At 58.8% G+C, this 85,525-nt stretch carries 93 protein-coding genes and 3 pseudogenes; 39 read left to right on the plus strand and 57 right to left on the minus strand.

What is annotated here, in order from left to right:
* On the minus strand, nt 1-1,273 hold a 1,273-nt coding region (locus BN873_RS12300), incomplete at its 3' end, for a hypothetical protein (protein ID WP_048674097.1).
* 4 nt (nt 1,274-1,277) lie between these two features.
* The gene (locus BN873_RS19920; RefSeq protein ID WP_139031711.1) at nt 1,278-2,054 is read right to left on the minus strand and encodes a hypothetical protein; all 777 of its coding nucleotides are present in this window, start codon (nt 2,052-2,054) and stop codon (nt 1,278-1,280) included.
* Nucleotides 2,055-2,277: 223 nt separating this feature from the next.
* On the opposite strand from BN873_RS19920, the gene BN873_RS12310 reads away from it, so the two are divergent.
* From BN873_RS12310 to BN873_RS12355, 10 genes are all read left to right on the plus strand, one after another.
* Nucleotides 2,278-4,230 carry a hypothetical protein gene (locus BN873_RS12310; protein ID WP_139031712.1) on the plus strand — a complete coding sequence of 651 codons (1,953 nt, stop codon included), beginning with the start codon at nt 2,278-2,280 and terminating at the stop codon, nt 4,228-4,230.
* A 140-nt stretch (nt 4,231-4,370) separates the two neighbouring features.
* Nucleotides 4,371-4,958, plus strand: a complete 588-nt coding sequence (locus BN873_RS12315; protein ID WP_048674102.1) for a hypothetical protein — start codon at nt 4,371-4,373, stop codon at nt 4,956-4,958.
* Nucleotides 4,959-5,026: 68 nt separating this feature from the next.
* Nucleotides 5,027-5,491, plus strand: a complete 465-nt coding sequence (locus tag BN873_RS12320; RefSeq protein ID WP_048674104.1) for a type III secretion system chaperone — start codon at nt 5,027-5,029, stop codon at nt 5,489-5,491.
* A 126-nt stretch (nt 5,492-5,617) separates the two neighbouring features.
* A complete protein-coding gene (locus BN873_RS12325; RefSeq protein WP_048674105.1) occupies nt 5,618-5,929 on the plus strand; it encodes a hypothetical protein in 312 nt (103 codons plus the stop codon).
* Nucleotides 5,930-5,991: 62 nt separating this feature from the next.
* Nucleotides 5,992-6,498: a hypothetical protein gene (locus BN873_RS12330; RefSeq protein ID WP_048674107.1), complete on the plus strand. Its 507-nt coding sequence runs from the start codon at nt 5,992-5,994 to the stop codon at nt 6,496-6,498.
* Nucleotides 6,499-6,516: 18 nt separating this feature from the next.
* The gene (locus tag BN873_RS12335; protein ID WP_048674109.1) at nt 6,517-7,029 is read left to right on the plus strand and encodes a SycD/LcrH family type III secretion system chaperone; all 513 of its coding nucleotides are present in this window, start codon (nt 6,517-6,519) and stop codon (nt 7,027-7,029) included.
* Nucleotides 7,022-8,029 carry a type III secretion system translocon subunit SseC family protein gene (sctE, locus tag BN873_RS12340; protein WP_048674111.1) on the plus strand — a complete coding sequence of 336 codons (1,008 nt, stop codon included), beginning with the start codon at nt 7,022-7,024 and terminating at the stop codon, nt 8,027-8,029. The genes BN873_RS12335 and sctE overlap by 8 nt, the downstream gene beginning before the upstream one ends.
* Before the next feature lie 29 nt (nt 8,030-8,058).
* Complete coding sequence (gene sctB / locus BN873_RS12345; RefSeq protein WP_048674113.1) at nt 8,059-8,940, plus strand: type III secretion system translocon subunit SctB; 882 nt, start codon at nt 8,059-8,061, stop codon at nt 8,938-8,940.
* Nucleotides 8,941-9,090: 150 nt separating this feature from the next.
* Entirely contained in the window at nt 9,091-10,140 is a 1,050-nt protein-coding gene (locus BN873_RS12350; RefSeq protein ID WP_082161263.1) for a cytochrome-c peroxidase, read from the plus strand.
* Nucleotides 10,140-12,227, plus strand: a complete 2,088-nt coding sequence (locus tag BN873_RS12355; protein WP_048674115.1) for a DAHL domain-containing protein — start codon at nt 10,140-10,142, stop codon at nt 12,225-12,227. The genes BN873_RS12350 and BN873_RS12355 overlap by 1 nt, the downstream gene beginning before the upstream one ends.
* On the opposite strand, the gene BN873_RS12360 is transcribed toward BN873_RS12355, so the two are convergent.
* From BN873_RS12360 to BN873_RS12430, 15 genes are all read right to left on the minus strand, one after another.
* Nucleotides 12,224-12,856, minus strand: coding sequence for an HrpE/YscL family type III secretion apparatus protein (locus BN873_RS12360; protein ID WP_048674116.1), 633 nt, complete (start codon nt 12,854-12,856; stop codon nt 12,224-12,226). The genes BN873_RS12355 and BN873_RS12360 overlap by 4 nt on opposite strands.
* On the minus strand, nt 12,835-13,536 hold the full coding sequence (locus BN873_RS20425; RefSeq protein ID WP_048674118.1) for a SctK family type III secretion system sorting platform protein: 702 nt from the start codon (nt 13,534-13,536) through the stop codon (nt 12,835-12,837). Before BN873_RS20425 ends, BN873_RS12360 begins: the two co-directional genes overlap by 22 nt.
* Nucleotides 13,526-14,317 (minus strand): type III secretion system inner membrane ring lipoprotein SctJ, encoded by a 792-nt coding sequence (gene sctJ / locus BN873_RS12370; RefSeq protein WP_071244180.1) that lies wholly within the window; start codon nt 14,315-14,317, stop codon nt 13,526-13,528. Before sctJ ends, BN873_RS20425 begins: the two co-directional genes overlap by 11 nt.
* A 6-nt stretch (nt 14,318-14,323) precedes the next feature.
* A complete protein-coding gene (gene sctI, locus BN873_RS12375; protein ID WP_048674120.1) occupies nt 14,324-14,758 on the minus strand; it encodes a type III secretion system inner rod subunit SctI in 435 nt (144 codons plus the stop codon).
* A 12-nt stretch (nt 14,759-14,770) separates the two neighbouring features.
* Nucleotides 14,771-15,145 carry a hypothetical protein gene (locus BN873_RS12380; protein WP_048674121.1) on the minus strand — a complete coding sequence of 125 codons (375 nt, stop codon included), beginning with the start codon at nt 15,143-15,145 and terminating at the stop codon, nt 14,771-14,773.
* Nucleotides 15,146-15,162: 17 nt separating this feature from the next.
* Nucleotides 15,163-15,384, minus strand: a complete 222-nt coding sequence (locus BN873_RS12385) for an EscF/YscF/HrpA family type III secretion system needle major subunit (protein ID WP_048674123.1) — start codon at nt 15,382-15,384, stop codon at nt 15,163-15,165.
* Between the two features lie 24 nt (nt 15,385-15,408).
* Nucleotides 15,409-15,648 (minus strand): EscE/YscE/SsaE family type III secretion system needle protein co-chaperone, encoded by a 240-nt coding sequence (locus BN873_RS12390; protein WP_048674125.1) that lies wholly within the window; start codon nt 15,646-15,648, stop codon nt 15,409-15,411.
* The gene (gene sctD / locus BN873_RS12395) at nt 15,645-16,880 is read right to left on the minus strand and encodes a type III secretion system inner membrane ring subunit SctD (RefSeq protein ID WP_048674127.1); all 1,236 of its coding nucleotides are present in this window, start codon (nt 16,878-16,880) and stop codon (nt 15,645-15,647) included. The genes BN873_RS12390 and sctD overlap by 4 nt, the downstream gene beginning before the upstream one ends.
* 19 nt (nt 16,881-16,899) lie before the next feature.
* Nucleotides 16,900-17,724 (minus strand): DUF4124 domain-containing protein, encoded by an 825-nt coding sequence (locus tag BN873_RS12400; RefSeq protein ID WP_048674128.1) that lies wholly within the window; start codon nt 17,722-17,724, stop codon nt 16,900-16,902.
* Between the two features lie 17 nt (nt 17,725-17,741).
* Nucleotides 17,742-18,170 carry a CesT family type III secretion system chaperone gene (locus BN873_RS12405; protein WP_048674129.1) on the minus strand — a complete coding sequence of 143 codons (429 nt, stop codon included), beginning with the start codon at nt 18,168-18,170 and terminating at the stop codon, nt 17,742-17,744.
* Between the two features lie 259 nt (nt 18,171-18,429).
* Nucleotides 18,430-18,840: a type II toxin-antitoxin system VapC family toxin gene (locus tag BN873_RS12410; protein ID WP_048674131.1), complete on the minus strand. Its 411-nt coding sequence runs from the start codon at nt 18,838-18,840 to the stop codon at nt 18,430-18,432.
* On the minus strand, nt 18,821-19,090 hold the full coding sequence (locus tag BN873_RS12415) for a ribbon-helix-helix protein, CopG family (protein ID WP_048674134.1): 270 nt from the start codon (nt 19,088-19,090) through the stop codon (nt 18,821-18,823). The genes BN873_RS12410 and BN873_RS12415 overlap by 20 nt, the downstream gene beginning before the upstream one ends.
* A gap of 99 nt (nt 19,091-19,189) precedes the next feature.
* A complete protein-coding gene (locus BN873_RS12420; RefSeq protein ID WP_071244183.1) occupies nt 19,190-19,567 on the minus strand; it encodes a hypothetical protein in 378 nt (125 codons plus the stop codon).
* Nucleotides 19,564-20,295, minus strand: a complete 732-nt coding sequence (locus BN873_RS12425; RefSeq protein ID WP_048674136.1) for an RNA polymerase sigma factor — start codon at nt 20,293-20,295, stop codon at nt 19,564-19,566. The genes BN873_RS12420 and BN873_RS12425 overlap by 4 nt, the downstream gene beginning before the upstream one ends.
* A 243-nt stretch (nt 20,296-20,538) precedes the next feature.
* A complete protein-coding gene (locus tag BN873_RS12430; protein ID WP_048674137.1) occupies nt 20,539-21,582 on the minus strand; it encodes an RNA-guided endonuclease InsQ/TnpB family protein in 1,044 nt (347 codons plus the stop codon).
* 29 nt (nt 21,583-21,611) lie between these two features.
* Between BN873_RS12430 and tnpA the strand changes: the two genes are divergently transcribed.
* Nucleotides 21,612-22,022 (plus strand): IS200/IS605 family transposase, encoded by a 411-nt coding sequence (gene tnpA / locus BN873_RS12435; RefSeq protein ID WP_048674139.1) that lies wholly within the window; start codon nt 21,612-21,614, stop codon nt 22,020-22,022.
* A 66-nt stretch (nt 22,023-22,088) separates the two neighbouring features.
* Nucleotides 22,089-22,805, plus strand: a complete 717-nt coding sequence (locus BN873_RS12440) for a response regulator (RefSeq protein WP_048674142.1) — start codon at nt 22,089-22,091, stop codon at nt 22,803-22,805.
* Here the strand turns inward: BN873_RS12440 and BN873_RS12445 are convergent.
* From BN873_RS12445 to BN873_RS21365, 16 genes and pseudogenes are all read right to left on the minus strand, one after another.
* The gene (locus BN873_RS12445) at nt 22,792-24,858 is read right to left on the minus strand and encodes a PAS domain-containing sensor histidine kinase (RefSeq protein ID WP_171820472.1); all 2,067 of its coding nucleotides are present in this window, start codon (nt 24,856-24,858) and stop codon (nt 22,792-22,794) included. The two genes, BN873_RS12440 and BN873_RS12445, sit on opposite strands and share 14 nt — an antisense overlap.
* A 322-nt stretch (nt 24,859-25,180) precedes the next feature.
* Nucleotides 25,181-26,221: a type III secretion system export apparatus subunit SctU gene (gene sctU / locus BN873_RS12450; RefSeq protein ID WP_048674146.1), complete on the minus strand. Its 1,041-nt coding sequence runs from the start codon at nt 26,219-26,221 to the stop codon at nt 25,181-25,183.
* Nucleotides 26,218-27,000, minus strand: coding sequence for a type III secretion system export apparatus subunit SctT (gene sctT, locus BN873_RS12455; RefSeq protein ID WP_048674149.1), 783 nt, complete (start codon nt 26,998-27,000; stop codon nt 26,218-26,220). Before sctT ends, sctU begins: the two co-directional genes overlap by 4 nt.
* 5 nt (nt 27,001-27,005) lie before the next feature.
* A complete protein-coding gene (sctS, locus tag BN873_RS12460; RefSeq protein WP_048674151.1) occupies nt 27,006-27,269 on the minus strand; it encodes a type III secretion system export apparatus subunit SctS in 264 nt (87 codons plus the stop codon).
* Nucleotides 27,266-27,916, minus strand: a complete 651-nt coding sequence (sctR, locus tag BN873_RS12465) for a type III secretion system export apparatus subunit SctR (RefSeq protein WP_048674153.1) — start codon at nt 27,914-27,916, stop codon at nt 27,266-27,268. The genes sctS and sctR overlap by 4 nt, the downstream gene beginning before the upstream one ends.
* Nucleotides 27,909-28,907, minus strand: coding sequence for a type III secretion system cytoplasmic ring protein SctQ (sctQ, locus tag BN873_RS12470; protein ID WP_048674154.1), 999 nt, complete (start codon nt 28,905-28,907; stop codon nt 27,909-27,911). Before sctQ ends, sctR begins: the two co-directional genes overlap by 8 nt.
* Nucleotides 28,908-28,913: 6 nt before the next feature.
* Entirely contained in the window at nt 28,914-29,921 is a 1,008-nt protein-coding gene (locus BN873_RS12475; protein ID WP_048674156.1) for a hypothetical protein, read from the minus strand.
* Nucleotides 29,902-30,411, minus strand: a complete 510-nt coding sequence (sctO, locus tag BN873_RS12480) for a type III secretion system stalk subunit SctO (RefSeq protein ID WP_048674159.1) — start codon at nt 30,409-30,411, stop codon at nt 29,902-29,904. The genes BN873_RS12475 and sctO overlap by 20 nt, the downstream gene beginning before the upstream one ends.
* Nucleotides 30,408-31,736, minus strand: coding sequence for a type III secretion system ATPase SctN (sctN, locus tag BN873_RS12485; RefSeq protein ID WP_048674161.1), 1,329 nt, complete (start codon nt 31,734-31,736; stop codon nt 30,408-30,410). The genes sctO and sctN overlap by 4 nt, the downstream gene beginning before the upstream one ends.
* 495 nt (nt 31,737-32,231) lie before the next feature.
* Complete coding sequence (locus tag BN873_RS20945; protein ID WP_242434431.1) at nt 32,232-32,495, minus strand: helix-turn-helix domain-containing protein; 264 nt, start codon at nt 32,493-32,495, stop codon at nt 32,232-32,234.
* On the minus strand, nt 32,435-32,659 hold the full coding sequence (locus tag BN873_RS20950; protein ID WP_242434432.1) for a type II toxin-antitoxin system HicB family antitoxin: 225 nt from the start codon (nt 32,657-32,659) through the stop codon (nt 32,435-32,437). The genes BN873_RS20945 and BN873_RS20950 overlap by 61 nt, the downstream gene beginning before the upstream one ends.
* A 13-nt stretch (nt 32,660-32,672) precedes the next feature.
* Entirely contained in the window at nt 32,673-33,008 is a 336-nt protein-coding gene (locus BN873_RS12495) for an XRE family transcriptional regulator (RefSeq protein ID WP_048674162.1), read from the minus strand.
* Entirely contained in the window at nt 33,008-33,367 is a 360-nt protein-coding gene (locus BN873_RS12500) for a type II toxin-antitoxin system RelE/ParE family toxin (RefSeq protein WP_048674164.1), read from the minus strand. The genes BN873_RS12495 and BN873_RS12500 overlap by 1 nt, the downstream gene beginning before the upstream one ends.
* Nucleotides 33,368-33,424: 57 nt before the next feature.
* On the minus strand, nt 33,425-34,171 hold the full coding sequence (locus BN873_RS12505) for a phage Gp37/Gp68 family protein (protein ID WP_048674166.1): 747 nt from the start codon (nt 34,169-34,171) through the stop codon (nt 33,425-33,427).
* 79 nt (nt 34,172-34,250) lie between these two features.
* Nucleotides 34,251-35,027: pseudogene (locus BN873_RS12510) on the minus strand (IS630 family transposase); the annotation flags it as partial.
* Nucleotides 35,028-35,181: 154 nt separating this feature from the next.
* A pseudogene (locus BN873_RS21365) lies at nt 35,182-35,319 on the minus strand (helix-turn-helix domain-containing protein); the annotation flags it as partial.
* Between the two features lie 261 nt (nt 35,320-35,580).
* Between BN873_RS21365 and BN873_RS20955 the strand changes: the two are divergent.
* From BN873_RS20955 to BN873_RS20970, 4 genes and pseudogenes are all read left to right on the plus strand, one after another.
* On the plus strand, nt 35,581-35,988 hold the full coding sequence (locus BN873_RS20955; RefSeq protein WP_053085338.1) for a transposase: 408 nt from the start codon (nt 35,581-35,583) through the stop codon (nt 35,986-35,988).
* A 36-nt stretch (nt 35,989-36,024) separates the two neighbouring features.
* Complete coding sequence (locus BN873_RS12520) at nt 36,025-36,855, plus strand: IS5 family transposase (protein ID WP_082161266.1); 831 nt, start codon at nt 36,025-36,027, stop codon at nt 36,853-36,855.
* 377 nt (nt 36,856-37,232) lie between these two features.
* Nucleotides 37,233-37,955, plus strand: a pseudogene (locus tag BN873_RS21475) (IS110 family transposase); the annotation flags it as partial.
* A gap of 223 nt (nt 37,956-38,178) precedes the next feature.
* Nucleotides 38,179-39,627 carry a hypothetical protein gene (locus tag BN873_RS20970; RefSeq protein ID WP_139031714.1) on the plus strand — a complete coding sequence of 483 codons (1,449 nt, stop codon included), beginning with the start codon at nt 38,179-38,181 and terminating at the stop codon, nt 39,625-39,627.
* A 146-nt stretch (nt 39,628-39,773) separates the two neighbouring features.
* On the opposite strand, the gene BN873_RS12530 is transcribed toward BN873_RS20970, so the two are convergent.
* On the minus strand, nt 39,774-40,232 hold the full coding sequence (locus BN873_RS12530; protein ID WP_048674171.1) for a YaiI/YqxD family protein: 459 nt from the start codon (nt 40,230-40,232) through the stop codon (nt 39,774-39,776).
* 107 nt (nt 40,233-40,339) lie between these two features.
* Between BN873_RS12530 and BN873_RS12535 the strand changes: the two genes are divergently transcribed.
* Genes BN873_RS12535 through BN873_RS12545 form a run of 3 tightly spaced genes read left to right on the plus strand, consistent with a single transcriptional unit; the run spans nt 40,340 to nt 41,982 of the window.
* On the plus strand, nt 40,340-40,822 hold the full coding sequence (locus tag BN873_RS12535) for a hypothetical protein (RefSeq protein ID WP_048674173.1): 483 nt from the start codon (nt 40,340-40,342) through the stop codon (nt 40,820-40,822).
* Nucleotides 40,812-41,240 carry a PIN domain-containing protein gene (locus tag BN873_RS12540; RefSeq protein ID WP_048674175.1) on the plus strand — a complete coding sequence of 143 codons (429 nt, stop codon included), beginning with the start codon at nt 40,812-40,814 and terminating at the stop codon, nt 41,238-41,240. The genes BN873_RS12535 and BN873_RS12540 overlap by 11 nt, the downstream gene beginning before the upstream one ends.
* A gap of 40 nt (nt 41,241-41,280) precedes the next feature.
* Nucleotides 41,281-41,982, plus strand: a complete 702-nt coding sequence (locus BN873_RS12545; RefSeq protein ID WP_048674177.1) for a YecA/YgfB family protein — start codon at nt 41,281-41,283, stop codon at nt 41,980-41,982.
* Between the two features lie 219 nt (nt 41,983-42,201).
* On the opposite strand, the gene BN873_RS12550 is transcribed toward BN873_RS12545, so the two are convergent.
* From BN873_RS12550 to BN873_RS12560, 3 genes are all read right to left on the minus strand, one after another.
* Nucleotides 42,202-43,374 carry an MFS transporter gene (locus BN873_RS12550; protein ID WP_048674179.1) on the minus strand — a complete coding sequence of 391 codons (1,173 nt, stop codon included), beginning with the start codon at nt 43,372-43,374 and terminating at the stop codon, nt 42,202-42,204.
* Between the two features lie 353 nt (nt 43,375-43,727).
* The gene (locus tag BN873_RS12555) at nt 43,728-45,854 is read right to left on the minus strand and encodes an FAD-dependent oxidoreductase (RefSeq protein ID WP_082161268.1); all 2,127 of its coding nucleotides are present in this window, start codon (nt 45,852-45,854) and stop codon (nt 43,728-43,730) included.
* Between the two features lie 3 nt (nt 45,855-45,857).
* A complete protein-coding gene (locus tag BN873_RS12560; protein ID WP_048674181.1) occupies nt 45,858-48,683 on the minus strand; it encodes an MGH1-like glycoside hydrolase domain-containing protein in 2,826 nt (941 codons plus the stop codon).
* A 532-nt stretch (nt 48,684-49,215) separates the two neighbouring features.
* Here BN873_RS12560 and BN873_RS12565 point away from each other — a divergent pair.
* The 8 genes from BN873_RS12565 to BN873_RS12595 all read left to right on the plus strand — a co-directional run bounded on the left by BN873_RS12565 (nt 49,216) and on the right by BN873_RS12595 (nt 53,016).
* The gene (locus BN873_RS12565; RefSeq protein ID WP_048674183.1) at nt 49,216-49,650 is read left to right on the plus strand and encodes a hypothetical protein; all 435 of its coding nucleotides are present in this window, start codon (nt 49,216-49,218) and stop codon (nt 49,648-49,650) included.
* 482 nt (nt 49,651-50,132) lie between these two features.
* Nucleotides 50,133-50,405, plus strand: coding sequence for a BrnT family toxin (locus tag BN873_RS19580; RefSeq protein ID WP_082161269.1), 273 nt, complete (start codon nt 50,133-50,135; stop codon nt 50,403-50,405).
* The gene (locus BN873_RS12570; RefSeq protein WP_048674255.1) at nt 50,392-50,628 is read left to right on the plus strand and encodes a hypothetical protein; all 237 of its coding nucleotides are present in this window, start codon (nt 50,392-50,394) and stop codon (nt 50,626-50,628) included. The genes BN873_RS19580 and BN873_RS12570 overlap by 14 nt, the downstream gene beginning before the upstream one ends.
* A 114-nt stretch (nt 50,629-50,742) precedes the next feature.
* A complete protein-coding gene (locus BN873_RS12575) occupies nt 50,743-51,099 on the plus strand; it encodes a hypothetical protein (RefSeq protein WP_139031715.1) in 357 nt (118 codons plus the stop codon).
* A 32-nt stretch (nt 51,100-51,131) separates the two neighbouring features.
* Nucleotides 51,132-51,485 (plus strand): TfoX/Sxy family protein, encoded by a 354-nt coding sequence (locus BN873_RS12580; protein ID WP_048674187.1) that lies wholly within the window; start codon nt 51,132-51,134, stop codon nt 51,483-51,485.
* A complete protein-coding gene (locus tag BN873_RS12585; protein ID WP_048674189.1) occupies nt 51,485-51,943 on the plus strand; it encodes a hypothetical protein in 459 nt (152 codons plus the stop codon). Before BN873_RS12580 ends, BN873_RS12585 begins: the two co-directional genes overlap by 1 nt.
* Before the next feature lie 132 nt (nt 51,944-52,075).
* Nucleotides 52,076-52,480 carry a hypothetical protein gene (locus BN873_RS12590; RefSeq protein WP_048674191.1) on the plus strand — a complete coding sequence of 135 codons (405 nt, stop codon included), beginning with the start codon at nt 52,076-52,078 and terminating at the stop codon, nt 52,478-52,480.
* An 80-nt stretch (nt 52,481-52,560) separates the two neighbouring features.
* Nucleotides 52,561-53,016 (plus strand): hypothetical protein, encoded by a 456-nt coding sequence (locus BN873_RS12595; RefSeq protein ID WP_048674193.1) that lies wholly within the window; start codon nt 52,561-52,563, stop codon nt 53,014-53,016.
* Between the two features lie 102 nt (nt 53,017-53,118).
* Here the strand turns inward: BN873_RS12595 and BN873_RS12600 are convergent, their stop codons facing one another.
* From BN873_RS12600 to BN873_RS12645, 11 genes are all read right to left on the minus strand, one after another.
* Complete coding sequence (locus BN873_RS12600) at nt 53,119-54,564, minus strand: FAD-dependent oxidoreductase (RefSeq protein ID WP_048674195.1); 1,446 nt, start codon at nt 54,562-54,564, stop codon at nt 53,119-53,121.
* 3 nt (nt 54,565-54,567) lie between these two features.
* Nucleotides 54,568-55,389 carry a glucose 1-dehydrogenase gene (locus tag BN873_RS12605; protein WP_048674196.1) on the minus strand — a complete coding sequence of 274 codons (822 nt, stop codon included), beginning with the start codon at nt 55,387-55,389 and terminating at the stop codon, nt 54,568-54,570.
* 393 nt (nt 55,390-55,782) lie between these two features.
* Nucleotides 55,783-56,103, minus strand: coding sequence for a hypothetical protein (locus BN873_RS20120; RefSeq protein WP_139031716.1), 321 nt, complete (start codon nt 56,101-56,103; stop codon nt 55,783-55,785).
* Nucleotides 56,104-56,481: 378 nt separating this feature from the next.
* Nucleotides 56,482-57,279: an alpha/beta fold hydrolase gene (locus BN873_RS12610; RefSeq protein ID WP_048674198.1), complete on the minus strand. Its 798-nt coding sequence runs from the start codon at nt 57,277-57,279 to the stop codon at nt 56,482-56,484.
* 159 nt (nt 57,280-57,438) lie between these two features.
* Nucleotides 57,439-59,403: a sigma-54-dependent Fis family transcriptional regulator gene (locus BN873_RS18835; protein WP_053085345.1), complete on the minus strand. Its 1,965-nt coding sequence runs from the start codon at nt 59,401-59,403 to the stop codon at nt 57,439-57,441.
* A gap of 230 nt (nt 59,404-59,633) precedes the next feature.
* Nucleotides 59,634-59,873, minus strand: a complete 240-nt coding sequence (locus BN873_RS12620; protein ID WP_048674200.1) for an EF-hand domain-containing protein — start codon at nt 59,871-59,873, stop codon at nt 59,634-59,636.
* 158 nt (nt 59,874-60,031) lie between these two features.
* Nucleotides 60,032-60,616, minus strand: a complete 585-nt coding sequence (locus BN873_RS12625) for a protoglobin domain-containing protein (RefSeq protein WP_048674202.1) — start codon at nt 60,614-60,616, stop codon at nt 60,032-60,034.
* Between the two features lie 37 nt (nt 60,617-60,653).
* The gene (locus BN873_RS12630) at nt 60,654-61,208 is read right to left on the minus strand and encodes a DoxX family protein (protein WP_053085346.1); all 555 of its coding nucleotides are present in this window, start codon (nt 61,206-61,208) and stop codon (nt 60,654-60,656) included.
* A 34-nt stretch (nt 61,209-61,242) separates the two neighbouring features.
* Nucleotides 61,243-62,025, minus strand: coding sequence for an HvfC/BufC N-terminal domain-containing protein (locus tag BN873_RS12635; RefSeq protein WP_048674204.1), 783 nt, complete (start codon nt 62,023-62,025; stop codon nt 61,243-61,245).
* Entirely contained in the window at nt 62,009-62,884 is an 876-nt protein-coding gene (gene bufB, locus BN873_RS12640) for an MNIO family bufferin maturase (protein WP_048674206.1), read from the minus strand. Before bufB ends, BN873_RS12635 begins: the two co-directional genes overlap by 17 nt.
* Nucleotides 62,885-62,894: 10 nt before the next feature.
* The gene (locus BN873_RS12645; RefSeq protein WP_048674208.1) at nt 62,895-63,161 is read right to left on the minus strand and encodes a BufA1 family periplasmic bufferin-type metallophore; all 267 of its coding nucleotides are present in this window, start codon (nt 63,159-63,161) and stop codon (nt 62,895-62,897) included.
* 510 nt (nt 63,162-63,671) lie between these two features.
* Here BN873_RS12645 and BN873_RS12650 point away from each other — a divergent pair.
* Nucleotides 63,672-63,863: a helix-turn-helix domain-containing protein gene (locus tag BN873_RS12650; RefSeq protein ID WP_048674210.1), complete on the plus strand. Its 192-nt coding sequence runs from the start codon at nt 63,672-63,674 to the stop codon at nt 63,861-63,863.
* Between the two features lie 155 nt (nt 63,864-64,018).
* On the opposite strand, the gene BN873_RS12655 is transcribed toward BN873_RS12650, so the two are convergent.
* Both BN873_RS12655 and BN873_RS12660 read right to left on the minus strand, forming a co-directional pair.
* Complete coding sequence (locus tag BN873_RS12655) at nt 64,019-64,780, minus strand: anti-sigma factor family protein (protein ID WP_048674212.1); 762 nt, start codon at nt 64,778-64,780, stop codon at nt 64,019-64,021.
* Nucleotides 64,780-65,325: a sigma-70 family RNA polymerase sigma factor gene (locus BN873_RS12660; protein WP_048674259.1), complete on the minus strand. Its 546-nt coding sequence runs from the start codon at nt 65,323-65,325 to the stop codon at nt 64,780-64,782. The genes BN873_RS12655 and BN873_RS12660 overlap by 1 nt, the downstream gene beginning before the upstream one ends.
* A 344-nt stretch (nt 65,326-65,669) precedes the next feature.
* On the opposite strand from BN873_RS12660, the gene BN873_RS12665 reads away from it, so the two are divergent.
* The 6 genes from BN873_RS12665 (at nt 65,670) to BN873_RS12690 (ending at nt 74,110) form a co-directional block, all read left to right on the plus strand.
* Complete coding sequence (locus tag BN873_RS12665; protein ID WP_048674214.1) at nt 65,670-66,530, plus strand: class I SAM-dependent methyltransferase; 861 nt, start codon at nt 65,670-65,672, stop codon at nt 66,528-66,530.
* Between the two features lie 379 nt (nt 66,531-66,909).
* Nucleotides 66,910-68,049, plus strand: coding sequence for a TIGR03118 family protein (locus tag BN873_RS12670; protein ID WP_082161272.1), 1,140 nt, complete (start codon nt 66,910-66,912; stop codon nt 68,047-68,049).
* 124 nt (nt 68,050-68,173) lie between these two features.
* Nucleotides 68,174-68,689: a DUF3455 domain-containing protein gene (locus tag BN873_RS12675; protein WP_048674216.1), complete on the plus strand. Its 516-nt coding sequence runs from the start codon at nt 68,174-68,176 to the stop codon at nt 68,687-68,689.
* Between the two features lie 533 nt (nt 68,690-69,222).
* Entirely contained in the window at nt 69,223-70,677 is a 1,455-nt protein-coding gene (locus BN873_RS12680) for a peptidoglycan binding domain-containing protein (RefSeq protein WP_139031717.1), read from the plus strand.
* A 482-nt stretch (nt 70,678-71,159) separates the two neighbouring features.
* Nucleotides 71,160-73,580 carry a type I restriction-modification system subunit M gene (locus tag BN873_RS12685; protein ID WP_048674219.1) on the plus strand — a complete coding sequence of 807 codons (2,421 nt, stop codon included), beginning with the start codon at nt 71,160-71,162 and terminating at the stop codon, nt 73,578-73,580.
* The gene (locus tag BN873_RS12690; RefSeq protein WP_048674221.1) at nt 73,571-74,110 is read left to right on the plus strand and encodes a restriction endonuclease subunit S domain-containing protein; all 540 of its coding nucleotides are present in this window, start codon (nt 73,571-73,573) and stop codon (nt 74,108-74,110) included. The genes BN873_RS12685 and BN873_RS12690 overlap by 10 nt, the downstream gene beginning before the upstream one ends.
* 65 nt (nt 74,111-74,175) lie before the next feature.
* Here the strand turns inward: BN873_RS12690 and BN873_RS20435 are convergent, their stop codons facing one another.
* On the minus strand, nt 74,176-74,346 hold the full coding sequence (locus BN873_RS20435; protein WP_171820474.1) for a hypothetical protein: 171 nt from the start codon (nt 74,344-74,346) through the stop codon (nt 74,176-74,178).
* A 42-nt stretch (nt 74,347-74,388) separates the two neighbouring features.
* Between BN873_RS20435 and BN873_RS19585 the strand changes: the two genes are divergently transcribed.
* From BN873_RS19585 to BN873_RS12710, 4 genes are read left to right on the plus strand one after another with little or no spacing between them, the layout of a single operon-like run.
* Entirely contained in the window at nt 74,389-74,895 is a 507-nt protein-coding gene (locus BN873_RS19585) for a restriction endonuclease subunit S (protein ID WP_171820475.1), read from the plus strand.
* Nucleotides 74,892-75,935: a PDDEXK nuclease domain-containing protein gene (locus BN873_RS12700; protein ID WP_048674223.1), complete on the plus strand. Its 1,044-nt coding sequence runs from the start codon at nt 74,892-74,894 to the stop codon at nt 75,933-75,935. Before BN873_RS19585 ends, BN873_RS12700 begins: the two co-directional genes overlap by 4 nt.
* Nucleotides 75,932-79,042 carry a type I restriction endonuclease subunit R gene (locus BN873_RS12705; protein WP_048674225.1) on the plus strand — a complete coding sequence of 1,037 codons (3,111 nt, stop codon included), beginning with the start codon at nt 75,932-75,934 and terminating at the stop codon, nt 79,040-79,042. Before BN873_RS12700 ends, BN873_RS12705 begins: the two co-directional genes overlap by 4 nt.
* Nucleotides 79,039-79,761, plus strand: a complete 723-nt coding sequence (locus BN873_RS12710; RefSeq protein ID WP_048674227.1) for a M48 family metallopeptidase — start codon at nt 79,039-79,041, stop codon at nt 79,759-79,761. The genes BN873_RS12705 and BN873_RS12710 overlap by 4 nt, the downstream gene beginning before the upstream one ends.
* 287 nt (nt 79,762-80,048) lie before the next feature.
* Here the strand turns inward: BN873_RS12710 and BN873_RS12715 are convergent, their stop codons facing one another.
* Both BN873_RS12715 and BN873_RS12720 read right to left on the minus strand, forming a co-directional pair.
* On the minus strand, nt 80,049-80,960 hold the full coding sequence (locus BN873_RS12715) for a ProQ/FINO family protein (protein WP_048674229.1): 912 nt from the start codon (nt 80,958-80,960) through the stop codon (nt 80,049-80,051).
* Nucleotides 80,961-80,984: 24 nt separating this feature from the next.
* Nucleotides 80,985-81,590, minus strand: a complete 606-nt coding sequence (locus tag BN873_RS12720) for an AAA family ATPase (RefSeq protein WP_071244193.1) — start codon at nt 81,588-81,590, stop codon at nt 80,985-80,987.
* Nucleotides 81,591-81,756: 166 nt separating this feature from the next.
* On the opposite strand from BN873_RS12720, the gene BN873_RS12725 reads away from it, so the two are divergent.
* Complete coding sequence (locus tag BN873_RS12725) at nt 81,757-82,632, plus strand: ParB/RepB/Spo0J family partition protein (RefSeq protein WP_082161275.1); 876 nt, start codon at nt 81,757-81,759, stop codon at nt 82,630-82,632.
* Between the two features lie 378 nt (nt 82,633-83,010).
* On the opposite strand, the gene BN873_RS12730 is transcribed toward BN873_RS12725, so the two are convergent.
* The 4 genes from BN873_RS12730 to BN873_RS12750 form a co-directional block, all read right to left on the minus strand.
* Nucleotides 83,011-83,232 (minus strand): hypothetical protein, encoded by a 222-nt coding sequence (locus tag BN873_RS12730; RefSeq protein ID WP_048674233.1) that lies wholly within the window; start codon nt 83,230-83,232, stop codon nt 83,011-83,013.
* 452 nt (nt 83,233-83,684) lie between these two features.
* Nucleotides 83,685-84,779: a Fic family protein gene (locus BN873_RS12740; RefSeq protein ID WP_048674238.1), complete on the minus strand. Its 1,095-nt coding sequence runs from the start codon at nt 84,777-84,779 to the stop codon at nt 83,685-83,687.
* 124 nt (nt 84,780-84,903) lie between these two features.
* The gene (locus BN873_RS12745) at nt 84,904-85,104 is read right to left on the minus strand and encodes a type II toxin-antitoxin system RelE/ParE family toxin (RefSeq protein ID WP_048674240.1); all 201 of its coding nucleotides are present in this window, start codon (nt 85,102-85,104) and stop codon (nt 84,904-84,906) included.
* Nucleotides 85,088-85,381, minus strand: coding sequence for a type II toxin-antitoxin system Phd/YefM family antitoxin (locus tag BN873_RS12750; RefSeq protein ID WP_048674242.1), 294 nt, complete (start codon nt 85,379-85,381; stop codon nt 85,088-85,090). The genes BN873_RS12745 and BN873_RS12750 overlap by 17 nt, the downstream gene beginning before the upstream one ends.
* Nucleotides 85,382-85,525 lie beyond the last annotated feature (144 nt).

Below are 85,525 nucleotides of genomic sequence, written 5' to 3' on the forward strand. Positions count from 1 at the left end.
CCCCATAACCGCCGGCGAAGCCGGCCCCGATCAGCCCCGCGCCGGATAGCAGCGCGCCGCACAGGAACAGGCGGCGGCGGCCGAGGCGGGCCGAGCACGCGCTCGCCAGCGGCGCGAACAGGGCCAGCGCCGCCACGAACAGCGAAATCGACCACGCCGCCGGCCAGTCGCGCGACCACCCGTCGATGGACGGGGCCAGTTCCCGGACGTAGAGCGGGAAGAACGGCCGCGTCAACTCCTCGGCGAACAGCAGCAGGAAAGCCGCCGCACGCACCGGGATCAGGCCGGCCACACGCGGGGTGTCGGCGCTGGGGACGCTTGCCGAGATCGCCCCGGCGTCGGGTTCGCCGGCGAGCGCGGCCGGAGGGGTCTTGGCACGCTCGGCAACCGTCGCCGCTTGCGACCGTAATACCGCCCGATAACCGGCGTTGACCCGTTCGATTTGCGCGTTGAGCGAACGCCCCAAACGGCCCAAGCGATCACGCGCCGCCTCCGCCAACATCCGACTGAAATCGCCGCGACCCAGGCGTTGCAGCAGTGCGTCGAGCTGTCGCAAGGGTTCCGAGATGCCGCTGACGGCGACCAGCAGCAGCAGTTCGAAAGCCGCCACGACCGCGACCGCCAGGACGATGGCGATATCCAACAGCATCGCCTCGATCTGACCGGCGACGGTGCGCGCGTCGATGCCGAGATGGATGACACCATCGGTTTCCCGCGCACCGACGGGCAAGGCGATGCGGTAAAAATCGCCGCCGTCGGGGCGGGCGGCGGGCGGAGCTGGAGGAGCGCCCGACAGCGTTTCCAGCAGCGTTTCCAGCACGGCCGGCAAGCGGTAGTGCGGGATCAGTTTGCCGAGCGGCGTTCCGGCCGCCAAAACCTCCGCCGTTTCGGCGGCCAGATACTCCCGTTGCTTCGCATCGAGCCGGCCGTGCTGGTACAAGACCGCGCCGTCGCGCGCGGTGACGGCGATATAGGCGAGGTCTGGAACCGCCTCAAGTTTGGCGGCGAAAAACGGCGCCATGCCTTCGAGCTTGGCGAACGGTATGCCGAAATCCAGCGCCCTGCGGATTTCGCCGTCGACCGACAGTCCAACGCGCACGGCTTTTTGTTCTATTTCCGGCAGCAGCTTCCGTTCGAATGCGACCAAGGCGTAATAGGACACGCCCAGCAGCGGCAGCAGCAGCAAGAGCAGGGTGACCGAGGTCAACGGGACGAGCCGGGTCTGCACCGGGCGAGCCGGCGGCTCGGGTCTTGGCCGGAGGTCGTGGTTCATGGGTTTACTCTCTGGCCGCGCCGGCGTGGTTCAGCCCGGCTCGTCGGGAATCGAGCATCGCCAAAGCCTCCCGAATGCCGTGTTCGGCGGCGGCGTAATGCCGTTCGAGCGGCGCGGCGGCGCGCGGCCGAAAAGCGGCGGCGCGCGGGTCCGAAATCGACCGATCCAGCGCGGATCGAATGCGCGCGAGGCTGCCGTGGAGGCGGTGGAACAGGCCAAACAGCGCGACGAACACCAGGGGCGTGACGCTCAGCCCCAGCATCGCGGCGACGCGCGCGAGTTCGGTGCGCGTCTGCCGGATGTCGCGGTCGTAGAACGCGCGGTCGTATTGCAGGACGATGCCGCCCGCTGGACGGCCGGCCGTGTCGGTGAGGCCGATTCCGACTTGCCAAGCCGCCGGCGTTTCGCCGCGCCAGCGGCCGACGGGGGTGGCCTGCGTCCGCCGCCGCCAGGTTCCCGCTTCCGGCGGGTTGGCGGCGAATCGATCCTTGCCGGCGTGCACGAGCACTTTCTCTGGATCGAACAGCGTGATCGACAGAATGCGGTCGTCCCTTTGCAATTCGCGTTCGATCACCGATTCCATGTTTTTCATGTTCGCTAGCGTAAGTCCGAGATCGAACCCGGTTTCGGCGGTCGCTTTGAGTTCTTCCACCACGAACGCGAAACGCGATTCGACCTGTTCCGACAAGGCGCGCTCGAACTTAACGGCGTCGAGCAGCACGGTCAGACCGAGGGCCAGGGCGATGATTCCGATGATAGTCACAGCAAGCTTGGCGATCATGGCGTGATTGATGGCCCGTCGGGTGGTGTTTCGCCGCGTGCGCGCGGATCGGGGGGAGGAACGCTTTGCGCGATCGTCCGGTTGGCTGATGGGTAACGCTGGGGCGGGCAAAGTTAGCGCCGGAAACCGGGAGCGAATCGAAACCGGCGGGGAGCGGGCGGCCTCGCTAACTTTGAGGCGAACGGGGTTACTCAGGGGGTGAAAGCGGGTCGGTATTGGCTCGATGGCCCGCAAGCGAATCCTTCTGTTTCCAGGAATCCTCGCCGTGACGTACAAGATAACCGACTCCACCGTAATCAATAGGCTCATTACCCAGCCATTCGACAACGCGCGAGCGCCGGGGCAGCTTGGAGGGCGCGCGGTTCAGATGGGTCAGGCGCAAGGGCCGCGCGCTCAACCCTCGGAATCCGGGTTCGCCAACAAAGCCAAGAATCTGTTGGACCGAGCGGTTACCTACGTTCGCAGCAATTCCGAACAGCGCGCGGAGGCGGGCATCGCGCGCGGCGTCCAAAACTTCGATAAGGCGTTCGGCAAGCTAATGGACGCAATGAAGCCCGACGACACCTACGGCGTCGATTTCGCCAAACTCTGCCGCCGCTTGGACGCGCTTCCCGGCAGCGCCAAATCGGCTACCAGCCGGGGAGTAGATTACAACGCGCTTCTAGAGAAACGGTTCAAGCAGTACGCCGCCGAGTCGGACCCTCAAACGCTGAAAAGCGCGCATGAAAACATTCGCTCGGCCTTGCAGCAGCTTGAATGGGAACAGGTGCGAGCCAAAACCCCCAGCGAACGCCAGCCCCTCGGCGCTCGCTTGACACAGCTTGAAAACCTGCGCGACCTTTCCGATCAAGTGCGTTTCGGCATGAACGCCGATCAGCTAACCAGCTTTCGCCGCGCCGGCGGGACGCCGGAAGAGATTCCCACGTTTAAAGACGCTGGATTCAGCATCGATCAGATGGTCGGCTTTCGCCAAACTGGTGGAAAAGCGGAAGACATAGCAGCGTTCAAACAAGAAGGATTCAACATCGATCAGATGGTGAGTTTCCGCCAAGCCGGCGGAAAACCGGAAGACATGGCGGAGTTTAAAAAAGAAGGATTCAGCGCCGATCAGATGGTGAACTTTCGTCGGGCTGGCGGAAAACTGGAAGACATAGCGGAGTTTAAAAAAGAAGGATTCACCGATAGCGAGATAAAGCTCTACGCTGGCTTCACTTTAGATAAGGCGAAATCGCTCCGAGCGGAGTACCAGCGATTGAATATATCGGTTAACGATAAAACCATCATCAGAGATTTCAAGGCCGAAAATTTACAAGGAAATATGGTGGAATTTGGCAAGGGCGAAATCAATAAAGTTTACCAAGGTGTTTATAAAGTTTCAGACGGTTCATTGTTCACCGGTATTTTCAAACCTGAGAAGTCGCCTGATTTGAGTCGGCAAATCGCCCTCAAAATAGGTAATGCCGCCGCATATAGCGGAATCGATTCGTTTGACCCGCAACTGGGTGGGCGTAATATCGCCTCCTCTATCCTTAACGATTCGCTAGGCTTCAAAGTTATTCCCCGTACCGGATTCGGCACAAATGGCAACAATGCAGTGGGCACGGTAATGGCGAAAGCGAATGGCCTAGCGGGCCGCGATTCGCCTCCAGCGCTATTTGACGATCCAGCAGTGCGCCGCGAACTGACGAAACTCCAATGGCTCGACGGTTTGACAGCCCAAGTGGATCGTCATCCCGGCAACTATCTAATCGAGGCTCATCCCGATGGTAGCGGTAAGCAGGTGATTGGCATCGACAACGATGCGTCATTCGGCGACAAGATCACCCATCCCAATCAAATCGCTCTAGGGAAGGGTTGGTTAAAAGGAGTATTGAGAGGTCTCAGGCTGCCGCCTGTCATCGATACCGATATGGCCAGAGCGTTTAGAGAACTAACGCCAGAGAAACTTCAGGCGAGTTTGAACGGTTTGATGACTCAAAACGAGATTGACGCCACCAAAAAACGCCTGATCGGGATACAGGAACATATCGACGCTCTCGAAAAAGCTGGCCGTTTTGAAGCAGGCCGTTTTATCAACCCCGATCAATGGGGCAGCAAAGAAGTGGGTAATAGACTGAACGATCCCACCAACAGTTATGTGGCGCGCGATAAAAAAATCGCTGCTCGTAAATTTTGAGAATCATTGATAAGGCTCAGATCGAGAGAAATTGGCTATGAAAAAATCGTCTCGTGCTCCGCACGAAACCCATCCCTAAACGATTCCCAGCAAATCCACGCCAACCCTTCTGTGAGATATCTTCCAAAGAGCAGAACACCATGACGCAACGATACATTTCACCGGGTCTTCAAAAGGCGCGCGCGCTGTTCGCGACCGAAGGGTTGCCGTTCCCGGAGTTGCCCCCCGCGCTAGCGGATCAAATGCGGCCGTTTGAAGAACTGCTTTTCGGCACGCGCGATCCGGAAACGGGACCGTATGCCCTGGACGTGTTCCGCGACGCGGTGTACGAACAGCCCGTGGCCGATTACGCGCTCCTGGGTTTCGACGGCCACGGCATCAACTCGTGGGCGCTGCATTATTACCTGGTGCAAGGGCCGCTGGCGCTGTTCATCCAACTGCCTTGGGGCGGGGCTTACACCGACCCCGACGAGGCGAGAGCGCGCGTCGGCGAGGCTTTCGCGCTCGCCGCCACCCTGACCGCCGAACTGGCCGGGGCGCAAGCCGCGCGGGCGCTTCCCGGCGGCGTCAGGCTAGTGGTGACGGATAGCCAGTTCGTGGAGCCGGGCTGCGCTTGGCTCAAAGCGCCGGGCGCGCCGCCGGTGGAATTTTGGCGGCCGCCGGGTTCGCCCCTGGCGCAAGCCGTGGCGGCGGTGCAAGACCTGCGCGCCGGAAAAATCAAGCTCTAGGCTGTGTCATCAGTTAAGCCTGACGAGATGCGGCCCCTGTCCTCCCTCAACCGCCGAGGAATCCCCCGATGAACATTCGCGATGTTCTGGCCGAACTGGGCCACCAAATGGGCTTGAACGTCACCCTCAACGACGAGGGCGTCTGCCGCTTGGTGTTCGACGAGCGCTTTGCGGTCGATATCGAAGCCAGCCCCGATAACGATACCGTCCACCTTTATTCGGTGCTGTGCCCGGTTCCGCCCGAAAACAAAGAACCCTTCTACGAGCGATTGCTGGCGGCGAATTTGTTCGGCGGCGACACCGGCGGGGCGTGGTTCGCGCTGGACGGCGTACACGGCGAGGTGGTGTTGAACCGCACGTTGAAAATGACCGATACCGATTACCAGGATTTCGCCGATTTGCTGGAAGCGTTCGTCGCTCATCTGGAGTCTTGGAGCGACAAGCTCGCCGGCGGCGAACTGAACGAATCGACCGATGCGCCCGCCGTCGATAGGGCCGCGAGCGACGCCATGAGCGGCTTTATTCGGGCCTGAGCCAACACCTCGCACCCCGCGCCGAATCTTCGCGGGCGAACTAACTTCCGCCGCGCACGGGTTACTCAAGAAAGCGAGTCCAGCGCAAGCAGCGGACTTCTCACCGACCACCGCAAGGTAAGGACCATGAACACCGAAACGAGAGAACCCGAGGGCGTTTCCCAGGAAATCCTGCGCAAAGGCCAGGAATTAGTGGCTCAAATCCAGGCCATGCTGGACGAAACCGACCGCCTGTACCGACAGCACGGGCTGAATCGCGGCTCGGCCAAGCGCTTCCTGGAAAGCGGCAACCTGTCGCCCGGGCAAAAAGCCAAGGCCGAGCAGGAACTCGAACAGTTTCTCCAGGAAGTCGAACGCGACATCGAACGCGATCTGGCCAACGCCCGATCCGCGTCTCGCGAGTCGGCCAAGCCCAAATTCCGCGCCATGCGGATTTAGAAAACAACGCCCGAAATAGAACATCGCGGTACGAATCAACTTTTTAAAGAGGATACGAACAGATGAGCAACAGCGTGCAAAGCGTCGGCGGCGGTACTTTTATCGTGGACGGTCAGAGCATGGATTACGCGACATTGGTGCTGGCGCTCCAACTAGAGCGCGTCGATCTGCTCGACAAACAGCTCGGCGCGCAAGCGCAGGCCATCCAGGATCGCAATGCCCTGATCGCCCAGGCCAACGACATGCTGACCAGGGTGCAACAGCTAAAAAATCAGGCGGCGCAAAATAATACCGCCACGAATGGTGGTGCCGACATGAAGAAATTCTTTGACACTAACGGCATTAAATACGACACAACCGGTAACGATATGATCAACACCAAGGACGAATGGGAGGTCGCCATCCAGGGCTTGAAGAATTTCACCGACAAGCTGAACAGCCAGTCGGAACTCGATTTTATCCGGGTGCAAAACCTCAATAACAAGCGCGAGCAAGCGCTCGAACTGACGACCAACCAGTTGCAGAAAGACTCCAAGATCAAGAACGACATCATCGGTAACACGCGCTGAGCGCCCCAGGAGTCACTCATGGCAGCCACACAGCAAACCGCGCAAGTCATCGGTTTTGGAGCTGAGGAGTTGGGCAAAATCGTCGACGCTCTTCTCGCCACCGGCGGCATCCTGGGCGCTATTCGCGGCCTGGACCACCAAGACTTCGAGGCCATTTACAGCGTCGGTTACAGCCTTTACAACCAGGGCAAATACGCCGACGCCGAGAATATGTTCACGTTCCTGTGCTTCTACGACCATCTGGAAAAGAAAAACTGGATGGGACTCGGCTCCAGCCGCCAGATGCGCAAGGATTTCGACGGCGCGATCAAAGCTTACTCCTATCTGGCGTTGCTCGATGTCGCCAACCCGTACCCGCCCTTGCACGCCGGGGACTGTTATCTGGCGCTCGGCAAGCTGGAGGAAGCCGAGAGCGGCTTTTTCGCCGCCGTTCACTGGGCCGGTGACAAACCGGAGTACCAGGCCGCGCGCTCGCGGGCGGAAGTGCTGTTGCAGGCGGTCAAAACCAAGCGGGAGGCGCGACATGGATAACGCCATCGGCTTGTTCGACCCCAGAATTTTGAATTCGAGAGATTTGCAGTTGCTGGAAACCGAGCTGATTCGGAGCAGCAGGAGCGCCGCCAGCGTCCCACCGCCGGCACTTGCCACCGAGGCCGGGCCGTCAGCCGCGAGCGACGGCGGGATCGGCCAGCCGCGATTGGAAGCGCCCAAGCTGGATAGCTCCAGCCTCGTCACGCAATTGCTGGCGCTGAAATCGAAACTGACCGAGAACCAGCTCGCCGGCAGCAGAGCCGAAATCGAGACGCGGCGCGCGGACAACCAACAGAGGTTCCAGGAGCAGATCAAGGCGCTTCAGGACTTCACCGCCAAGGCCGCCGAGGCGAAAAAGTCCGGCGAGATCGGCAAAATCTTCAGTTGGATCGCGCTGGGCCTCTCCGCCATCGCCATGGTCGCGGCGTCCGTCGCCACGGTGCTGACCGCTGGCGCGACCGCGCCGGTGGTGGCGGGTTTGGTCGTCGGCATGGTCGCGCTGGCGGCGACGGTCACCGTGACCGGCTTGCAGGAAAGCGGCAAAATGGAAGAGTTGATGAAGGGCCTAAACGACGATCAAAAAATGGGCGTCACCGTAGGCATCCAGGCGACTTTGCTGGCGTTGTCGATCCTTGCCGCTGTTCTGAGCTTCGGGGCTGGCGCGGGAGCCGCCGCCAACGCCGCCAGCGAAACCGTTAAAACCGCCGCGACCGTGGCTCAAGTCGTCAAATCCACCGCCCAGGTCGCCGGAGGCGTGACAGCGGTCGGTCAGGGTGCGGCGCAGATCGGTTCGGGCGTGCTCCAAAAGGAGGCGAGCGATGCCCAGGCTGATGCCCAAAGCATCAGAGCCGCGCTGCAAAAAGCGCAAAGCCTGATCGATGACGAAATGGAGCGCATCGAAAAGATGTTGCAAGAAATGGATGAGGGCGTCACGCGGGTTTTCAGCATGATGCAAAGCCAAAACACCACCACCGTCCAGATCGCCAAGAACATGGTTTGACGCCCGCGCGGCGCAGCAGGAGATTGTCAGTGACCACGATCAACACGCATTACACCGGCCCACGGATTAACGGCGACGCCGAACCGAGCGAGAACGCGGCCACCGCCGCCGGCAAGGCCACCGTCGTGTCGGACGTCGCGAGCGACAGTGGAGGCCCAGACCTGAGCCGCCGCGACAAGCTGTCCTTATCCGGCTTGCCCGAACCCGAAGGCCAAGGCCCGGCGGGCGATTTAAGCGCGACCACTCAGCGTATCGCCCATCTGAGCGAGTCGGTTCAAGCCGATGTTTTTGCCTTCATGAACTTGTTTTTTAAAATGGCCCTGGAAACTCGCAAAACGGCCAGCGAAATTCGTACCGCCGAGCGCGAGGCCAAATTCCAGGAACTCCAGAACGCCGCCGATAAAATCCGCGAGGCGGGCGTTTATCAGATGGTGGCGGGCATTGTGGGCGGTGTGGCGACCATCGGGTCGGGCGCTCTCAACATGGCCGGCGGCCTCAAGTCGTTGAAAGCGTCCAGCGATGCGTTAAAAGGCTTCAGTAGCGAACGCCTTCCGAATAGACCGATCGAGCTGAGCGATTTAGAGGTGAGCCAAAGCCCCAGCGTGGGCCAAAGCCTCAATCCGGCCACGGCGCAAACGCAAGCCCAAGCGGTCGGCATGAAATTCGGCGGCATCGCGTCGGGGGTGCAGGGTGCGGGCCAGATCGGTAGCGCCGGCCTGGGTTTTGGCGCGTCGGTGGCGCAGACCGAACAAAAGGAACATGAAACCCAGGCCGAGAAGGATCAAGCCCAGGTCGATACGGCCAACGAGCTGTACCAGAACATGCAGCAAACCATCCAGGACGTGCTGAGCAGGCTGGCGGCGATCCAGCAATCGAACAGCGACACCGTGAAGCAGATCGTGCGGGCTTGAGCGCGCCGAGCGTTTTCTCGGTCAAAAAGAAGCCCGCCGCATCCCGCCAAATCCGCCGTGTCGGCTATACTCCCTCAAGCGTCCCTCTTTTGATGCGCTCTGACGGTCTTTGAGCGGTGGGGACGTTGGGTTTTAGAGATAGGTGAACCGGTGCGGCGAGCGAGCGAGAGCAAAACGGGCGACGGCCGGCCGACCTTTGGGTCGCGCCGGGCGTTGGCCGCGCTGTCGCTGGCGGCCGGACTGGCTTTCGCCCAGCAAGCGCCGGTTCCGCCCGCGACCGTCGCCGACCATCACGAAGCCATCGTGCCGCTGCCGCTCACCATCGCGGTGGACCCCGTTCAAGCCGCTATCGGTGAGCGCATGTTTCGCGACCCGAGGCTCTCTCAAGATCGCGACATGGCTTGCACCGCCTGCCATCACCTGGACAGCGGCGGCGGCGACGGCTTGCCCCGTGCCAAGACCGCCGACGGGGTGACGCTGGCGCGCAATTCGCCGACCATTTTCAATGTCGCCTTCAATTTTTCCTACAACTGGGATGGGGTCGCCGACAGCCTCGAAGCGCACGCCGACCAACTGTTGCTCAACCCCAAGATCATGCGGGCCGACTGGCCGGAGCTGCTGGCCCGGCTCAAGGACGACGCCGGGTACGTGCGCGCCTTCGCCGCCGCTTACCCGGACGGCATCACCAAGCCCAACGCCCTGAGCGCCCTCGCCAGCTACGAGCGGTCCCTGATCACGCCCAACGCCCGTTTCGACCGCTACTTGCGCGGCGAACTCGGAGCGCTGAGCGTGGCGGAACGGCAAGGTTACGCACTGTTTTCAGGCTATGGCTGCATCGCCTGCCACCAAGGCGCCAACGTCGGCGGCAATATGTATCAGAAGTTCGGCGTGTTCGAAGACGTGCTGACGCCGACCGCCCAAGACGCCACGCCCGATCCGGGACGCTACAAGGTCACCCAGGTCGAACGGGATCGCGGGGTGTTTCGGGTGCCGAGCCTGCGCAACGTGGCGCTGACCGCGCCGTATTTTCACGATGGCCGGGCGGCCACGCTGGAGGAGGCGGTCGAGACCATGGCGCGGGTGCAGTTGGGCAGAAATCTAGCGCCGACCGAAATCGGCCTGATCGTCCAGTTTCTGCGCAGCCTGACCGGGGAATACAACGGGCGGCCGTTTGCGGGAACCGCGCCGGAACGGCGCTGATGGGCGCGTATCTCAAGCCGCTGTCGGTCGTGGTCGCGTTGCTGGCGCTGCTGACTGCCGTCTGGTGGCAGAGCCGGGGGCCGGATGCGGCCTTGGAAACCCGGCTGCACGAGGCGCTGTTCGCCTTCGAGGTCAGCGACACCGCGCTCAACCGCGACGTGTTGCTCGCCCGCGCCGGCCTGCTGCGGCGTTACGATTCGCTGGCGCAAGGCCGCCACGATCTGCGACGGGCGCTGCGGGCCTTGCGCGCGACCGACGCCGGCGGGGCGGAGTTCGTCGCTTCCGACGGCGCGCTCGAACATCTGGAAACCGCCCTGGCCGAAAAAACGGCCTTGGTGGACTATTTCAAATCGGACAACGCGCTGCTGCGCAATTCGTTGATGTATTTCAACACCGCCGGCCAAGCGCTGCGCGGCGCGGCCCTGGCGGCGTCGGAAACGGGGCTGGCGGCGGAAGTCGGCGTGCTGTCTCACGCCATGTTGCGGTACATGGAAGCACCGCAAGCGCATGTCGGCCAAGAGATCAAGGCCATCCTCGACCGCTTGCCGCCCGCGCCGGCTTCGTTCCGGGCCGATCTCAACCTTTTGGTCATCCACGGCCGGCTGATCGTGGATTTTTTGCCCCGGGCCGATGGCCTGCTGCGTCAGATCGTCGATGCGCCGACCGCCGCGGGCGTGCGGGCGCTGCGCGATAGGGTGAATGGCCACTTCGACCGCGCCGAGGCGCGCGCCGGGATCTTCCGCCTGTTGTTGTACGGTATCGCGGTGCTGCTGCTGGGTTACTTGATCCATCTGTTCGCCCGCTTGCAACTGAACGCCCGGAACTTGCGCCGCGCCAACGCCGACTTGCAACGGGAAATGCTCGAACGCCGGCAAGTGGAAGCGGCGCTCAGGGAGAGCGAGCAGCGTTTGCGCCATTCCCAGAAAATGGAAGCTGTCGGCACTCTGGCCGGCGGCATCGCCCACGAGTTCAACAATTTTTTAGCGCCGATCCTGGGCTATACCGAACTAGTGCTGGCGGGATTGCCGCGCGATTCGCGCCCGCGCCAGCAACTGGAAAAAGTGCTGGCCGCCGCCAAGCGCGCCCGCGCCGTGGTCGGCAAAATCCTCACCTTCAGCCGGCGCGGCGAAAGCGCGCGCAAACCGGTCGAGCTGCAACGGGTGGCGAGCGAGGCGGTGCAACTGCTGCGGGCCTCGCTGCCGGCCACCATCGCCATCGATGAATCCTTGCGCGTCGAGAGCGGTTGGGTCGAGGCCGACGCCGACCAACTGCAACAAGTCATCATCAATCTGGGCGCGAACGCCGCCCACGCCATGCCCGACGGCGGCACGATCACCGTCCGGCTGGAGCCGGCGACCGTCGAGCTGCCGGCCGACGCCGACCTGCCCCGGCTCAAGCCGGGCCGCTACTTGCGGCTCAGCCTGAGCGACACCGGCTGCGGCATGGATCAGGCAACTCAGGCCCGCATCTTCGAGCCGTTTTTCACCACCAAGGAAACCGGCAAGGGCACCGGTCTCGGCTTGGCCATCGTCCACGGCATCGTCAGCGATCACGGCGGCGCGATTGAGGCGGCCAGCACGCCGGGGCAGGGCAGCACGTTCACCGTTTTGCTGCCGCGCGCCGAGGCCGGGGCGGGAGTGGAACTCGGCGAGGAACCGGCGGTCGCTCTGGGGCGCGGCGAGACCGTGTTGTTCGTCGATGACGAACCGGCCTTGGTGGAGTTGGGTGAGGCGATGCTGGCCGCGCTCGGCTTTAAGGGGATCGGCGTCGCAGGCGGCCAGCGGGCGCTGGCGGCGTTTCGGGCCGCGCCCCGGCGGTTCGATCTGGTGATCACCGATCAAGTCATGGCCGACATGAGCGGCCTGGAACTGGCGGCGGCCATCCGGCGGCTGCGGCCCGATATTCCCATCGCGCTCGCCAGCGGGCGCAGCGATGCCCGGCTCACCGAACAGGCCCGCCAGCACGGCATCCAGGAAATCCTGAAAAAGCCGCTGTTGAGCCGTGAACTGAACGAGTGCGCGGCGCGGGCGCTGGCCCGGACACCCGCTGGCGTCAGCCGAAAACCACCCGAATCCGGCGGTCGCTAAGCCGCCGCCTCGTCCTGGCCCAGCCGTTTCGCCAGCGAGCGTTCCAGCGCCTTGAGTTGGACCTCGATGCTGGCGTCCACCACGCCGATCTCGGTTTCCAGGATGCAGTCGCCCGCGTTCAAGCGGCGGTCGCCGACCACATCGACGAAATGGATGCTGGGAAAGCCGTGCAACAGCGTGTCCGTCCGGGCTTTGAGCGCCTCGACTTGTTCCGGTGCGACCCGCAGCGTGACCTGTTTTTGGGCGCGCACGGCGGTGAGCGCGTTGCGCACGATCTGGTAGGTCAGCGTTTCGTTGTCGAATTGGCCGAGGATTTTGCGCAGCATCTGCATGACGATCTGGCCGGTGCGCTGCTCGATGCCGGCGTAAAACTCCACCGTCGCGCCCAGCACGTCCATGATCTGTTCGGCCGTTTCGAGCTTGCCCTCCTCATGGCCGTCCCGATAGCCGCGTTGCTTCTCGGCGTCATAGGCTTGCTCGGCTTCGCGCTGGATCGCTTCGGCTTGCTGGCGCGCCGCCGCGATGATCGCCTCGGCTTCGGCGTAAGCGAGATAATCGGCCGCCTTGATCACGCGTCGGTCGGGCGAGGGTCTGAATTCGAGCGGGGTCACGCGGCTAAATGCGCCCATTGTGGTGCAAGCTCCCAAAGCAGTTGATCGAACAAGCGCGCGCTGGCGGCCGGCGACGGCATGGCTTTGCTGGAGGCGAACGAGGCCGCCCAACCGTGCGGAAACTTGAACAGCAAGCGTCGCCGCAGGGCGCACTCCCGCCCCTTCAGGCTGGCGGCGAGACATTGCAGACCGGCGAGCAGCGTGATCCGGTGGAAGGCGTCCGGCGACACGCGGTGCAGCGCGGCGGGTAAGGGGGCCACGCCGCCGAGAAAAGGCGCGCGTTTCAGGGCGAACAAAAACGCTGGCTCGCCCAAGCGCTGCTTGAGCGCGGCGACCTTATCCCGTTCCACCGTCTGGCGGACGTAAGCCGCCGTGGCGGTCAGGCCGGCGTACAGCACCAGTTGCGTCAGCGTGGGACTATCGAGCAAAGCCAGCCGCGTCGCGGGCGCGCTGAAATCGAAGCAGTACTGTCCTTCCAAACCCCAGGCGGCGAGCAGGTGGCGCGACAGCCGTTGGGCGACGCGCGGCGATTCGCGCAACCTGAGCAGCAGCGCGCCGTGCGGCAGAGCGGTGAACCAACTGTCGTGGGCGTAACGGCTGGGCAAGCAATTGAATTCCACAATCGCCGCCGCCAGCCGTCGGTCTAAGCCGCCGGGCGCGGCGGGTGAGCGGAGGCGATCGGGCCGATCAACTGGCACTTGACGGCTCCGCGCGCTTTCTCGGACGCAGGAATTGATAGAGGTTGCCCGACAAGGAGCCGACCGCGAGCGCCAGCAGCGTTCCGACCAGCAACCAGAAGGACGCGACCGATCCCGGCGCAAGTTGCAGCCAACCGACCTCGGCCAGCGGCGGCGGGGCGTCGCTAAGCGCGTCGGCGGGCGCCGGGAATAAAGCCACCGAAATCTTGTCGTAGGTCAGCCCCTGGATGCCGTTGTTGACGATCATCTTGATCTGCGGCACGAAAGCCGCTAGCTCGGTTCCTTCGCGGTATTTGATGAAGACCGAGGCCGAGGCGGGAATGATGGTCTTGTCGAACGGCTTGCCCTCCGGCATCACCAGATGCACGCGGGCGGTGATCACGCCCTCGATCTGTGACAGCGTTTGCGAAACGTCTTGCGACAGCGCGTAGATGTAGCGGATGCGCTCCTCCAGCGGCGAGGAAATCAGGCCCTCCTTGGGGAACAGCGCGCCGATGCTGTCGAACTTGTCGCGCGGATAGCCGTAATCCTGTAACAGATCGACGGCTTGGGCGACGCGCTCCTCGTCGACCCGCAGCGTCGCCGCGCCTTCCTTGCCGGGCTGTTTGTCGCTGTCGATGTGGTGGCGCAGCAGCACCGCCAACATGGCGTTGGCGTCACGCTCCGGCAGGCCGGAGTACAGTTCGACCTTGCAACCGGCCAGCAGGAGGACGGGGAGGAGCGGCCACCATGACCGCCGCGCCGCGCGCTGAAGAGTTCGACCGAGGTCAGTGGCTTGCATGGCGTTTCATTGGCTCTTGATGAGGGTTTCGATGCCTTGGGTCGCTTTGCCGACGACTTTGGCGGTCAGGTCGACCTGCATCGACGCTTGATTGAGTTCCATCTGTGCTCTAAGCAAATCCTGCATCGACGGATTGGCGTCCGCTTGGCTCAGGTTTTCCACCTTGCCGATGGCTCCCCGATAATCGGAACGCATCTTGTGCAGGGATTGCAGGATGGAATCGCCCGGACTTGACGCCGTGGGCGCGACCGGGCTTGTTGCGATTGCGGCGGGTTCGGCGGACGCTTCGGCCGGCGCGGTCTGCTGCGCTCCATTCAAGGCTTCTTGAAAGCGGGCGGTATCGTTGAGATCCGCTGGCTTAGACGCGACGCTCTGCTGGCCTTCCGCCGCCTGTTCGGCAACGCGCTCGACGATTTGTTTGACGCCCGCATTCTCGATCATGGCGATCAATCCTTAAGACGCTTCGCTCAACAGATTCTCGGCTAGCGCCTTGGCGTCCCGGTCGTCCGCCGTCGCCACGACCTCCTTCAGCCACCGTTCGCTCTCTGGAGCGCGGCCCGCCAGCTTCAGCGCCAGACCGACGAAGCACTTGGCGACGGCGCTCGCCGGATTGATCTTCAGGGCTTGCCCGGTCAGGATCGACAGCGCCGCGTCGTGCCGACGGGCGCCGATATGGTTCAAGGCCAGACCGATCAAGGGATATTCGCTGTCGGGCCGATAGACTTTAAGGCCGTTAAAGATGGCTTCGCCCTCGGCGTTTAACCCCTGGCCGACGGCCAGGAAGCCGATGGCCGTCAGTTGCTTCACATGCTGTTCGCTGGCGTTCACGGTGCGTTTGCTCCGGCTCAGATTTTCTGAACGATGCCGCGCGCCGCATCGCCGATGGTCTTAATAGCGGCGCTTTGCAAACCGACCACCACGCTGAAGCGGTTGGTCTCGGCTTGAAATTTGAGCAAGTCGGCGGTGTTGTCCGGGTTCAGGTTGGATGAGAGTTGACCGAGCCGGTCGTTTTGCTGGTCGACGATAGATCCCAAGGTGCTGTTGATCGTGCTGATGTCGAAACTCATGACGCGAGGCTCCCAAAAGCGGTTTTAAGCGGGGTGGAAACGCTGCCAAACCTTCTCCACCACGGTCGCGGCGGCGTTGATGGCGTTATGCAGGTTATAGACGCGCTCGAATTCGGCCGGCGCGACGCCCCCGTCGAGAACGCGCTTGATCTGGGCGGCTTGTTGGCTCAGATCCTCCAGAAGTAGCCGGCGCAGCACGCCTTGGCCGTCGGCTTGCAGTTCGTCTTCCAAGGGAAAACAGTGGGCGGTTTGTGGCGAGGTCATGAGCTTCTCCCGAAGTCCTGGATGATGTCTCGATCCCCGTCGGACAGGATCAACCCGTCGTCCTGGATCGCCTTGAGGACGTAGCCGTTGCCCAGGCTCGCGCCCTCCAGATATTTGGCGCCGTCGGTGGTGACGATGAACCGGACCGCACCCAGGCTCACGCTTTTGATGGCCAGCGGCGACGGGGTGCGCGGCGCGCCGGTCGCGGGTGCGGGCGATAGGGTGCGACCGCCGGCCGAACCCGCGTTCGTGGCGGCGCTGGCGGTTCGACCCGCCGCCACCGTCGCCCGATTGTCCAGCTCGCGCAAACCGGGGATGTCGCGCCGCAACGTCTCCACGGCGCGCGTCAGGCTGGGTTGGTCGCGGGTCTCGCCGTTCAAGCGGAGCACGCCGGGCGAGCCGTAACTCACCGTCAGCGGTAAATTCAAACCGTTCAAGACGGCGCGGCCGGATTCCAGCAACTCATCGGCCGACCAGACCTGCAACCGCACTCTCAGCCCGCGCTGTTGCAAGGCGGCGCTCAAGCGCCGTTTTTGCTCGGCGTCGGCGACATAGCCCTCAAGCCGCCAATCGCCCTTTTCCGAGCGGGTGAGTTGCGCGTGGTCGATTTTCAGTTCCGCCAGCAGCGCCCGGAGCTGGTTTTCCGTTGCGGGCGACGGGGTGCGCGGTTCCGGCAACGAGGCGGCGGTCGGCGGGCTGTTGCCGTAAAACAGCATGATCGCCAGGCCGCCGGCGATGACGGCGATACCGCCCAGAGAGGCGAGCTTTTTCGCGGGCGGTTTCGGTCGCCGGGCCGGGCTTGAATTCGGAAGGTCGTCGCTGGTCGCGGCTATCGGCCGAACGGTCGGCTCCACGGCCGGCGCCTCCGCCAGCGTCGGCGGCGCGCTCGCCGGAGCCAAGTCGGGAAGCGTGATGGGTTCCCACGGTTCACCCTCCGGCGCGACGGCGAAATGGGTCGTGCCGAGCGTCGCGAGCTGGCAGAAACCCAAGGAAGTTTCATCCTCGATTGGCCGGCCCGCCACCGTGACGGGACGCTCCAGCGGGCTGAGCTGGATTTCCGTGGCGCTGAGGCGCAGCCGGGCGTGGCGCGGGGCGACCGCCGCATCGTGCAGCACGATCTCGCAAGACTCCGCGCCGCCCAGGACATAATCGCCGGGTGGCAACAGCACTTCCGCCCCGGCGTGAGGGCCGGAGAAGAATTTCAGGATGAACCGCCGGCGGCTGTCGCTCATGGCCTTTGCGCCCGCGCGGTCAGGGCTTGGGACCGGCGGCCGTCGCCGTTTGCGCGACTAGCGCGCCGACGCCGGAATTGGCGGCGGCCTTGGCGTTAAGGCCAGCGTTGGAAGCCTTGATGCCGTCCAGCGCCTGGAGATAACGGTTGTAGTCCTCGATCCGCCGTTGCATCTCCACCGCGCCGGTGGCCCGTCCCGCTGCGGTCGGCTCAATCGCCAGCGTCTTGATCGCGCGCGCCGTTTCCGGCGGCGGCTCGGAACTGTAGTTAACGCGCCCGGTTTCGTCCGTCCAGCGGTAAACCGCGTCGGCCTGGGCCGTAGCCTTGACCGGGAAGCTGGCGTCCAGCGTCTTGCCCATCTCTTCGATCCGATCCAGAAACGGTTGGGGGCCGGAAACGAACACGATACCCTCGTCCGCGACCGGCTTAAAAGTGAAGCGGTCGTCGAGGATGCCGAGCTGTTGCAGGGTCTTCTGGAAGCGCGCGACGGGATAGAAATTCAGCTTGACGATGCGCGAGCGCATCTCGTCGGCGCGGTAGACGTACAGCACTTGGCCGTCGTAATACCAGACCAGCCCGTAAGCGGTAACCAGTTGCTGTAGGAAATCTCCCGGCGGCAGTTGGTTGAAACGGGCGTTGATCTTGCCCGCGATCTTGTCGCTCACCACCACGGGAATCCCTTGGCTGGCGGCGAAGCCGCGCAACACCTCGGCGATATCGTCGTTGACGGCGTAATAAGAAAAGGGGGTCGCGCTCCAGGAGGGCGGCGCGGCCCACGCGCCGAAGGTCGCCAGACCCAACAAACTCGCGGCCAGCAACCCGCGCAGCGGCTTCGACTTTTTCATGGCGAGCGTCCTCCAAATCAGGGAAAGAGCAGGGGTAGCGCCGGCTCGCGCCGGGCCGTCCCGCCGCACAAGCGCCGCCAGTATTCCAGGCGGTTCAGGTAATCGCCGAGCGCCTGTTCCAGATCGTCGATGCGCGCGTCTTCCAGCGCCAGGGTTCGGTGCAGGATGAACTCGTCGCCGGCGGGATCGAGGCTGACGATTTCCGGGTGGTCCTTCATCGTCGCCAAGCTGTGGCGCAGCAGCTTTTTCAACTGATCCTCCGCTTGTGGCGGATGGGTCGCCCGCGGGCCGATGGAGCCACGCAACAATAGGGATTTGCCAATCGGCGCGCAGCGCACTTTCAGATCATCGTCAAAGACCAGCGAATACTCGCCGCGCGGGTCGGGACGCAGCCCATCGAATCCGATTCGATCCGCCAGTTGTTGCATCGCCTCGTTGAAGTGCATGAGCCTGCCGCTCCTCGCGCCGGTTGCGCCGCTGGTCTGAATCCGCCAGCGCGGCGTGCGTGCTGGCCTACTGGATGGGTAACGGCGGATGGAGCAAAGTTAGAGCGGGGTGCGCGCATCTGCATTTTTGATGGGGCAACCGGGCCAATAACGGCGGGATGGCGCGCATGGCGGACATGGACGAGCGCCTGATGCGAAGAGGAAGGTTTCCTGAGTGAGCAACCGTCCGGCTGGAAAAGCGAGATTGGAGTTCGACGGCCTAAGCAGACGCCAACACGTTGTGAAACCGTTGTCCGCCGCTCAGCCGATAAACGCCGAAATCGCGTTTGTCGAGCGTCAAGATATCGGTCGCGCCGGTTCGGTCGGCCAGCCAAACCAGGGAAGCATCCGCCAAATCCATCGGTAAGTCGTGATACTTCTCGATTCGGGCGGCGATGTCCGCGAGCGCCGTGGCCGGCAAATCGTGCACTTCAACCGCCACCGCCGCCCAGCGCAGAAAGCGAGGGACCAGATGGCTGGGAATCAGATGACAAACCTCGGTCAATACCGGCCATGTGGTCGAGAGCCGGCCGCGAAATTCCGTCAGAAAGGCCGTAACGCGCGCGTGATCCTGGTCGCGGCGATCCAACCAAGCCACCAAGGGACCGGTGTCAACCAACAGTCTGGACACGTTGGCGCTTCGCCGCCAATCGGGCGCGCAGGTGCCGGGCGTGATGGCGGCCGAGATCGCCTTCTCCGCTGTCGAAACAGCCGATCAGCTCCATGGCGGCAGCGGTTGCGGCGGGCGTGGGTTCCTCGCGTTCGGCCAGAACCGCGATGGCGGTTTTGATCACCTCGGTCTGGGATTGCTCGGTTCTCGCGCAAATTTGGCGCAATAGCGCGTCGGTGGCGTCGTCCAGTCGAACAGAGATCATGCGCATGGTCTGCCCCTAATTGTATTACGGTAAATAATACACCACATCGACCGGCCGACCCAGCGGTTTTGGCTTGTCCCGGTTTATTTTCTCACCCGTTGCCGATCAGTGTTGGGTCATGGCCTCGGCCGCCTGCGCGCGGGTATAGAACCGGCCAGCGCGGAGAAAACCCGCCACCACGGAGTCTTTCACCGCCGTCACCCGGCCGTTGGTGGAGCGCGCCACCACCCATTCGTCCGGCAGCCCGTCCAAAAGATGGATGGGCGCGGGCCTGCCGTCGGCGAAGCGCGACGGATAAGTCGCTCCGGTGGCGGTGTCGGCGAACGCCGGTAGAAAACCGCCGCCGCGATTTTCCTGGCTGACGCCGCCGCTGCCCTTGAAGCGGCGGTTTTGTGCCTTGATCCGTCCGGGCGTCATGAACCGACCGGTACGCGCTTGGATTTGGGGCGCCGCGCCGTCGTTGGCGAGAGCGAGCGCGTTCATGCTTCCAGCACCGCTTGGCGCAACGCCTGCCGCGCCCGGAACAGCCGGTTCTTGACGTTTTCCACCGTGGTGTTCTGCGCTTGCGCGACTTCCTCGTAGGACAAGCCGCGCACGGCCACCAAAACCAGCGCTTCTCGCAAGCGAGGGGCTAGTTTGGGCAGTTCTTCTTCGAACTGTTCCAGCAACTGCGCCAGATGGGTTTCGGCCACCGGATCGCCCACATCGCTGGCCACGTCTTGCAACGCCTCCTCATCCACGAAGCAATGGCGGCGCTGTGGGGCGCGATTGAGGTAATTGCGCACGATATTCAAGGCGATGCCCGTCATCCAGGTGCAGAAACTGGACTGGCCTTGAAACGACGCGAAACTGAGATAGGCTTGCAGCAGGGCTTCCTGCGTCAGGTCTTCCGCGTCGTGATGGTTTTTGACGTGCTTGAGGATGAAATAAAAAATCCGCTTGCGCTGGGCCTCGATCAAGGCGCCGGGTAGTTCCTCGGTCTTGGGGATCGCCCTGGCGACGGCGGTCCCGGCCATTGCGTCGGCCGCAGACGCCGGTTGCGCTGAAGGCGGAACCAAGGCCAGGACGCGCGCCACCGGTTGCGACGGCAGCCGCTGGCCGGGCGCGACCGTTCGAATGGAACGCTCGCCCAGCGGGTGATCGGCCTTCTTGCCGGAACCGTTGCGCGCATAAACCTTGCTCTTGAGTTCGACTGCTGCCGTGAGTGCCATGCTAACCTCCAACGCTTGAGTGGATGAAAAACCCGTTTCATTGGCGTTGAAGGATGCCGGCCAGTTATCGTAGGATCATGTTAGTCAAAGAATTTTTTATGGCGGTTGATATAAAAATCATGGCGGATGCAATAAATTTGCAAACAGTGTTTCAGCGAGCCAGCCACCGACGCGCCGCTGCTGGCGGACGCGGACACGGGCGGATAGCCCGAAACAGGGTCAAACGTTGACATCCTCCCCGCCCTAAAGGACAGGGATTCCCACGACTGGCGTTCGATGTCCCGAACGGAGAAGGATATTTAAAGCGGAGTTTTGATCACGGTCATGTCTGGAACCGCACGCGCTACATACCCAGTCTCTTATTCCAAGGTCTGCGACACCTTTCGGCCCCGACGTACAACCGCACGTCGAACAGACCTGGGTAGACATTCTTTCGTCCACTTCCTCAAACCATGCGCCGTGCTCAATAGCTTTGTAGCGGAGCAGGTTACGAAAGGACGACCAGCCCGCATCCAAAACCGATTTGGCCAGGCGGGTTTTGGCCAATGCGGCGGCATTGATGTTGCCGACCGCGATGTAATCGAAGGTTTTAACCAGCTTCAGCGCTTCCTTGTGCAGGAAATCCGTGCGTTGATTCACGATCTTGGCGTGAAGGGCGGTCACTTGGCGGCGTTTATGGGCGCGTTGCGCGATGCCCAAGTGGTGTTCCAAAGCGCGGTAGTGGCGGCGGTTTTCAACCTTGGCTCCCGTGGACAGCGTGGCGAAATCTTTCAACCCCAGATCAATGCCAACACCGTGCACGGGCACCCTGGCCGGAACGTCTGCAACCTCAATCACGATATTCAAAAACCAATGGCCTCTCGCATCTTGCGAGAAGCTGGAGCCATCTTTGATTTTCCCTTCTGGCAACGGACGAGAATAGAACACCCGAAAGGTGTGGCCATGGAAGCGGAAGGCGTTGCCTTCGCGCTTGAGGTCACGGCCCTTGAAAGGCACCCAGCCCAAAGACTTCCGACCCCGATAGCGAAGAAAGGGGCGCTTCTTTTGCGCTCTGGATTTGGCGTATTGCTCACAGACGGCGTTAATCGTGCCTGCGTGCAACCCCAATTCCTTGCTGGTTCCTGTGGTCAGCGTGTTCAGATCAAAGCCGCTGGGCCAGCGCTTGTGCCACTTCAGCGCAAACTTTTGCGTGTCGTTGCAGAAATTCCAAACGAAATTCACCGCCCGTCTTTGCCGATTCAAAAGACCGTTCAGGGATTTGACCCGATAGCGAAAAACCTTGACCATTCAAGTATTTTAACAATTGGTCTAAGGCAATGCAAAACGATATTCGACGTGGTAGGCACGTCGTTTTTAAGCTTCACGTCCACTTGGTCTTCGTTCCAAAGTATCGCCGTAAAATCTTTGATCAGGATGCCTTGGCACGCTTGCAAACCGCTTTTTCTCGCGTCTGCACGGATTTTGACGCCACGCTTTCTGAATTCAACGGCGAAGCGGATCACGTCCACTTGTTGGTCGAATATCCGCCCAAGGTGGCGGTTTCCACGCTGGTCAACTCGCTTAAGGGTGTTTCTGCACGACGATTACGACAAGAAAGGCCCGACCTTGCCCAGCGGTATTGGCGCGGCGGCCTGTGGTCAGCCAGTTACTTTGCCGCCTCCTGTGGCGGTGCACCTGTTGCCGTCCTTCGCCAATACATTGAGCAGCAACAAACCCCTACGTCTTGACCGTCCTGCGGACGGTTCGCTATCCCTCCCCAGCCTAAAGGTCGGGGTCTCTCGCGGAGAAGATTGATGACCCCGCATATCCTCGTGGTCGATGACGATCCGCAGGTTCGGCAACTGATCGCCGACTATCTTGGCACTCAGGACTATCGGGTCAGCGTCGCCGCCGACGGGGGCGAAATGACCCGCTTGCTGGCCGAGAGTGCGGTCGATCTGATCGTGTTGGATTTGAAGCTGCCGGGCGAAGACGGCCTGAGCCTGGCGCGCAAGCTGCGCGCCGAGTCCGATATCCCGATCATCATGCTGACCGGGCAGAGCGATCCCATCGACCGGGTGGTGGGCTTGGAACTGGGAGCCGACGATTATCTGACCAAGCCGTTCAACCCGCGCGAGCTGCTGGCGCGGATCAAGGCGGTGTTGCGCCGGTTCAAGGCGCGCGAGCCCGCGCCGCCAGCGGACAGTAAAATCAAAGCGTACCGCTTCGCCGATTGGGAATTGAATCTGGCCGCCCGGCGCTTGATCGACCCCAAAGGCGAGGCGGTCACCTTGACCAACGCCGAATTCAACCTGCTGATGGCGTTCCTGCAAGCGCCGCAGCGGGTGTTGAGCCGCGATCAACTGCTGGAATTGAGCCGGGTGCACAGCGACGAAGTGTTCGACCGCAGCATCGACAGCGTGATTTTAAGGCTGCGGCGCAAGCTGGAAGCCAACCCGCGCGAGCCGCAACTGATCAAGACCGAGTGGGGCGCGGGTTATCTGTTCGCGGCCGCCGTCACGGTGCTCTAGCGTCGCGCCGCCCGCGCTCGGCGGCCCACACCCGGCCGATGGCTTCGGCCAGTTCGCGGATCAGCAGCGGCTTTTTCAGCACCTCCCGAATCCCGGCGAGCCGCCCGCGCTCGGCCAGGGCGAGATCGGGGCGGCCGGTGGCGAGCAGAATGGGGATATCGGGCCGAATGCGCGCCAGTTCGGCGGCCAGATCCAGGCCGGTGAGCTTGGGCATGATCTGATCGGTGATCACCAGTTGAAAGCGTTCGGGGTTGGCGCGAAACGCCGCCAAGGCCTCCTGGGAACTGGTGTAAGCGACCGGTTCGTAGCCGAGCGCGGCCAGCAATTCCTCGCCCAGCTCGACCAGGGACGGTTCGTCGTCCACGAACAGGATCACTTGGCCTTGACCGAAGCACACCAGTTGCTCGGTGTTGGCGTCCGGGTCGGCATCGCCCTCGGAACACGGCAAATAGAGATGGAAGGCGGTGCCGTGGCCCGGTTCGCTGTCGACGCGCACCGCGCCGCCGTGATCGGTGACGATGCCGTGGACGATGGACAAGCCCAAGCCGGTGCCCTTGCCGACTTCCTTGGTGGTGAAAAAGGGATCGAAAACCCGCTCCAGGGTGGTTTGATCCATACCGACGCCCGTGTCGCTCACGGCCAGATGGACGTAGGGGCCTGGTTCCAGATCGACGCCGACGAGGGCCGCTTCCCGCTCCATCTCGACCCGCTCCAAGGCGATATCCAGCGTGCCGCCTTCCGGCATGGCCTGCGCGGCGTTGGCGCCCAGGTTCATCAACACTTGATGGAGTTGGTCGGCGTCGGCGACCACCGTCGCCCCGGTGGCTTCCGAGCGCTCGACGATTTCGATGGTGCTGGGCAGGGTGATGCGCAGCAGCTCGACGGCTTCGCTCGCCAAGCGTTGGATGTCGACCGTTTTGCGCACGCTCTCGCCGCGCCGGCTGAAGGTCAGTATCTGGTTGACGATGGCTTTCGCCCGCTTGCCGGCGACCAGCACTTGCTTGAGATACTGCGCCGCGCGCGGATCGTCCGGCGGCGCCTGACGCGCCATCTCGGTGTAGCCGAGGATGACCCCCAACAGATTGTTGAACTCGTGGGCGATGCCGCCGGCCAGGGTGCCGACCGCCTCCATCTTCTGGGCGTGGCGCAGTTGCGAGGTCAGCCGTTCGTGTTCCTCGGCGGCGTGCTTTTGCTCGGTGATGTCGCCGATGGAGCCAGCCGCGCGATAAATGAATCCCTCGTGACCGCGCAGGCCCAAACCCCGGTTGAAGACCCATCGGTAGGCCCCATCGGGACGCCGCACCCGCAGCTCGCATTCGAAGAATTCGGTGTCGCCGCGATAGTAGGCGCGGACCGCGTCGCGAAAATGGGTCAAATCGTCCGGGTGGATGAGCGCCAGCCATTCCGGCACCGCAAGGGTGGCGACCGGGGGATCGAAGCCCAAAATCTCGCTGACGTGCGGCGAAACGTGAAACAGCTTGGTGGTCGCGGTCCAGTGCCACAAACCCTCGCGCGCCCCCTTCATGGCGAGATCGTAGCGTTCGTCGCTTTCGCGCAGCGCCCGCTCCATCTGTTGGCGCTCGGCGATTTCGCCCAATAATTCCCGCTTGTCGCCGGCCAGTTCCAGCGAGGTGCGGATGGTGCGATACACCCCGCGCATGGTGCTCAACATGGCGATGAAGTAGACCAGCACCATCACCCCCAGCATGAAGGGCAGATCGCCGCCTTGCAAAAAGTAGCGCGCGGCCAGCGGGAACAGGCACGGGATCGCAAAGATCAGAAACGCTTCCACCCGCGCTGCCAGCACCGCGGCCGCGCCCGACAGGATGCCGGCAATCACGAACGCGGTGAAGGTCTGCGAATAGGGATCGGTGGGAAACACGAACAGGACGCCGACGCCCCAGGTCACGCCCGACAGCCCCAGCCCGATCAAATAGCGGTTGCCCCAGCGCCGCGCTTGGGCGGCAGCGACCGGCCGGGCGCGGTGATAGCGGTAGGCGAGCGCCATGCGGGCGGCGGTGAGCAGCGCCAGCCACCCGAACCAGACCCACAACGTCAGCGCCGGAACTTCGTGCTGTTGGACAACGGCGAGCGCCGCGCCGCAGATCAGCGTGAAGAGGAAGGCGATCGGCCCGTTTTGATACAGCAGCTCCACTTGCCCGGCGTAGACGCGCCGTTCCAGTTCGTCGCGGCCATAGACCGCCTCGGCCGAGGCGGCAGGCGCATCCGTCGCCCCGCGTGCCGCAAAAGACCGGCGCAAGCCGCGCATTTCCACCGCCTTGGCGTCGAACGGGATCATGGTGGTTGACCACCTCCTTCCGGCAAGAATTCGCGAAGACTTATCCTCGCCCAGTATAGAGTAGCGCCGGGAGACTTTAAGGCCGCTCCAGGCTCTGCACCCAGCGCAACACCTCGGCGACCGCGCCGATCAGTTCCGAGGGGATGTATTGGTCGACTTCGCCCTGCGCGAACAGGCCGCGCGCCAGCGGCACGTTTTCCATGATCGGAATGCCCTCGCGTTGGGCGATTTCCTTGATGCGCCGCGCGATCAGGTTTTCGCCCTTGGCCTTGATGACCGGCAGCGGGGTCTTGCCCTGTTCGTAGTACAGCGCCACCGCGATGTGGGTGGGGTTGGTCACGACGACCGTGGCTTTCTTCACTTGTTGTTCGATCCCTCCCATGACCAGTTGGTGGTGCAACTGCTTGCGCTTGCTTTTGATGTGGGGGTCGCCTTCCATTTCCTTGTATTCGCGCTTCACCTCGTCCTTGCTCATCTTGAGTTCCTTCAGGTGCTGGAAGCGTTGAAAGGCGTAATCGGCCGCCGCGATGACGATGAACGCCGCCGTGCTGTACCACACGGTCTGCTTCATCAGCGCCGCCAAGACGCCCGACAGGCTGGCGAGATCGTGGTAAGGAATCTTCAGCAGATCGCCGAGGCCGTCCTTGATCACCCGGTACAACAGGAGCGACAGAAAGCCGATCTTGATGATCGATTTCAGCGCTTCGATGACGTTCTTGACGGAGAAAATCTTTTTGATGCCCTGCGCCGGGTTGATCTTCTTCAAATCCGGCTTGATCGATTCGAAGGCGAGCAAAACGCCGACTTGGGCGAAGTTCGCCACGATCGCCGCCGCGACGGCGATGCCGAGCACCGGCAACACGAGTTGGGCGCATTTCACCAGCAACAGATCGAACAGGCGTTTGACGGCATCGGCGAACGGCAGGCCGTACAGATCGACCGGCAGCAATATCAGTTCTTTGAGACCGGCCACATAGCCGTCCCAGGCCGCCCAGAAATAGCCGAATAGGGCGATGAGCATGGCCGCCGACACCGCCTCCTTGCTGTGGGCGACCTGGCCTTTCTCGCGGGATTCGCGCAGCCGTTTGGGGGTGGGTTGTTCGGTCTTGTCGCTCATTCCAGCAAACCCCGCAGGCGCGGCAGCAGGGTGGACAGCCGCTGGAATTCGGCGCTGAAAAAATAGACGAGCATGGCGATGTAAGCGACCAACAGCCAATTCGCCAGCGCGCTTTTGACCGGCATCGCCAGAAAAAACACGTTGAGCTGCGGCGAAAAGCGGCCGATCAACCCCATGCCGAATTCCACCAGAAACATCGCCACGATCACCGGCCCCGCCAGAAACACGGCCAGATACATCAGCACATCGAGCTGGTTGAGGAAATAGACGGCGGCGTCGAGGCTGATCCGGGGATAAAACGAGGCGACCGGCCAGAGGCGGTAGCTCTGGTAAATGCCGCCGAGATAGACCAGGAAGCCGCCGCCGCTGAAGAACAGCACCGCCATCACCTGGGACAACAGAATGCCGAGCGGCGAGGTCTGTTCCTCGGTCAGCGGGTTCAGCGAACTGGCCATGGTCGCGCCGCGCTGGTTGTCGATGAAGAAGCCGATGGCTTCCACCGCCCAGAACAGCACGCTGGTCACATAGCCGATGACCAGACCTATGAAGGCTTCCTTGAGCAGGATGCCGAGCAGCCAGGCGGTCGAGTGGGGAGCGGCCGGCAAACCCGTCGCCGCGACCGGCAACACTGACACCGCCAGGGTGAAAACCACGGCGTTACGGGTCAACCCCGGCAACACTTGCCGGCGCAGCAGGGGTAGGGTGGTGAGCGCCAGCAGCAGGCGCGGCAAGGCCACCGAGAAAGTCAGCAGCAACTGGCGTAGCTCCGCGGTTTCCATCGCCGTCACAACCGGGGGATGGCGTCGAAGATGCTGAGCGCGTAATTGAAGATTTCGATACCGAGCCAGCGCGCGATCAGGGCAAGGGTGACGACCACCGCGATCAGTTTGAAGGCGAAGGAAATGGTCTGTTCCTGAATCTGGGTCAGCGCCTGCACCAAGCTGACCAGGGTGCCGACCAGGGCCGCCACGATGATGGGCGGCAACGACAGCAGCAGCACCAGCATCAGCGCCTTGCTGGCGTAGTCGATGATTTCCGCTTCGCTCATTGGTAGCTCAACACCAGGCCGTGAATCAAGCGCGTCCAACCGTCCAGCAACACGAACAGCAGCAGCTTGAAAGGCAGCGAGATGGTCATGGGCGAGACCATCATCATGCCCATCGCCAGCAGGATGTTGGACACGATCAGGTCGATGGCGACGAACGGCAGATACAGCAGAAAGCCGATCTCGAACGCCCGGTTCAGCTCGCTCACCGTGAACGAGGGCAGCAGCACCAGAAAGCTCTCCGCCGTCGCGTATTTTTGCTGCTCCTCCGGCCACAGCCCGGCCGCCGAATCGACGAAGAATTGCCGCTCGCGTTCGTTGGAATGCTTGAGGAGAAACTGGCGCAGCGGCTCCGCGCCGTTGTTCAGCGTGGTTTTGATTTCCGCCGGGTTGGCCAGGCTGGGCGGGTTCTGACCGACCAAATCGTAGGTGGCGAAACCGACCGGGGCCATGATGTAGATGGACAGGATGATCGCCAGGCCGTTGACCGCCATGTTCGGCGGAATCTGCTGGACGCCCAAGGCGTTGCGCACCAGGAACATCACCACCACGATCTTGACGAAGCTGGTGGTCATGATCGCGATGAAGGGCGCGAGCGAAAGCAGCGCGAGGCTCGCGATCAGGACGAAGGGATCGGGCATCTCAGCCATGAGCGTGCGCGAACAAATCCACGAGGCGAACGCCCAGGCAGTCGCCGACTTGTATCAGCTCGCCGCTGCCGATGATCGCGCCGTTGGCGCGGACGGTGACCGGCCGCTCCAAACCGCGCGCCAGCTCGAAGGCGTAGCCCGGTTGCAGCGTTTTCAGCTCGCGCAGCGCCAACGCGCTTTCGCCCAAGTCGAAGCTTACGGTGACCGGCAGCTCGTCCAGTTGCGCGAGCGCCTGCGGTTCAGTCACGGTGTCGGTCATCGTCGTCTCCCGTTGCTGTAGGATCACGCGCTGTGGTTCGAGGGTTCCACGGAAACGCCAATCCGGCCCGATGCGGATCGACACCGTTCGGTCGCGCGGCCACGCGCCTCGTTCGATCAGGATGAAATCGTCGCGCGCCAGCGCTTGGAATTCGGCCAAGCCGAGCCGAGACTGGCCCAGCTCGAACCGCACCGGCACAGGAAGCGCGTCCCAATCGTTCCCTGGCGCATCCGGCAGGGCATCCACCCATTGAGTAACCAGCGGCAGCCAATGGTTAGCAAACCAAAGTTGACCGTCGATGCGTTCGCCGTTCGCGGCGAACTGACAGCACAGGCCGATTCCGCCCTCGGCGGGCGTCGCGCGGAAATCCACCGCATCGAGCCTCAGTTGCCGGCCCAGCCGCTGTTCCCATGACGCTAGCAGCTTTTCCAGGGCGGCTTCGAGCAGCAGAGCGCGCAATTCCTCTGGCAAGCCCATGATGTCGTTGAGGTCCGCGACGTGCGAACCGGTCAGGGCGTGCAACAACCGCGCGCTGATCGCCATCCAGCCCGGCTGGCCATCGACCTCGCAAGTCAAGTGAAACACGGACGAGTCGGCGGGCGGCGCGGCGCGAAACTGCCAGCGCCAATCCGTGGCGGCAGCGTGCGGCGGGTTCAACGGTTGCCCGCTCTTGCGGGCAATCTGATTGCGCAACCGGAGTTCCGCGCGGCTCAAGGTCGGTAAATTCAACATGGCGCGCTACCTTTCGGCCTCCCATTCGTCTTGCACCGAGCGATGTTGCCGCGAGCGACCGTCTTGCGGGTCGCGGCCGGCGTCCTGGGAGCGGATTTCGACGCGAACCTCGCCGCCCAAGCGGTCTTGCAGAGTCTGTTGAAGATCGTTGCCGCGCTCCCTTAAGAAACTTTGCGATTCGGGATTGGGCGAAGTGAGTTCGACGACAATCTGGCCGCCGTCTTGGCGGACGCGCACTTCAGCGCCGTTCAAGAAGGATTGGTTCAGGGTGATGCGCACTTCCGGCGCGCCGGTCGAGCGATCCGCCACCAGGATTCTGGCGGCGACTTTGTCAACGATTTCGCTGAGGTTGCTTTCTGAAACCGCTGGCGAACCCACGGCGGCGAGTTCAGGTTCTGACTTGCCTTGCAAGCCGCGCAGGATCGAATCGCCCAGCGCGAGCGTGGCGGTTGGGTTCGGGTCGGTTTTGTCGTCGGCGGTTTTGGAGTCCGTGGTTCGCCGCGTCGGTTCGCGGTCGGAGGTTGCGCTAAGCGTGGTCTGAGCATTCGGAGCGGCGCGCGATGGAAGCGGTGCTTCACTAGAATCGCTGACCGCTAAGGTCGGCGGCGCGGTCGACGCCTCGCGCGAACTCGCGGCTGGTTGGTTTTTGCCTTGGGGCGAAAGCTCGACGCTGATCAAATTCCGAGGGGTTCCAATCAGAGATTCAGGTGACAGCGGTGACCCTGGCGGCAGCGCAGCCCCAAAAACATCAACGGGCCGCGCATCCGGCTTCTCGCCGCGCTGGATAGCCGCTTGCCGTTCGGGCAGCAACGCTTTGTCCATTTGCTTTACTGGCGATCCCGCTAAGGTTTTATCCGCTGACGCCGGTTCGCCTTGCAGCGCCGCCGTAAACGCTTGTTCGTCGCTCGCCACGTCGCGGCCTGCCGCGCTGCTCGATCCTGATCGCGATGGTTCGGCTTGCGGCTGCGGGCTGCGCGACGCTGCCTCCGTGGCATTAGCGATCATCGTCGCCATCGGGGTGATTCTCCTGCGTTGGGGGCGTGGATTTGCCGCTGAATTCTTCCAGTTCCATTTCCTCGCGATAATCCTTGAGCCGCTGCGTTTCCCGGCGCTGGATGTCGAGAAATTCCGCGAACTTCGTCTTGGCTTTGAGCGCGGCCGCATGACGGGCTTCGGCGGCGGCTAATTCTTCCTTGGCGGTCGCCAGGGCTTGTTCCGCTTGGTTCACTTGATCGATCAACCCATTTTCCCGTTCCCGCAGCAAACCGAGCGCGGCTTTATAGTCGTCCACGTCTTTCAATATGATCGGCTGGTGGTGAATTTCCGCGAACAGTTCGTCCTCGCGCGTGGGCCGCCAATTCTGGTAGTGGCTTAGCTCGCCGGTTTTTTGGTCGCGCGCGCGCGCTCGATCCTCGACCTGATAGCGCCGCTTGCGCGCTTCGATCAGCGCGTTGTGCTCGCGCAATTGCTTGATGCGGTAAAGCTCGGCCAGCAGCGCGGTCATGCGCCGGCCAAGGCTTGCATTCGCGTCACGGCTTCGGCGAACGGCATTTTTTCGTCGAGGCCCTGGCGCAAGAAGTCGCGGATCGCGCCGATCTTGGCGAGCGCCTCGTCGGCGACGGTATCGCTGCCTTTTTTGTACTCGCCGATCTTGACCAGCAATTCCACTTCCTCGTATTTGGCGAGCAGCTCGCGCAGGCGGCCGGCGGCGGTTTTGTGCTCGCGCGGCGCGATCGCGTTCATCACCCGGCTGGTGCTGGCCAGCACGTCGATGGCCGGGTAATGGTTGGCGGCGGCCAGCTTGCGCGACAGGATGATGTGGCCGTCGAGGATGGAGCGGGTCTCGTCGGCCACCGGTTCGGTCATGTCGTCGCCTTCCACCAGCACGGTGTAGAGCGCGGTGATCGAGCCTTTATCGGACTGGCCGGCCCGCTCCATCAGTTTGGGCAGGTTGGCGAACACTGACGGCGGAAAACCGCGCCGGGTCGGCGGCTCGCCCGCCGCCAGGCCGATCTCGCGCAAGGCGCGGGCGAAGCGGGTCACCGAATCCATCAATAACAGGACTTTCTTGCCCTGGTCGCGGAAATACTCGGCGATGGCGGTGGCGACGTAGGACGCCTTGGCCCGTTCCATCGAAGTCCGATCCGAGGTCGCCACCACCAGCACCGACCGCGCCATGCCGTCTGGCCCCAGGTCGTGCTCGATGAACTCGCGCACCTCGCGACCGCGCTCGCCGATCAAGGCAATCACGATCACATCGACCTCTGCGCCCTTGACCAGCATCGACAGCAGGGTGCTCTTGCCGCCCCCGGCGGCGGCGAAAATCCCCATGCGCTGGCCTTCGCCGCAGGTGAGCAGACCGTCCATCACCCGCAATCCCAACGCTAAAGGTTTCGCGATCACCCGCCGGGTGAGCGGATCGGGCGGATCGGCGTAAACTGGATAGAACGCTTCAGCTTGCAAAGGGCCTTTCTTGTCGCGGTCGAGCGGGTTGCCGAGACCATCCAGCACGCGGCCCAGCAAACCCGATCCCACCGCGACTTCCTGCATCCGGCCGGTGGGAATGACTTCGGTGTTCGACGAGATGCCGAACATGTCGCCAAGCGGGGTGAGCAGCGCGGCGTCCTTGGCGAAGCCGACCACCTCGGCCTGCGAGCTTCGCGTTTCGCCCGGATTCTGCAACAGGCAAAGCTCGCCGATTTTGACCTGCGGCACGGCGGCTTTGATGATGGTTCCGACCACTTGAGTGACCCGACCCTTGATCGCCAGCGGCAGGGCGGCCTCGATGGCTTCTTCCACGAAATCGAGGATATAGCTCAAGTGGTGCATCGACAAATCTCAAAGGTGGGACACGGCGGTGTCATTGACCTTTGAGTAACGGTTTTTGCGGGAATGTTTTAGGAAGCGTTTGAACCGGAAAAACGGGTGTTGACAACATTTTTTGGCGGAGAAGCGGGGCGTTGGAAGGTTTCTGGCCAGGGCAATCGCGCGATGTGAGGGGTTGACAAGGGGTAGGTAAGGGGGCTATGGGAAGGGAACACTTGGATGGAGAAACCCAATGCTGCAGGCGCCGAAGGTTGGCGATCCGCGATCCAAATGAGCTGGAGCCGCAACCGCCACGCGGGACCGAGCGCGCCGACCGATCCAGTCGAGGCCGCGCCCGAGTGGCATCCGTTCGCCGGGCGTCCGCTCCCTAGACGGGGCCGGGTCTGACCGGCCCGGTTTGGGCGTCCTGTCCGAACGGATCGCCGGCGGGCAGAAGGACGGGACGGGCGGGCTTTCAACCGGATCGATTCCGTTCCAATCGAACGATCTTGGCCCGACTCACTCCAGCGCCAGCACCAGGCGCTTGCCCAGGGCCGACGCCGCGTGCTCCAGTTGCCGCAGGGTCGGGGAGTGGCGGGGATTCTCCAGCCGCTGCGCGGCAGGCCAGAAGGTTTGCAGCGAGCGAGCCAGTTCCGCCAAGGACCGATCCCCGCGCGCCCGGCGGATCAGCAAGGTCGCTTGGGTCCGGGCGTCCGGCGCGATCAGATACAGGCCGTCGCCGGCGGGAAAAGGATCGGGTATGGGTTCGTTTTCGTCCAGCATCCACCCAGCATGGCCGACCGCACTTCGGCGCCGTTGAACAGGGCCTCGTCCAGCGTGGCCCCTTCCGTGAAGGTGTCCTCCAGATCGACGCAGCGCACCCGGAGCGCGCCGTTATCTTGCGTTTCCAGCGCGGCGGGATAGCGCACTTCCAGGCGTTTTGACACGCCGTCGTCCGCCCTACGCCGCTGCCGGTTCGGCCGGCTCCGGCTCCCGCTTGAACTGGCTGATTTCGACGTTGCCCTCGGGGAAGTGGGCCACGATGCGCAACTCGCCGCCCATCGCTTCGACGAAGCGGCGCAAGGTGCTCACGTACATGTCGGTCTGGCCTTCCATCTTGGAGACGGCGACCTGGTTGATGCCGAGCGAGGCCGCGACCTGCTGCTGGGTGAGATCGAGCGCCCGCCGCAGCTCTTGTAAGGGCATTTCGCCGATGAGCTGCCGGGTTTTTGCCGCGATGCGCGCTTGCCGCTCTTGCGGCATTTGCGCCATCAAATCGCGAAATTTCTTTGCCATCACAGAAACCTCTCTTTTTTCAGCAGGGCCAAGTGCTCGTCGTACAGGCGATCCGCCAGCGGGACAAAGGTGTCATACCAGCGATCATCGCCGGTTTTCTTGCCGCCGACGAGCAGAATCGCCGTGCGCCGAGGGTCGAAAGCGTACAACACGCGGTAAGGTTCGCCACCGTGCTGCACGCGAAGTTCCCGCATGTGATCGTGCCGGGAAGTCGCGATGCCGGAGCTGTGCGGGAACCGCAGAGAAGGTCCCAACTGTTCGAGTGTTCCCACCGAAGCCGCCACAGCGTCTTGTTCGGCCTCGCTCAACGTAAACCACCACGCCTCGAATTCGTCGGTGTATTCCACTTCCCATTTCATGGCCGCATGATAGCTTATAAGTTATAAGTTATAAAACCTTCAAGTTATGCGAACCGCTCAAAGCAGCGTTCCCCGTAGCTCCGGCCGCTCGTCCCACAACCGCCCCGCCAGCAACCGGCCGTTGGCTTTCTTGTCGCGGCGCACCCCGTCCGGTCCCCAGGCGCCCCATTGCTTGAAAAAGAAATTCACGCCCGCCGCCGCGCACCGATCCCGCACCGACAAGGCCCATTCCTTGCGCATCGGGCGAGCGTCCGGGCCGGATTCGCCGCCGACGATCACCCAGCCGATGCTACTCAGATCGAACGGCCCTAGGTCCTCCAGCAAGGGTTCCACCGACAGGAAGCGGACGCGGACCGACACTTGGCGCAAGTGTTCGATGCGCGGCAGGCCGTGGCGGCGATCCTCCACCGTGACGCCGAGCCAGACGTTGGCCGGCACGGATCGAGACGCGAAGAAGTCGGGCAACCGTTCGGCGCGTTTGGTCAGCAGCAGGTAGGTGTGCCGGGGCGTTCGGCGAATCACCGCCAGCACCCGGTCGATGAACGGGTCCGGTACGTCCTCGTGGAACAGGTCGGCCATTGAGCAGACGAAATACACGGTGGGCTTGTCGCGTTCGAGCGGCTGGCCGAGGCGATCCTCGCGCAAGGTCAGCGCGAAGCCACCCGCGTAGCCAGCCGCGCCCGTCGCTTGGAGGTGGAGCGCCATCCGCTCGGCGTAGCAGTGCTTGCAGCCGGGCGACACTTTGGTGCAGCCGGTGACCGGGTTCCAGGTCTGTTCGGTCCACTCGATTTTTCTGGCGCTCATCGCAGCTTGTGTTCGTGTAAGAAGCCAGCGGGGAAAAGGATTCTTCCAACCGACCGGCACCATCGTTGGCGTCATGGCGTCATGGCGTCGTGGCGTCAAACAGCCATTCAGTCATGACACCAGTGTTCAAGCCGTCCGGCGTTGATCCCGCCGGTTCAGTTCGGCCACGTCCTTGGCCCCCGGTGCAGGCCGCCAGTCGGCGCAGCTCCCGCGCAGCTCTTTGATGCGCGCAATTTGCCGGTCGGGGATCGGCATGACGGGCTTGTTGCCAAGCGGCGACCTCGTGCGTCAGGGTGATGGTGTCGGGGATGCGCCGATCCAGGCACTGGCGACTGAGGAGGCTCAGTTCGATTTCGGCCCTGTTAAACCAGCTTCCGTGTTTCAGGGTGTGATGAATCTCCAGGCGTTCAAGTAGACCTCTGGCGACGGCTGGCTCGAAGGCCTGATAGAGGGCGGCGGGTTTGTGCGTATTGAGATGGTCCATGACCAGGATGACTTTTTCGGCCTGGGGATAGCGCACCTCCAACAGGTCCTTGACCTCCTGCGCGAAATCGACGGTGGTGCGCCGGTCGGTGACGGTGACGTGGCGCTGGCCGGTCAGGGGTTCGAAGGTCATGAAGAGATGGGCCGTGCCGTGTCGTTCGTATTCGTAGTCCACCCGCGCAGGCTGGCCCGGTGCGGTTGGCAATGGCACGCGCGTTTCCGCCACCCATTGCTTGCTGATTTCATCAAGACAGACGACCGGATAGGCCGGGTCGTGGGGTCGGGTATAGACTTCCAGCACATCCTCCATCGCACAGACAAACTCGGCGTTGGCGTTCGGTGGAATCACCCAGTGCCGACGCAGCCACGGTTTAAGGGCGTTTTTTGAGCGTCATCCGGACACAGTCCGGGCCGATGCGCTCCACCACCGCCAGTTCTACCAACCGATCCGCCAGCAAGCGCAGCGTCCACCGGCGATCCCTTCGGGCGGTGCGCTACAGGCCAGTGCAATCAAGCGGGCCTCTTGCTCACCATCCAGCTTGCGATACTGACGACCGGTAAGGCTCCTTCCGAAACAGCGCCGCCTCTAATCCCTGTTCCACAAACCCCTGGCGCACCCGGTAAACCGTCGATTCTCCACAGTCAATCGCCTCGGCAATCCGTTCGTCGTCCCAGCCTGGCCCGCCCGCCCCGGTGTCCGCTTTGAGTCAAATTCGGGCGTGGATCAGCACCGATGCCGACCGCTTTCCGGTGGGGATCAACCCCTCAAGTCAGGCGCGTTCCTCCCCGCTCAGCCGGACAACGTATTTCGGTAAGGGTATCGGCAAGCTCCGTGTTGGGGGTTCCTCCAATGGAAAACCTTTCCGCCCCTTAAAGTCAACTCAGTGCGGGTGAAGCACTAGGGCGTGTCATCAATTAGGGGCGTGATGGTTTTCCAGATTTACAGAAAAACCAGGTTGAGATTTGCTGCTGGCAAACGTCTGGAGGAGTTTGTGGATGATGAGGCGGTATGGTTTGCGAGACGATCAGTGGGAACGGATGGTAATGCCCCAAGAATTTCTTCCATGAGAAGTCAAACTGAAGAGACTGTTGTGGAGGACGTGATGGGCAAGCAACGTCAACGTTGGACAGTTGAAGAAAAGTTGGGGATCGTGTTAGCGGTGTTAAGCGAGCGCCCGAGCGTCGCGGAGGTGGCCCGCCAGCGCGGCGTCAACGAGAATCAAATTTATCGGTGGAAAGAGCAGTTTCTGGCGGCGGGTCGTCAGGGGTTAAGAGCCTATCCCAATATTAACATATTGATATATTTACAAAATGATAATACCATTGTCTTATAAATTGGTGATTTGAATTAAAGCAGGTGAACCCTCGAAATGACACCAGAGAAAAGATATCCCAGTGATCTGACGGATGAAGAATGGGTGGTGGTGGAAGACTGCCTGCGTGGAGAAGACGAGATGGGGGCGGGCCGCCCATTGGAAGTGGATTTGAGACGGGTGTGGGATGCGATTTTATATCTCAATAAAACGGGCTGCCAGTGGGCGTATCTGCCGCATGATTTTCCAGCGCGCACGACGGTCAATTACCATTATACGAAATGGATGGCGACTGGTTTTTTTGAACGAGTGACTGCGGAAGTTCGCCGACGGGTCCGAAAAAAAACGGTCGTAACACGGAACCGAGTGCGGGGATCATCGACAGTCAAAGCGTCAAGGGCACCGCAGAATCTGCCAGAAGAATCTGGCTTTGACGGTTATAAAAAGGTCAAGGGCAGAAAGCATCACATGGTAACGGATACCACAGGCTGTGTGCTGGCCGTGGGCGTCCATGCCGCCAACCTCCACGACAGTCAGGGGGCGTATCCCTTGCTCAAGAAGACCTTTGAAATCGTACCCACACTGCGAATGATGTGGGCTGATCAGGGCTATCAGGGCGAAGAACTCGCCACCTGGGTAAAAGACACCTTCGGTTGTGAGTTGGAGATTGTGAAAAAAACCACGAAAGGCTTTAAGGTGTTACCCCGTCGCTGGGTGGTGGAAAGAACATTCGCCTGGTTAAGTCGTTATCGCCGATTAGTCCGTGTCTATGAAAAAAGAGTCGCTTCCAGTATCGCTATGATTTGGGTTTCTTCTATCCGCATCCTGCTGAAAAAACTATGGACACCCATTGATGAAGAAGGGCTGCTCTTAATCATTTACATCTGAATAAGAATTTTCGGATAGGCTCTAAACGGGGCGAAGGCGCAGACGGCGGATCAGCGCTTGGAAGCGGAGAATAGCCAATTGAAAAAGCTACTGGGTGAGAAGGCGCTGGAGATGGAGATTCTAAAAAACCTTTCATGGGGCGCTGTAACGCCCTCTTTTTGTAGGGCTAGAAACGGGGTCCCGCTACACGAGAGGCGCTGGGAACAGTGGCCGTTGACTTTTTGGTGGCATTGACCCCGTCAAAAAACATAGCCCAGGGACTGTAGCGGATTTGCGTGTGGTGACGCTGGCTGGCGATCCCGATTAGGAAAGTGATGACATTCGCCGTCCCCGTTTCCGGCTACTTTCACGGTGAGGACGAGACCCTGCATAAGCCAATATCAATCACTACGCCGTACCGTTCCGAGCGTCTATCGACGATCAATGCCGATGCAGCGGGCATTGATGTGGGATCGCAGTGGCATGTGGTGGCGGTACCCCCTCAACGCGATCCCGACCCGGTGCGGACCTTTCAAAGTTTCACCGGCGACCTTCAGCGGTTGGCCGACTGGCTCGTCGCCTGTGGGGTCAAGACAGTGGCTATGGAATCCACGGGCGTCTATTGGATACCGTTATTCGAGGTACTGGAAGCACGGGGTCTTCACGTCTGCGTCGTCAATGCCCGCGACGTCAAGCACGTTCCCGGCCGCAAAACGGACGTCAACGACGCCCAATGGCTCCAACGCTTGCACACCTACGGCCTTCTGCGGGCCAGCTTTCACCCCGCAGCCGTGCAAGCGCTCTGGAAACCGGTGGCGACTGAGGAAGCCTTCGAGATCGTGCGGCGGCTGTTCAACCCAATCAGTGATCAAGCGGGCGCGGAGCAGGTCTGCCGCGCTTTCGCCGACTACTACACGGCTAATAGCGCGGACTTTCCACACGAAACCCAGGAAAGCCGCTATTTCGAGCGCTTGCAGCGCGCCTATCCCATCCACCCGGAAATCTTCGAGCGGCTTTACGAAGACTGGTCATCATTGGACAAGTTTCAGCGCACCCGTGGCGGGCTGAAATTAATGGCCAAAGTCATTCATCGACTGTGGAAGGACGACAACAAGGATTTGCTGATCGTGCCGGGCAGCCTGCCGCTGTACGACGCCGACGTGCGTAACGAGGCGATTTACTACCTGCCGCAGGGTTGGGACCCGGTGCTGGAACGCGACGTGGACGGCGACCGAGCCGAGACCGCCGACATCGAACGCGATACCCGCTTTGGTGCGGTGCAGGCCGCGCGGCGCGTGGCCCGGAGCATCCTTTCTCGGCAGCGCACCCTCGACCCCCAACCAGATGGTGCGCGGCGTCGAGCCGGAACGCATCGTGTTAGGCTGCGCCCAACCCGGCCAGCCCTGCGGCGTCTACAAAGACGTGCTGCGGCGTCTGGTAGACCGCTTGCACTATCTCAATAGCGCCAACAATCGCTACTGGTTCGACACCCGGCCCAACCTGTGCCGCGAGATGGAAGAGCGCAAGCGCCGGTTCCAGGACAAGGAAGAAGTCATCCCGGCGATTCGGGATCGCGTCCAACGGCTGTTTGGGCAAGGGGTGTTTGGCGCCGTCCATATTTTTACCCCGTCCGGCGATATTCCCGACGATTGGCTGCTGCGCTTGGTGGTGTTGCCCCCCGATGCGGCGTTCTACCGTTCCGGACGCAATCTGGCCGAAGAAGCGGCGGCTGAACGCCTCAAAAGTCGGGGCGAGCAACCGTGCCAGAAACAAAATCGTCTCCTGTTTTTGGCCGCCGATTACGAATGCGTAGGGCGCCTCAAGGATCAGGTCAGAAGCCTCCTGGCGTGGCAATCCATCGTCACCGACAGCAGGGATCTGAAGTTGAACCTGGATCAATATCAGTCCCGCCAGGCGGCTAAAAGCCTGGAAGACGCCCAAAGCGCCCTGGGGCCGATGATCCGGGAAACCTGGCGCTGGCTGTTAGCGCCGATGCAGGAGGCCCGGCCCGGTAAAGGCATTTCTGACATCCAATGGGAGCTTTTTCCAATTGCGGCCAGCGCCCCAAATATCACCCAGGAAATCGAACACGTTTTGCGGGATAACGAGCTATTGATTACCGAATGGGCGCCGATTCATCTCCACAACATCCTCAAGACCTGGTTCTGGAAAGAAGACAAAAACGACACGGGCGCGCTCGATGTCTGGCAGAAAACCTGCTGTTATCTCTATCTGCCCCGACTCAAGGATGATCACGTCTATCAGAAAGCGCTGGCGGCGGGCGCTGGGAGCACGGACTTTTTCGGTCTAGCCTACGGACAGGAGGATGGAAAATATATCGGTTTCAGCTTCGGCAAGGCCACGACGCCGCTGTTGGATTCAGCATTAGTGCTGATCGCCCCGCCCGTTGCAGCAACCTATAGCGAGTCGCTGCAAGCCGAGGAAGCCCAGCGGTTAAAGCGCGCTGCCAGAACGACCGAAACGGGCGCGCCCAGGCCACCGTCAGAGGTCAGAGAGAACGCAGTCGGTGCGGATGTCGCCGCGCCAAACCAGCGACCGGCGGGCAAGCAGCAGTTTTATGGCACGGTCGAACTGGACCCCGTTAAGGCCAAATTCTCCTTTGCCGAGATTGTCGATGAGGTGGTCCAGCAGTTCACCGCCCGGCATGATATCAAGGTGAGCATTTCCGTCGAGATTCGGGCGGAATCACCCACCGCTTTTGAAGAGGCCCTCCAGCGGGTGGTGAGGGAAAACTGTCGTGTGCTGAAATTCAAAAACGGCGAGTTTGAGTGAGGGTTTTTCTGTCTCTCCACAGCGCCGGGCTGCTGCGCAGGCATCCCAGAGAAAGACGTCCAAGATCGGACGAAATGTCCTGCGTCTCTCAGTCGATTCGCTGTTCCGTTGCTCCTCAAACTTGATACTCACCCGCACTTCACGGGTTAAAGCAGATGTGGCTGCCGTTTTGCCAGCCAGCGATCCAATGCGTTGGCAAAGGCACGTTTATCACGATCATGATAGGGTGCAGGTCCGCCGGTAACTGTTCCGGCAGCGCGAAGGGCTTCCTTGAAATCGCGGAGGCTTAACCGCTCCCGTATATTCTCCACCGTATACGCCTCACCGCGCGGATTCAGAACCGCCATCCCGCCCGCTACCAACCGCGCCGCCAGCGGAATATCAGCCGTGATGACCAGATCACCGCGTTCCGCGTGCTGGACCAGGTAGTGATCAGCCGCATCCAGCGTTTGTTCCACCGACACCGCAGTAATCAGGGGAGACGCTCCGCTGAAAAGCTGACGATTAGCCACGAGCGTGACCGCAATACCCAGCCGGCGTGAAGCGCGAAACACCATCTCCTTCACCGGGCCAGGGCAGGCATCTGCATCAATCCAGATTTTCATGAGGTGATCTGCCAAGCATTGCCTGGTGTAACGAAGATCTTAACGGTAGCTGGGTTATTTGACTTGGAAGAGTTGGGATTATCTCTCTATTCCACGGCGGCGCACCGGTGGCCCGTGGTCGATCATCAGGGAAACATCACGCTAATAGCAACCCCTGCCATCAAGCCCGGTTCGGCATTAAAATCCAGCGTGGCCAATCGGGTCTCGGCCTCAGGCTGGAAGCCTATGTACAGCAGTTACAGGCGCTAAAGGGCGTGGATCTGGTACCGGCTGATGTCGAGCATTGGCTGGGTAATCTCAAGCTCCCCAGCCGTGCTACACTGAGTTCGTATTATCGTGGAGCGGTGATTATGACGAATCTCACGATCAGTGTCGATGCGGAAGTCCTCAAACGCGCTCGGATTCGGGCATTGGAAGAGAATACCTCGATCAATGCCGTACTCGCTCAGTATCTGGTTCATTACGCCCGGTTGGATGACAGTCGCCGACAACGGCAGGCCGCGTTGGAGGGGCTGTTGACGTTGGCTGAACACAGCCAGGCCGGACGCGGCGAAAGCGTCTGGACACGGGATGCGTTGCATGAACGATGAGGTGCTGTTTATCGACACCAACATCTTGGTTTATTTGTTTGATAGCGATGCGCCTACCAAAAAGGCCATCGCCCAGACGGTGTTTCGCAAACCGAACCTCCGATTGAGCACGCAAGTGCTGCAAGAGTTTTACGTGGCCGTGACGCGCAAACTGGCGCGGCCGCTGTCGCCTGCACAGGCATTGCAAGCCGTGCACTATTTCCAAACCTATCCGGTTGCGGTCATTTCCAGTGCGCTGGTCACCCGAAGCATTCAGCGGAGCATCGGCTCACAGCTATCGCTTTGGGACAGTCTGATCGTGGAAACGGCGTTAGCCGAAAACGCGGATCGACTGGTGACCGAGGATCTTCAGGACGGTTGGATGATCGACGGAATGCGGGTGTGGAATCCGTTCACATGCTCATCTGAGCGGATCTGATTCACGCTATGAAGCTTAAGAAAGCTCTGGAGGAAGGCGGATGCGCCATCGGCAGACCCATCAGCCCTTGAGTGATCACGAACTCAACCAGTTAGGCGATTTTCTTGAAGGCATCGGCTCATGCGCAATGAATCTCGAAATGCTGGATGGATTCTTCGCCGCGCTGATCTGCGGCCCCGATCCCGTGCCGCCCAGCGAGTGTCTGCCTGAGATTTTGGGCGAGGACTATGCCTTTGACAACCTGGACCAAGCCGACGAGATACTAGGGCTGATCCTACGCCACTGGAACACAATTGCCTCAGCGCTTAGTCACACGCTGAAAAAAGACGATGTGTATCTCCCTTTACTCCTCGAAGATGAACAAGGGGTCGTGTACGGCAACGACTGGGCGGATGGTTTCTTGCAGGGCGTGCAATTACGATCCGAAAGCTGGCGGGAGTTGCTCACCGACGATGCCGTAGACGGCCCGCTGTTGCCGATGCTCATCCTGGCGCACGAACATGATCCAGACCCCGATCTACGTCCACCCGCAATCGCTGCGGAAGACCGCGAGGTGTTGCTGCAAGTGATGGTTGCCGCGCTCACCATGATTTATCGCCGTTTCGCACCGCATCGTCGCGCTGCCGCGCAGGCCGCCTTGCCAAGAAAAAACCCCAAGATCGGCCGAAATGACCCGTGCCCCTGTGGTAGCGGGCGCAAGTATAAACACTGTTGCGCAGCCACTCCGTCAACGCCCCATTGAAAACGCCAAGGGCGACCAAAGCCAATGCGCTGTTCTATGGCTTGCCCAAACTCGGATGAAACCCCTGCATCGCTCGCCGGCCGACGCGGGGTTTTCATTAAGTCTCCCAAGGATTAATGACAGGTAGCCCCACCGCCTTAAATGGGGCCGTTTGGCATACCACCAGCCGCCTGACGGAAAGCACAGGCTTAGCCAAAATCTTTGGAGGTTAGGCCCTGATCACGAACGATGGAGCGACCACCAACCCAAGCCGATGACGGCGGCAGGATAAACGGCGGAAAGCCGATAAAGCTGCTCCAACGACAGCCATTCCCGTAGCGGCCCAATCACGAATGAACCTAATCCGACACCCACCATCAGTGCGGCGATGAGCATGGAAGACACCCAAGCCACCTCGTTGGGAAATCGTTCGGACGCCAGGGTGATGGTCAACGGGAAAAACGCCGAACAGGCCAGCCCCGCCAGCGCGAACAAGCCTAAGCCTAAAACCGGCGTGGACGCCCCCGGCAAGAGCCAGAACGCCGCGATCATCAGCACCGGCAACGCCAACCAAATCGTCAACGGCGCGATTCGGACCACCAGTACCGAAACCAGCAGGCGACCCGCCACCATCGCGGCCCAGAATACCGACAGGGCCAACGCCGCCACGCCTGCCGATAATCCCTTGGCTTCACGTAAATAAATGACCGCCCAATTGCTAAAGGTCCCTTCAGCGAAGGCATAGAGCACCGCAATACTGGCGAAGATCCAGAAGGTGGCGGAAGCCAGCGGTGGTTTTGTCGTGATGCGCTGCTCGGTTTTAACGGCGGCATCCGTTGGTAACCGAACGAGCGCCGCCGTCAATGCCAACCCTGCGCCCAACCCCAGCAGCGACCAGGGAAAGCCGCTCCACCAACCCGCTCGGCTGAAGCCATCCACCAGTAACGGCCCCGTCATCAAACCAAGGCCCATCAGCGTATGCAAGGCGACAATGGCTGTTGGAGCGCGTTGGGGAAAAAACTGCGGCGGGTAGCTATTGAGCGGCGCGCCGCCCACGCCGAAGCTGAAACCCAACAACCCGGTGCCGATCAGAATGATTGGAAAAACCAGCGCGGGGTTCACCCACAGGCTGGCCACCAGCGCCAGTTGCGACAAGCCGTTGCCCGCCGCCGTCAGCCATAACAGCGGCTGCAAGCCTAAGCGGCGGGCCAGCGTTCCGCCCGCCACCGCGCCCACCACCGCCAACGCGACCTGGGGCAGGAAGATCGCGCCATATTGGGCATCGCTGAAGCCGTGCATTTGCTTCAGAACGGCGCTGCTGGCGGGAAAACTAACCAGCGTCAAGCCTTGCAAAAAGGCAATCAGATAAACGGTCAGCACGGCCGGCCAATGCGTCGCAGCGAGTTTGTTCATCTGGCTTCTCCGCGAGAGACCCCAGCCTTTAGGCTGGAGAGGGATAGCGGACGGCGCGGCAGTCCCCCTGGCGGGGACTGTTGAAGTACCGCGTTTTTGGGTAACATCGTCAATGTCTCCTATTCAAGACCTACCGCAGGGCTTGCGGAATGTGAAGTCTGTGGAGAGGATGTGAGACCTGGGGGAGTTTCTGGCTGCGGCTCGAACCGCGTAAGACTCCCCACTCCGGGGAATCGAATCGGCGAAAACCAAGCCTCACTCCTCTGGGCAATCCTCCACGAAGCAGAAAACCCTGATTGTGAAATCAGGCATCCCCGTCCTTGAGGACGAGGAGGATGTCAAAGGGATAGACCTCATTCGCGGCCGCCGGTAATCAACCGGGTGCCGCGTTTATAGGTGAGATAGGCCCAGAACCACTCGATAGCGACCGATAGGCGCTTGCGGGTATCCACCAGAAAGAACACATGCGCGATGCCCCACAGCCACCAGGCCAGCGCCCCGCTCAAGCGCAACCCGCCGAACTCCACGACCGCCGCCTGGCGACCGATGGTGGCGAGATTGCCCAGATGCCCATAACGAAACGGCGGCCATCCGCTACGACCTTCCAGCCGCGCCTTGATCAGCTTGGCCACATACGCGCCCTGCTGTTTGGCGGCGGGCGCAAGTCCCGGCACCGGCTGGCCATCCCAGGCTTCGCTCAGGGCAGTGTCACCGATGGCGAACACGTTAGGCAAGCCCGGCACGGCCAAATCCGGCCCGACCTTGAGCCGACCGGCGGCATCGGCTTCGACCTTGAGCCATTGCGCAGCGGGCGAAGCCATCACCCCGGCTGCCCAAAATATGGTGCGCGCGCCGATCCGCTGGCCGGACACCAGCACCCCTTCGGCGTCGATCTTCTCCACCCGGCTTTTGAGCAGAACTTCCACGCCCAAGGTGCGCAGCGATTGCGCCGATACTGCGGACAATGCTTCAGCAAATGCGGGTAGCAGACGCGGCGCGGATTGCACCAGCAGCACCCGCGCTTGTGCTGGGTCGATGTTGCGGAATTCGCCGCTGAGTCCGTGCCGGGCCAGCTCGATGATGGCTCCGGCCAACTCCACCCCGGTTGGGCCGCCACCGACGATCACGAAAGTGAGCAGCCGTTGCCGTTCTTCGGGATCAGCACAGTTTTCGGCTTGCTCGAAGGCCAGCAGCAGCCGACGACGAATGGCGGTGGCGTCGTCAATCTGCTTCAAACCCGGCGCGTAGGGTTCCCAATCGTCGCACCCAAAGTAGCTGTGCCGTGCACCCGTCGCCAGCACCAAATAGTCGTAATTGATGCGTGAACCGTCGCGCAGAATGACCTGACGTATCGTGGTCTCCACATCCGCTACCTCACCCAGCAAAACCCGCACATTATGCTGATCCCGGAACAGCGACCGAATCGGGGTGGCGACATCGGCGGGCGATAAACTGGCGGTAGCCACCTGATACAGCAACGGCTGAAACAGATGATAGTTGCGCTTGTCGATCACGCTGACCCGACACGCTGCCAAGCGCAGACCGTGTGCGGCCTTTAATCCACCGAAACCAGCACCGACGATCACCACATGCGGCACATCGGCCAGCGCGGCGTCGGCCCAGCTTTCCAGCGGTGGAAACCAGCGGGCCAGTTGTCGCTTTAGGCGTGCATCGGCAGCGATTGGTCCCGGCCCGCGCAGTGCAATGAGTCCCAGTAGAAAACATTGATAAAGCCGGTTGAGCGTCTGAACCTCGTCCGCACCCATAACGCCCGCCCCGAGCAACGCCAGCGCCGCACTTATCGCCGCCAAGCGGGTCGCCAAGCCCAACGCCAACAAGGGGCTGACGAAACCCAGCACCGCCTCCAGCAACGAACGCCCCACCAGCACGGGTGTAAACCACAGGCTGGCTAGCCAAAGCCGTAGCGCCAGTTGATAGACCGGGCCAAGCGTGCGAGTAAGCGCGGCGTAGAGCCGAGCCAGCGGCTTGACCAATGGCAGCGCCGAGGCGGCTAGCCCAGATGCCAGCAATCGATCCAGGGAAATCGATCCCGCACCCATGATGACATACCAGCCAAATAAAGCGGCCCAATACAAATGCTGGTCAAGGGCGAGGTATTCAAACTGAATGACCAAGGTCAGCAGCAGCAGCGCCAGTGCTGCCAGCCGGGTCGCCAACCCGAAGGCGAGCAACATCGAGCCGACGACTTCAAGGGTTACCCCGACGATAGCCGCTGTCACCGGATTCAGCCAAGACACCGGATATTCGTAAGTGGCGAGCGTCAGCGCGTTGTCCCAATTGGCCAGCTTGAGCACGCCGGACACCCAAAACACCTGTGCCAGCCACAGTCGAATCAACAAATCCAGGAACGGATAGAACGTGGCTTCAGCGACCCGCAGTGTTTCATCTACGCGCTTGAGAAATGCAGCGATGACATTAGCCCGACGGTGGCGGACAGCGGCGACAGTGGCGGTGAGCATGGTTTAGCCCTCCACTGTGCTGGGAACCGGCAGCAGCGCATCATCTGGTGCGGCGTGCGGCCCCTCGGTCAACGCTGAGGTCGTCGTTTGCTGCTGCCAGTAGGTGGGGATTGCCCGCCGATAGCGGCGCGTCACCAGATTGGCCAACAAGCCGGTCCAGCCGGTTTGATGGGCCGCACCCAGCCCCTCGCCCGTATCGCCGTGGAAATATTCGTAAAATTGCAGCAACTCGCGCCAGTGCGGATCGTGCTGGAAGGGGCTGTCGGCGGGGAATGCGGGCATTTGGCCGTGGGCGTCGCGGCGGTAGATGTCTACCAACCGTTCGGCGATCAAGGTGGCGATTTCCCGCAAATTCAGCTCGCGGTTGCCCAGACTGGGCACAACGATGGTGAAGTTGTCGCCGAGGAAGCGGTGGAATTTCTCCAGCGCCTGCACCAGGGTGTAATTGGTCGGCAGCCAGATCGGGCCGCGCCAGTTGGAGTTGCCGCCGAACAGGCCGGAATTGGATTCACCGGGCACGTACTCAATGAGGGCTTCGCCGACGCCGGGCAGCGTGCCCAAGTTTGTCTGCGTGGCGTGCAGGCGGCTGACGCTGCGCACGCCATGCGGCGAGAGGAACTCGTCCTCATTCAGCAATCGTTTGAGAATAGACGGCAGCATCCGGTGGGTGACCAGCGCCAGCAGATGCTCGCCCCGTTCGTTCTCCCAATTCGGACATTGACAGATCACGCTGCCGTCGAATACGCCGTGGCGGTGCTGGCGTAACACCTCCCGAAAGCGTGGCGTCTTGGCGAGCAAACGCCGGTCCACCACTTCGCAGGCGAACAGTGGAATCAGCCCAACCCAGGAATACACGTCGATGCGCTGAATCTGACCGTCGGGGCAAACCACCAAGTCCTTGAAGAAACCCGCTTTCTGATCCCACAGCGACACGTCATTGCCGGCATGACCGGCGATGGCGTTGGCAATGGCCAGAAATTGCTGATAAATCTGGATGGCGATGTCTTCGTAATCCCGATCTTCGGCTGCCAGCTCCAAGGCGATCACGGTCATGTTGAGCGCGAACATCGCCATCCAGCCGGTGGCGTCGGCTTGCTTGAGCGCGTAACCCGTCGGCAGCGGGCGGGAGCGGTCAAACACCGAGATGTTGTCGAGGCCGAGGAAGCCGCCTTCGAACACGTTGTTGCCTTCGCTGTCCTTGCGGTTGATCCACCAGCCATAGTTCAAGAGCAGCTTGTGAAACACCCGCTCCAGGAAATGCAGGTCGCCCCGACCGCGCTGCACCCGCTCCGCGCGGAACACTTTCAGCGCGCCCATCGCGTGCACCGGCGGATTGACATCGCCGAAGGCCCATTCGTAGGCGGGAATCTGGCCGTTGGGGTGCAGGTAGCGTTCGCGCAGCACCAGCTCGATTTGCTCCTTGGCGAAATCGACATCGAGCAGCGATAGCGCCGCGCAATGGTAGGCCAAGTCCCAGGCCGCGAACCAGGGATACTCCCACTTATCGGGCATGGAGATAATGTCGGCGGCTTTGAGATGCCGCCAGGTGCGGTTGCGGCCCCCTTTGCGGGTATCGGGCGGCGGGAACTGGTCGCCGTCCAGCCAGCGGGCCACGTCATAGTGAAAAAACTGCTTGCTCCAGATCATGCCCGCCGAGGCTTGGCGCAGGATGCGCTGATCTTCGGCGGAGGCGTCTGGCAGCAACGCCCGATAGAACGCATCGGCTTCGGCTTGGCGGTCGGTGAACGCCTTTTCATGGTTGGCGAAGGGTCGCTCTAGCGATGCGGCGCTCAACACCAATTCGATTTGCGCTTGCTGGCCGCCCGCCACGGTCAGCACATGCCAGGCGGCGAATTTCGTGCCCTGCAAGGCGGGATTGACCGCCGCCCGTTCGCCGTTGACCACCCGGCGGTGGAAGCCATCTTTGACGTAGGGGGTCGTGTTGGCCAGCCCCCATAGCTTCTGGGCGTTGTGCTCGTTGTCGGTGTACAGCGGTTCGGCGGCTTGCCGACCGTACAGGTGATAGGCGCCCAGCGTCGGGTGCTCGGCGCATACCGCCCAGGCTGTGCCGGTCGGTGCCGGCATCGTGCGCAAGATGGGCTTGCCCGTCGGCTGCGTGAAGGATGCCTCTGGATCGCCCCGCAAGTCGGCCAGCGCTTGTTGCTTCTCCTCGTCACCCCACGCCCAGGTATTGCGGAACCACAGTTGCGGCAGCAGATGCAGGGTCGCTTCGTCCGGGCCGCGATTGGCGGCGGTGAGGCGGATGTGGATTTCGTCCGGCCCGGCCTTGGCGTAGCTCACCTCCACATCCCAGTAACGGTTGTCCTGAAAGACGCCGGTATCGAGCAGGTTGAACGGCGGGTCTTGGCGACTACGGCGGCGGTTTTCCTCCAGCAGCCTGCCGTAGGGATATTCGGCTTGCGGATATTTGTAGAGATAGCGCAACACGCTGTGGCTGGGGGTGGCGTCGAGGTAGAAGTAGTATTCCTTCACATCCTCGCCGTGATTGCCCTGATTGCCGGTAAGACCGAAGGCGCGTTCCTTGAGGATTGGATCGCGGCCGTTCCACAGGGCCAGCGCGAAACACAGCCGTTGCTGCTCGTCGCAAATCCCGCCCAAACCATCCTCATTCCAGCGATAGGCGCGGGAACGGGCCTGGTCGTGGTCGAGATGCTCCCAGGCTTCGCCGTGGGCGCTGTAGTCCTCCCGCACCGTGCCCCAGGCCCGTTCCGCCAGATACGGCCCCCACAGCCGCCAGTGCTCCTGGCCTTCGTGCTGGCGTTCCAGACGCAGCCGTTCGGGGTTGTCGAGGGGAATCGTGGCCTTCATGGGGGGTTCTCCAGAATGTGGGGTTGCCAGTGCTAAGCGGTCGTTGATGATCGACGAGCCATGACGCCCTTTCTGGGAAAAATTCTTTTCCAGAGAAAAAGACAACCTCATCGATCCAGTGTGCTTCACTCGAAAGAGCAACACCTGTGCCACTGGAGAATTTTGTTTTAACTAGCTGATAATTAATGATATTAATTCGAGATATTGCACGTCAGGCGAGGATGGAGACCGCGAAATATCGCAAAACCGCTAAATACGGTGGGCTTGAAGAGGGGATTGGGCATTCAGGCAAGTTTTGCAGCCCGTATGAAGCGACTCAGCTAGAATAGTTTGCCGCGCCAACCGCGTTTTTCGCGATGGGCGAGTGCCTGGGACGGAAGGCCAGGTGGGTTTCCAGGGTTAGAAGTCTAGTGAAGAATGTTATATCGCTGATAAAGAATAACAGAATCAAATAGTTAAAATCAGCCACAGCAAGATGTGGTCGATTGGCAGAAGCCGTATAATCATTAGTTAGGCCTCACAGGAGCCATCCATGAACGACGAAGTCCTTCTCCGCTATGGCATCGCAGTTCTCGTACTCCTCGTCGGACTTGTCTTCCTTTTCGGCCTCTATCGATTCGGCATTACGCTCTTCGGGCAACAGACCTCCAAGCTCATGCTGGAGTTCAGGGAGATGCTCATGCATTGGGGCGGGCCAAGCTCCCATCGAATGCAAGAGTGGATATTCGGCAGTCTCTCGAACTGGTATCAAGCTTACCTTGAGAAGCGCAATGACTTCTGGGAGCACTATGGCCAAGTTGCACTGGCCGTACTCATCGTCATTGTTTTGGCCGTGCTTTTGCTGACAAAGGCAATTTCCGCAGAGGCCGGCCTTCCAATTCTTAGTGCTGTAGCAGGCTTTGCAATCGCGAAGACAAATAGTTCAGGTTCTGGCCAGCGTCGAAATGACCCTCCGCCTCCTCAATAATTCGCTCTCTTGGCTGCATCGAGTGAGGTGTTAGGACACACAGAATGATTTGCGTCACATATGGATCAATAGCCGCTGCTTTTCTGTTGGTGTTAAGCACACCAGCGTTTCCAAGCGAAACGCTATGCAGCTCTTCGGAGGAGGTCGTTTTTTCGTGTCAGGTTCAACGAGGAAGAACTATATCCGTATGTGCTTCTCCCTCTAACCAAGGGGGCGCCAAAATCGGTTGCCCATGGCCAGGTCAGACTCACTGCAAAAAATATTCAGATTTTGCTGGCGTACTGGTTGCCAAATCCGAAAAACTCATCGCCCGCCGCGTTTGCATTTCTCTCGGCGCAGGCATCAATACTGAGTTGCTGTCTCGGTTACGGGTTCCAGTCAGCAACAAATGGCCAAGTGACAAATGGCCAGCCGAGTAGGTTGGATTGCCGTCTTTTTGGCAACCCAACATTCAAAATCGGTCTAACAGTCATTGGATAGTTATGAGCTTTGTGTGGGATGCGAAAAAGGCCGCAGCAAACCACCGCAAGCACGGTGTCAGCTTTGAAGAAGCATCTAGCGCGTTGCGTGATACTTTTTCTGCTACTGCGCACGATCCTGATCATTCGGAAGATGAAGAACGTTTCGTAACATTTGGCGTTTCTGCGCGGGGCCGTTTGCTTGCGGTATCTCACACAGAGCGCGGAAATCTGATTCGGATTATATCCGCACGATTAGCAACAAATGCGGAAAGGCAAATTTATGAAGAAGATTAAGTCAGAAATGGCAGACGAGCTTCGCTCTGAATATAAAAGGTCAGACTTTGGGGAAATTGTGCGTGGCAAATACGCGAATCGCATCAAAGAGGAAAGTAATGTTGTCCTCCTTGAACCCGATATTGCACAAGCTTTCCCAAACGACGAAGCTGTCAACAAAGCCCTTCGTTATCTGCTAGAGATAGCTGAAGCTTCAAGCCGCCTAACAAGGCGCTCCAGCTGACCGGCTGACGCCGGCGGCTGAACTTAAACATTGATCCTTATGAAACCCACTTTTCTAACCTGTCTTCTTACGGCGGCTGTTGCCCCGTTGATTATTCCGCTCACGAGCGGATGGGTGTTTTTCATTCTGCATGAGTGGCTTGATCCTTCGGTTTGGGGCCTGCCACCGCTTCAGTCACTCATCGGCGTTTCGATCAATGCCACTGTTGTGGGTTATTTTTTCACTTTTTTCTATGGGTTGCCGGTTGCGCTGGTTCTCCAGTGGGTGAACCGCTACCGCATCCGCTATCTTTTAGCAGCAAGTACGCTACCGGCGCTGAGTCTTCCTTTCTGGCAGACGGGCTGGACCATCTCTGTTCTACCCGTATTGCTTGCCGGAGCATCCACGGCGTATGTCTTCTGGTTATTGACGCAACGGAAAGCCCAACAAGGCGCTCCAGCCGACGCGCCCACTTCGCGGTCGCGCGGCTGAGCACAGGCGTTGGGCGCGAATAGAGGCTACACATGCCAAAATCGAACAGCGAATCTGACCGTAAGGCAGTCCTCGATTCTTTACTACTCAAAATGCCAAGCGTGGTGGATGGAAAGATGTTTGGTTATCCCGCTTACTACGCAAATGGGAAGCTGTTTGCCTGTATCTACGGCGAAGGAGTAGGACTAAAAATACCTGAGAAAATAGCGAATAAACTCCTATCTGAGGATCATGTTGTTCCTTTCCAGCCTCTTGGTAAATCGAAAATGAGGGAGTGGGTTCAAATAAATCGCGCGAGGTCTGCTGACTACCAAAAGGATATAAATATCTTTCGCTCCTCTGTAGAGTTTGTGAGCCAACTACAAACCACCAAAAGGAGAAAATAATGACGAAGAACAGAGCTGTGAGAATTCTGGTTGCAGGTCTCGTTGGTGGCTTTATTGGCAATGGGGTGCTGGGCGCGCTCTTTTCCATCTCTCCGATTCAGTCGATACTTTACAATCCAGAATGGCAGAGCCAGCTCTTTATAGAGATCACCCCGAAACGAAATATACCGGTATCGGTCGCTGGCCTTGTCCTATTGAGCATTATCCACGCTTGGTTGTTCAACGTCCTCATGCCATCTATACCCGGAAAGATTTGGTTTAAAAAAGGTCTCTTCTGGGGGTTAACAATTTGGTTGATGTATTGGTTGTTTCAGGAATGGTTCATCTACAACACTTTGCTTGGTGAGCCATTCCTTCTGAATACTCTTGAACTCACTATCTTGCTATTGGGTTCTCTGGTTGAGGGAATAATCATTGCATTCTTTCTGGCGCGCAAACCTTCGGGTAGCGCGGGGTAAATGAACATCGCACCTGACAACGTGTTCAACCAGACGTGCAAGAATGCTGCTTCGCTCTGTTTTTGCGTGCCGTTTAACGCCTTTCTTTAGTAGAGCCTGCACCCGGGCGCTTCGCTATAGGTTGCTTCGAAGATGACACCAATACGTAAGACGCTCGTGCTGCTAACACTCGGCGTCGTGTCCGGCGTGGCTATTTGGTGGTTCTCGCCCTGGCTCACAGGGCAGGTCGAGCCTTGGGACGCAGATACGCCAATTTGGTTGCTCTCGTGGCTACTAATCGCAGTCACCGGCGGCTTGGTTGGCCACGTCCGAGGCGTTTGCCTTCCCCTCGGCTACGCTCTCGGCCAGATGCTGGTCACAGTCCAGTCTGTGCGCATTGGCGAGTTTGGAGCCTTGGGTTGGATGTTCATTGGCGGCTATGCAGTGATCGCCACGATCATCACCTTGGCGCTGGTCGGCGGAACTGCTTTGCTCAAGCGTGTTTGGCGTAAGCGTAGCAGCAAGGTTGCTGGTTTAATGAGTAGGCCCCCTGGATGAAATAATTTTGCTCTCTGGCGAATCATGGGCAAATCTTGTCATTCCGCTGGTATCGATGTCGCTTGCCGAAGGAAGACCTCGTGAGTTATGAATACATCGTAAAAGAGGGGGTTTCTACCACTACAAGAATTGCTCATGGAATTCTGCTCCCGCTTGTGGTTTTCATTATCTATCAGTTTGTTCTGATTGGATCGCAGAGCGGTACCGGCAGTTGGGATGGAATGAGCTTGTTTTTTGGCTCAATCTTTATTGTGCCGAGTTTGCTCCTTGCCAATTGCTGGGTGATCCCTACCCGATGGGGCGGCAGAATGGCGGTGCTCCTTGCGGGATTAGGACTGCCAACGGTGGTTGGTGTAGTTGAGTTTTTCTGGCTGTACGGCCCCTACAAGATACGCTGGGCTATCAATTCGACCATGGTCGCACCTTTCCCCTGGATATGGCTGTTTATTGTGCTACTTTTTACGCCGCTGCTTATTTCGATTGTTTATGCGGCCCGAAGAAGGTGGTCTCATGTGCAAGAAAGCCCGGCAGGATGAGCAGGTACCCATGCCCACCGCCTTGGATTCGGTGGGCCGGAAAGGCCCTAGTATGCGCGCACACCGCTCGCCCGAAGCGGATCAACTGTGGAAGCCGGTCGCTTATGTGGGTTGTTCCCGCTGTGCTAACTGTTCCGCCACCCGTAACGCCCAGGCATAGATGGTGAGCGATGGGTTGACCCGGCTGGAGCGCGGTAACACGCTGCCGTCCACGACGTACAGATTGTCCAGCCCATGCACTTTACCACGAGCATCTACGACCGAATTTTCAGGATCGCGGCCCGCGACCAGGGTACCACAGGCGTGCGCCGTACCCGCCAGCGGAATCGCCTTGGCAGCCGCTGGTAGACCGATTTTCAGCAACGATTGGATAAAGCCGCGCACTAAGCGGCGATGTTCAGCGTGTGCCGCCGGTAGTCGCTCCGGGTCATAATCCAGTTGCGGATAACGTGCGCCATTGAGTTTGGCGATGACGCGATTGGCGGGGTCGGAGCCGTCCTCGGTCTGCAAGAAAAACCCATAGGCCCGCTGGCCAAGCGCTCGGGCCACGCAGCGCGGCACGAAACCCGGAATCAGGGTGCTCAGCAGTTCGCCATCGAAGCCCAGCGGCTGAATGCTGCTATGGGGGAGCCGTTCGTTGAGCAACAACAAGGTTTTCCGCAATAAATCGGTCTTGCGGGTCGCTGAAAACGCCAGCACCGCACTGAGTAGATGGCATTTGTAATTGCGCCCGATGACCTTGGCATTCGGCAAGCGTTCGCTCAATCCACTGTGGGCGAAATAATCTTGCAACAAGCGTGGCGAGTGCAGCGCCCCTGCGGCCAGTAAAACGGTATCGGCTCTAAATTCTGCGCCCGCTTCGGTGCGAACCCCCAGGAGATGCTCCGGTCGGGCAGGGTCAGCGATGAGATCGAGAACTGCCTGACCGGTTAAAATAGTCAGGTTCGGTAAATGCCGCACGGGATCTAGCAAGGCATTCTCACCGTCGGCTTTCAAGTTCTTGACCGAAGCGAAGGCATCAAAGTGGCTGGCTTCTTCGGGATATTCGAGGATATGAGGATCGAGGGCCAGCGTCAGCGGCTGAGCACGCCAGCCCGCGCCATTGCGCGTTAGTTTGCTGACGATAGCTTGCAAATCCGGTTCCGGTTCAAACCGATGGACCTTGAGCAACTGTTCAGCCTGGTCGTAATACGGTGCTAATTCCTGATAGGCCATCGGCCAAGGCAGGCATTGATGGGCTGAGTCGGCCTCAAATTCGTGCGGCTCAAAACGCGCCAGGGCCGCGCCATACCACTTGGTTTTGCCCCCCAGATTAAAGTATTCCTCCGGTGCGAAACTTTCACCGTTTCGGTCAAGCCACGGCTCCTTGCTCTTGAATAGCCCTTGCCGGATCACTTTATCGACATCGAGAGTGCTACCGTCGCGCAGGAGTTCTAGCCCCTTTTCCAGCAGGAGCACCTGCCACCCGGCGCGAGCCAGGGCATAGGCTGCCGCCGATCCGCCTGCACCGGAACCGATGATGAGGATGTCGTACTGAGGTAATGCCATAAATCAACCTCCCTGATCGAAGCCAGGATAGAGGGTCATACCGCCGTCCACGTACAAGGTGGCGCCGGTGACATAATCGGAAGCATCCGAAGCCAGCCAGACCGCAGCTTGGGCGATGTCGTCGGGTTCCCCAACCCGGCGGTAAGGGATCAGCTTCAGCAAATCCGCTTCTGCCGCAGGCGTACTCCAAGCAGCGGCGTTGATCGGGGTCTTGATCGCGCCGGGTGAAATGGCGTTGACTCGAATGCGTTGCGGCGCCAGTTCCTGAGCCAAGGTTTTCATTAGCAGGCTGACGCCGCCCTTGGAGGCAGCGTAGTTGGCATGTCCGGCCCACGGGATAACATCATGCACCGAGGACATGCAAATGATTTTACCGGTGGCGCGTGACAGCTCCGGCGCGATGCCCCGATGCAGGAATTCACGGGCGGCGGCGCGCGAGCAGAGAAATTGGCCTGTCAAATTAATGTCGATGACCTGCCGCCAATCAGCCAGACTCATCTCGACCAGCGGTGCATCTTTTTGCAAGCCGGCATTATTGACCAAAATGTCAATACTATCCCAGGCTGCGAACATCTGGACGAACATCGCCTCGACGTCCTCTTCCCGGCTGACATCGGCACAAATTGCCATCGCTTCACCGCCGTTAGCCTGGATTTGCGCGACCACAGTTTGCGCTCGTTGTGCGCCACCGGCGTAATTGACCACAACTTTGGCTCCAGCCGCTGCCAGCGCCTTGGCAATGGCCGCGCCAATACCGGAACTGGCTCCAGTCACCAGGGCGCGCTGACCCTTCAAAAGGGGTTCACGGGTCTCAGTCAGCGACATAAATTTCTCCTTCAAGAAGATTCTGCATCCAATTCAATTGGATAGAATGGGTTTTATCGTAGTGGGACGCCATGGAAACGGCTTGGTTTTGTCTCGCGCCATCAAAGTGAGCAGGGCAGCCGATAGGTCGGCGCTTAAAACGCCGCCTATTCGCCATTTCCTTCAAATACCTGGGTTGGCATCAATAGCACGGTTAACGGATGGTTGATTCATGGCGATTCCTCACGCATTAAGTCAATAGCAGCTCAATAAAAATCTCTCGTAAAAAATCAGTATGATTTAATGGTGATTGACCTAATAAAAATTGGCCATCATCGAGAATTGTCGAGCAACGATTCCGGCGGATTTATTCATCCAACCGGAAAAGTGCCAGGCTCAATTGCAAATCCGCAATCAGCAACTTGGAAAATTGTTATCCTGATTGAATCCAATGCGCGGGCTTAACGTGCAACTGGTTTTAGCCATACTTGTCGCTGAAGACGACATGGAATTTTTAGCTGTGGGAGATGTGGCTTCTACTCCATTCCAAGGTGTGATAACGCGGGCTTCATTCCAAGCGCTGACAAAAGAGTTTTCCGATCCATGATATTGGATAGTTTGAACAGTGCTGGGGCTTACGCTGCCGTGGCTAGAAACGCTGGAGCCAGCGCTTGCAAAAACAGGGGTCATACCAAAAGCGGAAATTAGGATGATGTTGCGAATCGTCTTATTCATCGAGTGACTCCTCATAGGTTACTAGAGAGATAACAGCAGTGGTTAATCTCTATTTAGCAACCTCCATGCCATCTCAATTAAATAAAAATAAACATTACTATCAATTAGTTATAAATTATGCTGAAGTGCGCTTAAAAAGAGCAGCCGCGATATATCGTAAAGCTGTTAAATAACGTGGTCGGCTATTCTTTCCACTGCAAAGGAGGGTGTTTGCCCAGCTACGCGGCTTTCAATTGGGTTTGCAGAAAAAGCATCCGCGCAACTCTGGCTTTGCACAGTGCTCAGTCGTAGCGCGGTATTTTCTTTGGGGGCGTTATGGCGGGATGACCGCCATTTGATCGGCGGTCGATAGCACTTTGAGATCCTTAAGAACGCGCTTTAAGGTGAAGCGCTAATAAATTCCTCAATTGCTGCTGCCATTTCATTGGGCGCTTCGAGCATCGGAAAGTGGCTGCGAGCGGGCATGGTACGCACCTGGAACCACGGCTGCTCGGCACTGAATGCCTGTTGTGCTGCCAGATAATCTGGGCTGTCCGGCTGGGCATACAAATGCAATACGGATACCGGAGGTTTGAGAGTAGCCAGCGCATGCAGAGGGCTGGTGGCTTGAGCGTAAGCGGCGCTTATTTCCCGACCCGCGCGCGACCACATGTCGAAGCCGTAAGACCCCATATCCTCCCGCACGTAGTAGGAGAGTTCGGGAATAGCCAAGCCCCCGATCCACATCGCAAAGAGTTGTTCGCGGGTCTGCTGCCACCGCATTGAATCTTGAAGCGCCTGGAGTGCTTCAAGAAACGGGGGGGGCGCCGCAAACAGGATCCAGTCGAGCAACACCAGCTTACCGACTTGTGAGCCTAGCCGACGGTGCAGTTCGATGGCGACCCAACCCGCATGCGAAAGCGCGACGGGCACCACCCGCTTCGCACCACTGGCCGCAATCACCGCGAGGGCATCATCAACCAAAGCGCTTGCCCCAAAATCTCCATTGGGTGTTTCAGACTGCCCGTGTCCGCGCCAGTCGAGTACCAGCGTGCGTCGCTGTGCGGCGCACTGGGTAGCAAGTGGCGTAAAAACACGGCGACTGCCACACCAGCCCGGCAGGAAAAGGAGCGCGGGTTCGCCGGTGCCTGCGTCATCGTAGCTGATTCGCATTCCACCCGAGGTTGTTTCTGGCATCGATTTTCTCCAAATAAATAACGGTTAGTGAAATCGCTGAAGGGGATAAGTTCGCTGAGGAATTCGATCTATCGCAGTACGACGCTATTTCGTGGAGTGGTAGGAGAGTCTGTACCAATGCAGAGTGATCGAATGCAGTACATCAAGGCGGGGGTTAATTCAGGCAGATAATTTAGGCTTGCGGATACTTAACTTCTGCATCCGGGAACGCAAAGTGCTGGGATTCAAGTCCAAGATGGTCGCTGCCCCTTGTTCGCCTTCGATCACCCAGCGGGTCCGTTCCAGGATTTTCAGAATATAGGCCCGCTCCATCGCTTCAAAGGATAATAAGGGTTCGGTAGCAGTCGGCGTTTCTTGGGTTTCCAAACGCAGTTCGAGCGCATTATCGATTTCTAATAGCGGACCACGGGCGAGAATAGCAGCCCGCTCGATCACATTTTGCAGTTCGCGGATATTGCCGGGCCACGGGTAATTCAATAGCCGCTCGCACGCCCTGGGGGAGAGATCACGAATCGACTTGCCCATTTTTCGGGCGAACTTGTCTAGAAAAAATCGCGCCAGCAGCGGAATATCGGTCGGGCGCTCGGACAAAGAGGGCATACGAATCGGAAAAACATTCAGCCGGTAATACAGGTCAGCGCGAAAGCCACCTTCCTTGACCATCTTGGCCAAATCGCGATTGGTGGCGGCGACCAGTCGGACATTGACCTTTAGCGTCTGTACCCCGCCGACGCGCTCGAATTCCTGATCCTGCAACACCCGTAACAGCTTGGCCTGAGCGCCAGCCGTTAATTCGCCAACCTCATCCAGAAACAAAGTGCCGCCATCGGCCAGTTCAAAACGGCCCTTGCGCTGGGTGGTTGCGCCGGTAAAGGCGCCCTTCTCATGGCCGAACAGTTCGCTTTCTACCAGTTCGCCGGGCAAGGCGGCGCAATTGACCGGGACAAACAGCTTGTCCCGCCGGTCACTCATGTCGTGAATAGCCCGCGCGATGACGCTTTTACCAGTGCCGGTCTCGCCAGTCAGTAAGACTGTGGAATCGGTGCTTGCTACTTGTTCGGCATAGGCAAAAGCCTCCTGCATAGCGGGCGACTCGCCGACAATATGATCGGGGCTTTGTCGGGTTTTAATCTCCTCCTGAAGATAAACTTTTTCCAGTTGCAGCTTTTTGAGGGTTGCCTCCGACTGCCAGCGTTCGGTCATGTCCCGCAGGATCACGGTAAAAAACTGTCGGCCCTCAATCTTCAGTGGCGACAGCGTAGCCTCGACTGGAAATTCCTCGCCATCATGACGGCGTGCGGTCAATCCTTCAGGCGCCCATAGCTGTTGGGACGTCACCGTGGCCGGTTGGACAGCCAGGCAATAGCCCTTGAGCAGATTGCCAAACCGTTTGGACAGAAAAGGCTCGAAAGGCTGGCCGATAGCCTGCGCCGCCATGCAGCGGAAGATCTTTTCAGCGGCAGGATTAAACAAAGTAATGTGCTGTTCGGCGTCGAGGGTGATAATCGCGTCCATGGCGCTCGCCAAAATACTGGACAAGCGTTCCTCGCTCTTGCGCAGCGCCTGTTCAGCTTGCTTGCGCTCCAGCTCGGCGCGGGCGCGAGCGGCGAAAATGCGCATCAGCGCCAGGCCCCGAAATTCCTTGACGGTCGGTTGGTCATGCAAGATAGCCAAGTGGCCCATCATTTCGCGGCCCGACTCAGAGATCAGCGGCACGCCAAAATAACTTTCGATTCCCAAATCCTTGAGCCGCAGATGATGGGGAAACGCCTCCCATACCTTGTGGGTGTAATACACCGTTTCACCGCGCATCACGATCTCGCAGGGGGTATGTTCCAGATCGAATTCAATATTGTCGGCGGGTTTGTCATTGAACCAGAACGCCAAGGTACGGACTCGGGCGCCGCTCGGCAGCAATTCGCTGACGAAAGCGTGACGCACGTTCAGCCCCCGCGCCAGTTCTCGCACCAGGGCGCGGAAGAATTCGGCGCCGGTGGCGGTGGCGGTGCCCTCGACGATGGAACGCAAGGCCAGATGTATGGCGTCGCGCTCGTCGGCGGGTAGAAGTTCGATATCGCTGCGCGGCGTGGCGCGTCGGTCAGCAGAGATAACCATATCGTTCATGGTCAAACCTTTAGAAAACGGTTTTTCAGAAAGCGATCTTTCGTTTTATTTATAGCGGTTTTTGCTGAATTTTATAGGTGGTTCCGTTCTTTATCTTGTCCATTCCACTAGCAGTCACGATTGTTCCTAAAGAATGGAAAAAAGACAATGGGGTGTTTTTAGTCCACCCCATTGGAATCAGTAATGGCCACTGCGGGCTGTGAAAAAAGAGTGCCACTTAATAAGCAGCATTATTTGCTGTTGAAGCCCTGCCGAATTTCTTTTGCATCTAAAACGCCATCTTTGTTGGTATCCATTTTAGCCCAGGCTGCCATATCCTTACTATGCTTCATGTATTCTTCCTTGGTAATTTTACCATCATGGTTCTCATCCATTTCTTGTGCATTTTTCATGTTGAAGCCTTGGGCGAACGCAACACCCATAGCTAGAGTGGAAATCAGGATAACAGGCAGTTTGATCGACGTTTTCATTGCAATTTCCTCGATACTTTAGGTCTAGTACTCAGTGGTTGTACTGCCGCTTGCTGGGCGGTAGCGCTTCAGACGTGGATATCGATTCTGCGAATTGTCTTGTCCAACAAGGCTGGACAGATTGATATCCACGTCGGAAACTCTATCGTGAATTTCATTTACCAAAGCCCCTCCTTGACATAAAGCTTGCTCAATAAAGTCACCTGCAACAGGATGGCTTTTAGAAACGCCGACTGCATCCGCTCAATATCTTGAGGACTCAGCCCGTGATCGATCAGCAGAGTATTGGCTGTGGCGAGTAGGGGAAACGACAGGGCGATCAGATACCGAAAATCGGGTAACCGTGTGAGCAACGCTTGCGCTGATGGATTTAACGGGAGTTCGGCATACAATTGCCGAAGCCACAAGGACTCGTGCGGCGAAAGACAGGTTTCGGAAAGCCAGCGTTGAAAGATCTGGCGAAGCGGGGGGCAACTTTCCATGACGTTCCCCGCTGTCCCGTTATGTAATACGGCTAGCGCATCTGCAAGCGCTGGATAGGCCGCTACCATGCCGAGCACCCGGTCGAGATAATCATCGGCCTGCTCTTGCAGAATCCGCCATAGTTTGCGTAAGGCCCGCTCGTCAGCCGCGGAAAATAGGCCGATTCTCCAGAGTAATTCGATTTCTTCCACACTCGGAAAGCTCGCTGGAACCGTTTCGACCACGCTGACTGCATCGACGGGTTGCGCCTGGTTATTCATAGAGTGTCGATCTCGACGAGCGTGGGGAAAGGGCGGCTCAGCGGCGAATTAGCCGACCGATCCAATGATCCAGAGACAGCTTGCCAGGGCCGTGGCAGAAGGTGATGAACAGCAACAATCCCCAAACCTGATGATCTTTCAAACCCACTTCGGTCAGTTCGGGGTAGGAACTGACAGCGATGGCATTGAATACGAACAGCACCAGTGCGGCGTAGCGGGTTCCCAGACCCAGCAGTAGAAACACCGGCAGTAATAGCTCCGTCGCCGTGCCCATATAAGCCGCCAGCGTGGGCGGCAACAGTGGCACATGGTATTCATACTGGAACAGCGTGAACGTGCTCTCGGTTGGAAATACGCTCACTGGATAGGTGAAGGTATGCCCAAACAACGTGAAGCTACCGGTCAGGGTCTTGGTCAGACCGGACGCGAAGAACGCGCTGGCGACCCAGTAGCGAGCCATTAAATCGGCGACCGGCGTCAGCCGTTCGCCGATCTTGTGAACTAGGTCATCCGCTTTTTTCATCAGCGGCGCGGTTCTCGCCCAGAAAGAAAGAGGGGGTGGCTCGTCGAGCAGGTGGGTGGTGGCCATCATCGCGTTCTCCTGAAAGGGTTGAGGTCATCGGTGCTTACGCACGAAGTGAATGAAAACTGACGAGCGCGCCGTGCATGACATGCCGGCTAAAGCAGGCGGGTAAATCAAGGGTTGGTTGCGCGGCCATCGCCCGCTCGCAGGCCGTGGCGAAATCCTGCTGGTCGGCCAAAGCCTGGAGGAGGGTGAATTCGCCGTTTTCCAGCGGCCAAAATTCGATCTCTAAATTGTTGCGGCGGATAATCAGCAACTGGATGCCGCCTTCGCTCAAATCCACGGACGCATCGCCAGCGTCATCGTCTTGGTTAATCTGCCAGATGTGGAGAATTGGAAACGCCGACTTGAGCAAGCGGGCGGCGGGATGGAGTTGAAACTGCAATTCGCCTTGCCGTTCGGCCGGTACCTCAGCCAGCGCTGCCAAGTCGAGCGCCGGATGGCGAGCCGCATCAGCAACGTCGTGGTAGAGCCATTCCAGCCGCGCCACATCGGGGAGGTACGCTAGATGAGCGACCGACTCGAACGTCTCAAGAAAGTAAGGGAAATGTTCTCCGAAAACGTGTAGGTCGCCTGAATGGGACGGATGATGAATGCGGTATTGCGCCGCTGCGTACTGAAAAAACTTCTCACCCACTAACCGGCGGACGACCGGATACACCGCAGCGAGCGCACCATGCAGGTTCAATGCGACATTGTTGCGGTAAACCTGCAACCGGCGGTCGCCACTCAATCCCCGAGCTAGAATTTGATGGTCAAAATCCCCACTGCGTCCGTCCAGCACGGCGGCAGCAAAGCCTAATTGCAATTCACGCAGCCTGGACATGACATTCCTCCAGAATGGCATCGGCGTGCTCGGCCTCGGCGACCAGCACCGCCAGTTCGGGTAGATCGGTATCCCATTCGACCAAGGCTGGAATGGCGCCGAACCGCGCCACGGCCTGTCGATACAGCACCCACACCGCCGGATCGACTGGACGGCTATGCGTGTCGATCAAAATTTCACTGCCAGCAAAACGATTCACGGTAAAGCCAGCCAGATGGATTTCCCGGACGAGATGGCGCGGAATCGCCCGTAGATAAGCGCTGGCATCGAAGCCGTGGTTGCGGGCGCTGACGTAGATATTGTTGACATCGAGCAGTACGCCACAGCCGCTACGTTCGGCCAGCACCGTCAGAAATTCCCATTCAGGGATGGCCGACGCTGCGTATTGCAGATAGCTGGACGGGTTCTCGATCAGGATTTGCCGACCCAGCGCGTCTTGTACTTGCACCACACGCTTGCTGAAATGATCCAGCGCGTCTTCGGTATACGGCAGCGGTAACAGGTCGTTGAGATAGCGCCCACCGACTGAACTCCAGGATAAATGTTCCGAAACCAAGGTCGGCTCAAAACGCTGAATCAATCCTTTCAGTTTGGCGAGATGGCGCTGATTAAGCGGATCGGTCGAGCCGATGGATAGACCCACGCCGTGTAAGCTCAGGGCATAATGGGCGCGGATGCGCTCCAGATAATCCAAGGGCTTACCGCCTGCGCCAAAATAGTTCTCGCTGTGGACTTCCAACCAGCCGACCGGTGGCAAGGTTTCCAACACGGCGTCGTAGTGATCGGCCCGCAGGCCGATTCCGGCACGGGCCGGAATCGAGCTGGGACCAAGCCTGGACGCGCCTGGCTTGGTGCTCATAGCAATCGCCTTACGCCTTTGGCTGAGTGCTGCCGCCAATGATTTTTTCGCAGGTGCCCTTGGGAACGAACACCCAGGAATCCCCTTGACCGTCCTTGTTGGCCTGACCGGCGCACGCATGAGCATCGGTTTTGCAGTCATTCTTGCCCGCCTTAACGACGCCGTAACACTTCTCGGCATTTTTATCATCGGCGGCGACTGCTTGACTGGCATTGGCGACCAAACCAAGGGCGAAAACGCTGGCCAGGGCGGAATTGACGAGGGTTTTGCTATTCATACTATGTGACTCCTAAAGAGTGGATTGAAACCTACTACATTGCATCATTGTGGAATGGCGACATTCTCACAGTTGCCAGACCACGCTTATCAATACGCCGTCTGGGCTGGGTCTGGATGCACCGTCGAAATGAAAAAACCTAGTGAGGTTGACTCTGAGGTTCGAACGGTGACGACCTATAGCGATCTATTTCAAATGGCGTGCCAAGTGAAAAAAATAAAATATAAGCAATGTTTTTCAAATAGTTAATTAAATTATATGAAACAAAGGAAAGCGATACGAAGCTAAAGAGCTTCGCTATTTCGTGGCCACCGCGATATCACGCGGCCAAAAGGAAGGGTTCTAGTGGGTCACTTGCTTTGCTCGTCGCCATGACTGATTCACGAGGGATAAGCGATGAGTTGATAGCGAAGCAGGAAGGTAGCCATGGCCCGCAGTCCCAAGAACCCGCTGCGGCCGCTCCTTGAAGAGGAGCGTCAACAACTTATCCCTTGAGTCGAGGCCAAGCGATTGCGGCCAGCCCAGTGGCGCGCTAAAGCGGTGCTGGCGGTGGCGGTGGCGGATGGCCACAGCTACACCGATACCGCACGGGCGGCGGGTCGCCTATCGGGCGATGTGGTGGCGGCCTTGGTGGCGCGTTTCAATGCCGAAGGTCTGGCGGCGGTGGTCCCCCGGCAGGGGGGGTGGTCACCCGCGCGATGATACGTCCGTGGAGCGAGAACGGATTCTGGCGGACGCGCGTCGGCCCCCGGATCGCAAGTGCTTCGGGCGAAGAAATGAGTTTTTATCATTCAAGGTTAGAGAGATCGGGAGTGGAGAGAGAAAACGATCCGGGGCAGAATGTTTGAAAATGATTTTCAAATCGGCCTATTACGATAGGCTCGAACAAACTCTGCAAGCTCCGTTTTATCCAGTTTACCCACCACGCAGTAATTGATGCCCGCCTCCGCCCATAATTCCAGGCTGAAGCCTTCATCCAAAAACTGTTGAGGCACCGCTTTTGGGAGGGTTTCCGCCAGCCAGACAAACATGTTGATGGCAGTCGCGCCGCGCTGGTAGACGATGGCGGCCAGTTCGCGGTCATAGAGGTACTCCAAACGGCCGCCCACCAAAGTGAAACCTTGGGTGGAGATATCCTTGATGGGTGGTACAAAATTCAGCTTGTCTTGAAACCAGGCCCGGACAGTTGTCGGGTCAGAGGATGCGATATCCGTCAGGTGATCAGCGAGCAGCGAACGCGTATGTCCGGCGATGGCCTCATCAAAAAACCGCTCATCCTGACCGGACATCACTAAAAAGTAAGTCAGGCCCCCTGCGAGTACCGCCACGCTGGCGAGCGCCGTGCCGAATGCAAACCAACGTCTAGGGAACGATAATAGGGAAGGCGTCACCCGTTCAGCGGGCAACGCAGCCAGAACGCGGATTGGAAACCCTTTGGGCATCGCAAATTGTCCCGCCGCGTGTTTTTTGAGGGCTGCGCGCAGCGTCAATTGCCGCTTACGGACGCGCCGGCACGCTTCGCAAGTCGCTAAATGTTCACCCAGACGGACTGTCTCGGCGGGCGACAACTCGCCATCAAGATCCCCGTGCAATAGAACCCGGAAAGCGTCGCAGTGCATCAAGATTCCCCACTTTGATCCGCCAGGTATTTCCACAACAGCGCCCGTCCGCGCGCCAGGCGCGACATGACTGTGCCCGTGGGTATAGCCACAATATCAGCAATCTCGCGGTAAGAATAACCTTCCAATTCTCTGAGGACGATGACCTCTTTAAATTCTATCGGCAACCGTTCCAGGGCCTGACAAACGCGCTGCTGGCTCTCTTCCCGCAATAACCAAGCCACGGGATCCTCATTCGGTTGATGGACCGACGAACCGTCCTCCTCCAAGCTGTGCATCGTTTCATCAAATTCTTCGGTAACGGGTCCGCGCTGGCGACGTTTCAGCCAGCGGTAACAGGCATGGCGAACGATGGTCAAGAGCCACGCCTTGCCGTTTTCGCCTTCAAAGCCGGCAATGGACGTAAACGCCGAGACACAAGCCTCCTGTACTAGATCTTGCGCATCGCTCTCGTCGCGAACCAGCCAGCGCGCCAGTCGATAAGCCGCGCTCAGGTGCGGCAGCACGACCGTTTTGAAACGCCTGGCCCGCGAGAATTCAGCCAATTCTAATACCTCATCAGTGAGAAGCCCCAGATCCGTATTTTTATTCCCGTCCGGGGTCATGTCGGTTCAAGAATTTTTCCACTCGGCCGGAATAAATTCGCTCGAAGCGGTATTCAGTCCTCATGAGAGCCAAACGAATGCCTGAATTTCAGCGCCATCGCTCGAATAGTAGCAGGGCGCTGGTGCGAGTTCAGTAGGCCGCTCACCGAGTAGTCGCCAGCACCCCTAGCGCGGTAACTGGGCCTTTTCGACCGAACCACGGCGCATCGTCTCGTTCGGCGGATCGTTCACAAAATCGCTACCGTGCTGTTGATTTCCGTTCTCATTACATCAGGAGAATTTCCATGGGTCTTGAACCGAATGTTGGCCCGGCCACCGCATCGACCGGCGCCGCCATTGATTTCAATGCAATCAAGCAACGCCAGCAGGCCACTTGGGCCAGCGGGGATTTCGCGATGATCGGGGTAACCCTCCAGATCGTCGGCGAGTCGCTGGCCGAAGCGGCTGAGGTGCGCGCCGACGAGCGGGTGTTGGATGTGGCGGCCGGTAACGGCAACGCGACGCTAGCGGCCGCTCGCCGCTTCGCGCAAGTTACCTCGACCGACTACGTACCGCATTTGCTCGAAAAAGGCGCCGCGCGCGCAGCGGCCGAAGGTTTGGACATTCGATTCCAAACGGCAGACGCCGAAGCGCTACCTTTTGCTGACGGTTCTTTCGATGTCGCGCTCTCCACCTTCGGCGCGATGTTTGCCCCCGATCAGACTCAAGCAGCGCGCGAGCTGCTGCGCGTGGTGCGTGGCGGCGGCCGGATTGGTATGGCCAATTGGACGCCTGAAGGCTTTATTGGCCGATTGTTTAAGCTGATCGCCTGCTACGCTCCGCCACCGGCTGGTCTTAAATCTCCGGTGCTGTGGGGTTTCGAACCGCGCCTTAAGGAACTGTTCGGAGCTGAGGCTAGCGCCATTCACTGCGCGCGGCGAAATTTCAATTTTCGCTATCGTTCAGCCGCTCATTGGATCGAGGTGTTTCGTAACTACTACGGGCCGACGCACAAGGTGTTTGCCGCGCTCGATGCGGCTCGCCAAGCTGATTTGACCGCCGATCTGACGACCCTATTGGAAGAGTTTAACCTCGGTGGCCTTCACTCCTTGGTGGTGCCGGGCGAATATCTTGAAATCGTGATCGCGAAAAAACCGGTTCCCTAATCAATTGCAGGCGTTCGTGTAGATCACGATCTCGAACGCCTTTTCAAACTTTTCCGGCGGCCAATTCGCCACCACTTGCCCCAATTGTTATGGCGGATGGAACATGCATTGTTCCATCACTTTGAACCGACCTAACGAATGGAACCCACCATTATTTTATTTCCGCACGAGCGCCAAACGGACTTTTCAATTTTATTCGCCATACCGGAATAAATGAGGCTCGAACGGTATTTAGCTATATGAGAGCCAAACGAGCGGACGGATTCAAGTCCCATTGGGTGTCCGCCAAGACGCTGGCGCACAGGCCGCCGATTTCTTAGCGAGCGGTCGCTAGCTGCCAGGCGATCAGTCATTTTCCATTGATCCACGGAGAACTCTTATGTTGAGTAGAACGTTAAGTCTCGCGATGCTAGCACTGACCTTGGGGATCGCTCCATCCGCTCGGGCGGATACGAGCGTTTACGAGCAGAAAAATTTAGTGTCCGACCGAGCAGGTGCTGCTGCCAATACCGATCCGAAGCTCGTCAATGCTTGGGGCATCGCCTTCAACCCCAACGCTCTAGTTTGGGTAGCCAACACTGGAACCGGTACCTCCACACTTTACGACGGTGCGGGAACGCCTTCTACCTTGGTCGTTACTATTCCTGGCGGCAACCCGACCGGAATCGTCTTCAACAGCTCCAATGATTTCGTGGTCGGCGCTAACCCCAGCCGCTTCATCTTCGCTACCGAAAGCGGCACTCTGGCGGCTTGGGCACCCGCTCCTTCCTCTCCCCCGCCCACCATCGCCGTCACCGTCCACGATAATTCAACTGCCGGTGCGATTTATAAAGGTCTTGCCTTGGCTGCGAATGGTACCGGGCATTTCCTCTACGCAACGGATTTTCACAATAACAAAATCGTCGTCTTCGACAAGGATTTCAAACCTGTCACGCTTTCGGGTTCTTTCAGCGACCCGAGCTTGCCTTCTGGTTTCGCACCGTTTGGTATCCAAAACCTTAATGGTGATCTTTATGTAACCTACGCCCAACAAGACCACAATCGGGAAGATGATGTGGCGGGTCGCGGCCTTGGCTTCATCAATGTCTTCGATGCCAATGGCCATCTCGTGCGGCGTTTGGCGTCACGCGGCACGCTTAATGCGCCTTGGGGGATGGCGATTGCTCCCGCCAGCTTTGGTCGGTTTAGCAATCATTTACTCGTCGGTAATTTCGGAGATGGGGCCATTAGCGCTTATGAACTCATAACCGGTAAGTTTCACGGTCGATTGCAGCAAGCCGACCGCCAGCCCCTCCGGATCGACGGCCTTTGGGGCTTGAGTTTCGGCAATGGTGTTGCCAATCAACCGACTAACACCTTGTTTTTTACCGCCGGTCCCAATGACGAGCAGCACGGCCTTTACGGCCGGATTGATGTGATTACCGCCCATAATGGAAATGATGATTCTCTCAAGGAAAGTGACATCAGCACTGATGATTCGGGTAACAGCGGAAATGACGATCCGGAACCTTATCGCTAGTCACTCGTAGTACCGACCGACCTCAATGCGCCCGTGAAGTCCAGGAAATTCAACAATGAACATTTTAAAATTCACATTTTGGCCCAGGAATTCAATAGGGAATACATCTTGCCGTAGCACTGCCTTGCGGTCGGTTATCGTCCTGTTTGCAGTCGGCTGCACGTCGAAACTCCTCGTGCCGCCCGATGTGCCGACGATGCTCCAGCCGCCTCAAGATCAATCAGTCTTTCTAGAGGCGTGGGCGACGGGTGTACAAATCTATGAGTGTATCGCCAAGCCTGAAGCCCCCTCGGGCTTCGGGTGGAATTTCAAAGCACCAGAGGCCACGCTGACGGATCGCGCAGGTCATCCCATCGGCAAACACTATGCCGGGCCGACTTGGGAATCCATCGATGGGAGTACCGTGGTCGGTGAACTTAAGTCACGCAATCCCGGCCCGGAGCCGTCCGCCATTCCCTGGTTACTCTTGACCGCTAAATCGACTACGGGCGCAGGCGATTTCAGCCGCGTCCAGAGCATTCAGCGGGTCCATACCACAGGCGGCATCGCACCCTTGCAGCCTTGTTCTTCCCGCAATGTACAGCAGACGGTGCGTGTACCGTATGCAGCCACTTACTACTTTTATCGCACAACGCTCTAATCAAATAGCACGCTCAACTAGAACTTGTTGAGCCGAATCCATTACACGCTGACGTACTTTACAACCACTGTGAGATATTTAGCCATGACCCAGCTATTACTCATTATCTGTGTGGCGCGCGGATCGCATCAAGGCTAATTAGAATTGGGTTTGAGACAATAGTATATCGGAGGTTAAAGGGTATTTCCTCTTTGGCGACACGGTACTGGATAAGCATCACTCCCAATGAATCGTATGGAGGCGTTGCGAATGAAATGCCAAGGCTATTATCAATAGGTGTTGGGGTTGGGGTTGTGCGTTCTTGGCCTGGGTTCAGGCCAAATTTGACCGTTCAAACTGAACACATCACCTTGTCAATACAAGCACACCTTGTTGAGAGATTACTTCATTGAGCATAAAAATTTATTACTTAATATGATCTTTGCGTAAGTTCTATTGGTTTTAAGTTTTCAGAAAAATTGGCAAGAAAATTGCTAAAACTACCTACCTTCACATCAAGACCTTCGTATTTTTTACACCTTAAGGATTAAAACATGGCCTGTAATACTTTTGTAGCTATTCGATTTACACCCTCTTATGCTCGGCAAACAGAATGGCCTGATCATTTTGAAAAAGTATGTGACATATTGGGTTTAAAAACCCAATCTCCGGCTCCCAAGGATTTTGTTGAGGCCGTTTGTAATTGGCAAAAATCCCATCCGCCTCTTGTCGCTGATGGGATATTGGGGCCGGCCACTTGGCGTTCCATGTACCCAATCATCAAGAAATATCAGCGTGGAGCAGCACGAGTAGGTGCTCGACCTGAGTGGGTAAATCGTATTAAATCGCAGAATACTGTTTCGGCTCCTCAAGGCTTTTCTGAAACCATAAACACTGCGATCAACAAGGCCGCCAATCAGGTAGCGGAAGGCATCAAGACTGTAATATCCGGTCCAAAAATCCCCATGGGCCCGTTACCTCCACCGACGGTACTACCCAATGCCGAAGATCTTTTGATTAAAGAAATGGTGGCACTTCTCAGGCATGATTCCCATACCCCAGTTGAAGTCAGTATCCGCTATGTTCAACATGTGACGTCTATCCATATTGCCGATACTATTTCGACTCAATCCGTTTTATCACCTTGGGTGAGCTTAGTAGGTACGCTCAAGGTAGGCCAAGTGTGGCCAGGCATAAAAGGAGGGGTGAGGATCATTCTTAGTTTAACGCCTGGATTCTCTCTGGATAACACCTTGGTAGGGGAAGTGGTTTTTGTCACCGAAAGTGGTCGATTTTACGCGCAGAATCTTGAAGGGTGGGTGAATGATTACACAGCGGCATTTATCAGTGGGCTGACCCGCTCCTTAACCCCACTCAAAACAATGCTTGATATCGAAGCTAAATTTTTATTGGGTGCAATATCGGCAACGAGCGGCTACGCAGCTTTATTTGTTGTCACAGCCAGTGTAGTCCCATGGTGTTATAAAAATCAAACGGCCATTCGAATTAGTGTGGCTGCTGTCTATGTCTTATATGAAGCCTGTCAAGTTATCAAAACCCTCGCCCCGAAGCTGTATGATAAAGTATTTTGGGTGTGTCTAAAACGAATTTTATCGGAGATTCCTAATTCGGCATTACGCGATGAAAAAATTATGGCCTTTTTCGTGGGTCAGATGATATGGAAATTAGGTAAGGCAGCCTTGACGAAAGATTTTAGTGCGGGCCTGGATACACTCAAATTGTTAGCGAAATATATCGTAGTGGCTTTGGGAAAGGCGGCTATACCGATAGTAAGTGCGGCCGCAAAAGCGGTTCCTGGTGCTGCCAAGCATATAAATGCCGACCAACAATTGGTAAAGGATTTACGTGATATTGGTATCTCAATCATTGTGGAGGAAGCCTATGCAATTAACCAAGAAATTAAAAAACATACCCAAAAAATACAAGAACAACTCGAAAAGCTTAAAAAGGCTTTAGAGCAATTGGCGGGCACACTAACCGCGCTGTAGTAGGGTTTTTTGTTCTAATGATATGGATGAGGGCTAGCTACGTTGGCAGTATCTAGGGCCTTCTTGAGCGATGAATCGTCTAATCCAGACTGCGCGAGTTGCGAGGGTTCTGATGTACGCGATTACCCACAAATCATCCTGAGGGGACGAAGGCTTGTTGAATGGCGGCGATGCCGCAGCCAGTGCCAAAGTGGGCTATTGCACTGGCTGCGGCATCGCCACCTCGTTTAGGCAAACGGGGGCAAACCCTTGCCTCGCTCAACGGTGTCTTAAAAAACCACCTGCGGCACCGTGCCGACGGGCGCAAGGTGGCCACGCTGGCAGATGGCTGACTGAAAATGGCTCGGTCAAAGCCACCGCGCAATAGCTACGGTTTGGATGGCCGGCATAGACCCCAGGCAACCAATCGCCAGATGGCTCGCCTTCGGGGGCACTTGCCGATATAAAGTGACCTCTTTGTCGAAGGTTGCGAGCCGTACCCCATGCCCATCAAAAAATCCGACCTCTATTCTTCCCTCTGGGCCTCCTGCGATGAACTGCGTGGCGGCATGGATGCCAGCCAATACAAGGACTACGTTCTGTTCATGCTGTTCATCAAGTACATCAGCGACAAGTACGCTCACAGCGATGACTTTGCCCCGCCGGTCGTCATTCCCAAAGGGGCCAGTTTCAAGGACATGATCGCCCTTAAGGGCAAGAGCGACATCGGCGACAAGATCAACACCCAGATCATCCAACCCCTGATCGATGCCAACATCCGCTTGGCGCACAGCGACTTCCCGGACTTCAACGACCCCAACAAGCTGGGCGAAGGGTCGGCGATGGTGGAACGTCTGTCTAACCTGATCAGCATTTTCCAGAAGCCGGAGCTGGATTTCTCGAAGAATCGCGCCGAACACGACGACATCCTCGGCGACGCCTACGAATACCTGATGCGTCACTTCGCCCAGGATTCCGGCAAGAGCAAGGGGCAGTTCTACACGCCGTCCGAAGTCAGCCGGGTGATCGCCAAGGTGATCGGCATTGCGCCGGAGAACACCAAGGCCGCCACCACCGCCTACGATCCGACCTGCGGCTCCGGCTCGCTGTTGCTGAAAGTCGCCGCCGAAGCCGGTCGCAAGATCACCCTGGAAGGGCAAGAAAAAGATGTCACCACCGCCGGCCTGGCGCGGATGAACATGATCCTGCATGACTTCCCCACCGCCACCATCCTCTCTGGCAACACCCTGGCGGCCCCCAAGTTCAAGGAGGGCGAGCGACTGCGCACCTACGACTACGTGGTCGCCAACCCGCCCTTTTCCGACAAGACCTGGAGCACCGGCCTGGCCCCGGAGGACGACCTTTATCAGCGTTTCAGTTGGGGCGCGCCGCCCGCCAAGCAGGGCGATTATGCCTACCTGCTGCACATCATCCGCAGCATGAAGGGCGCCGGCAAGGCCGCCTGCATCCTGCCCCACGGCGTGCTGTTCCGAGGCAATGCCGAGGCGGTCATCCGCCAGCGACTGGTGCGCTCCGGCATCCTCAAGGGCATCATCGGCTTACCCGCTAACCTCTTCTACGGTACCGGCATCCCCGCCTGCATCCTGGTGCTGGACAAGGAAAACGCCACCGCCCGCAAGGGGGTGTTCATGATCGACGCCAGTAAGGGCTACATCAAGGACGGTAACAAGAACCGCCTGCGCGAGCAGGACATCCACAAGATCGTGGACACCTTCACCCGGCAGGTCGATACTCCGCGCTATGCCCGCAGGGTGCCCTTTGCCGAGATTGCTGACGCGAAGAACGATTTCAATCTTAACCTGCCGCGCTATATCGACAGCAGCGAACCGGAAGACCTTCAGGACATCAATGCCCACCTCAACGGCGGCATCCCGGAGCGGGACATTGATGCCTTTGCCGCAGACTGGCAGCAAATGCCCGGCTTGCGCGCGGCGTTGTTTGAATCGGCCGGCCGCCCTGGCTACGCGCGTCTCACGCGGCCGCTGACCGAGATCAAGGCCACCATCCTCCGTCACGCGGAGTTCATCGCCTTTACCGAAAAGGTGAACACGCTGTTCAGCAAATGGCGCGAAGCGCTCACACCCAAGCTGGTGGGTTTTGCTCAGAACGATCATCCCAAGGCCCTGATCGGCACCGTCTCCGAGACCCTGCTCGCCACCTTCCAGGCCGCGCCCCTGCTCGATCCCTACGCGGTTTATCAGCACCTGATGGACTACTGGGCGGAAACCATGCAAGACGACGCCTATCTGATCGCCGCTGATGGCTGGGTGGCCAAACCAGCGCGTATCGTCGAAACCGACAAGAAGGGTAAAAAGAAGGATAAGGGCTGGGCCTGCGAGCTGATCCCCAAGCCCTTTCTCGTTGCCCGCTACTTTGCCCAGCAACAGGCGGCGCTGGAGGCCAAACAGGCCGAACTTGAAGCTGTCGCCAGCCAGGTTAGCGAACTGGAAGAGGAACACGGAGGTGAGGATGCCGCCTTTTCCGGCTTCGAGAAGATCAACGCCGCCCAAGTGAAAGATCGCATCAACGAAATCGGTCATGATCCCGACGCCAAGGACGAACTGGCGGTGCTGAGGCAATGGCTCCAGTTGAGCGACCAAGAAAGCAAGCTCAAGAAAGCGGTCAAGGAACTGGACGTCCAACTCGACCAGCAGGCCCATGACCACTACGCTAAGCTGAGCGTGGCGGAGATCAAAACGCTGGTGGTCGATGACAAATGGCTGGCACGGATTGCTGCCGACCTGCAAGGCGAACTCGACCGTGTAGGCCAAACTCTGACCGGGCGCATCCGCGAACTGGCTGAACGTTACGCCACGCCGCTGCCGCAACTGGTGGATGAGGTGGCCGTGCTGTCGGCCAAGGTGGAGGAACACCTCAAGCGGATGGGGGCGGTATGGAGGTGAGGCCTGAACTTAAGCGCACTGCTGCCTTAGCCCTACCTGAAGACTGGGATATTCGAAAAATTTTTGAGATCGCTGGGTATCAAAAGGCCCGCTTTAATGATGGCGACTGGGTGGAGGCTGAACATATCACTGACAAAGGTATCAGGTTAATTCAGACGGGAAACATTGGTGTCGGGCGATATGTAGAGAAAGAAGGGAAGAAATACATATACAAAGCTTCGTTTGAGAAACTTAAGTGTAAGCTATTAATTGTCGGTGATTTGTTGATTTGCCGCCTTTCCGAGCCGGCTGGTCGTGCATGTATCTTGCCTGATCTGGGTGAGGGAAACGTCATTACATCTGTGGATGTAACGATTTTTAGGCCGAATCCTGATAGTGCGGACCGTGAGTATCTTGTGCAGTACTTCTCAACACCGCAGTGGTTCGATGCAGTTCTAGAGCACGTTGGTGGGACGACACATAAGAGAATATCTCGTGGTGCGCTTGGAAAAATATCAATTCCTATAGGAGTTACGCAGTTGAAATTCTAAGTGATTGATTAATAGAAGATTTCTGTTGTCTGCTGCACAGGTCGATTTCTTTTAAAATCAGAGCGTTAGAGACCCAACTGCGTAACTCCTATCCTATTCCAAATCGGATAGAAGAACAACGCGCCATCGCCACCGCCCTGTCGGATGTAGATGCGCTGCTCGACGGCCTGACCCGCCTGATCGCCAAGAAGCGCGACCTCAAACAGGCCACTATGCAGCAACTCCTTACCGGGCAAACCCGACTGCCGGGGTTTAGCGGGGAGTGGGAGGTGAGGTATTTGGGGGATTTATGCAAACTAAAAAGCGGGGAAAGCATTACCGCAGCTAGGATTGATGGACACTCTGCCTATCTGTGTTATGGCGGCAATGGTTTGCGTGGTTACACCTCGACTTTTACGCATGATGGGAAATACGCCTTGATTGGTCGGCAAGATGCTTTGTGTGGGAATGTTGTTGGAGTCGAAGGTCGGTTCTTTGCGTCTGAGCACGCGCTTGTAGTAACCGCAAACACGGATATAGCAATCGAATGGCTGACCTATGTGTTGAGTCGCATGAACCTCAATCAGTACTCTGAATCGTCAGCTCAACCTGGCTTGTCTGCCTCTAAGCTGGTGATGTTAAGAATTGATGCCCCTTCAACAGCGGCCGAACAAACCGCCGTCGCCGCCCTGCTCTCCGACCTGGACGCCGAACTGGCCGCTCTTGAAGCCCGCCTGAGCAAAACCCGTGCCCTGAAGCAGGCCATGATGCAGGAACTGCTGACCGGGCGGATTCGCCTGTTATGAACACCTTGCCGGCTGCTGATACGGCGCTGGTGGCCGAGCTGCGCCAACTGATCGACGCCGCCCGCCAGCGGGCCGCCACAGCGGTGAATGCCGAGCTGACCCAACTGTACTGGCGGATCGGCGAACGCATCCACCGCGAAATCCTCGGCAGCCAGCGGGCGGGCTATGGCGAGGAGATCGTCGCCACGCTAGGTCGGCAACTGAGCGCCGACTATGGGCGCGGCTGGAGTGCGCGGCAGTTGCGACTGTGCATCCGCTTCGCCCAGACTTACCCCGACGCGCAGATTGTGTACACGCTGTGTGCCGAATTGAGCTGGTCACATCTGCGGCTGATCGCGGCCCTCGACGATTCGTTAAAGCGCGACTTCTACACCGAGTTATGTCGGTTGGAAGGCTGGAGCGTGCGCCAGTTGCAGGAGCGTATGCAGTCCATGCTGTTTGAGCGCTCGGCGATCTCGAAGCAGCCGGATGCTACCCTCCGCCACGATCTGGAACAGTTGCGCGAACAGGGCCAGCCCTCGCCCGCGCTGCTGCTGAAAGACCCCTATGTGCTGGACTTTCTCGGCCTCCACGACCGTTACCTGGAAAAGGATCTCGAAGACGCCATCCTGCGCGAGATTGAGCAATTCCTGCTGGAACTCGGCGCTGGCTTCGCCTTCGTTGCCCGCCAGAAGCGCCTACAGATCGACAACGACGATTTCTACATCGACCTGTTGTTCTACAACCGCAAGCTGAAACGGCTGGTGGCGCTGGAGTTGAAGACCGGCGACTTCCGCGCCGAGTACAAGGGGCAGATGGAGCTATACCTGCGCTGGTTGGCCCGCCACGAGCAGGAACCCGATGAAAACCCGCCGTTGGGCATTATTCTATGCACCAGCAAGAAGCAGGAGCAGATCGAGCTGCTGGAGCTGGGCCAAAGTGGCATCCACGTTGCCGAGTACCTGACCGTGCTGCCGCCGCCGGACATCCTGCGGGCGTGCCTGCACCAATCCATTGCGCGGGCGCGGGCGCGCCTGCTGGAGAACAAGGACAGCACATGAACCCGTCGCGCCGCTCCGAACGCCAGACCCAGCATCGCGTGATCGCGCTCTTTACCGACCCGTCGCGCCCGGACTGCCTCGGTTATGACTACTTGGGTGATTGGCGCCAGCGCAGCAGCAACCGCCCTATCGAAACCGAGCTGCTGCGCGCCAACCTGCAACGGCGTGGCTATTCCGACGCCCACATTGCCGCGGCCTTGCAAAAGCTGCTAACGGCGGCGGACAGCACCGGCATCACCCTCTACCAGGCCAACCTGCGCACCTACCAACTGCTGCGCTACGGCGTCGATGTGCAGATCGCCGCCGGCCAGCCCCACGACAAGGTGCACCTGATCGACTGGGCCGTGCCGGGCAACAACCACTTCGCCCTGGCCGAGGAGGTGACGCTCAAAGGCGGTTACCCGCGCCGACCCGACATCGTGCTCTACGTGAACGGTCTGGCCATCGTCGTGCTGGAACTCAAGCGCAGCTCGGTGGAAGTGGCCGATGGGGTGCGCCAACTCATCACCAACCAGGAAGAACTCTTCAACAAGGGCTTCTTCAGCACGGTGCAACTGCTCCTGGCGGGTAGCGACTCGCAAGGACTGCGCTATGGCACCACCGGCACGCCGGAGTCGTTTTTCGTGGCCTGGAAAGACGAAGCGCCGCCCGCCGCCGGTGTCGCCCCCGACGTCGGCCACCTGCTCGACCGGCCGCTGGCGCAGGTGTGCAACAAGGCCCGGCTGCTCGATCTGCTCCGACACTTCATCATCTTCGATGCCGGTCAGAAAAAGGTGCCGCGTCAACACCAGTTCCAAGGCGTCAAGGCCACCCAGGAACGGATCGCCCAGCAGGAAGGCGGGGTGATCTGGCACACCCAGGGCAGCGGCAAGAGCATCTTGATGGTGTTGGTCGCCAAGTGGCTGCTGGAGCACGACCCGGAGGCCCGTATCCTGATCATCACCGACCGGGATGAGCTGGACCAGCAGATCGTTGGCGTCATGCGCAACGCCCGGGTCATCGGTGACAGCGCCCCATCACCGCGCATCACTTCCCGCGCCGAACTGATCGAGACGCTGGGGGCGACCACACCGCGCCTGCTGTGCGCGCTGATCCACAAGTTCGACACCACCGACCTCAAGGGCGAGCCGCCCCGGGTGCATGGCCGTTTTTATATCTTCGTCGATGAATGTCACCGCACCCAGGGCGGCGACATGAATCGGCAAATGAAGCGCTGGCTGGCAGGGGCGATCTTCATCGGCTTCACCGGTACGCCACTGCTACGCAAAGACAAGCAGATGACGCGGGATGTGTTCGGCACCTACATCCACACCTACAAATTCCACCAGGCGGTAGCCGACAAGGTGGTGCTGGATCTGAAGTACGAGGCCCGGGACGTACCCCAACGGCTGGGTTCCCGCGCCGCCATCGACCTGTGGTTCGAGCAGAAGACCAAAAACCTCAACAATTTTCAGAAGGCGCTGGTTCGCAAAACCTGGGCAACTTTGGAACATCTGATGAGTGCGGCGGAGCGCAAGCAGCGCATTATCGCCGACATCATTCAGGACTTCGCGCTGAAGCCTCGGCTCAACAACGACCGGGGCACGGCGCTTCTGGTGGCGGCATCGATCTACGACGCCTGTCATTATTTCCGCCTATTCCAGAACACCGCGTTCGGCCCGTATTGCGGCATCGTCACCTCCTTTGAACCGAACCACAACGCCATCTCCAGAGAACCGCCCAACAGCGACGAGCGCTACAAGTTCGACACCTATACCCGGCATGTCCTAGGCAAGGGCCAGACCACCACGGAGTACGAGCACGAGGTCAAGCGTCGTTTCAAGGACGAGCCGGCCAACCTGAAACTGTTGATCGTGGTCAGCAAGCTGCTGACCGGCTTCGATGCGCCCAGTTGCACCTACATTTACCTGGACAACGAGTTGCGCGACCACAATCTGTTCCAGGCCATTTGCCGCACCAACCGGCTGGACGGCGACGACAAGGATTACGGCCACATCGTCGATTACAAGGAACTGTTCGGGGACGTGCAGCAGGCCATCGCCGTGTATAGCTCCGATGAACTGGACATCGACGCGGGCAGCGGCGGCGAAAACAACGTCCATCTCAAGAACTGGCTGGTCGAAGGCAAGAAGCAACTGGACGAGGCCCGCCAAGCCTTGTATTACCTGTGCGAGCCGGTGCCTCAGCCCAAAGCAATGGAGCAGTACCTGCGTTACTTCTGCGGTGACGCGGCCAACCCGAATGCGCTGAATGAAACCGAGCCGCTGCGGGTGTCGTTCTACAAGGCTGTGGCGCTCTTTACCCGGGCTTATGCCGACCTGGCCCAGAATCTCAGCGAGGCTGGCTACCATGATGCCGAGGTGACGGCCCTGCAACAGGAAGCAGCGTTTTACACAGAACTCCGCGCCGCGATCAAAAAACACTCCGGTGAGGAGCTGGACATCAAACCCTACGAGGCGGACATGCGCCACCTCATCAACACCTACATTCAGGCCGATACCGCGACGGCACTGGGGGAACTGGGCGAGTTGTCGCTGACCGAGCTGATCATCGAAACCGGCATCCACGATGCCATTGCCCGCAAGCTGAATGAAAAGGGCCAGCTCACCAGGAATGCGGTCGCCGAAGGCATCATCAACAACGTCCGCAAGACCATCATCCGCGATCAGCTCACCGATCCGAAGTTTTACGATCAGATGTCCAAGCTCTTGGACGACCTAATCCAGCAGAGCAGGGACGATGCCGATGCCTACGAGGAATTTCTCAAGAAAGCCGAAGCACTGGTGCGCCAACTGGCCGCGAAGCAGCCCCAGGCTGGCGTACCGGCGGTGCTGCACGGGAACCGCGAGGCCACCGTCCTCTTCAACAACCTGGCCACCATTCCCTGTGAACACTTCCAGTGCCCCGCTGATGAGGACAGCAAGGCGGAACTGGCCTTGCAAATCGACCGAACCCTCCGCGAACAGGCCCCGGCGGGCTGGCAGGACGATGCCGACGGCCCCCGGGGTGCCCAGGTACTGAACGCGCTGTTCCCGCTGTTCAACCGGGATCGCACCGCCACCCAGGCTATGTTCGAGATCGTCAAGAACCAGCAGGGCTATCCATGAAGAAAAGCATCCAGTTGGGCGAACTGACCATCGAAATTACCCGCAAGGCGGTCAAGCATGTGCATCTGTCAGTCCATCCGCCGATGGGACACGTCACCCTGGTGGTGCCGACCCACACCCGCCTGGACGTCGCCCGCGCCTACGCCATCTCCAAACTCGGCTGGATTCGCAACCAGCAGACCAAGCTCCAAGCCCAGGCCCGCGAAACACCCCGCCAGTTTATCGAGCGGGAAAGTCATGACTTGTGGGGCCGGCGCTATCTCCTCTCGGTGCTGGAGCAGGAGACGAAGCCCGGCGTGAAGCTGGATCACCGGCGCATCACGCTGATCGTCCGCCCGGGTAGCTCGCGGGAGAAGCGCGCGGCTGTGATGCACCACTGGCATCGGGCGCTGCTGCATCAGACGATGCCCGCGCTGATCCAAAAGTGGCAGCTCGTTCTGGGTGTGACGGTCAACGGCTACTTCCTGCAACGCATGAAGACCCGGTGGGGTAGTTGCAATTACCGATCTGGCACGATCCGCCTGAACACCGAACTGGTCAAGAAACCGAAGGACCTGCTGGAGTATGTGGTGGTGCATGAAATGCTGCACCTGATCGAACCGACCCATAACCCGCGTTTCATTGCGCTGCTGGATACCCACTATCCAAACTGGCGGGAGGCAAGGGCGGAATTGAATGCGCTGCCGTTGGCAGCGGAATCGTGGGGCGGGCCGGGTTGAAATGCGACTGACCATTGCCAAGCGGATAGTCGGTCGGTCGTGGTTATAGCGAGTCTCCAGAAGACTGATCCGATCAAAAGGACGTGGAAAGCAGGAATGTCCGCTACGCTTTAACGGTACCGGTTGGCGGGCTGCTGTCACAACTGCCACTGCATCCTTTGCATCGTTCTCGTCCTGACAAAAGGCTTGAGTGCGTTGCCTGTCGCCTGCCCTCGTCCCCTACCCTCGTCCCCTACCCCGCGTCCATGTCACTCGAACTGGATTGATACCGAGCGGGGTTGTTCACGCTAACCTTTCAAGCGCAAGGTGGGACGAGTCCTATTTGGATTCGGGCTGGATTCAGCCAGCGCTTGGGATTTCGCGCCTATCCCATCCGCCGCTTTCACTGGGGTGGGGGTGGGGGTGGGCGTAGGGGTGGGCGTGGTCGTTCCTTGGGGTGGGGAAGGTGGCGCCGGGGCGGTAGACTCCACGGCAGGTTTTGGCTTCTTCTCAAATACCTGAAGCGCAGGATGCTTGAGGAGGATCTCGCCGTCTTTGATCCGATCCAAGGAGCCGCTTAAGGCGGCCACCCACTGCGGATAACTCTGGGCGGCCTGCTCCAGCTTGCGCCAGACCTTGGTCGCTAAGATAGCACTGACCACCCCCTCCCCGGTCTGGATGCCGATTTTCAAGCCCGATTGAACGGGTAAGGGTTTTGGCAATTCTGAAAATTTCACCGTCAGTTCCAGTCGGCCAGGCACAAGATGATCCTCCGGTAATAGCGTATCGTCAGAAGGGCGGCTAGACGCTAGGGCGCTCGCGGTTCCATGGGGCGATTGAGAGGTTGGGGCCGTCCTACCTGGAAGGCGAGCGCGAGCTACTTCAGCTTCCTCTGCGGTTACCACCCCCGCCGGTTGGCCCTGTAAATCGATCCGGACTGCGCCTTCTCTTAAAGATCGTTGATAGCGGACGTGATTACAATAGCGGCCCAAGAGTCGCTTGATCTCCGCACGGGTGAAGCCCTCCCCCAAGACCGCCAGCAGATCCTGATGAATCCCAATCTTGAGCGGACGCACCCGGTTCCAGTTGAAGCACTCTGGAAACCGGTCCGTTAATGAAATCGGCTCGCGCAGCACAGGAGACGCTTCGAGCGGTGGGGTGAGATCAGTCATCGTATCGACCTTTGAAGTTGCACCATGATAGATTTCATCTCGTTTCAAACCTTTTCTCCTTCCCTGGTCCCTTCAAAGATCCCGCAACCAATCAAACAACTCCCGAATTTCGTAAGCCGCCTTACCTCCAGGTTCGTATTCCACAACGCCTAAACCATTAATCCCTGCATGTTGAAACGCTGCCCGATGCCCTAAGGCGATTGGCGCTACCGTGGCACCATAATTTGAAATTATCTCCCGAGCCTCTTCAGTGTCCGGTCCTCGAGAGGGCACTGCATTCAGAACCACGACAGCTTCTCGCTGCCCCATACGAACCAAATCAAGCGTAGCGCTTAGCGTATCCAGATCAAAGATCGCGGCTCGGCTTGGTACGAGTACGATATCAGCGACTTTTACCGCAGCCATTGTTGTATTGCTGATCGCTGGCGGAGTATCAATGAAAACCCATGCAGATGAACTCGCTTGCTTGAGGACATGAGGCAAGCGCGCCGCTTGCGCGGAAATGATTGTAGGAAATGCGGTTTGACGCCTGTCGCCCCAGTTCGAGGCAGTGGCTTGCGGATCAATGTCGATGATGGTTCCTGCCTCTCCAGCCGCCAAGGCAGCGACAGCTAAATTAACGGCCACCGTCGTCTTGCCGGCCCCACCTTTTTGCGAAACAATGCTTACGATCCGCATCTCGTTATCATGTTGTAGGCTGGAAACCGCTCAATGACCGAGTTTACACATGTAAATTTCGGTTAAGAATCGAACAAGCCCGATGGCTCGAAGAAATGAGCTACTTGTTAGAGTTTACATGTGTAAACCATAACCTAGCGAGCCATCACTTATAAGGCATTATATCATGGCTAAACGTGTTTCCCTGGCAACAGCCGTCAAGCTCCAAAATCCAGGCCAGTGTTTGCTAGCACAGGTGGAAAACTGGGAATCGGTAGGCGAAATGCAAATGCTTCCCTTAGCCATGATCGATCCCAGCCCTTACCAGCCAAGAGAAGTCTACAGCGATGAAGCGCTCGATGGGTTAGCGGCAAGCATTAAAGAAACAGGACTTATACAACCCATCATAGTGCGACCGAAAGATAATCAGCGTTATGAGCTGGTGGCCGGTCATCGGCGGTGGTTGGCAACAGCTCGCACTGAAAAGACCACGATCGCGGCCATAGTGCGCCCGCTTGATAACCGCGAGGCCGCCACGATCTCCCTGATGGAAAATTTACAGCGGGAGGATCTAGATCCAGTCGATACAGCTAAAGGACTGCAACGGATGCTTGATGAGTTTAAGCTAACACAGCAGGATTTGGCAGCACTTTTAAGCCGCTCCAAAGCAGACATTACGCTGACATTGGGTTTATTGAAGCTTCTTCCGGAAATCCAAGCGTATATCAAACAGGGAAAACTAACCGCTGGTCATGGTCGACTGCTCTATCGACTGTCGCATGAGAAGCAGCGTGCGCTAGCAGAAATGGCGATGGCCAAAGCCTGGACGGTGCGTACGCTTGAGCGGGTAATCGCACAACAAAAAACCGCTTCAACACCGAAAGCAGACCGAGATAATAATGTCGTCCGACTGGAAACTTTACTTCAGACTCACTTCGCTGTTCCGGTGAGGATTCGTGCAAATCCAAAGGGAGCGGGATTTATTACGTTTCGGTATCACTCGCTAGAAGAATGCGAGGCCATTCTTAACCGCTTTGGATTACCACCGGATCAGTATCAATAGCCTAAGCTCGACTTTCCCTCTTAGGCGGCATAGCAGAGTAGCTCTGTCAGGCGTTGTAGGACGGGGGATCACCCGGCCTGCACAAGCCAGTGGCGCGGAAGGTTAGGGAAATCCCACCTTTCGGGTGTCACCCGCACCCTGGCCCGCGCGAGGGGCATCGCCCCTAAGCCATGGCCTTTGCAATGGGTAGAGTCCGGCGTGCCCTGCCCATAAGGTTCGATATCGCAGCTGTTGCCGGTAGTTCGGGCATTGATTGCGGTGGCCTACGCCGCTCGTCTGGGGTTTGGTGCACGGTGATAGGCTGAATTTCATACTCGTCAAAGGGTGCTGGTTTGCGCATGACAAACTTCCGTTCAAATAGTGTAAGGAAGAAGGCGCTTACGTGCCTTCACCCTGGCTGACCGTGTGAGGTTCGTAGGGCATCACGAAGCAACGGCCCGCGCCAATCGGTATGGAATCCAGGCTTATGCGGTAGCCCTTGCCGCTCTGGGTCGGCCAGAGCGCTCCCAGGTGCGTCCAAGGTGAACCAGCACGTTCCGGTGCAAACCAGACGATGAAGGCGGGCGCTTTGGTGACTGGAATGGACGTTTTCTTGGCCATGAAACGTCTCCTGATTCCTAACCGAGAGGCCGTGACCCTCGCGGCCTTTCTGGCAGCACCCAAAGATCGCTATCAGACGGCGGCGGCACCCCAAAGGCCGAAGCACAGAGGTGGCCTGTTGCGGTGGGCGGTGGTGGGCTTACGGTCTGCCGATAAGAAAGGACGGGGATGCGAGATCAATCCGGTTTGGAATCAGGAGTCTGATGTGGTGAGACACGAGGGAATCGACGCGATCAGAGCGGGCCGCATAGCAAAGGGGACAAGGCAGGTTGCCGCATACCGGGCCAGCTACAACGGTTTATCGTCGCCCATACTCTCCACGAGAGAGTAACGAGTGCTACGCCCGCCAGCGTCGTCTTTTTTCAGGATTAGGAGTTACGCAGTTGAAATTCTAAGTGATTGATTAATAGAAGATTTCGGCTGTCTGCCACACAAGTCGATTTCTTTTAAAATCAGAGCGTTAGAGATCCAACTGCGTAACTCCTAAGGATATGTTTTTTAATAAGGTCTTCAATATCACGACTGGCGGTGTCTTGTGAGCATTTGGCTATTTTCGCCCATTTGGATGAGGTGAGCTTCCCCTCAAAACCGTCCATGAGCCGATTGAGGATAGCGCGTTGACGGGCGTTGAAGGCTTCTCCCGAATGCTGTTTCCAGAAGCGAGCTTTTCTAAGCACCTCTTTTAAAACAGTCTCCGCACCCACGAAAGCGCGTTCCAGACAACCGAGAAACCACTCAAGATAGCCCGTAATCTCCAGATCGCCTTTTTGCGCCCTCTCCAGGGCGTCATAGTACTTTCCGCGTTCTTTGCGGATTTGCGCTGACATGCTGTAAAAACGCGACCCGCTTTCTTCGGATCGCGCCAACATCATATCGATGATGGCGCGGCCTATACGTCCGTTGCCGTCCTCAAGCGGATGAAGGGTCACAAACCAAAGATGAGCGATAGCCGCCCGCAACACCGGGTCAACCCGGCTGTCAATGGTTTTGTCTTCAATCCATTCGAGAAAGGTCGCCATTTCGACCTCAAGCCGTGTCGCCTCCGGCGCTTCAAAATGGGTGCGCTCGCGCCCTATAGGGCCGGAAACTACGCGTATCGGGCCGGATTCTTCCGTGCGCCATCTGCCCACGGTAATCTGGTACAACCCGCTATAGCCAGTTGGAAAAAACGCCGCGTGCCAGCCACACAGCCTTTTAGCGGTCAGTGGTTGTCTGTAGTTCTGCGTGGCGTCGAGGATCATATCAACGATCCCTTCAATACGCCGGTCTTCCGGTTTCAAGGCTCCGATATCTATACCGAGGCGACGGGCAAGAGAAGACCGTACCTGTTCGCGATCCAGGATTTCGCCCTCGATCTCGCTGGACTTGATCACCTCTTCGGTTAACGTCTTCAGAATGGCCTCTTCACGTAATGTGATGCCTAGCCCCTCAAGAGTACCCAGTATTCGGCCTTGCCGATGACGTACCGCCGCCACCTGGGCTGCAAGGCGTTTTTCATCCCACCGGAAGTGAGGCCAATCCGGTAACTCATGAATATAGGTGGTCATAATCTCCGCATCCCGTGCGGAGATTATAGCCTCTTTTCTCCGCAGAAGAAGCTAAAGTATTAAGAATACAAGATTTATGACAGAATTATGCCTTTCATTTAGAAATGATCTTCCTAGGAAGAAATCAGCTACTACCCCATCTACTGTAGAAACGACTTTCAAAAGCCACCCGGCAACGGTTTGGCGACTCCTTCAACGTCTCAATTTTGTCATGAATGGCAAAATACCAACGCGCCGCGTTTTCAAGAGAAGCCTGTGCGACATAGAGATAGAGGTCCTCGATCTCTTTTGCCGCTTCCGGGGCAATCTCAACCTTGTGCAGCATCGCGCGTCAAACCATGCCTTTTCTCGAACTCATCGAAGAAATGATCCATCGGAATCGCTTCGCCTTCGTCGTGCTCTTTGGCGGCACGGGCAATTTTTTCGAGCGTCCCGTTAAGTTCAACCATCTCTTCATAAGCCTTGGCGGACTGGATGACCAGTTCGGCCTTGCCGTTCGCGGTCAGAATTTCAGGCTTTCCGGTCTCCTTCAGGCGCTTGATGTGCTCGGCGGGCTTGCGGCTAAAGTCCGAAACCGGGTGTATAGCATCCATCGTAAACATGGCAGCACTTCTCCTGAAAATTAACAGATAGTTTTCGGCTTATAATAATAGGAGTTACGCAGTTGGATCTGATGGAGTAAAAGGACGGAATGAATCCAGCGAAAGTGACCGATGAAGATTACATCCAGTTTTTGCTTGCGACGC

It is taken from the genome of Candidatus Competibacter denitrificans Run_A_D11 (genome assembly GCF_001051235.1).
Taxonomy (GTDB): domain Bacteria; phylum Pseudomonadota; class Gammaproteobacteria; order Competibacterales; family Competibacteraceae; genus Competibacter_A; species Competibacter_A denitrificans.

What these genes read in the sequence shown, in the direction of transcription:
- BN873_RS19920 (WP_139031711.1), bottom strand. Translation starts at nt 2,054, where the DNA reads ATGATCGCCAAGCTTGCTGTGACTATCATCGGAATCATCGCCCTGGCC.
- BN873_RS12310 (WP_139031712.1), top strand. Translation starts at nt 2,278, where the DNA reads ATGGCCCGCAAGCGAATCCTTCTGTTTCCAGGAATCCTCGCCGTGACG.
- BN873_RS12315 (WP_048674102.1), top strand. Translation starts at nt 4,371, where the DNA reads ATGACGCAACGATACATTTCACCGGGTCTTCAAAAGGCGCGCGCGCTG.
- BN873_RS12320 (WP_048674104.1), top strand. Translation starts at nt 5,027, where the DNA reads ATGAACATTCGCGATGTTCTGGCCGAACTGGGCCACCAAATGGGCTTG.
- BN873_RS12325 (WP_048674105.1), top strand. Translation starts at nt 5,618, where the DNA reads ATGAACACCGAAACGAGAGAACCCGAGGGCGTTTCCCAGGAAATCCTG.
- BN873_RS12330 (WP_048674107.1), top strand. Translation starts at nt 5,992, where the DNA reads ATGAGCAACAGCGTGCAAAGCGTCGGCGGCGGTACTTTTATCGTGGAC.
- BN873_RS12335 (WP_048674109.1), top strand. Translation starts at nt 6,517, where the DNA reads ATGGCAGCCACACAGCAAACCGCGCAAGTCATCGGTTTTGGAGCTGAG.
- sctE (WP_048674111.1), top strand. Translation starts at nt 7,022, where the DNA reads ATGGATAACGCCATCGGCTTGTTCGACCCCAGAATTTTGAATTCGAGA.
- BN873_RS12355 (WP_048674115.1), top strand. Translation starts at nt 10,140, where the DNA reads ATGGGCGCGTATCTCAAGCCGCTGTCGGTCGTGGTCGCGTTGCTGGCG.
- BN873_RS12360 (WP_048674116.1), bottom strand. Translation starts at nt 12,856, where the DNA reads ATGGGCGCATTTAGCCGCGTGACCCCGCTCGAATTCAGACCCTCGCCC.
- sctJ (WP_071244180.1), bottom strand. Translation starts at nt 14,317, where the DNA reads ATGCAAGCCACTGACCTCGGTCGAACTCTTCAGCGCGCGGCGCGGCGG.
- sctI (WP_048674120.1), bottom strand. Translation starts at nt 14,758, where the DNA reads ATGATCGAGAATGCGGGCGTCAAACAAATCGTCGAGCGCGTTGCCGAA.
- BN873_RS12385 (WP_048674123.1), bottom strand. Translation starts at nt 15,384, where the DNA reads ATGAGTTTCGACATCAGCACGATCAACAGCACCTTGGGATCTATCGTC.
- BN873_RS12390 (WP_048674125.1), bottom strand. Translation starts at nt 15,648, where the DNA reads ATGACCTCGCCACAAACCGCCCACTGTTTTCCCTTGGAAGACGAACTG.
- sctD (WP_048674127.1), bottom strand. Translation starts at nt 16,880, where the DNA reads ATGAGCGACAGCCGCCGGCGGTTCATCCTGAAATTCTTCTCCGGCCCT.
- BN873_RS12400 (WP_048674128.1), bottom strand. Translation starts at nt 17,724, where the DNA reads ATGAAAAAGTCGAAGCCGCTGCGCGGGTTGCTGGCCGCGAGTTTGTTG.
- BN873_RS12405 (WP_048674129.1), bottom strand. Translation starts at nt 18,170, where the DNA reads ATGCACTTCAACGAGGCGATGCAACAACTGGCGGATCGAATCGGATTC.
- BN873_RS12415 (WP_048674134.1), bottom strand. Translation starts at nt 19,090, where the DNA reads ATGCGCATGATCTCTGTTCGACTGGACGACGCCACCGACGCGCTATTG.
- BN873_RS12420 (WP_071244183.1), bottom strand. Translation starts at nt 19,567, where the DNA reads ATGAACGCGCTCGCTCTCGCCAACGACGGCGCGGCGCCCCAAATCCAA.
- BN873_RS12425 (WP_048674136.1), bottom strand. Translation starts at nt 20,295, where the DNA reads ATGGCACTCACGGCAGCAGTCGAACTCAAGAGCAAGGTTTATGCGCGC.
- BN873_RS12430 (WP_048674137.1), bottom strand. Translation starts at nt 21,582, where the DNA reads ATGGTCAAGGTTTTTCGCTATCGGGTCAAATCCCTGAACGGTCTTTTG.
- tnpA (WP_048674139.1), top strand. Translation starts at nt 21,612, where the DNA reads ATGCAAAACGATATTCGACGTGGTAGGCACGTCGTTTTTAAGCTTCAC.
- BN873_RS12440 (WP_048674142.1), top strand. Translation starts at nt 22,089, where the DNA reads ATGACCCCGCATATCCTCGTGGTCGATGACGATCCGCAGGTTCGGCAA.
- sctU (WP_048674146.1), bottom strand. Translation starts at nt 26,221, where the DNA reads ATGAGCGACAAGACCGAACAACCCACCCCCAAACGGCTGCGCGAATCC.
- sctT (WP_048674149.1), bottom strand. Translation starts at nt 27,000, where the DNA reads ATGGAAACCGCGGAGCTACGCCAGTTGCTGCTGACTTTCTCGGTGGCC.
- sctS (WP_048674151.1), bottom strand. Translation starts at nt 27,269, where the DNA reads ATGAGCGAAGCGGAAATCATCGACTACGCCAGCAAGGCGCTGATGCTG.
- sctR (WP_048674153.1), bottom strand. Translation starts at nt 27,916, where the DNA reads ATGGCTGAGATGCCCGATCCCTTCGTCCTGATCGCGAGCCTCGCGCTG.
- sctQ (WP_048674154.1), bottom strand. Translation starts at nt 28,907, where the DNA reads ATGTTGAATTTACCGACCTTGAGCCGCGCGGAACTCCGGTTGCGCAAT.
- BN873_RS12475 (WP_048674156.1), bottom strand. Translation starts at nt 29,921, where the DNA reads ATGGCGACGATGATCGCTAATGCCACGGAGGCAGCGTCGCGCAGCCCG.
- sctO (WP_048674159.1), bottom strand. Translation starts at nt 30,411, where the DNA reads ATGACCGCGCTGCTGGCCGAGCTTTACCGCATCAAGCAATTGCGCGAG.
- sctN (WP_048674161.1), bottom strand. Translation starts at nt 31,736, where the DNA reads ATGCACCACTTGAGCTATATCCTCGATTTCGTGGAAGAAGCCATCGAG.
- BN873_RS20945 (WP_242434431.1), bottom strand. Translation starts at nt 32,495, where the DNA reads ATGCTGGACGAAAACGAACCCATACCCGATCCTTTTCCCGCCGGCGAC.
- BN873_RS12495 (WP_048674162.1), bottom strand. Translation starts at nt 33,008, where the DNA reads ATGGCAAAGAAATTTCGCGATTTGATGGCGCAAATGCCGCAAGAGCGG.
- BN873_RS12500 (WP_048674164.1), bottom strand. Translation starts at nt 33,367, where the DNA reads ATGAAATGGGAAGTGGAATACACCGACGAATTCGAGGCGTGGTGGTTT.
- BN873_RS12505 (WP_048674166.1), bottom strand. Translation starts at nt 34,171, where the DNA reads ATGAGCGCCAGAAAAATCGAGTGGACCGAACAGACCTGGAACCCGGTC.
- BN873_RS20955 (WP_053085338.1), top strand. Translation starts at nt 35,581, where the DNA reads ATGGTTTTCCAGATTTACAGAAAAACCAGGTTGAGATTTGCTGCTGGC.
- BN873_RS12520 (WP_082161266.1), top strand. Translation starts at nt 36,025, where the DNA reads ATGACACCAGAGAAAAGATATCCCAGTGATCTGACGGATGAAGAATGG.
- BN873_RS20970 (WP_139031714.1), top strand. Translation starts at nt 38,179, where the DNA reads ATGGTGCGCGGCGTCGAGCCGGAACGCATCGTGTTAGGCTGCGCCCAA.
- BN873_RS12530 (WP_048674171.1), bottom strand. Translation starts at nt 40,232, where the DNA reads ATGAAAATCTGGATTGATGCAGATGCCTGCCCTGGCCCGGTGAAGGAG.
- BN873_RS12540 (WP_048674175.1), top strand. Translation starts at nt 40,812, where the DNA reads ATGAACGATGAGGTGCTGTTTATCGACACCAACATCTTGGTTTATTTG.
- BN873_RS12545 (WP_048674177.1), top strand. Translation starts at nt 41,281, where the DNA reads ATGCGCCATCGGCAGACCCATCAGCCCTTGAGTGATCACGAACTCAAC.
- BN873_RS12550 (WP_048674179.1), bottom strand. Translation starts at nt 43,374, where the DNA reads ATGAACAAACTCGCTGCGACGCATTGGCCGGCCGTGCTGACCGTTTAT.
- BN873_RS12555 (WP_082161268.1), bottom strand. Translation starts at nt 45,854, where the DNA reads ATGCTCACCGCCACTGTCGCCGCTGTCCGCCACCGTCGGGCTAATGTC.
- BN873_RS12560 (WP_048674181.1), bottom strand. Translation starts at nt 48,683, where the DNA reads ATGAAGGCCACGATTCCCCTCGACAACCCCGAACGGCTGCGTCTGGAA.
- BN873_RS12565 (WP_048674183.1), top strand. Translation starts at nt 49,216, where the DNA reads ATGAACGACGAAGTCCTTCTCCGCTATGGCATCGCAGTTCTCGTACTC.
- BN873_RS19580 (WP_082161269.1), top strand. Translation starts at nt 50,133, where the DNA reads ATGAGCTTTGTGTGGGATGCGAAAAAGGCCGCAGCAAACCACCGCAAG.
- BN873_RS12570 (WP_048674255.1), top strand. Translation starts at nt 50,392, where the DNA reads ATGAAGAAGATTAAGTCAGAAATGGCAGACGAGCTTCGCTCTGAATAT.
- BN873_RS12580 (WP_048674187.1), top strand. Translation starts at nt 51,132, where the DNA reads ATGCCAAAATCGAACAGCGAATCTGACCGTAAGGCAGTCCTCGATTCT.
- BN873_RS12585 (WP_048674189.1), top strand. Translation starts at nt 51,485, where the DNA reads ATGACGAAGAACAGAGCTGTGAGAATTCTGGTTGCAGGTCTCGTTGGT.
- BN873_RS12590 (WP_048674191.1), top strand. Translation starts at nt 52,076, where the DNA reads ATGACACCAATACGTAAGACGCTCGTGCTGCTAACACTCGGCGTCGTG.
- BN873_RS12600 (WP_048674195.1), bottom strand. Translation starts at nt 54,564, where the DNA reads ATGGCATTACCTCAGTACGACATCCTCATCATCGGTTCCGGTGCAGGC.
- BN873_RS12605 (WP_048674196.1), bottom strand. Translation starts at nt 55,389, where the DNA reads ATGTCGCTGACTGAGACCCGTGAACCCCTTTTGAAGGGTCAGCGCGCC.
- BN873_RS20120 (WP_139031716.1), bottom strand. Translation starts at nt 56,103, where the DNA reads ATGAATAAGACGATTCGCAACATCATCCTAATTTCCGCTTTTGGTATG.
- BN873_RS12610 (WP_048674198.1), bottom strand. Translation starts at nt 57,279, where the DNA reads ATGCCAGAAACAACCTCGGGTGGAATGCGAATCAGCTACGATGACGCA.
- BN873_RS18835 (WP_053085345.1), bottom strand. Translation starts at nt 59,403, where the DNA reads ATGAACGATATGGTTATCTCTGCTGACCGACGCGCCACGCCGCGCAGC.
- BN873_RS12620 (WP_048674200.1), bottom strand. Translation starts at nt 59,873, where the DNA reads ATGAAAACGTCGATCAAACTGCCTGTTATCCTGATTTCCACTCTAGCT.
- BN873_RS12625 (WP_048674202.1), bottom strand. Translation starts at nt 60,616, where the DNA reads ATGAATAACCAGGCGCAACCCGTCGATGCAGTCAGCGTGGTCGAAACG.
- BN873_RS12630 (WP_053085346.1), bottom strand. Translation starts at nt 61,208, where the DNA reads ATGATGGCCACCACCCACCTGCTCGACGAGCCACCCCCTCTTTCTTTC.
- BN873_RS12635 (WP_048674204.1), bottom strand. Translation starts at nt 62,025, where the DNA reads ATGTCCAGGCTGCGTGAATTGCAATTAGGCTTTGCTGCCGCCGTGCTG.
- bufB (WP_048674206.1), bottom strand. Translation starts at nt 62,884, where the DNA reads ATGAGCACCAAGCCAGGCGCGTCCAGGCTTGGTCCCAGCTCGATTCCG.
- BN873_RS12645 (WP_048674208.1), bottom strand. Translation starts at nt 63,161, where the DNA reads ATGAATAGCAAAACCCTCGTCAATTCCGCCCTGGCCAGCGTTTTCGCC.
- BN873_RS12655 (WP_048674212.1), bottom strand. Translation starts at nt 64,780, where the DNA reads ATGCACTGCGACGCTTTCCGGGTTCTATTGCACGGGGATCTTGATGGC.
- BN873_RS12665 (WP_048674214.1), top strand. Translation starts at nt 65,670, where the DNA reads ATGGGTCTTGAACCGAATGTTGGCCCGGCCACCGCATCGACCGGCGCC.
- BN873_RS12670 (WP_082161272.1), top strand. Translation starts at nt 66,910, where the DNA reads ATGTTGAGTAGAACGTTAAGTCTCGCGATGCTAGCACTGACCTTGGGG.
- BN873_RS12680 (WP_139031717.1), top strand. Translation starts at nt 69,223, where the DNA reads ATGGCCTGTAATACTTTTGTAGCTATTCGATTTACACCCTCTTATGCT.
- BN873_RS12685 (WP_048674219.1), top strand. Translation starts at nt 71,160, where the DNA reads ATGCCCATCAAAAAATCCGACCTCTATTCTTCCCTCTGGGCCTCCTGC.
- BN873_RS12690 (WP_048674221.1), top strand. Translation starts at nt 73,571, where the DNA reads ATGGAGGTGAGGCCTGAACTTAAGCGCACTGCTGCCTTAGCCCTACCT.
- BN873_RS12700 (WP_048674223.1), top strand. Translation starts at nt 74,892, where the DNA reads ATGAACACCTTGCCGGCTGCTGATACGGCGCTGGTGGCCGAGCTGCGC.
- BN873_RS12705 (WP_048674225.1), top strand. Translation starts at nt 75,932, where the DNA reads ATGAACCCGTCGCGCCGCTCCGAACGCCAGACCCAGCATCGCGTGATC.
- BN873_RS12710 (WP_048674227.1), top strand. Translation starts at nt 79,039, where the DNA reads ATGAAGAAAAGCATCCAGTTGGGCGAACTGACCATCGAAATTACCCGC.
- BN873_RS12720 (WP_071244193.1), bottom strand. Translation starts at nt 81,590, where the DNA reads ATGCGGATCGTAAGCATTGTTTCGCAAAAAGGTGGGGCCGGCAAGACG.
- BN873_RS12725 (WP_082161275.1), top strand. Translation starts at nt 81,757, where the DNA reads ATGGCTAAACGTGTTTCCCTGGCAACAGCCGTCAAGCTCCAAAATCCA.
- BN873_RS12730 (WP_048674233.1), bottom strand. Translation starts at nt 83,232, where the DNA reads ATGGCCAAGAAAACGTCCATTCCAGTCACCAAAGCGCCCGCCTTCATC.
- BN873_RS12740 (WP_048674238.1), bottom strand. Translation starts at nt 84,779, where the DNA reads ATGACCACCTATATTCATGAGTTACCGGATTGGCCTCACTTCCGGTGG.
- BN873_RS12745 (WP_048674240.1), bottom strand. Translation starts at nt 85,104, where the DNA reads ATGCTGCACAAGGTTGAGATTGCCCCGGAAGCGGCAAAAGAGATCGAG.
- BN873_RS12750 (WP_048674242.1), bottom strand. Translation starts at nt 85,381, where the DNA reads ATGTTTACGATGGATGCTATACACCCGGTTTCGGACTTTAGCCGCAAG.